Annotated in this window: 96 protein-coding genes and 2 pseudogenes (2 of these 98 only partly in view); 51 read left to right on the top strand and 47 right to left on the bottom strand. The window is 64.6% G+C overall.

Features of this window, described 5'->3' with window-relative positions:
• The 3 genes from GCT13_RS07805 to GCT13_RS07795 all read left to right on the top strand — a co-directional run.
• Positions 1-251, top strand: partial view of a hypothetical protein gene (locus GCT13_RS07805; RefSeq protein WP_090865390.1) — the 3' portion only. The gene continues 7 nt to the left of window position 1, outside the view; only the last 251 of its 258 coding nucleotides appear in the window; its start codon lies off the left edge, out of view; it ends in the stop codon at positions 249-251.
• 158 nt (positions 252-409) lie between these two features.
• Positions 410-1,276 carry a polyphosphate kinase 2 gene (ppk2, locus tag GCT13_RS07800; RefSeq protein ID WP_152756599.1) on the top strand — a complete coding sequence of 289 codons (867 nt, stop codon included), beginning with the start codon at positions 410-412 and terminating at the stop codon, positions 1,274-1,276.
• Between the two features lie 15 nt (positions 1,277-1,291).
• Complete coding sequence (locus GCT13_RS07795; protein WP_152756596.1) at positions 1,292-2,638, top strand: TAXI family TRAP transporter solute-binding subunit; 1,347 nt, start codon at positions 1,292-1,294, stop codon at positions 2,636-2,638.
• A 1-nt stretch (position 2,639) separates the two neighbouring features.
• Here the strand turns inward: GCT13_RS07795 and GCT13_RS50815 are convergent, their stop codons facing one another.
• A complete protein-coding gene (locus GCT13_RS50815) occupies positions 2,640-3,119 on the bottom strand; it encodes a recombinase family protein (protein ID WP_321574238.1) in 480 nt (159 codons plus the stop codon).
• Positions 3,120-3,159: 40 nt separating this feature from the next.
• Between GCT13_RS50815 and GCT13_RS48215 the strand changes: the two genes are divergently transcribed.
• Positions 3,160-3,297: a hypothetical protein gene (locus GCT13_RS48215; protein WP_193727600.1), complete on the top strand. Its 138-nt coding sequence runs from the start codon at positions 3,160-3,162 to the stop codon at positions 3,295-3,297.
• Here the strand turns inward: GCT13_RS48215 and GCT13_RS07785 are convergent.
• The gene (locus GCT13_RS07785) at positions 3,269-4,858 is read right to left on the bottom strand and encodes a hybrid sensor histidine kinase/response regulator (protein ID WP_265335275.1); all 1,590 of its coding nucleotides are present in this window, start codon (positions 4,856-4,858) and stop codon (positions 3,269-3,271) included. The genes GCT13_RS48215 and GCT13_RS07785 overlap by 29 nt on opposite strands.
• 162 nt (positions 4,859-5,020) lie before the next feature.
• Between GCT13_RS07785 and GCT13_RS07780 the strand changes: the two genes are divergently transcribed.
• Positions 5,021-5,476: a hypothetical protein gene (locus tag GCT13_RS07780; protein ID WP_321574237.1), complete on the top strand. Its 456-nt coding sequence runs from the start codon at positions 5,021-5,023 to the stop codon at positions 5,474-5,476.
• Between the two features lie 798 nt (positions 5,477-6,274).
• On the opposite strand, the gene GCT13_RS50810 is transcribed toward GCT13_RS07780, so the two are convergent.
• Positions 6,275-6,469 (bottom strand): hypothetical protein, encoded by a 195-nt coding sequence (locus tag GCT13_RS50810; protein ID WP_321574236.1) that lies wholly within the window; start codon positions 6,467-6,469, stop codon positions 6,275-6,277.
• Positions 6,470-7,370: 901 nt separating this feature from the next.
• On the opposite strand from GCT13_RS50810, the gene GCT13_RS48210 reads away from it, so the two are divergent.
• On the top strand, positions 7,371-7,520 hold the full coding sequence (locus GCT13_RS48210; RefSeq protein ID WP_193727599.1) for a hypothetical protein: 150 nt from the start codon (positions 7,371-7,373) through the stop codon (positions 7,518-7,520).
• A gap of 149 nt (positions 7,521-7,669) precedes the next feature.
• Here the strand turns inward: GCT13_RS48210 and GCT13_RS07765 are convergent, their stop codons facing one another.
• The 3 genes from GCT13_RS07765 to GCT13_RS07755 all read right to left on the bottom strand — a co-directional run bounded on the left by GCT13_RS07765 (position 7,670) and on the right by GCT13_RS07755 (position 13,026).
• Entirely contained in the window at positions 7,670-8,866 is a 1,197-nt protein-coding gene (locus tag GCT13_RS07765; protein WP_152756588.1) for an amidohydrolase family protein, read from the bottom strand.
• Between the two features lie 209 nt (positions 8,867-9,075).
• Entirely contained in the window at positions 9,076-10,920 is a 1,845-nt protein-coding gene (gene mltA, locus GCT13_RS07760) for a murein transglycosylase A (RefSeq protein WP_152756584.1), read from the bottom strand.
• A 42-nt stretch (positions 10,921-10,962) separates the two neighbouring features.
• A complete protein-coding gene (locus GCT13_RS07755) occupies positions 10,963-13,026 on the bottom strand; it encodes a serine/threonine-protein kinase (RefSeq protein ID WP_152756581.1) in 2,064 nt (687 codons plus the stop codon).
• 382 nt (positions 13,027-13,408) lie between these two features.
• Between GCT13_RS07755 and GCT13_RS07750 the strand changes: the two genes are divergently transcribed.
• From GCT13_RS07750 to GCT13_RS07740, 3 genes are read left to right on the top strand one after another with little or no spacing between them, the layout of a single operon-like run.
• Positions 13,409-15,571, top strand: a complete 2,163-nt coding sequence (locus GCT13_RS07750) for a CHAT domain-containing protein (RefSeq protein WP_321574235.1) — start codon at positions 13,409-13,411, stop codon at positions 15,569-15,571.
• 8 nt (positions 15,572-15,579) lie between these two features.
• Positions 15,580-17,259 carry a ShlB/FhaC/HecB family hemolysin secretion/activation protein gene (locus GCT13_RS07745; protein WP_152756578.1) on the top strand — a complete coding sequence of 560 codons (1,680 nt, stop codon included), beginning with the start codon at positions 15,580-15,582 and terminating at the stop codon, positions 17,257-17,259.
• A gap of 24 nt (positions 17,260-17,283) precedes the next feature.
• Positions 17,284-22,305 (top strand): beta strand repeat-containing protein, encoded by a 5,022-nt coding sequence (locus GCT13_RS07740; protein WP_193727598.1) that lies wholly within the window; start codon positions 17,284-17,286, stop codon positions 22,303-22,305.
• Positions 22,306-22,357: 52 nt separating this feature from the next.
• Here GCT13_RS07740 and GCT13_RS07735 read toward each other — a convergent pair whose 3' ends face one another.
• Positions 22,358-23,158 carry a PP2C family protein-serine/threonine phosphatase gene (locus GCT13_RS07735; protein WP_321574234.1) on the bottom strand — a complete coding sequence of 267 codons (801 nt, stop codon included), beginning with the start codon at positions 23,156-23,158 and terminating at the stop codon, positions 22,358-22,360.
• Positions 23,134-23,865, bottom strand: coding sequence for a hypothetical protein (locus tag GCT13_RS07730; protein ID WP_152756576.1), 732 nt, complete (start codon positions 23,863-23,865; stop codon positions 23,134-23,136). Before GCT13_RS07730 ends, GCT13_RS07735 begins: the two co-directional genes overlap by 25 nt.
• A 745-nt stretch (positions 23,866-24,610) precedes the next feature.
• Between GCT13_RS07730 and tssA the strand changes: the two genes are divergently transcribed.
• The 23 genes and pseudogenes from tssA to GCT13_RS07610 all read left to right on the top strand — a co-directional run bounded on the left by tssA (position 24,611) and on the right by GCT13_RS07610 (position 52,812).
• The gene (gene tssA, locus GCT13_RS07725) at positions 24,611-25,648 is read left to right on the top strand and encodes a type VI secretion system protein TssA (protein WP_152756574.1); all 1,038 of its coding nucleotides are present in this window, start codon (positions 24,611-24,613) and stop codon (positions 25,646-25,648) included.
• A gap of 78 nt (positions 25,649-25,726) precedes the next feature.
• Positions 25,727-26,227 (top strand): type VI secretion system contractile sheath small subunit, encoded by a 501-nt coding sequence (gene tssB / locus GCT13_RS07720; RefSeq protein ID WP_028369702.1) that lies wholly within the window; start codon positions 25,727-25,729, stop codon positions 26,225-26,227.
• Positions 26,228-26,252: 25 nt separating this feature from the next.
• Complete coding sequence (gene tssC / locus GCT13_RS07715; protein WP_152756572.1) at positions 26,253-27,749, top strand: type VI secretion system contractile sheath large subunit; 1,497 nt, start codon at positions 26,253-26,255, stop codon at positions 27,747-27,749.
• A gap of 46 nt (positions 27,750-27,795) precedes the next feature.
• Positions 27,796-28,287 (top strand): Hcp family type VI secretion system effector, encoded by a 492-nt coding sequence (locus GCT13_RS07710; RefSeq protein WP_152756570.1) that lies wholly within the window; start codon positions 27,796-27,798, stop codon positions 28,285-28,287.
• Positions 28,288-28,417: 130 nt separating this feature from the next.
• Positions 28,418-29,257 (top strand): type VI secretion system accessory protein TagJ, encoded by an 840-nt coding sequence (locus tag GCT13_RS07705; protein ID WP_152756568.1) that lies wholly within the window; start codon positions 28,418-28,420, stop codon positions 29,255-29,257.
• Positions 29,250-29,762, top strand: a complete 513-nt coding sequence (gene tssE, locus GCT13_RS07700) for a type VI secretion system baseplate subunit TssE (RefSeq protein ID WP_152756566.1) — start codon at positions 29,250-29,252, stop codon at positions 29,760-29,762. Before GCT13_RS07705 ends, tssE begins: the two co-directional genes overlap by 8 nt.
• A gap of 4 nt (positions 29,763-29,766) precedes the next feature.
• The gene (gene tssF / locus GCT13_RS07695) at positions 29,767-31,644 is read left to right on the top strand and encodes a type VI secretion system baseplate subunit TssF (protein WP_152756564.1); all 1,878 of its coding nucleotides are present in this window, start codon (positions 29,767-29,769) and stop codon (positions 31,642-31,644) included.
• Complete coding sequence (gene tssG, locus GCT13_RS07690; RefSeq protein ID WP_152756562.1) at positions 31,629-32,720, top strand: type VI secretion system baseplate subunit TssG; 1,092 nt, start codon at positions 31,629-31,631, stop codon at positions 32,718-32,720. Before tssF ends, tssG begins: the two co-directional genes overlap by 16 nt.
• Positions 32,721-32,724: 4 nt before the next feature.
• Complete coding sequence (tssH, locus tag GCT13_RS07685; RefSeq protein WP_152756560.1) at positions 32,725-35,433, top strand: type VI secretion system ATPase TssH; 2,709 nt, start codon at positions 32,725-32,727, stop codon at positions 35,431-35,433.
• Between the two features lie 27 nt (positions 35,434-35,460).
• Positions 35,461-35,850 carry a DUF4280 domain-containing protein gene (locus tag GCT13_RS07680; RefSeq protein ID WP_152756558.1) on the top strand — a complete coding sequence of 130 codons (390 nt, stop codon included), beginning with the start codon at positions 35,461-35,463 and terminating at the stop codon, positions 35,848-35,850.
• Position 35,851: 1 nt separating this feature from the next.
• Entirely contained in the window at positions 35,852-37,888 is a 2,037-nt protein-coding gene (locus tag GCT13_RS07675) for a type VI secretion system Vgr family protein (protein ID WP_152756556.1), read from the top strand.
• A gap of 183 nt (positions 37,889-38,071) precedes the next feature.
• Positions 38,072-39,874: a type VI secretion system-associated FHA domain protein TagH gene (gene tagH, locus GCT13_RS07665; protein ID WP_321574233.1), complete on the top strand. Its 1,803-nt coding sequence runs from the start codon at positions 38,072-38,074 to the stop codon at positions 39,872-39,874.
• Between the two features lie 42 nt (positions 39,875-39,916).
• Positions 39,917-41,251 carry a type VI secretion system baseplate subunit TssK gene (gene tssK / locus GCT13_RS07660; protein ID WP_152756551.1) on the top strand — a complete coding sequence of 445 codons (1,335 nt, stop codon included), beginning with the start codon at positions 39,917-39,919 and terminating at the stop codon, positions 41,249-41,251.
• Positions 41,252-41,268: 17 nt separating this feature from the next.
• Entirely contained in the window at positions 41,269-42,558 is a 1,290-nt protein-coding gene (locus GCT13_RS07655; RefSeq protein ID WP_321574232.1) for a DotU family type VI secretion system protein, read from the top strand.
• 52 nt (positions 42,559-42,610) lie between these two features.
• Positions 42,611-46,144: a type VI secretion system membrane subunit TssM gene (gene tssM, locus GCT13_RS07650; RefSeq protein ID WP_152756549.1), complete on the top strand. Its 3,534-nt coding sequence runs from the start codon at positions 42,611-42,613 to the stop codon at positions 46,142-46,144.
• A complete protein-coding gene (tagF, locus tag GCT13_RS07645) occupies positions 46,141-46,857 on the top strand; it encodes a type VI secretion system-associated protein TagF (protein ID WP_152756547.1) in 717 nt (238 codons plus the stop codon). Before tssM ends, tagF begins: the two co-directional genes overlap by 4 nt.
• A gap of 102 nt (positions 46,858-46,959) precedes the next feature.
• A complete protein-coding gene (locus tag GCT13_RS07640; RefSeq protein WP_152756545.1) occupies positions 46,960-47,556 on the top strand; it encodes an OmpA family protein in 597 nt (198 codons plus the stop codon).
• 24 nt (positions 47,557-47,580) lie between these two features.
• Positions 47,581-48,501, top strand: a complete 921-nt coding sequence (locus tag GCT13_RS07635; RefSeq protein ID WP_152756543.1) for a hypothetical protein — start codon at positions 47,581-47,583, stop codon at positions 48,499-48,501.
• A 29-nt stretch (positions 48,502-48,530) separates the two neighbouring features.
• Positions 48,531-48,977, top strand: a complete 447-nt coding sequence (locus GCT13_RS07630) for a hypothetical protein (RefSeq protein WP_152756541.1) — start codon at positions 48,531-48,533, stop codon at positions 48,975-48,977.
• Between the two features lie 125 nt (positions 48,978-49,102).
• Complete coding sequence (locus GCT13_RS07625; RefSeq protein WP_152756539.1) at positions 49,103-49,759, top strand: hypothetical protein; 657 nt, start codon at positions 49,103-49,105, stop codon at positions 49,757-49,759.
• A 118-nt stretch (positions 49,760-49,877) separates the two neighbouring features.
• Positions 49,878-50,183: pseudogene (locus GCT13_RS49100) on the top strand (integrase core domain-containing protein); the annotation flags it as partial.
• Complete coding sequence (locus GCT13_RS07615; RefSeq protein WP_152756537.1) at positions 50,183-50,737, top strand: hypothetical protein; 555 nt, start codon at positions 50,183-50,185, stop codon at positions 50,735-50,737. The pseudogene GCT13_RS49100 and the gene GCT13_RS07615, both read left to right, overlap by 1 nt.
• An 8-nt stretch (positions 50,738-50,745) precedes the next feature.
• Positions 50,746-52,812: a hypothetical protein gene (locus GCT13_RS07610; RefSeq protein WP_152756535.1), complete on the top strand. Its 2,067-nt coding sequence runs from the start codon at positions 50,746-50,748 to the stop codon at positions 52,810-52,812.
• Positions 52,813-54,161: 1,349 nt separating this feature from the next.
• Here GCT13_RS07610 and GCT13_RS48205 read toward each other — a convergent pair.
• The gene (locus GCT13_RS48205; protein WP_193727597.1) at positions 54,162-54,299 is read right to left on the bottom strand and encodes a hypothetical protein; all 138 of its coding nucleotides are present in this window, start codon (positions 54,297-54,299) and stop codon (positions 54,162-54,164) included.
• A 1,464-nt stretch (positions 54,300-55,763) separates the two neighbouring features.
• On the opposite strand from GCT13_RS48205, the gene GCT13_RS07605 reads away from it, so the two are divergent.
• The 5 genes from GCT13_RS07605 to GCT13_RS07585 are packed head-to-tail and all read left to right on the top strand — an operon-like array spanning position 55,764 to position 61,191.
• Positions 55,764-56,294 (top strand): MarR family winged helix-turn-helix transcriptional regulator, encoded by a 531-nt coding sequence (locus GCT13_RS07605; protein WP_227746748.1) that lies wholly within the window; start codon positions 55,764-55,766, stop codon positions 56,292-56,294.
• A 5-nt stretch (positions 56,295-56,299) separates the two neighbouring features.
• Positions 56,300-58,441, top strand: coding sequence for an FUSC family protein (locus GCT13_RS07600; RefSeq protein WP_152756533.1), 2,142 nt, complete (start codon positions 56,300-56,302; stop codon positions 58,439-58,441).
• 34 nt (positions 58,442-58,475) lie between these two features.
• Positions 58,476-58,685 (top strand): DUF1656 domain-containing protein, encoded by a 210-nt coding sequence (locus tag GCT13_RS07595; protein ID WP_087737541.1) that lies wholly within the window; start codon positions 58,476-58,478, stop codon positions 58,683-58,685.
• On the top strand, positions 58,682-59,710 hold the full coding sequence (locus GCT13_RS07590; RefSeq protein WP_321574231.1) for an HlyD family secretion protein: 1,029 nt from the start codon (positions 58,682-58,684) through the stop codon (positions 59,708-59,710). The genes GCT13_RS07595 and GCT13_RS07590 overlap by 4 nt, the downstream gene beginning before the upstream one ends.
• Positions 59,707-61,191 carry an efflux transporter outer membrane subunit gene (locus GCT13_RS07585; RefSeq protein ID WP_227746747.1) on the top strand — a complete coding sequence of 495 codons (1,485 nt, stop codon included), beginning with the start codon at positions 59,707-59,709 and terminating at the stop codon, positions 61,189-61,191. Before GCT13_RS07590 ends, GCT13_RS07585 begins: the two co-directional genes overlap by 4 nt.
• A gap of 41 nt (positions 61,192-61,232) precedes the next feature.
• Here the strand turns inward: GCT13_RS07585 and GCT13_RS07580 are convergent, their stop codons facing one another.
• The 4 genes from GCT13_RS07580 to GCT13_RS07565 form a co-directional block, all read right to left on the bottom strand.
• Positions 61,233-62,060 (bottom strand): alpha/beta fold hydrolase, encoded by an 828-nt coding sequence (locus tag GCT13_RS07580; protein WP_152756529.1) that lies wholly within the window; start codon positions 62,058-62,060, stop codon positions 61,233-61,235.
• 58 nt (positions 62,061-62,118) lie between these two features.
• Complete coding sequence (locus GCT13_RS07575) at positions 62,119-63,357, bottom strand: MFS transporter (RefSeq protein WP_152756527.1); 1,239 nt, start codon at positions 63,355-63,357, stop codon at positions 62,119-62,121.
• Between the two features lie 121 nt (positions 63,358-63,478).
• On the bottom strand, positions 63,479-65,722 hold the full coding sequence (locus GCT13_RS07570; protein WP_152756525.1) for an NADP-dependent isocitrate dehydrogenase: 2,244 nt from the start codon (positions 65,720-65,722) through the stop codon (positions 63,479-63,481).
• Positions 65,719-65,907 (bottom strand): hypothetical protein, encoded by a 189-nt coding sequence (locus tag GCT13_RS07565; RefSeq protein WP_152756523.1) that lies wholly within the window; start codon positions 65,905-65,907, stop codon positions 65,719-65,721. Before GCT13_RS07565 ends, GCT13_RS07570 begins: the two co-directional genes overlap by 4 nt.
• A gap of 268 nt (positions 65,908-66,175) precedes the next feature.
• On the opposite strand from GCT13_RS07565, the gene GCT13_RS07560 reads away from it, so the two are divergent.
• Both GCT13_RS07560 and GCT13_RS07555 read left to right on the top strand, forming a co-directional pair.
• Positions 66,176-67,312 (top strand): MBL fold metallo-hydrolase, encoded by a 1,137-nt coding sequence (locus GCT13_RS07560; RefSeq protein WP_152756521.1) that lies wholly within the window; start codon positions 66,176-66,178, stop codon positions 67,310-67,312.
• 229 nt (positions 67,313-67,541) lie between these two features.
• Positions 67,542-67,907, top strand: coding sequence for a hypothetical protein (locus tag GCT13_RS07555; RefSeq protein WP_152756519.1), 366 nt, complete (start codon positions 67,542-67,544; stop codon positions 67,905-67,907).
• Positions 67,908-67,992: 85 nt separating this feature from the next.
• On the opposite strand, the gene GCT13_RS07550 is transcribed toward GCT13_RS07555, so the two are convergent.
• The 5 genes from GCT13_RS07550 to GCT13_RS07530 form a co-directional block, all read right to left on the bottom strand.
• Positions 67,993-68,703, bottom strand: coding sequence for a DUF899 family protein (locus tag GCT13_RS07550; RefSeq protein WP_152756517.1), 711 nt, complete (start codon positions 68,701-68,703; stop codon positions 67,993-67,995).
• Positions 68,704-68,775: 72 nt separating this feature from the next.
• The gene (locus GCT13_RS07545) at positions 68,776-69,429 is read right to left on the bottom strand and encodes a glutathione S-transferase family protein (RefSeq protein WP_152756515.1); all 654 of its coding nucleotides are present in this window, start codon (positions 69,427-69,429) and stop codon (positions 68,776-68,778) included.
• A 173-nt stretch (positions 69,430-69,602) separates the two neighbouring features.
• The gene (locus GCT13_RS07540) at positions 69,603-70,334 is read right to left on the bottom strand and encodes an FprA family A-type flavoprotein (protein ID WP_152756513.1); all 732 of its coding nucleotides are present in this window, start codon (positions 70,332-70,334) and stop codon (positions 69,603-69,605) included.
• 81 nt (positions 70,335-70,415) lie between these two features.
• Positions 70,416-70,754, bottom strand: coding sequence for a DOPA 4,5-dioxygenase family protein (locus GCT13_RS07535; RefSeq protein ID WP_152756511.1), 339 nt, complete (start codon positions 70,752-70,754; stop codon positions 70,416-70,418).
• Between the two features lie 101 nt (positions 70,755-70,855).
• The gene (locus GCT13_RS07530; protein WP_152756509.1) at positions 70,856-71,911 is read right to left on the bottom strand and encodes a phytoene/squalene synthase family protein; all 1,056 of its coding nucleotides are present in this window, start codon (positions 71,909-71,911) and stop codon (positions 70,856-70,858) included.
• Positions 71,912-72,482: 571 nt separating this feature from the next.
• Between GCT13_RS07530 and GCT13_RS07525 the strand changes: the two genes are divergently transcribed.
• Entirely contained in the window at positions 72,483-74,360 is a 1,878-nt protein-coding gene (locus tag GCT13_RS07525) for an ABC transporter ATP-binding protein (RefSeq protein ID WP_152756507.1), read from the top strand.
• Between the two features lie 129 nt (positions 74,361-74,489).
• Complete coding sequence (locus tag GCT13_RS07520) at positions 74,490-75,410, top strand: serine/threonine dehydratase family protein (RefSeq protein ID WP_152756505.1); 921 nt, start codon at positions 74,490-74,492, stop codon at positions 75,408-75,410.
• Positions 75,411-75,452: 42 nt separating this feature from the next.
• Here GCT13_RS07520 and GCT13_RS07515 read toward each other — a convergent pair whose 3' ends face one another.
• The 4 genes from GCT13_RS07515 to GCT13_RS07500 are packed head-to-tail and all read right to left on the bottom strand — an operon-like array spanning position 75,453 to position 79,690.
• Entirely contained in the window at positions 75,453-76,652 is a 1,200-nt protein-coding gene (locus GCT13_RS07515) for a cytochrome P450 (RefSeq protein WP_152756503.1), read from the bottom strand.
• A gap of 31 nt (positions 76,653-76,683) precedes the next feature.
• Positions 76,684-77,667, bottom strand: a complete 984-nt coding sequence (locus GCT13_RS07510) for a 2-dehydropantoate 2-reductase (protein ID WP_152756501.1) — start codon at positions 77,665-77,667, stop codon at positions 76,684-76,686.
• Positions 77,668-77,679: 12 nt separating this feature from the next.
• A complete protein-coding gene (locus GCT13_RS07505; RefSeq protein ID WP_152756499.1) occupies positions 77,680-78,459 on the bottom strand; it encodes a class II aldolase/adducin family protein in 780 nt (259 codons plus the stop codon).
• A 22-nt stretch (positions 78,460-78,481) separates the two neighbouring features.
• Positions 78,482-79,690 (bottom strand): amino acid aminotransferase, encoded by a 1,209-nt coding sequence (locus GCT13_RS07500; protein ID WP_152756497.1) that lies wholly within the window; start codon positions 79,688-79,690, stop codon positions 78,482-78,484.
• Between the two features lie 160 nt (positions 79,691-79,850).
• Here GCT13_RS07500 and GCT13_RS07495 point away from each other — a divergent pair, with 160 nt between their 5' ends.
• The gene (locus tag GCT13_RS07495) at positions 79,851-80,786 is read left to right on the top strand and encodes a LysR family transcriptional regulator (RefSeq protein ID WP_152756495.1); all 936 of its coding nucleotides are present in this window, start codon (positions 79,851-79,853) and stop codon (positions 80,784-80,786) included.
• A 75-nt stretch (positions 80,787-80,861) separates the two neighbouring features.
• Here GCT13_RS07495 and GCT13_RS07490 read toward each other — a convergent pair whose 3' ends face one another.
• From GCT13_RS07490 to GCT13_RS07420, 16 genes are all read right to left on the bottom strand, one after another.
• Positions 80,862-81,293, bottom strand: a complete 432-nt coding sequence (locus tag GCT13_RS07490) for a DUF302 domain-containing protein (RefSeq protein WP_152756493.1) — start codon at positions 81,291-81,293, stop codon at positions 80,862-80,864.
• A gap of 73 nt (positions 81,294-81,366) precedes the next feature.
• Positions 81,367-81,849 (bottom strand): hypothetical protein, encoded by a 483-nt coding sequence (locus GCT13_RS07485; RefSeq protein WP_152756491.1) that lies wholly within the window; start codon positions 81,847-81,849, stop codon positions 81,367-81,369.
• 523 nt (positions 81,850-82,372) lie between these two features.
• Entirely contained in the window at positions 82,373-83,821 is a 1,449-nt protein-coding gene (locus GCT13_RS07480; RefSeq protein WP_152756489.1) for an NAD-dependent succinate-semialdehyde dehydrogenase, read from the bottom strand.
• A gap of 205 nt (positions 83,822-84,026) precedes the next feature.
• Positions 84,027-84,407, bottom strand: a complete 381-nt coding sequence (locus GCT13_RS07475; protein WP_152756487.1) for a PaaI family thioesterase — start codon at positions 84,405-84,407, stop codon at positions 84,027-84,029.
• A gap of 103 nt (positions 84,408-84,510) precedes the next feature.
• A complete protein-coding gene (locus GCT13_RS07470; RefSeq protein ID WP_321574230.1) occupies positions 84,511-85,524 on the bottom strand; it encodes a LacI family DNA-binding transcriptional regulator in 1,014 nt (337 codons plus the stop codon).
• Between the two features lie 36 nt (positions 85,525-85,560).
• Entirely contained in the window at positions 85,561-86,670 is a 1,110-nt protein-coding gene (locus tag GCT13_RS07465; protein ID WP_321574229.1) for an ABC transporter ATP-binding protein, read from the bottom strand.
• Positions 86,671-86,698: 28 nt separating this feature from the next.
• Complete coding sequence (locus GCT13_RS07460) at positions 86,699-87,607, bottom strand: carbohydrate ABC transporter permease (RefSeq protein ID WP_152756485.1); 909 nt, start codon at positions 87,605-87,607, stop codon at positions 86,699-86,701.
• Entirely contained in the window at positions 87,607-88,590 is a 984-nt protein-coding gene (locus tag GCT13_RS07455; RefSeq protein WP_152756483.1) for a carbohydrate ABC transporter permease, read from the bottom strand. Before GCT13_RS07455 ends, GCT13_RS07460 begins: the two co-directional genes overlap by 1 nt.
• 6 nt (positions 88,591-88,596) lie before the next feature.
• On the bottom strand, positions 88,597-89,841 hold the full coding sequence (locus GCT13_RS07450; protein WP_152756482.1) for an ABC transporter substrate-binding protein: 1,245 nt from the start codon (positions 89,839-89,841) through the stop codon (positions 88,597-88,599).
• A 112-nt stretch (positions 89,842-89,953) separates the two neighbouring features.
• Positions 89,954-91,393 carry a GH1 family beta-glucosidase gene (locus tag GCT13_RS07445; protein WP_321574228.1) on the bottom strand — a complete coding sequence of 480 codons (1,440 nt, stop codon included), beginning with the start codon at positions 91,391-91,393 and terminating at the stop codon, positions 89,954-89,956.
• Between the two features lie 307 nt (positions 91,394-91,700).
• Positions 91,701-92,771 (bottom strand): hypothetical protein, encoded by a 1,071-nt coding sequence (locus GCT13_RS07440; RefSeq protein ID WP_321574227.1) that lies wholly within the window; start codon positions 92,769-92,771, stop codon positions 91,701-91,703.
• Between the two features lie 240 nt (positions 92,772-93,011).
• On the bottom strand, positions 93,012-93,185 hold the full coding sequence (locus GCT13_RS48200; RefSeq protein WP_177200571.1) for a hypothetical protein: 174 nt from the start codon (positions 93,183-93,185) through the stop codon (positions 93,012-93,014).
• Between the two features lie 95 nt (positions 93,186-93,280).
• On the bottom strand, positions 93,281-95,107 hold the full coding sequence (locus GCT13_RS07435; RefSeq protein ID WP_321574247.1) for a diguanylate cyclase domain-containing protein: 1,827 nt from the start codon (positions 95,105-95,107) through the stop codon (positions 93,281-93,283).
• Positions 95,107-96,213, bottom strand: a complete 1,107-nt coding sequence (locus GCT13_RS07430; RefSeq protein WP_152756477.1) for an ABC transporter substrate-binding protein — start codon at positions 96,211-96,213, stop codon at positions 95,107-95,109. Before GCT13_RS07430 ends, GCT13_RS07435 begins: the two co-directional genes overlap by 1 nt.
• 456 nt (positions 96,214-96,669) lie before the next feature.
• On the bottom strand, positions 96,670-98,199 hold the full coding sequence (locus GCT13_RS07425; protein ID WP_321574226.1) for a HAMP domain-containing sensor histidine kinase: 1,530 nt from the start codon (positions 98,197-98,199) through the stop codon (positions 96,670-96,672).
• Entirely contained in the window at positions 98,196-98,927 is a 732-nt protein-coding gene (locus tag GCT13_RS07420; protein ID WP_152756473.1) for a response regulator transcription factor, read from the bottom strand. Before GCT13_RS07420 ends, GCT13_RS07425 begins: the two co-directional genes overlap by 4 nt.
• Before the next feature lie 185 nt (positions 98,928-99,112).
• On the opposite strand from GCT13_RS07420, the gene msrB reads away from it, so the two are divergent.
• The 3 genes from msrB to msrA all read left to right on the top strand — a co-directional run bounded on the left by msrB (position 99,113) and on the right by msrA (position 102,383).
• Positions 99,113-99,637, top strand: a complete 525-nt coding sequence (msrB, locus tag GCT13_RS07415) for a peptide-methionine (R)-S-oxide reductase MsrB (protein WP_152756472.1) — start codon at positions 99,113-99,115, stop codon at positions 99,635-99,637.
• A 73-nt stretch (positions 99,638-99,710) separates the two neighbouring features.
• Positions 99,711-101,576: a cytochrome c biogenesis protein DipZ gene (locus GCT13_RS07410; RefSeq protein WP_152756470.1), complete on the top strand. Its 1,866-nt coding sequence runs from the start codon at positions 99,711-99,713 to the stop codon at positions 101,574-101,576.
• Positions 101,577-101,633: 57 nt separating this feature from the next.
• On the top strand, positions 101,634-102,383 hold the full coding sequence (msrA, locus tag GCT13_RS07405) for a peptide-methionine (S)-S-oxide reductase MsrA (protein WP_152756468.1): 750 nt from the start codon (positions 101,634-101,636) through the stop codon (positions 102,381-102,383).
• Positions 102,384-102,387: 4 nt separating this feature from the next.
• Here msrA and GCT13_RS07400 read toward each other — a convergent pair whose 3' ends face one another.
• From GCT13_RS07400 to GCT13_RS07390, 3 genes are all read right to left on the bottom strand, one after another.
• On the bottom strand, positions 102,388-103,257 hold the full coding sequence (locus tag GCT13_RS07400; protein ID WP_227746752.1) for an aldo/keto reductase: 870 nt from the start codon (positions 103,255-103,257) through the stop codon (positions 102,388-102,390).
• 121 nt (positions 103,258-103,378) lie between these two features.
• Complete coding sequence (locus GCT13_RS07395) at positions 103,379-103,780, bottom strand: RidA family protein (protein ID WP_152756466.1); 402 nt, start codon at positions 103,778-103,780, stop codon at positions 103,379-103,381.
• A gap of 208 nt (positions 103,781-103,988) precedes the next feature.
• On the bottom strand, positions 103,989-105,116 hold the full coding sequence (locus GCT13_RS07390) for an MBL fold metallo-hydrolase (RefSeq protein WP_152756464.1): 1,128 nt from the start codon (positions 105,114-105,116) through the stop codon (positions 103,989-103,991).
• Positions 105,117-105,199: 83 nt separating this feature from the next.
• Between GCT13_RS07390 and GCT13_RS07385 the strand changes: the two genes are divergently transcribed.
• Positions 105,200-105,841, top strand: coding sequence for a TetR/AcrR family transcriptional regulator (locus tag GCT13_RS07385; protein ID WP_152756462.1), 642 nt, complete (start codon positions 105,200-105,202; stop codon positions 105,839-105,841).
• 28 nt (positions 105,842-105,869) lie between these two features.
• Here GCT13_RS07385 and GCT13_RS49095 read toward each other — a convergent pair.
• Both GCT13_RS49095 and GCT13_RS07375 read right to left on the bottom strand, forming a co-directional pair.
• Positions 105,870-105,977 (bottom strand): annotated as a pseudogene (locus GCT13_RS49095) (glycosyltransferase); the annotation flags it as partial.
• A gap of 40 nt (positions 105,978-106,017) precedes the next feature.
• Positions 106,018-107,160, bottom strand: coding sequence for an acyl-CoA dehydrogenase (locus GCT13_RS07375; RefSeq protein WP_152756696.1), 1,143 nt, complete (start codon positions 107,158-107,160; stop codon positions 106,018-106,020).
• A gap of 272 nt (positions 107,161-107,432) precedes the next feature.
• Here GCT13_RS07375 and GCT13_RS07370 point away from each other — a divergent pair, with 272 nt between their 5' ends.
• Complete coding sequence (locus GCT13_RS07370; protein ID WP_152756460.1) at positions 107,433-109,019, top strand: FAD-dependent oxidoreductase; 1,587 nt, start codon at positions 107,433-107,435, stop codon at positions 109,017-109,019.
• 92 nt (positions 109,020-109,111) lie between these two features.
• On the opposite strand, the gene GCT13_RS07365 is transcribed toward GCT13_RS07370, so the two are convergent.
• Positions 109,112-109,339 (bottom strand): hypothetical protein, encoded by a 228-nt coding sequence (locus GCT13_RS07365; RefSeq protein WP_152756458.1) that lies wholly within the window; start codon positions 109,337-109,339, stop codon positions 109,112-109,114.
• 84 nt (positions 109,340-109,423) lie between these two features.
• On the opposite strand from GCT13_RS07365, the gene GCT13_RS48195 reads away from it, so the two are divergent.
• The 3 genes from GCT13_RS48195 (at position 109,424) to GCT13_RS07355 (ending at position 112,725) form a co-directional block, all read left to right on the top strand.
• A complete protein-coding gene (locus tag GCT13_RS48195) occupies positions 109,424-109,696 on the top strand; it encodes a hypothetical protein (RefSeq protein ID WP_193727596.1) in 273 nt (90 codons plus the stop codon).
• A gap of 63 nt (positions 109,697-109,759) precedes the next feature.
• Entirely contained in the window at positions 109,760-111,955 is a 2,196-nt protein-coding gene (locus tag GCT13_RS07360) for a VTT domain-containing protein (protein ID WP_152756455.1), read from the top strand.
• Positions 111,952-112,725: an endonuclease/exonuclease/phosphatase family protein gene (locus tag GCT13_RS07355; RefSeq protein ID WP_152756453.1), complete on the top strand. Its 774-nt coding sequence runs from the start codon at positions 111,952-111,954 to the stop codon at positions 112,723-112,725. Before GCT13_RS07360 ends, GCT13_RS07355 begins: the two co-directional genes overlap by 4 nt.
• Before the next feature lie 51 nt (positions 112,726-112,776).
• On the opposite strand, the gene GCT13_RS07350 is transcribed toward GCT13_RS07355, so the two are convergent.
• Together GCT13_RS07350 and GCT13_RS07345 are read right to left on the bottom strand one after the other, a co-directional pair.
• Positions 112,777-113,301, bottom strand: coding sequence for a hypothetical protein (locus tag GCT13_RS07350; protein WP_152756451.1), 525 nt, complete (start codon positions 113,299-113,301; stop codon positions 112,777-112,779).
• Between the two features lie 123 nt (positions 113,302-113,424).
• Entirely contained in the window at positions 113,425-113,817 is a 393-nt protein-coding gene (locus tag GCT13_RS07345) for a chemotaxis protein (protein ID WP_227746745.1), read from the bottom strand.
• 144 nt (positions 113,818-113,961) lie between these two features.
• Between GCT13_RS07345 and GCT13_RS07340 the strand changes: the two genes are divergently transcribed.
• Positions 113,962-114,726 carry a UdgX family uracil-DNA binding protein gene (locus tag GCT13_RS07340; RefSeq protein WP_321574246.1) on the top strand — a complete coding sequence of 255 codons (765 nt, stop codon included), beginning with the start codon at positions 113,962-113,964 and terminating at the stop codon, positions 114,724-114,726.
• A gap of 13 nt (positions 114,727-114,739) precedes the next feature.
• Here the strand turns inward: GCT13_RS07340 and GCT13_RS07335 are convergent, their stop codons facing one another.
• Positions 114,740-115,343 carry the final stretch of a hybrid sensor histidine kinase/response regulator gene (locus GCT13_RS07335; protein ID WP_152756447.1) on the bottom strand. It continues 1,838 nt past the right edge of the window, so 604 of the gene's 2,442 nt are visible here — the last part of the coding sequence; its start codon lies beyond the right edge, outside the window; its stop codon occupies positions 114,740-114,742.

Raw genomic sequence — 115,343 nt, 5'->3', positions numbered from 1 at the left:
AACTATGGGTAGGCAATGTCGAAGACAGCACGACGGATGAGGAAATCAAAACCTTTCTTTGCCACTACGGGTTTCCGCCTTTCGATACGATTCAGCGCGTCGAGGGAACGGGCGAACATCCCGCCGTCGTGCTCGGTTTCAACGACATAGCGTCGCACGTGCTGCAGAGTCTGCAGCCACGCGTGCACAACATGTTCTGGAAAAGCCGCACGCTGGTGGTGCAAGTCGTGCCCGGGCGCGACGAGACCTGAAGACGTTTCGGCAGCACGGCATCGCGCAGGGCCGCTCCTGCGGGCAGCATCGCGGCTGCTTCGCGGACGGCTGTGCAAACGGCTTCGACGGCAATTGCGGGGCGTTCGTCAACAACCAGTCAGCAACCTTTTTGCATGGCAGTCACGGGAGAGCAACGATGGCTGAGATGAGGAATGACAAGACAAGGAATGACAGGAACGGCGCGAATGGCAAGCACGCGGAAAAAGCACTGGAAGCACTGGCAGCGCACGGGCGCCTGAAGAACAAGCAATACGAAAAAGAACTCGCATCGCTTCACGTCGAACTGGTGAAGCTTCAGGAGTGGGTCGTGCAAACGGGCGCGAAAGTGTGCGTGATCTTCGAAGGGCGCGACAGTGCAGGCAAGGGCGGAACGATCAAGGCGATCACCGAGCGCGTCAGTCCGCGAGTTTTCCGGGTCATCGCGCTGCCCGCGCCGACCGACCGGGAGAAGACGCAAATGTATATCCAGCGCTACGTTCCGCATTTGCCTGCTGCCGGCGAGATCGTTCTTTTCGATCGAAGCTGGTACAACCGCGCAGGCGTCGAGCGCGTAATGGGCTTTTGCACGGAAGAGCAGGTGGAGCACTTCTTCAAGGCGGTGCCGCTCATCGAGAACGCAATCATCGGCTCGGGCATCATTCTTCTGAAGTACTGGCTAGAAGTCAGCGAGGAAGAACAGACGCGACGGCTCCAGGCGCGTATTACCGACGAGCGGAAGACATGGAAACTCACGCCGATGGATTTGCGCTCATATAGCCGCTGGTATGACTATTCGCGCGCGCGGGACGACATGTTCGCCGCCACCGATACCGAGCAGGCGCCCTGGCACGTCGTGCGCTCGGACGACAAGAAACGCGCGCGCCTGAACCTGATCACGCATCTGCTGAACAGCATTCCGTACAAGACGATGCCGCGCGAGAAAGTGAAGCTGCCGAAGCGGCAAAAGCCCGAAGGTTATCGGGAAACGAACCGGCCACTTCGATACGTTCCCGAAAAGTACTGAAACCCAGCAGGGACGATGCGAAGGGACAACCCAGCGCTCTATCGTAGCCAGAAGACGCCCGTCACGCCGCGGCGCCGGCGTCTTTTGATCCTCGGTGCGATCGTCGTGCTGACCGCGCTGGGCTGGGGGCTGTTCACGATCATCGAGCCAGCGTTTCAGACGCGAATCGTCATCACGACAGGCGCGGACAAAGGCATTTATCGCGGCTTTGCGGACCGGTATGCGCCCGTCCTCAAACGCGACGGCGTCACGCTCGATATACGCAGTTCTTCAGGTTCCGTCGAAAACTATCAGCGGCTGAGAGATCCCAATAGCGAGTACGAGGTGGGCTTTATTCAATCGGGCACCACCACGCCGCAGGAAACGGACGGGTTGCAGACGATCGCGGCAGTTTCGTACGAACCGATCTGGGTGTTCTATCGCGGCGACGCCGTCGTCAACCGACTCGTGCAACTGCGCGGCAAGCGGATCGGCATCGGCGTGCCGGGCAGCGGGCTGTTGCATGTGTCGCTCGTGCTGCTCGGCTATAGTGGGATCGATCGCGCCAATACGCAGCTGGTCGAAACCGATGCAGAGAAGGCGTATCGCTGTCTTGAAGACGGCTGTCTCGATGCCGCATTTTTTATCGGCAGACCGGATGCGCCGATGCAGCAAACGCTGTTGAACAGCGACCTGAAACTGATGAGTTTTGCCCAGGCGGACGCACTGGTGCAGAAGTTCCCGTCGCTTTCGAAGGTGACGTTTCCGCGCGGGTCGACCAGCATCGTGAATGACCGCCCGCAGAACGATGTCACATTGCTGGCTGCGACGGCGCTGCTCGTCGCAAAGGACACGTTGCATCCGGCACTCGTTTATCTGCTGCTGGATGCCGCGAAGACCGTTCACGCGGGCGAAGACTACTTCACGCCGCTCGGCGCGTTTCCCAATCTGAATACCGACGAGTTTCCTCTTTCCAGTGAAAGCGAGCGTTATTTCAAATCGGGGCGTCCCTTTCTTCAGCGCTATCTTCCATTCTGGCTGGCAAGCTTTATCGAAAGACGCCTGCTTATTCTGTTGCCGTTCATGGCGGTGCTCATCGGCGTCGTGCAAGCCTTGCCGCGAATGGTCGAGACGCGGATAAAGAACCGCTTTATCGTCTGGTATCGCGAGCTCAAATCGCTGGAAGACGAAATATGGAAAACGGCGCAGCCGTCGAATGATCTCATTGCCCAATGGCGCCAGGAAATCGAGAACATCGACGCGCAGGCAAGCCAGATACGCGTGCCGACACGCTATCTGCACGACGTCTATGCGCTCAAGCAGGCCATCAGCGTCGTGCGTCAACGCATTGCGATGGCGGCAGCGAAGCTCAACGAGCAGTAGTTCAGCGCTGCGCGGTTGCCGGCGCGGAAGACGCGTCGCGTATGCGCATGATGGTTTGACGCGAGGTGCTGAACTTGCGCGCGACCTCGCTGACGGACAGCCCTTTGTCGAGCGAGCGCATGACGCGTGCCCTGTCGGTGCGCGAGAGCGACGCGGGGCGGCCAGTATGCCGTCCGCTTTCCTGTGCGCATTGCAGGCTCTTCCTGCCTCGCTGGCATCTCGTCGCGATCTCCATTTGCACGACGGCGCGCAGCGTTCTGACAGCTTGCGGCTCGGGGTGGCCCGTCAGATCCGCGCTGCCGAGCTCGACGCATCGCACGGACACCTGCGCGCTGCGGCATTGCGTCAATGTCGCGAGTACATCTCGTGCACTGCATCCGAGCGCGGAGAGCTTCAGTACCACGAGCAAGTCATCGCGAGCGATGCGTCTAAGCAGAACATTCAGTTGTGGCCGGTCTGCTGCGGGAAAGTACTGCGGCACGTCGTCGATCGCGACGCGGAAGTGTTGTCTCCGGGAAAGCTTGCGACAAACGTACTTCTACATCAACGGCGCGAGCGACAGCCGCACTCCGGAACGCGAGCTGATCCAGATTGACAAGGCCGGCTATACCGTCGCGCTGGAAGATCTGCTCACTGTTTTCTCACGTCTGCGCAAATAGAGCGTGCATCAGCACGACCGACGCGATGCGTTCTTGCCGATGCCAGCAGCACCGGTTTCTTCATGTGCGCATCGAAGCCGGCTTTTTGTGCCTGGCTGACATCGTCCTCCTCGCCAAAGCCGCTGAGCGCAATGCAGATCACGGATTTCATCGACGGTTCCTGCCGCAGCTTGCCGACGAATTCGACTCCGCTCATGCCCGGCATGCCGATATCGGACAGCACGACGTCAGGCACCTGGCCGTCGAGCATCGTCAATGCCTCTTCGCCGCTCGTGGCTGTCCGAACCACGGCGCCCTCGCTCTCCGGAAGAAGCTTGAACGTTTCCACCGTTGCCGCGTCGTCGTCGACCATCAGGATCTGCAGGCCTTGCAGCGACTGGAGCGCGCCGCCGATGTGCGCGTTCACGTGCGCGAGCGATCCGTGCGTCGGAAGCGTGACCGTGAACGTCGCGCCTTTGCCGACGCCCTCCGATTCCGCCCGCACGGCGCCGCCATGCAGGTTCACGAGGTCCCTGACGAGCGCGAGGCCGATGCCGAGGCCGGCGCGGCGCGTGGTGGGGTCGCGGCTCTGCTGGAACATGTCGAAGATATGCGGCAGCAGCGCGGGCTCGATGCCGCTGCCCGTATCGGACACGCCAAGCACCGCCTCCGCATGTTCATTGACCCTCAGCGACACATTCACCGACCCGCGACTGGTGAACTTCAGCGCATTGCTGATCAGGTTCCAGACGATCTGTTCGATGCGCGTGAGATCCGCGTAAATGATGATGGGCGTATCGGTCATCGAGACATTGAGCGCGAGGCCGCGGTGTTTCGCGTCGTCCTGCACGGGGCTGCTCACGCGCTGCACGATCTCGCGCATGTCGACGGCCGTGCGCACCACGGACAGCTTGCCCGTGCGCACGCGCGAGATGTCGAGCAGATCGTCGATGATCTGCGCCTGGCCGATCACGGTGCGCCGGATCGTATCGGTTGCACGCGAGATGTTGAGGCTTTCCCGCGTTTCCGGTGCGCGCGCAATCAGTTCCGCGCTCGCCGAGATCAGGTTGAGGGGATGCTTGAGTTCGTGCGAGACCACCGCGAGAAACTCATCGCGCCGCCGTTGCGCGTCTCGCTCGCTGGCTTCGCGAACCGTCTGGACGGGCGCGCCGCGGCCGGCCGTCCCCGCGTCGAGGGACTCGCCGAGATCGCGGGCGATCTTCGCAAAGCCGCTCAGGCCGGGCTCGTCCACACGCGACAGCACGCCGCTCGCAAAGAAACGCGTGCCGTCCTTGCGCGTGTGCCAACGCTCTTCATTGGCGCGTCCATGCAGACGCGCTTCGGTGAATTCGCGCTGGGCAACGTTATTGGCGCGGTCTTCTTCGGTCGAAAGAATGTCGGCGGACTGCCCGATCACTTCCGCTTCCGCGTATCCGAAGATCCGTTCCGCGCCCGCGTTCCAGTTCGTGATGATGCCGTCGTCGTCGAACGTGATGATCGCGTAGTCCTTGGTGCCGTCGGCCACGATGCGCATCCGGCCTTCGCTTTCGCGCAGCCGGTCTGGTCGCTCCCGGATGCCCAATTGGTCCCTTGTCGCAATTGCTGTGCCGTGTGGGCGCGCGGTTGTGCTGGAAACGGGCCGTTACCGGGAGCGGCACGTGGGCTATGTGAATACATAGCCTCTGCGAATACTTTTGATGCCCGGCTATAATCGCGCTCGAATGTGACCTGAGAAGACTTACACGTGAAAAAGATCGCCGCCTTCGCGCTCGCCGCGCTTGCACTCGCTGGTTGCTCGTCCCCGGAAAAGCAGGAGAAGCAGGCCCAGGAGTTCATCCATAACGAAACCAGCCTCGCCGATGCCCAGCGCAATGCGGTGGTCGACTGCGCGCCGGCGCAGTGCGATGCCGCGTGGGCAGTGACGAAGCGCTATATCCAGCAGCATTCCGACACGCCCGTGACCCGCGCGGACGCCGTCGCAATCGAAACCGACGTGCCCTACGATTCAGGCAAGGCCGCGTTCTCCGCGACGCGCGTCGCGAAAGGCGATGGCGCGACGCTCACGCTCTTTGCGCAATGCCGTGGAATGTACGGGCCGGACAAGGCGAAGGGCGAAGACTACGACGAGTGCGCCGAGAAGATCCTCAAGACGCAGAACGGCTATGTGGCGTTTCTCAGGACGCACGCGTCGGGTCAATAGGCCGTCATCGTCTCCAGCCGTACCGCTGTAGCTGCACGCTATAAGCAGCGTCGGCGGCGTACATCGTGTCGGGGCTTATCGGCAGTGTCGAACGTTATTAACGTCATATTGTTTTAATACTCGATGTGACGATGTCCGGACCCTGGAGCCGGATGGCGTCGGCAGTGCCGGGATGACTAATGTGTCCGATAGGCTTCTGTTACGTACAGCTTCGCCGTATTGGATTTACGCGCGATCGTGTGTACGCTGATATCAGCAGATCGGCACCCTCGCTGCTCTGTGGCGGCGGACGGAGAGAGCCCTCCGTACCCGCCTATGACGGCGGCCAGCGTTGACCAGGCGTTGGCCGCCGATTTTTATGGCCTTCGCTCGCAGTGCTGCGCGCGTTTCAGTTTCCCGGCGCCGCAATTCATTCCGTTCGGCGTGAAGTCATGTGCGCCGGACCACAAAGAACGGTCCGTGTCCCAAAAGGATATATCCCGTTTTATCGTCCTGATTCCACAACCTCGCAATACCGTCCATGCGCGGCTCGATCGTCGCTCAGTAATAGACTCGCACTCGTCATCCGCAAAAAGTACATAGCGATCCTGTCTACAGGAAGAGCTTTGCGCCAGGCGTTCCTTGAATTGGGCACGCTTGATGCGCGCCGCTACGCGAACGCGTGCTGGGCGACTTCGTGCAACGATCGCGCGGCTCGTTCGTCGAAGGCACAGCCGCCATCAACGCGTGCGCGTATGAAGGACATTCGATCGTCGTCGCGTCATCGACGCGAGCGGCTACCGGTGATCAATCCGGTTGTCAGTCGTCATCCCACTGCCCATGATGTTCGCGGCCTCTGTGCCAGCCATTGCCATGCCACTGGCCATAGCCATAGACGGGCGGCGCCTGATAGATGACGGGTGGTGGCGCCGACTGATAGGTACCCGGCGGTCCGTAGGTGCCGGGAGGGCCATAGGAGGGCTGGTAGATGACCGACGGTGGAGGCGTAGCCACTGGCCCCGGCACCCCGAGACCGTGATAGACACCAACGTTCGCCTGGGCAGAAGCCGACACGGGTGTGCAGATGGCCACTGCGACTGCAAAAAGCAGAGAGATCGGGTACTTCATGATCAACTTCCTTTTGGCGCGCGAGTTCGACTAAACAGTTCCGCTAAACATAACTGTAAGGCAACGGTTTACAGAATAGTCGCAGCCGCCGCTGGCAAGTGAAACCGTTGTCGCTCAACTTGTAACGGTCAGTAACTCAGCGGACCCAGCACTTTGCGCGTCGCATATCGTTCGGCCAACAGCTCGGCACGCATGGCGAGTCTGCGCGCGGGGCATAAATCGTGCGTTACGTCTTGTCCACGCACGCGCCGTTGAACGCAGCACGCGCGGTCCGTGAATCATCTGAAAGCGAAACAACAAGGGACAGCACGACGTCGATTCATTCCACAGTCGGCCGCTGGCGCAATGTCAGCTATTTTTGCGCGAGGCGAGTCGCCGATTACGGTGAACTGTTCTCGATTGAGCTGCAGCAGACTCGCAGAGGTCTGGTTCGCGAATTGATTGCGTTCGTGGCGCTTGCCGTCGCCGGACTGTTCACGCTGTCGTTCTTTTTCATCGCAATCATCGCGAGCGCGTGGGGCACACCGTATTTCCTCGCCGTCGTCTGGGGCGTGGCGGGTGCATGGTTATTGCTGTCGCTCATTTCGTTCGCCGTGCTACGCGCTCTCCTGCAGATTCGCATTTCGTCGCAATTCTGCATGCCGCATGCCTCGACATTCTGCGAGACAAACAGAAGCGCGACTGGCGTCGACACGACGCGCGTGATTGCGATCAGGGTCCGAAGAATGTGTCGCAGAAATGGCCCGGCACCTGGCATGCGGCGGACTGAGAGGCAGGCGGGACAGCGTTGGGCGACATCGATGTCGAGCAGGCGGTCATCACGAACAAAGCTGCCGCGCAGATGCCTGCGCGCGCACTCGCGCAGACGGTTCTGCTGCCATGGCCTCGGCGTCGCGCCGTGCGATATGTCATGGGGTCGGGCGACAACGCTTCCTGATGCAAAGACATAGTGGATGTGAAGGGTTCGTGTTGCGCAATCGCTTGCTGGAAGCTCTCATCTATTTAGTTCGCGCGACGCGTCAAACGTTCAAACGCGGGATCAGCCCTAAATCCAGCCCAGGCACCCGGCCCACGAACGCGATTCGCTCACAGCGCATCAGTCAGTTCACCATCGCGCGCGACGATGCATCCGTTGGCAACGACGAGCTTGCGCTTCGGCCTGGACACCACTGCGTGCGCGACGGTTTCCGCGTCGACAAGCACGAGATCCGCGCGCGCGCCGACGCGCAAGCCATAGTCAGCGAAACCGCATCCTCGCGCGGCTGCATCGCTCACGCAGTCGAACGCGACCGCGAGGGCGTCGTCCCGGCGCAAGTCGTAGCGCAGGCCGATCAGCATCGCGCGTTCGAGCATATCCGGCACACCGTACGGCGACCACGTGTCGCGTATTCCATCGTTGCCGCCGAACATCGTGATGTCTTTGTCTCTGCATGTCATCAGCGGCGGGACGGGACACGAAGCGGGCGCGCTCGTGACAATCGCCACGCGCAGACGCGCGATCCGTTCGAGCAGCGCGTCGCGTTCGCGCTCGGGCAGCGCGCCAAGGCAAAACGCGTGACTCACGACAACCTGTCCTTGCATGCCCATCGCGTCGACTCGATCGAGCAGCAGCTTCAGCGTGAATGCGCCGACTTCGCCCGGTTCGTGCAGGTGAATATCGATCGGCTTGCGATAGCGTTCGGCCAGCTCGAACGTCGCGTTCAGCGATGCGACGGGGTCGCCGTCGATCAACGCCGGATCGAGCGCACCGAGCACATCGGCGCCTTCGGCGAGCGCGCTGCCGAGCAGCTCCACCGTGCCGGGGCGGACCAGCATGCCCGACTGCGGAAACGCAACGATCTGCATGTCCAGCACGTCATGCATTGTCTGCCGCGTGCGGAGCACGCCTTCGAGGTAGCGCAGACCCGCATCGGTGTCGACATCGACGTGCGTGCGCAATCGCGTCGTCCCGGCCTGCACGAATGCGCGTGACAGCGCGAGCGACTGCGCGGCTGCATCGTGGCCTGACGTCTTGCGCCATTCGCGCTCGTTGTCGATGCGGTCGATGAGCCGCGGTCCGACCTCGTTGCGATACCACGGCCGGCCCCAGTTGCTCTTGTCGACGTGCGTATGCCCTTCGACGAAACCCGGCAATAGCAACGCGCCGCCGCCGTGTTCGATGGGCACGCCGGGCTGCGCGGCGGCTTGCGGTCCGAGCGCCTCGATACGGCCATCGGCAACCGATACGGAAACGCGCTGGCCATCGGCCAGCCGGACGTTGGAGAGATGAAGAGAGCGAGTCATGTTTGTCATGCCGAATCGACGGAGGTTGTGATGCGGGGACGCAGCGCGCGTTGCGCGGTGCTGATCACAACAAGACTACCGCATTGGCGAATAGCTTGACGAGGCCGGTATCGATGGACGTGAAGACGAAGGGCGCGTTCGTGACGTCACTGCCGTCGCGCTCACGGCGTATCGTCGACGCAACGTTCGTGACGTCACTGCCGTCGCGCTCACGGCGTATCGTCGACGCACAGATCGGGATCGCTGACGAGGCAATCCGCATTCGATACCGCCGGCGCGCCGCCTCGCGTTTTCAGCGTCGCCTCCTGCGCGGCGATATGCAGCCCTTTCGGCAAGAGCACCCACATGCGAATGCGTTCCTTCGTCCGGCTCGCCTGCGCCTGCGCATTCTGGCCAAAGCCATAGAAGTAGTCCGCTCTCACTGCACCTTGAATCGCGCCGCCCGAGTCTTGCGCCATCATCAACCGGTCGATTGCACCGGGCGTCTGCGGATCGTCCTGCGTCGACACGAACACGGGCGCACCGAGCGGCGTCGTGCGTGGATCGACGGCGACCGAGCGGCCCGCCGACAACGGCACGCCGAGCGCACCAAGCGGTCCGTCGGGCGAATCGGGGATGCGCCGAAAGAAGACATAGCTGGGGTCCGAGATCGCGAACACGCGCTTGATGGATGCGGTCGCCGTGGATGTGCTTGCCGGTCCCGTCGTTGCTGCTTTTGCTGCTGCTTTTGCTGCCGATGCCGCAGCATTACCCGGCTTCGAAGCAGCAGCACTGATAGCCGGCGTGACAACGCCACCGCTTTGCGGCGTCGCTGCAGCGAGCTTGAAACCACGCAGCAGCGGCGACACGGGTTCGTCGTCGTCCTGCGCGCGCGCCGATGTCGAGGGCACACCGACCGTTGCGTCGCCCGGTGTTTGAGCATCGGCGGTGCCGGTTGCGCCTGTCGACGCTTCGTCGACGACATCGATCTCCATGTCCAGTCCACGGACGGTGATCCGCTGCCCGCTGCCGCCGCCCGCACGCGCGACAGGCGGCACGAACGGGTGGCCGTTCTGCTCGGCATAAGCGAAGCGGCGGACCGTGCCATCGGGCATGCGCACTTTGCCCGCGCCCTGTACCTGCATCGAGTAGAGCATCGCCGGGTCGTCGACGTACGCGAGAATCGGCGCCTTGAGCGCGCCGCGCTCGATCTCGGCGCGCGTGTAGTACGGCACGATGCGCTCGCGATCGAGCCGCAGACGGATTTTCTTGTCGCGTATGTCGGGCACGCTGTCGCGCAGATCGAGCGCGTAGACACCCTTGATGCTGCCCGCCGCGCTATCGATGACGGGAACGACCGTGCGCCCTTCGATGCGAGCCGCGCTCACGGCCCCGCGTGCGCGCTCCGGCAGACGTCGCGCGTCGAGATACAGCATGTCGTCGGGCGTGCCATAGACCGGGTAGAGAAAGGCGCCGCCGTACTGCGGGCTGCCGTTCAAAAGCGGCTCGTAGTAGCCGGTCAGCGTGCCTTCGCCGCTCTTGTCCGTATTGCGGATCTGATACGCGTTGAAGTACATCTCGAAGAAAATCCGGATCGCGGTGACGTTGCGGGCATCCACCGAGCGCGACGCGATGCAGGGCGCCGACCAGCCGGCGCGCGAGCCGAGCACCGCGCAACTGCGCCTGAACGCATCCCACGAATTGCCGAGATTGTCGGTGCTCCAGCCGGGCAGGTCGGCGAAACGGGTCGGCGCATAGTAAGCATGACGCGTGGCGAAGGCGGCGCTCGTGCTCGCATTTGGGACTGTCGCAGACGTCGCGGGTGTGATGGTCAGCGTGTCTGATGCAGTTGGCGCTGAAACGCCTGCCTGTGGCATCGCTTCGGGCTTCGTAGACGGCGTGCCTGCGGCAGGCAAGGGCGGAGAAACCTGCACCGATGACGGCGGCAATGACTGAACGGATGACTGAGCCGAAGATTGCGCCGCAGCGCCGAACGTCATCGTCGTGGCCGGCTGGTTGCTCGCGCAACCGGCGCATATGGCCGCCACACCGAGCATCGCATACGGGCTGTGCATGCCGCCTCCTTCCCGCGCGCTGGCGGACGTTCGCGTGGTCCGCTACGTCGACGGGCCGACGACGTCGATCGTGAAAGTTGCTGCGCCGAATGTATCTGGACAGTCGGTCGCGTTGGCCGCGCAACGCGCCTGACCGGCGAATGGCGAGTAGCTGGCGGTGCGGCGCACGGCCGCCGCGCGCTGCGCCTGCTCGGGGAATTCGGCGAAGACGGATTCGCCGTGCAGGCCGCCGTCGGAGAAGTCTCGCTGCGTCGGCGACACCAGCACGAGGAAGCGATTCGGGCCTGCCGGCGCGCCCGCCGTCATCGGCCAACTGGCGCGCGGCAGCGAGATCGACTGACCGGCGGCGATCGTGTTGTTCTTGTCGAGTCCGTTCGGAAACAGCATCAGATATTGCCCGGCCGGGTCGACCATGAACACGTACACATAGCCCGCCCGATTGCTGCTGATCCTGAACTGCAGACGATCCTTGTTGATCCGCGCGGTGCCGTTGCGTGAGGCTGCCGTGACGCGAATCGACGGATCGGAAAGCGCAGCGATCCGTTCGAGTTCGCCGCCGGGCGTATAAGGCGGAAGCGGAACTGTCACGGCCTGGGTCGTGTCGGGCGCCGCATTGCTGCTTGCACTCGCGGTCGCGCTCGATGTCGATGCAGACGCGGCAGTGCTGGACGCCACTTGTGCTTGCGTCGGTAGCGTGGGCGCTGCATGACTGCTGCTTGCCGCATGAGCCATGTCGGTACGGCCTACGGAACTGGCAGTAGCAGTACCAGCACTGGCACCGGCAGAAGGCGTAGTCGATGGTGCGGGACGCATCGCGTACCAGCCGCCGAGCGCGGCCAACCCGACGACCGCGACCGCGCTTACGGCTATCGCCGCGTAACGCCCGTTCTTCGAATGCGGTTGCGCGTCGGCCGCTGAACGTGCTGAAGCAGGCGAACCAGAGACGCCCGAGTCCGCTCGAGCGTTCCCCTCCGGACGAGCCGCCGAAGCCGCGCCTGCCTCAAGAGACTCGACAGCGCCGATCGAAGCAGGCGCTGTGGCGCGCTGCGCAGCCGACGCGAGTGCATCGTCGCGCGAGTCGTGCTCGCCGCCCAGTGCGAGGCCCATCCCAGTCGCGAATGTCTGCACGCTTTGCGGCCGCTCTTCGGGCCGCACCGCGAGCGCGTGATCGATCGTCTGCACGAATGCGGGCGAATAACGGTCCGCGGCAAGCGTCGCGAGCGGCACATAGCTGTCGCTCATCATGCGGCCCACGGAAGGCGGCGGTGTCTTGCCCACGATCGCGAAGTAGACGACGGCGGCGAGCGCGTAGATGTCCGTCCACGGCCCCTGCTTAAGCGTTGGGACTTCCGCATACTGTTCGACGGGTGCATAGCCGGGCTTCAGGATCACGGTCAGCGCCTGCGTCATGTCGCCGATCACGCGTCTTGCCGCGCCGAAGTCGAGCAGCAGCGGCCGGCCGCTGCCCTTGAGCAACAGGATATTGTCGGGCGCGATGTCGCGGTGGTAGCACTGCGCGGCGTGCATCACGCCGAGCGCGCTGAGAAGCGGCGTCAGCAGCGCGCGCAGCCATGCTTCGTCGGGCGGCGAACTCATCGCGCGAAGCGTGTCGCGCAAGGTCTCGCCTTCGTAATACGGCATCACCATGTAAGCGGTGCCGTTCGCTTCCCAAAACCGGTAAACCTTGACGAGCGAATGATGATCGAACTGCGCGAGCAGCCGCGCTTCGTTGACGAAGCTCTTCAGGCCCGCACGAAATGTTTCTTCGTGACGTTCCGAGCGCACCGTGACTTCGGCGTTGTTGCCGCGCGAAGCGAGTGCCGCGGGCATGTACTCCTTGAGCGCAACATTGCGGCCCAGCTGCGTATCGTAAGCGAGGTAGACGATGCCAAAGCCGCCTTCGCCGATCAAACCCTTGATCTCGAACTCGGCGACGCGCGTGCCGATCGCCAATGCGTGATGCGAGTCGATACTCGCGGCCGATGACGTCGCAGGACGGCTGTCGGACGCGGGCGCTTGCGACACGATTACCGTCTTGTCGTCGGGACTTGTCATCGGGTTGGGATGCTCATGTGAGTCCAGCCGCGCGGCGCTGCGAACACGCATGCGCCATCCTCACGCACACGCGCGTGTACTTACAAGACGAATCACATGACCGATTTTGAAGGCGGCTGATGAAGCCTCTTCGTCGAGGCCGCGTTGTATCGCGAGATGCCGCTCCGCATCGAGAGCGCTCGCGGCTTTCAAAATAGCGCGCCTGATTCGTCTAGTTCTGTGTAGTTCGAGGTCTCCGCGCGGTGCTCACGTCGCATGCCTGCGCTCTCAGTCACAACGGCTCTCCAGTCAGTCGCGTCCCAGGACCGTCCCGTAGGAAGGCGATGTGAACGAACTCAGAAGAATCCGGCGATCCTGGAGGGCGTGCGATGCCTGGCGAGCGGTGCCGGGCGTGGCTGTGCGCGCAGGTTGGTCCGATGCGAAGCCTCACATCGTGCGTTCGCGTGCCGCAGGGTTGAGCGAGTGCATCGCTGCGCTCGCCGCCTGCGTGATGCTTGTCCTGAGCGCTCCTGCATGCGCCGCCGATGCCGCATCTTCCAGCCCCGCTGCACCGGGCCTCGCGCCCGAATCATCCGGCTTTCGCCAGGCCGCCGAGCGCGAACGCGACGCCGAAACACTGCAGACGTTGACGGCCGAAGGGCGCTTGCTGCTGTCGCGCGATCGCGTCACGCTGCCTGCCTACGACTATTGCAGCATGGCGGTGTCGGCGGCCGAACGCGGCGATTTCCGCGACAGCGTCGAGGCGGCCGCCCGCGCGCTCGTGATGGCGCAGCGCACAGACAACGCCGATCTTGCCGCGCTCTCCAAACGCGATCTCGCCATCGCGTACAGCTACGCAGGCGATCTCGCCGACGCCGAAAAGTACGCACAGGAAGCCCTCGCATCGACGCCCAAGGCGCCCGAGCAGGTGTTCGCGCCCGCGAACAAAGTGCTCGGCGATGTCGCGCTGCGTCGCGGCCATCCGCAGGATGCGCTCGCTGCCTACAACCGCGCACTTGAAACGGCGTCGCCACGCTACAGGCCGCTGGTGCTGTTGTCGATCACGAATGCGCAGATCGCCGCGGGCGATACGGCGGGCGCGCGCAAGACATTCGATTCCGCGAGTCCACCGCCGACAGCCGAACTTGCGCCCGCCTATCGACGTATCGAAGGCAATCTGCTGCTGGCCGAAGGCAAGCCGGAAGACGCGCGCCATGCGTTCAACGCGCTCCTGAAGCAGAGCAGTTCGGGTGATGCGAACTACGACCGGCTGTGGGCGCACGAGGGTATCGGCCGCGCCGATCTCGTGCTCGGCGACAAGGGCAGGGCGCGCGAAGCGTATCTGCTCGCCGTCGACGATTCGGAAAAAATCCGTGCGCGTTTTCGCAGCGACGAGTTCAAGACGGGGCTTTTCGGCGACACGCAATCGGTGTTCGAAAAAGCGATCGCGCTGACCGTCGAGGTCGGCGACTATGCGTCGGCATGGAGCCTGTCCGAGCGCAGTCGCGCACGCGCGCTGCTGGACGTCGTGCGCAACCGCGTCGATGCGGGCCTCGACGACCGTCAGCTGAACGGCGACGTGCCCGGTCTCGACGTGGTGCGCAACGTGCTGAAGCCGAACGAGGCGATCGTCGAATATCACAGCCTCGACAAGTCGATCGTCGTCTGGGTGATCCGCAACGAAGGGCTCAAGGGTTATACGCTGCCGATCGCGCGCGCCGACATGGATGCCGCCGTCACCGACATTCGCAATGCGATCGTGCGCCGCCGGCCAGCCGCGATCACGTACGGCGACAAGCTCTATGCGCTGCTGATCGCGCCACTCGGGCTGCGCGAGAACGAACGGCTGATCATCGTTCCGCACGGCGCGCTTCACTATCTGCCGTTTCAGGCACTGCACGCCCCCGATGGCTTTCTGATCCAGCGCCATGCGATCGCGCTCGAACCGTCGGCCAGCGTCGCGGTGCAACTCGAAGCGCGCGAGCGGCAAGTCGCAAGCAACCTCGTCGCGTTCGGCAATCCGACGATCGCGCCCGCGTATGCGCTGCCGGGCGCCGAAGCCGAAGTGCGCGGCATCGCGCCGCTCTTCGCGCGCAACGAAGTGTTCCTGCAAGCGAGCGCGACGCGCGTGAGCTTTCGCGACAATGCGCCCGCTGGCCGCGTTCTGCATGTGGCCACGCACGCCGAAGCGGACACGATCGACCCGCTGCATTCGCGCATCCTGCTCGCGCCCGCGACACAGCCCGCCGATGGCCCCGACTCGCTGCTCGCGAAGGACATCTACAACCTGAAGCTCAACAACGTATCGCTCGTCACGCTGTCGGCGTGCGAGACGGGACTGGGCCGGATCGCGCGCGGCGACGAAATACTCGGCTTCACGCGCGCGTTCTTCTATGCAGGCGCGAGCAGCCTGATCGTGTCGATGTGGCCCGTGGCCGACGAATCGAGCGCGCTGACGATGCGCACGTTCTACTCGCAACTCGCTGACGGCCACGAAGCGATCGACGCAATGCGCACGGCGCAACTCACGGTCATGCAGAATCCGCGCTTTGCGCATCCGTTCTTCTGGGCACCGTTCGACCTGATGGGAGGTTGGCGCCTGAGCATCGCGCGCTAAGAACAATAATGAAGACACCACTTCGACTGATCGCCGCGGCATTGGCTTGCAGCGGAACATTCGCGTGGGGCCAGACGCTGCCGAACGCGGGTAGCATTCTCCAGCAGACCGCGCCGCGCGAGACGCGGCCTTCGCCGCCGGGCGGCGGCGAGGCGCTGCCCGCTGTGCCGCCGACGACGCCGCCTCCCGTCGCGGCGCCCGGTCCGACGTTCACGCTCAAGGGCATCACGTTCAAGGGCAACGATACGATTCCCTCCGACGAGCTGCTTGCGCCCGTGCGCGACCAGATCGGCAGGCAGATCGGCTTCGCGGATCTCGAAGCGATTGCCGCAAAGGTCACGCAGGTGTATCGCGCACGCGGCTATCTGCTGGCGCAGGTGGTGATTCCGCAGCAGGACGTGAGCGCGGGGACGGTCGAGTTCACCGTGCTCGAAGGGCGCGTGGGCCATGTGCGGCTCGACATCGCGGCGGGCACGCCGGTCCGCGAAAGCCTGATACGCGAGCGCGTCGCGCAGATCCCCGTCGGCAAGCCTTTGCAGCAGCACGATATCGAACGCACGATGCTGCTGCTGTCCGACTTGCCGGGCATCCAGGTGACATCGGCGATCGAGACGGGCGAAGAGCCGGGTACGGTCGATCTGAGCATCAGCGTCGCGCCCGCCAAACGCTGGACGTTCGCTGTCGACGTCGACAACTACGGCGCGCCGGAAAGCGGAACCTGGCGCCTGGGTGCATTGGCGCGGCTCAACTCGCCGTTCATGATCGGCGACAACCTGGACTTGCGCCTGCTCGGCAGCGAACGGCTCGATACCGTGTACGGCCGCGTCGGCTACGAGGCGCCTGTCAATGCGTATGGCACGCGCGTCGGGGTCGCCGTGTCGCGGCTCAACTATGCGCTCGGCAAGGAGTTCGCGTCGCTCGACGCACAGGGCGAGGCGACCGTCGTCGACCTGACGCTCACGCATCCGCTCGTACGCACCCGCAGCCAGAACCTGCTCGCGCGCGTCAACCTCGAGTATCGCGATCTGATCGACAACGTGGGCGTCGTCGATTCGCACAATCCGCGTTCGCTGATCGAAGGCAGCGTCGGCCTGAGCTACGAAAGCCGCGATACGTTGCTCGGCGGGGGCTTCAACAGCGCGGACGTCGAGCTGCTGATCGGCAGCGTTCACTTCAGGAACGCGCAGGCCGAGGCAATCGATGCGTCGGCGTTTGGCCGCAACACGCAAGGCAACGAAATGCGCGCCACGTTCTTCGCGAACCGGCTGAATGCGGTGACGGAGCGCATCAGCATGTTCGCGGGGATTTCCGGCCAGTGGGCAGCCACGACGCTCGACAACTCGTCGCGCTTCCTGCTCGGCGGGCCGCACGCGGTGCGCGCGTATTCGCCTTCCGAGGCGCTCGTCGACGAAGGCTTCGTCGCAACCGTCGAAGGGCGTTACGCGATCACGTCGAAAGCGACGGTGTTTGGCTTCTTCGATTTCGGCACCGGCTGGTACAACGCGAACGCGCGGCCGAACCAGGGGACGAACGTGATCACGAGAAGCGGCGTCGGCCTCGGCGCGTTCTGGTCGGCGCCGGGTGGCATCGCGGTGCAGGGCACGGTCGCGTGGCGCACGACGGGCTCCGATACGACGGGCAACGACAAGGTGCCGCGCTTTTATGTGCAGTTGACGAAGACGTTTTAGTGGGCCATCGGCCTGAGGTGCGTGATGAACAAGCCCTGTAGTGTGCGGCCGGGTGTGCGGCCGGGTATGGGTGCGGGTATGGGTGCATTACGCGCCGGCACGATCGCCAGCGCGGTGACTGCGCTGTTTGCCGCGTCGTGCGGGCCGGCGGCGTTCGCGAATCCGACGGGTGCGCAAGTGGTGTCGGGAACGGTGAGCGTCGCGGCGCCCAGCGCGGGGCAAATGAACATCACGCAATCGTCGCCGAAGGCGATCGTCAACTGGAACACGTTTTCGATCGGCGCGAGCGAGGGCGTGAAGATCGTGCAGCCGTCGGCGAGCGCGGCCTTGCTCAACCGCGTGATGGGCAACGATCCGAGCGTGATCGCGGGACGCCTGCAGGCAAACGGCAGGGTGTTCCTCGTCAATCCCGCCGGCGTGATCTTTGCGCCCGGTTCGTCGGTGAACGTCGGCTCGCTGGTCGCGTCGACGCTCAACATCTCGAACGCCGATTTCCTTGCGGGCAACTACCGCTTTGTCGGCGCATCGACGGCGCCCGTCAGCAACGCCGGCACGCTCACGGCCGGATCGGGCGGCACGATCGCGCTGCTCGGCGGGACCGTCAGCAATACGGGCACGGTGAGCGCGCGTCTCGGCACGGTCGCGCTCGGCGCGGGTAACGACATCACCGTGGACTTCGCGGGCGACGGATTGACCACGCTGAAGATCAACGCGGGCGCGGCGCGCGCGCTGATCGGCAACACCGGGACACTCGCGGCCGATGGCGGCACCGTGATCATGAGCGCGCAGACGGCCGATGCGCTCGCGGGCACCGTGATCAACCAGCAGGGGATCGTGCGCGCGCAGAGCCTTGCCGAGCGCAACGGACACATCGTGCTGGACGGCGGCACGAACGGTGTCGTGATGGCGGGCGGGACGCTCGATGCGACGGGCGGCGCGGGCCTGACGGGTGGCCGCGTGGACGTCACGGGTTATGACGTCGCGCTGTCCGATGGCGCGCGTGTCGATGCAAGCGGCGCGGCGGGCGGCGGCACGGTGCGCTTCGGCGGAGGCGCGGCGGGCGGCGATGCCGACATTCGCAACGCAAACGCGATCTGGATGTCGCCGGGCGCGAGCATTCACGCCGACGCATCGCAGAACGGCAACGGCGGCCATGTCGTCGCTTACAGCGCGACGGCGAGCCGCATTTACGGCACGCTATCGGCGAAAGGCGGCACGCAGGGCGGCAACGGCGGACTGATCGAGACCTCGGGCCATTATCTCGACACGGCCGGTGTGAAGATCGATGCGTCGGCAGTTAAAGGGCGGGCCGGGACGTGGCTGCTCGATCCGTTCAATGTCTTCATCGAGCCGGACGAAACGGCAGTTGCGCTTGCTGCTGTCACGACGGCCGCGCCGGGCAGCACGACGACGTTCACGGCAGCGGGCGACAACAGCGTCGTGTTCCGTTCCGACATCGAAACGCCGCTTGGCAACGGCACGTCGGTGACGATCACGACGGGAACGGGCGGCACGCAGGCGGGCGATATTTTCATCCAGACGCCGATCACGAAGACGGCGCTATCGCCGGCCGGCAACAACGCGACGACGCTCACGTTCAGCGCGGCCGGCTCGATCACGGATAACGGACAGAACATCACGTCGCAGGCGGGCCCGCTCAATCTCGTGTTCGATGCGAACGTGGGCGGCGCGACGCCCGCGAATTCGGTGAGCCTCACCAACGTTGCAATCGACACCAACGGCGGATCGTTGACGATCGGCGACACCGGCCAGAGCGCGGTGAACATCAACAACTCGACGGTGCATACAGAAGCGGGCGCGATCAATATCAACGGCGCGGCGGAAACGGAGATCGGCGGCATCGCGATCGGCTATTCGCTGCTCGCCACGACGAGCGGCAACGTGACGCTCGCCGGTTCGAGCACGTTCGGCGATGGCATCAACATGCAGCAGAGCGCGATCGAGACTACGGATGGCGCGATTTCGCTCAGCGGCAGCGGCAGCGCGGGTCTGTTCGGCCGCACCGCTTTCGGCGTGAACATCTCGGGCGGACCGTACGCGCAGCTCAATCCGGACGAATCGACGACGCTGATTCCGAACATCGACGTGACGGGCAGCGGCACGGTCACGATCAGTGGAGTCATCACGGGCAGCACGAGCGGCTCCGGCGTGAACCTCAACAATGCGCAGCTCACGGCGGCGACAGGCCATGTCGCGTTGACGGGTTCCGCGGACGTCACCAACCAGGGCGCGGGCGTGACGCTGCAGAACGCGACGATCAGCACGACGGGCGCAGGCGTATCGATCACGGGTTCGGCGTCCGCCAGTCAGGCGGTCGCGATCGGCTATGCGGCGACGGGCCTCGCCTCGGGCGTCGCGCTCGGCTATGCGCTCGTCAGCACGCGCGACGGCAATATCAGCGTGACGGGCTCGTCGAGTTTGAGCGGCTTGTCGACGTTGGGAGGTGCCGGCGTCGACATCGAGCAAAGCGCGCTGCAAACAACGGGGCGCGGTTCGATCTCCGTGACGGGCGCTGCGAGCAGTACGGCCACCGGTCCGGCGACGGGCGTGATCGTCAACGGCAATTTCACGAACCAGGCTCCGCCGGGCACCACGCCCGCTTTTTCGGCGACGGGCACGGGCGCGATTTCCGTCAGCGGCAGCGCGCAAGCGATGACGGGCACCGGCCTCAGCGTGAACAACGCGAGGTTCACGGCCGCGTCGGGCGCGATCGCCATGGCGGGCACGGCGACGGTCAGCAGCACCGGCGACGGCGCCGACTTCACGAGCACGCTGATCAGCGCGGGCGCCGGCAATGTGACAATCAGCGGAACCACGAATGTCACGCTGGGCGGCTCGGGCGTCGTGCTCGACGATACATCGATGAGCACGACGAGCGGCAATGTCTCGGTGAACGGCACGGTCAACGGCGCGACGGCATTCGGCACGGGCGTCGGCACGTTCGGCGCATTCCTGGTCACGAACGCCGACAACACCGTCACCCAATTGCCGCTGATCGTCACCGGCAGCGGCAACATAATCGTCGCGGGCAGCACGCCGGCGACGACATCGGGCAGCATCGCGTTCGACCTCAACAACGGATCGATATCGTCGACCAGCGGCTCGATCTCGCTGTCGGGCAGGACCACAGGCACGCCCGCGAGAAACCTCGCGTCCACGGGCGTGGTGCTCGAAAGTCTGACTGAATCGACTGTGCCGACGCCGTCGACCGTCACGACGGGCAGCGGCCAGTTGAGCATCGACGGCAGCGGCTCCGGCGCGAATGCGCAAGGCGTGCTGATCGCCGACGGCACGCAGATCGCGTCGAACAACGGCGGCGCAATCGATATTCGCGGCGTCGAGACCAGCCCGACGACGAGCGCGAACGGCGGCAACGTGCAGTTCGACTACGGCACGCTGATCCTGAACGGCAGCGTGACTTCGACGAAGCCTGGCAGCACGATCTCGCTCGCCGGTTCGACCAACACGTCGGATGCGGGTCTCGCGTTCGGCGCGGTGCCCATGCCGCAATTGATGAGTTCGTTCGAGGCCTCGAGTTTCTTCCACGCGGCGGGCCCTGTGTCGATCAACGGCGCGTCGAACGGCTCGGTCGTGCTGCGCGCGGCGAACGACAACACGTCGCAAAGCATCTTGAGCCGCAGCGCGGGCATCACGGGCGGCGGGGGCGTGCTTTCGATACTGCCGGCCAGCGTCAATCCCTCGACGTTCGCGTTCACGCCGCAGGACGCGACGCCGATTACGCTGTTCGGCACGAGCGGCGGCATGAGCATCGACGCGCAGACGTTCGCGAGCTTCACGAACTTTCAGACCCTCACGCTCGGCTCCGATACGCAGACCGGCCTCATCACCGTGAACGGCGTGTGCGGCTCGGCGAGCGGCGTTTGCCAGCTCGTCAAGCCCGGTCTGAACATGAACCTCGCGTTGTCGAATCCGGGTGCGGGCAGTCAGGGTATTCAACTGCCGTTCGGATTGTCGCTCGGCGCGGGACATACGTTGTCGCTGGTGTCGGCGGGCGCCGTGACCGACCCGGGCGGCATCCAGGCGGCGAGCCTGCTGCTGTCGGGGCCCGGCTCCTTCACGCTGATCGATCCGCAGAACGACGTCGGCGTGCTTGCGCTCGTCAACGCGGGCAACGTGAACTTCGTCGATTCGCATGGCTTCGCGATCGGGCCCGTCACAAGCCAGACATACAACGCGACGTCGGGCACGCTGAACGCGATCGACGGAACGAACTCGACGCTGACGGGAAACCTGATCGCTCAGGCCGCGACGGGCAATGTCGCGCTCAATACCAGTCTGACGTCGGGCGGCACCGTCGATCTCGTGATGGAGAACGGCGTCTTCACGTCGGGCGATGCGGGCGCGCTGAGCGCCGCGAACGGATGGCGGATCTGGGCGGCCACGTGGAACCAGGAAGTGCGGGGCAATGTGCAGCCGAATACCGCACAGCCCAACTTCTATGGATGCATCTTCGGCGCCGGGTGCAGCTGGGGCGGCATCGTGCCGATGACGGGTAATCATTTCGTCTATGTCGCGAGGCCCACTGTGACCGTCACCGCGAATGGCGCGACGCGCATCGCCGGCGCACCCAACCCTGCGTTCACGTTCACGGCCAGCGGACTCATCAACGGCGATACGGCAGCAGGCGCGCTGACAGGTTCACTGACGACGCCTGCAAACCAGAATTCACTGCCGGGCCAATATCCGATCGATCCGAACTTCCTGTCGAACGTCGGGTATGTCGTGAACGAAGTGCCCGCCACGCTGACCGTGACCGCTCCGCTGAATCCCGTTGCGCAAGCAGGCTTGCAGTCGTTCTTCAGCAACCAGGAGCAAACCTTCGTCTATGAAAACAACCTGCAAGGTACGAATATCTGCATCGGTTCGAACCAGCCGCTCTTTACGACGGCAGCACCGGGCGACAATCAGGACATACTCGCCGTCGAATGGAAGCGCGTGCGTTCGCAGCCCAATCTGAACAGTTGCATGTTGTTGAACAGTCCGCATGGGTGCGGCGATTTCTAGCAACGTTCGGGGCGGTCGGCATAGAGATCCACAGCAGGCGCGATGCGCACTGTCATAAAGGCGCGCGGCTCGTCAGCAATAGGGTTGCCTGCGTGTCTTCCGCGTCGGCGATCCATACGGCCATTGCGCTGAGGTTGTCGCGGTTCACATCCGCCGATGCGCGCACTTGAGCGGCGAGCGCGTCGAGCCAGGCGTCCGGTGTCGCGGCGTTGTGCAGCGCTTCGCATATGGCGGTTTCGTCGACGTATTCCCAGAGGCCGTCGCTGCACAGCAGGAACGCGTCGCGATCGAACAGGCTGAAGGTGCCGGAGGAACCCGTGATGTGCAGATCTCCGCGTGTGCCGAGCGCCGCGAGCAGCACGTTGCGACGCGGGTGATGACGCGCTGCATCGGGGGACAGCAGGCGCGCGTCGACCATTTCCTGAACCATGCTGTGATCGCGCGTCTGCGCGCAGACGTTGCCGCCACGGAAGCAATAGAGACGCGAATCGCCGCAATGCGCCCACGCCGCCGTGCGCTGCTCGCAGTCGATTGCGAGCACCACGGCCGTGGAGCGCATGTCTTTGAGCGCGGCGCCGCCACGCGTCTGTTCTTCGACGATGTTGTCGTTCGCGTGAGCGAGCGCGCTCACGAGACGCTGGCCCGTCGGCGGCAACTCGCCGACGGTCAGATAGCGCAGATCCGCAAGCACGGAATCGACGACGATCGCCGATGCGGTATCGCCGCCGCCATGTCCGCCCGCGCCGTCCGCAAGCACGCAGTAGTAAAGGCGCTCGCTCGACCAGTCGCCTAGCGAGTCTTCGTTGCGTTGCCGGCCGCCGCGGTCCGTCAGGCTTGCTGTGGCAAGTCGCACAGGAAGCCTCGCTCAGGGGCGGGCTCGGCCGCTGGTGCGCGCGACTGCTCGGCGAGGATGCCCAGCACCAGCAGGATCGCGATTCTGTTCTCCGCGACGATGTCGATGCCGAGCGTCTTCGCGATCCACTGACCGATGCTGGTCGCAGCGAAATCGGTTGGCAGCGAGCCTTTCCTCAGCGTGACGCCGAGCTTGCGGGCGCGATAGTGATATGACGCGATCCTGTAGCGCGCGGCAATTTCCGCCAGTCCGCCTTTTTCGTTCGAGAGCCAGCCGAGGCTGCCCGCAAGCAGCAACTGGTCGGCCTTGTCGAGCCCGGCAATGAAGCGCGTTGCCGATTCCCGCACAATGCGCTCGTCGAGTCCGTGTTGCAGCAACACCGAGCCGACAGGGTCGCTTTGCACGGCCGCCTGTTGCTCGATCTCGGCCAGCACGTCTTCGTTGTCGAACACGACGTTGCGCTGATGACCCGCATTGCGCAGGCAATCGATCAGATAACGGCGGAAATATGCGCACACGGCATGACCATTGGAAGGCGCGCTATGCAGTGGGAACGCTTCCGGGTGCGCATGTGCTGCTTCGAGACGGAAAACCTTGAAATAAATGAACTGCGAGATCAACTCTTCCTTGTCTTCGCCTAGCGCCTGTAATTCGAATGGGTAATACGCCTGAAGTGCGCGGCGAACGATCAAATACATTGAAGCCATTTCGTCATGGTTCAGACATGTACGGCGTTGCCACAAGTCAGGCAACGCCGCATCGCAAGCACGGTCGACCGCACGTGCGCATTCTATATGTGTCACACGTCACCCCGCATGATGAGCACAGCGTCACGCTGTGCGGATTCAGTACCCGAAAAGCGTCCGTTCGTTTGAAGCTGGGAAGCTGACATACGGCTATCGGTCCGCTGCCGTTCAGCGTCGACTAATAGAGGAAACAGGCATTCACTGCAATAGTGCGAAAAGTACTGCCTTAGGCCTTAGGTATTGCACACGCCGGGACAAAACCAATATGAGGGTTTACCTTATTGCGTCCAATCGTGCTTTTTTTCAATTTTGTGAGACTCGAACGTTTACTAGATGGTAATGCCGCCGAGTGACGCGCAAGTTGCCGTTCCATGTAAAACCGAGACCGTATGCGCATCTTGCGTTTTTTTAAGGCGTTTAGAAACGCCATTTTTAATTGAATTTTTGAATCGGCTTTACAAAAGCGAGAGCATCACACCTGTCCTTTAATTTTAAGGATTGCGTGCTATGCTCGTATCGGTCTGCCGCAGCAGTGATCGCGTTTCGACGTGGCTGTATAAGCGCGTGTGTACATAAGTAATCCGAATTGATTCAATTAACTCTTCGATCCGGGGGAAGTCCAGTTTCGACGGTTAACGTGGCGTGAGTCGTCGCGAAGAGCGAGCACGCTAAAACTATTCGTCTCTGACTGCAGCGAATACAAGAAATGGCCACGCTCGATGCCGGGGTACTGCTTGCCGAAATCTCTCCAGAAAACCCTTGTGGGGACGATGTCGAATACGACCCGCTGTTCCGCGAACTCGAACAGGCCGTTCACGGCAAGCCGGATGTCCAGTACGGCGCCACTGTAGTCGCCGCCACGCCGCCCGACTGGAAGACAGCTCAGTCGCTTTCTCTCGAACTGTTCGGCAAGAGCCGCGACTTGCGCGTGGCCGCGCATCTTGCACGTGCGCTGCTGCATCGTCAGGGCTTCGCGGGTCTTGCCGAAGGACTTGCGTTGATCGAAGCGCTGCTCGAACAGCACTGGAATCATGTCCATCCGCAACTCGATCCCGACGACGACAACGACCCGACTGCGCGCATCAATGCGCTGACCGTCCTCGTCGATCAATCCGGCATGCTGGTGGACGTGCGCGATACGCCGCTTGTCGCTTCGCACGCGCACGGAATCGTCAGGCTGCGGGACATCGAATATGCGAACGGCGACGCGCCTGCGCCCGAGGGCGTCGAACCGTTGTCCCTTGCATCGATCGACGCGGCGATCGCCGACGTGCACGACGATGCCGTGCGCGTCGTCGCTGCGTTGCGGGGCGCGCGCAGCAGCAACACGCGTATCGAAACGCTGTTGACGGAGCGCGTCGGCACGGCCCAGGCCATCGACCTGTCGCCGTTGTCGCGCCTGTTGCAGCAGGCGGCGGGATTTCTAGTCGAGCGTATCGGCGAAGCGGCACCGCAAGCCGAAGACCAGGCAGCAGCGGGCGAAGCTGAAACGAACGCGCCCGCAGGCCCAGGTGCGCGAGCGAGCGCGCCGCCGACGGGGGAAGTGAACAGCCGGCAGGATGTGATCCGCCTGCTCGACAAGATCTGCGCTTACTACCAGAAGCACGAGCCGTCGAGCCCGGTGCCGTTGTTGTTGAACCGCGCGCGGCGTCTCGTGGACAAGAACTTCATGGAAATACTCGAGGACCTGGCGCCGGAAGGTCTTGGCCAGGCCCGGCAGGTTGGCGGTATCGAAAACGAATAGTGATGGGGAGTTGATCAGCAACGCAACTGATACGCTGCCCCGTCTTTCGACGGTGCGGTGTCAACCAGGGGAACTGTCGTGGCCAAGGAAAGCAGCCAGAAATTCATTGCACGCAATCGCGCGCCGCGCGTGCAGATCGAATATGACGTCGAGGTGTATGGCTCGGAAAAGAAGGTGCATCTGCCGTTCGTAATGGGCGTGATGGCCGACTTGTCCGGGCAGCCCGCCGATCCGCTTGCGCCCGTCGCGGACCGCAAGTTTCTGGAAATCGACGTCGACAACTTCGATGAGCGCCTCAAGTCGATGAAGCCGCGCGTCGCGGTGCAAGTACCGAACATGCTGACAGGCGAAGGCAATCTCGCCGTCGACATGACGTTCGAGAGCATGGACGACTTTTCTCCCGCCGCCGTCGCGCGCAAGGTCGATGCGCTGTCGAAGCTGCTAGAGGCGCGCGGCCAGTTGCAGAACCTCCTGACTTATATGGACGGCAAGACCGGCGCCGAGGAATTGATCGCGAAAGTACTGAACGATCCGGCCTTGCTGCAATCGCTCGCATCCGCGCCGAAGCCACAGGAATAAGCGCGACCAACAGTGGAGTCTGACCATGGCCGAACCCACCCCCCAGGAGCAGACGCAGCAGGCAGAAGGCACGCTCGAAGTGAGCGACTTCGCTAATCTGCTGCAAAAGGAATTCAAGCCGAAAAGCGAGAAAGCGAAAGAAGCCGTCGAGACGGCCGTGCGCACGCTCGCCGAACAGGCGCTGCGTGACACCGCCGTTATTTCGAACGATGTTCTCGCGACCATCGAGGGCTTGATTGCGCAGATCGACAAGAAGCTGACCGATCAGATCAACCTGGTCATTCACTCGGAAGAGTTCCAGAAAGTGGAGAGCGCATGGCGCGGTCTGCACTATCTGGTGAACAACACCGAGACCGACGAGTCGCTGAAGATCCGCGTGATGAATATTTCAAAGGGCGAGTTGCACAAATCGCTCAAGAAATACAAAGGTACTGCATGGGACCAGAGCCCATTCTTCAAGAAGCTTTATGAAGAAGAATACGGCCAGTTCGGCGGTGAGCCTTATGGCGCGCTCGTCGCTGACTATTACTTCGACAACAGCGGTCCCGATGTCGACCTGCTGACCCAGATCGCAAAGATCTCCGCCGCCGCGCATGCGCCGTTCATCGCGGGCGCGGACCCGGCCGTCATGCTGATGGATTCGTGGCAGGAGCTGGCCAATCCGCGCGACCTGACGAAGATCTTCCAGACCCCCGAGCACGCCGCGTGGCGCTCGTTGCGCGAGTCGGAAGATTCGCGCTACATCGGTCTCGCGATGCCGCGCTTTCTTGCACGCGCGCCCTATGGCGCGAAGACCAATCCCGTCGACGAATTCGACTTCGAAGAAGACACGGCCGGCGCGGACAGCGGCAAATACGCATGGGCCAACGCGGCCTACGCGATGGCGACCAACATCAACCGCTCGTTCAAGATGTACGGCTGGTGCTCGCGGATTCGCGGCATCGAGTCGGGCGGCGCAGTTGAAGGCCTGCCGGTGCATTCGTTCCCGACCGACGACGGCGGCGTCGACATGAAGTGCCCGACGGAAATCGCCATCAGCGACCGGCGCGAAGCGGAACTGGCGAAGAATGGCTTCATGCCGCTCGTGCACAAGAAGAACTCGGACTTTGCAGCCTTCATCGGCGCGCAATCGTTGCACAAGCCCGCCGAGTACGAAGATGCCGATGCCACGGCGAATGCGAATCTCGCCGCGCGCCTGCCGTATCTGTTCGCGTGCAGCCGCTTCGCGCACTACCTGAAGTGCATCGTGCGCGACAAGATTGGCAGCTTCAAGGAGAAGGACGACATGCAGCGCTGGCTGCAGAACTGGATCCTGCAATACGTCGACGGCGATCCCGCCCATTCCAGCGAAGAGTCGAAGGCACGCCGGCCGCTTGCCGCCGCCGAAGTCGTGATCGAAGAAGTCGAAGGCAATCCCGGCTATTACACGTCGAAGTTTTTCCTGCGTCCGCATTACCAGTTGGAAGGCCTGACCGTGTCGTTGCGGCTGGTCTCGAAGCTTCCGTCCGCCAAGGCGGCATGACGGAATCCCGTTGTTACTGACGAAACGTTTCTGAGTGGAGAAGAACATGGCCGTCGATATGTTCATGAAGCTAGGCGACATCAAGGGCGAGTCCCAGGACAAGACCCATAAGGAGGAAATCGAAGTGCTCGCGTGGAGCTGGGGGCTGAGCCAGAGCGGCACGATGCACATGGGCACGGGCGGGGGCGCCGGCAAGGTGAACGTGCAGGACATCTCGTTCACCAAGTACGTAGACAAGGCGTCGCCGGCGATCATGGCGGCCTGCTGCAAGGGCTCGCATATCGACTCGGCGGTGTTGACCGTGCGCAAGGCGGGCGGCGACAACCCGCTGGAGTACTACAAGGTGACGCTGACCGCGTTGCTGATCAGCTCGTATTCGACGGGCGGCTCGGGTGGCGAAGACCGTTTCACCGAAAACGTGACGCTGAACTTCGAGAAGTTCCATGTCGAATATCAGCCTCAAAACGCGAAGGGGGCGAAGGAGGGCGGCGTTGTCGAGGTGAAGTGGGACATTCCGAAGAACGACGCGACCAACTAGACAAAAGCAGAAGGCCGTGCTGCATTCGAATGGCGCTGCGGCACGGCAACGCGATGGCGTGGCCCCGGCATCCGGGTGTCGCGCAGTTGCACGCAGTTGCATTTGACCCGGCTTGACGGAGCGAACTGACATGACCGCAGAGGAAAGCTTGCGTGAAGGCGATCTGGACGAGAGCCTGCGCCAATTGCAGATGCAGGTTCGCAACGATCCGTCGAAGGCGTCCCTTCGTGTGTTCCTGTTCCAGCTGCTCGCGGTGCTGGGCTCGTGGGACCGCGCGCTGACGCAGTTGAACGTCGTCGGCGATCTCGACGCCGCCGCGCTGCCGATGGTGCAAACCTACCGCGAAGCATTGCAATGCGAAGCGCTGCGCGAGCAGGTTTTCAACGGCACGCGCGCGCCGCTGATTTTCGGCGAGCCGACGGGCTGGCTCGCGTTGCTAGTCGAAGCGCTGCGGCTCGACGCGGCGGGCGACGGCGCAGCGGCCACGGCCGCGCGCGAACAGGCGCTCGCCGACGCGCCCGCCACCTCGGGCAGCATCAACGGCGAGCCGTTCGAGTGGATCGCCGATGCCGATGGCCGTCTCGGACCCACACTCGAAACGGTGCTCAACGGCCGTTACTACTGGGTGCCGTTCTTCCGGATCAGGCGCATCGAGATCGAAGCGCCCGTCGATCTGCGCGACCGTGTCTGGACGCCCGCGATCTTCACGTGGGCCAACGAAGGCCAGGCGGCCGGGCTGATTCCGACGCGCTACGCCGGCACGCTGGCCCAAAAGAGCCACGCGCTATGGCTCGCGCGTCTGACCGAATGGGTTGGCGGCGATGCAGCGCAAGCGCGCCCCGTCGGGCAACGGATGCTGACGACCGACGTGAACGACTATGCGCTGCTCGATATCCGCACGATCGAACTGGCGGTCGATGCACCGCCCGGCAGCGAGGGCGGCGCTGGCGCCGCGCCGGATCATGGCTGAAGCGAGCACGCGCGACCGGCTGCAGCCCTCGCTGCTCGACCGGCTGACCGACTACGAGCCGGAGGTGAAGCAGGAGGCGCGCGAGCGCCGCGTGCTGTCGATGCGCGCGTTGCGTCAGAGCGTGCAACGCGATCTTGCGTGGCTCCTGAACGCGAACGGACTCGCTTCCGTACAGGATCTGTCGGGTTATCCGTATGTGAGCACGTCGGTATTGAACTTCGGCTTTCCGGATATCGCGGGAAAGACGGCCTCGGGCATCGATGCGGCGAAGCTGGAGAAGCATGTGCGCGACGCGATCTGGGCATTCGAGCCGCGCATCATGCGCGACACGGTGCGCGTGACGGCCGTGCAGTCCGAAGAAACCACGGGTCGCCATAACACCGTGTCGTTTCTGATCGAAGGAGACTTGTGGGCGCAACCATACCCGGAGCGCTTGTACTTCAGAACCGAACTCGATCTCGAAGCCGGGGAAATCAGAGTGATCGACCAGAGCGGGGCGCGTTGAATTCATGAACCCCGAACTGATCAAGTACTACAGCGAAGAGCTCCAGCATCTGCGGGAGATGGGCGGGGAGTTCGCGAAGGAATATCCGAAGGTCGCTGCGCGCCTCGGGCTGGAAAGCCTCGAATGCGCGGACCCGTATGTCGAGCGCCTGCTCGAAGGGTTCAGCTTTCTCGCCGCGCGCGTGCAGATGAAGATCGATGCCGAGTTTCCGCGCTTTACGCAGCATCTCGCGGAACTGGTCTATCCGCACTATCTCGCGCCGACGCCATCGATGGCCGTCGTGCAGATCCGGCCCGATCTGAGCAACCCTGGCCTCGCGGAAGGCGTGAAGGTCGCGCGCGGCAGCGCGTTTCGCAGCGTGCTCGACAAGAACGGCTCGACGCGTTGCGAATATCGCAGCGCTCACGACCTGACGCTATGGCCGCTCGAAATCGCCGATGCCAGGTTCTTCACGCATTCGGGCTCGCTCGGCGGCGCGGACATCGTGCTGCCGCCCGGCGTGAAAGCGGGCCTGCGGCTGCGTCTGCGCGCGACGGGCGGCCTCAAGATCAACCAGTTGAAGCTCGACAGGCTGGTGCTGTATCTGCGCGGCGCCGACGCGTTGCCGACACGCACTTATGAGCGCCTGCTCGGCTCGGCTGCCGGCGTCGTGGTGATGCCCGTGTCGCGGCCCGCAACGTGGCATGCGCAATTGCCGGCGACAGCCGTCGTGCCCGTCGGCTTTGCGCAAGACGAAGCGCTGTTGCCCATCAGCAAGCAGTCGTTCCAGGGCTATCGGCTGCTACAGGAGTATTTCGCGTTCGCGCAGCGCTTCATGTTCGTCGCGATCGATGGCTTGCAGCCGGCGCTGCGCCGTTGCGGCGACAACGAAGTGGAAGTGATCGTGTTGCTCAAGCGCGGCGATCCGCTGCTCGAACAGTCGCTCGACGCGTCCAACTTCGCGCTCTTCTGCACGCCCGCGATCAATCTGTTTCCTCGCCGCACGGACCGCATCGCGCTGTCCGGGGAGCAGTTCGAATATCACGTGATCGCCGATCGCACGCGGCCGATGGACTTCGAAATCTATTCGATCGACGAAGTCACCGGCTATGGCGCGGGTGCCGCCGCCGAGCAGAAATTCGACGCGTTCTATCACGCGCGCGACCTCGGCGCGGGCCACGGCGCGAACGCGTACTACCAGATGCGGCGAGAGAAGCGAATGCGCTCGTCGCGGCAGGCCGAACGCGGACCGCGCACGAGCTATCTGGGCAGCGAGACGTTCATCGCGCTCGTCGATGCGGCGAATGCGCCGTTTCGCGGCGATCTGCGCCAGCTCGGATTGCAGGTGCTCTGCACGAATCGCGACTTGCCGCTCACGCTGTCGATCGGCGGCGGCCAGAGCGACTTCACACTCGATGTCGAAGCGCCCGTCGAGAGCGTGCGCTGTGTGAGCGGCCCGAGCCGCCCGTTGCCGTCGTATGCGCATGGCGCAGTCGCATGGCGGTTGCTGAGTCATCTGTCGCTGAACTATGCATCGCTCGTCGATAGCGACGCGAAAGAGGGCGCCCGTGCGCTGCGCGACCTGCTGAGCCTCTATTGCCCCGTCGGCGACCCGGCGACTCAGCGGATGATCGAAGGCGTGCATTCCGTCGAATCGCATCCGGTGACGCGACGCCTGCCGTTTGCAGGGCCGATCGTGTTCGGACGCGGCCTTGCGATCACGCTGACGCTCGACGACGCCGCATTCGAAGGCGCGGGTGCGTTTCTGCTCGGCGCCGTGCTGTCGCACTACTTTGCGCAATACGTGTCGATCAATTCGTTCGCGGAGACGGTGGTGAGAACGCTGTCGCGCGGCGAGATCATGCACTGGCCAGCGAGGGGCGGACAATGCCTGACGCTCTGACTCTGCTGCGCGAACTCGAAACACACGCATGGCGTTTCGACTTCTTTCAGGCCCTGCGGCTCATCGAGAACGCGCATCGCGACAAGCCGCGCATCGGAGAATCGCTGCGCCCGCGCGACGATGCCGTGCGCTTTTCGCAGGAGCCGGAACTGATCTTTCATCCGGCGACGCTCGCCGCGCTGGTCCCGTCGCGTGACGGACACGCGGCACGGCTCGCGGTGAATTTCATGGGTCTGCTGGGGCCGAACGGGCCGATGCCTGTGCATCTGACCGAATACGTGCGCGACCGCGCGCGCAATGCGAACGACCCGACATTCGCGCGCTTTCTCGATGTGTTCCATCACCGGATGGTGTCGCTGTTTTATCGGGCGTGGGCCAACGCACAGCCGACCGTGAGTCTCGACCGGCCGGAGCGCGACCGCTTTTCGGTGTACGTCGGCAGCACGTTCGGTCTCGGCGAAGCGGCGCTCCGCGAGCGCGACGCAGTGCCCGATTTCGCGAAGCTGCACTTCGCCGGACTGCTCGCAGCACCGACTCGTCCCGCAGCGGGCCTGCAACTGATTCTCTCGCGCTTCTTCCATCTGCCCGTGCGTATCGAGCAATGGGTCGGCCACTGGATGCCGCTGCCGCGCGACACGCTCTCGCGGCTGGGCGCGCGCGACGGATCGTCCGCGCTCGGTGTATCGACGCTGCTCGGCGGGCGCGTGTGGGATTGCCAGCACAAGTTCCGCATCGTCATCGGGCCGCTGACGCTCGCCGATTACGAGCGCTTCCTGCCAGGCGGCGACAGCCTGCGCCGTCTGACCGACTGGGTACGCAACTACGTGCGCGATGGTCTCGACTGGGACCTGAACCTGTGGCTCAAGCACGACGACGTGCCACGCCTCGCGCTGGGCCGCCGCGCACGGCTCGGCTACACGACCTGGCTGCTGAGCGGCCCCGCCGCGCAGGATCAGCAGCAGCTGAAGCTGCATCCCGCTTCGCATCCGTCGTCGTTGTCTGGACGGCCCGGCGAAACCGGGCGCGGCGACGCGCACGCGCGCCAGCCGGAACTCCAACACTCATCCAGGGACTAGCAAAATGGCCGAAATCAAACGTGCAGCGTTGTTCGGCAAGCTGAACAAGCTGGCCTATCGCGCAATCGAAAGCGCGAACGTGTTCTGCAAGTTGCGCGGCAATCCGTACATCGAGGTCGTGCACTGGTTCCATCAGATCCTGCAATTGCAGGACTCGGATCTGCATCGCATCGTGAAGCACTTCGGCGTCGAGCCTTCGGCGCTGGCGCGCGATCTGACGGATGCGCTCGACCGGCTGCCGCGTGGCGCGGGCTCCGTCGTCGACATCGGATCGCAGGTCGAGGAGGCCGTCGAACGCGGCTGGGTATTCGGCTCGCTGATGTTCGGCGAGTCGCAGGTGCGCACGGGACATCTGGTCGTCGGCCTGTTGAAAACGCCGTCGCTGCGCAACGCGCTGTACGGCATCTCGCGTCAGTTCGAGCGGGTCAAGCTCGAAACGCTCGTCGACGAGTTCGACAGCCTGCTCGGCGGTTCGCCCGAAGCGGGCATGAGCGCGAGCGACGGCTTCCAGGCAGCGGGCGCCGCTCAGGCAGGCGATAGCGGCGGCGCCGTGCCGCCCGCCGCGATGGGCAAGCAGGAGGCGCTCAATCGCTTCACGACCGATCTGACCGAGCAGGCGCGCAGCGGCAAGCTCGATCCCATCGTCGGCCGCGACGAAGAGATCCGCCAGGTAGTCGATATCCTGATGCGCCGCCGCCAGAACAATCCGATCCTCACGGGCGAAGCGGGTGTCGGCAAGACGGCCGTGGTCGAGGGCTTCGCGCAGCGCATCGTCGCGGGCGACGTGCCGCCGACGCTGCGCGACGTGCAGTTGCGCACGCTCGACGTCGGCTTGTTGCAGGCGGGCGCAAGCATGAAAGGCGAGTTCGAGAACCGGCTGCGCCAGGTGATCGAGGAAGTGCAGGCCTCCGAGAAGCCGATCATTCTCTTCATCGACGAAGCGCACACGCTCGTGGGCGCGGGCGGCGCGGCGGGTACGGGCGACGCCGCGAACCTGCTCAAGCCGGCGCTCGCGCGCGGCACGCTGCGCACCGTCGCGGCGACGACGTGGGCCGAGTACAAGAAGCACATCGAAAAAGACCCGGCCCTTACGCGGCGCTTTCAGGTCGTGCAGGTGCCGGAGCCCGACGAGACCAAGGCCATTCTGATGATGCGCGGCATCACGTCGACGATGGAAAAGCATCACAAGGTGCAGGTGTTCGACGAGGCGCTGGAGGCAGCCGTGCGGCTGTCGCATCGCTACATTCCCGCGCGCCAGTTGCCGGACAAGGCCGTGAGTCTGCTGGACACGGCTTGTGCGCGCGTGGCCGTCAGCCAGCACGCGACGCCGCCTTCCGTCGACGATTCGAGAAAGCGCATTGCCGCGCTCGAAACGGAACTCGCGATCATCGGGCGCGAGACGGCTGTCGGTATCGAAACGGGCGAAAGGCTTGCCGCGGCGACGGAGCGTCTCACGACGGAGCGCGCGCGTCTCGCCGAACTCGAAGCGCGCTGGCAGGGCGAGAAAGAACTCGTCGAGCGCATCCTCGCCTTGCGCGCGCAACTGCGCGACGAGACGGGCAAGGTCGAAGGCGCGGCCAGTGCCGAACCGATCGAACCCGCTGCATCCATCGATCCCGCCGCGCGCGACGCACGTCTCGCCGAATTGCGCGAACTGCAGAGGAAGCTCGCGCAGCATCAGGGCGAAGACCCGCTGATCCTGCCGACCGTCGACCAGCAGGCGGTCGCATCCGTCGTGCAGGACTGGACGGGGATTCCCGTGGGCCGGATGGTGCGCAACGAGATCGAAAACGTACTGAAGCTCGCGGAAAACCTGAACAGGCGGATCATCGGCCAGGGGCATGCGACCGAGATGATCGCGCGGCGCATCCAGACGTCGCGCGCGGGACTCGACAATCCGAACAAGCCGATCGGCGTGTTCATGCTTGCGGGCACGTCCGGCGTCGGCAAGACGGAAACGGCGCTGGCGCTCGCTGAAGTGCTGTACGGCGGCGAGCAGAACGTCATCACGATCAACATGAGCGAGTACCAGGAAGCGCATACCGTGTCGTCGATCAAGGGCGCGCCGCCGGGTTATGTCGGCTATGGCGAAGGCGGCGTGCTGACGGAGGCCGTGCGGCGTCGTCCGTATAGCGTCGTGCTGCTCGACGAAGTGGAGAAAGCGCATCCCGACGTGCACGAGATTTTCTTCCAGGTGTTCGACAAGGGCTGGATGGAAGACGGCGAAGGGCGCGTGATCGACTTCAAGAACACGCTGATCCTGCTCACGACGAATGCGGGCACCGATCTGATCGCGAACCTGTGCAAGGACCCCGAGCTGATGCCCGAGCCGGAGGGCATAGCGAAAGCGCTGCGCGAGCCGTTGCTGAAGGTGTTTCCGCCGGCGCTGCTCGGGCGCGTCGTTGTGATTCCGTATTACCCGCTGTCCGACGAGATGCTTGGCGCGATCATCCGCTTGCAGCTGGGGCGGATCGAGAAGCGCGTGCGCGCGACGCACAAGATTCCGTTCGTGTATGACGACGATGTCGTGAAGCTGATCGCGAGCCGCTGCACCGAACTGGAAAGCGGCGGCCGCATGATCGACGCGATCCTGACGAACACGCTGCTGCCTCACATCAGCAACGAGTTCCTCACGCGGATGATGAACGGCACGACAGTGTCGAAGGTGCAGATCGGCGCGCGCGACGGCGAGTTCGTCTATACGTTCGATTGAACGCTCGCGCTTTGACGGAGGATGCATATGCCGCAACAGGTCAGCATGGGGGCAACGTTGCAGTGCTCGTTCGGCGCGGCGCCTTCGACGCTCGTCGTGTTGCCCGTGAACCGCGTGATGGGCGAGGGGCCGCCCGCCGCGAACATCATGGACCATGTGCCGCTCGTCAACATCATGCCGTTCGGCATGTGCAGCTCGCCCGCGAATCCGGCCGTCGCTGCGGCGACGACTGCCGCGATGGGCGTGCTCACACCGATGCCGTGCGTGCCCGCAACGATGTCGCCGTGGGTGACGGGCGCGCCGACCGTGCTGCTCGGCAACCAGCCGTCGCTCGACAACGTTTCGAAGTGCATGTGCAACTGGGGCGGCGTCGTGACCATCGTCAACCCGGCCACCGTCAACACGATGATTCCGTGACATGACTACGCAAGATCCGCTCCGCCACATCACCGTCAGTTGCGCGCCTGCCGGCAGCGACCTGCTGTTCCTGCGTCTGACAGGACGCGAGGAACTCGGGCGGCTCAGCGAGTTTCATCTGGATCTGCTCAGCACCAGCAACGATCTGAAGCCGGGCGATCTGCTCGGCCAGGATATGTCGATTGCCGTGTCGCTGCCGTCCGATGGCGAGCGGCAGATCAACGGCATCGTCACCGCGTTTCGCATTGTCGCGCCCGGCGATCGCACGCGCAACCGGATGGCGCGCTACGAGGCCGTCGTGCGTCCGCGGCTGTGGCTTCTCACGCGCGCGTCGCATAGCCGCTTCTTCCATGAGATGACGGTGCCCGACATCATCGCGAAGGTGCTGCAGGATTACGACATCGACATGAGCAACAAATGCTCGGCGACCTATCCGTCGCTGGAGCATTGCGCGCAGTATCGCGAGACGGACTTCGCGTTCGTCAGCCGGCTGATGGAGCACGAGGGCATCTACTACTACTTCGAGCACAAGAGCGGCAAGCACACGCTCGTGATGACGGATTCGGCGGACGTGCATACGTCGATCGATCACTACGCGACGATCGCCTATGACGGCTGGTATGAGCCGGGCCACGAGAAGGAGTGCGTCTATCAGTGGTCGTCGGGGGCTGAGCTGCAGACGGGCAAGTACGAGGTCAATGAATACGACTTCGAAAAGCCGTCGTCGAGCAACCAGCAAGGGCTGCTGTCGCGCGCGACGCGGCCGAAGGTCTACGATCCGCCCGTGTACACGATGCAGGAGCATCTGAGCGGCCATATCCAGTCCGGCGACGGCGACCGTTACGCGAAAGTCGGCGTGGAGATTCGCCAGGCCCGCAACGACAGCATCAGCGGACGTTCGAGCGCGCGCGGCGTGTGGCCGGGCGGTCTGTTCGGGCTGCAAGGCCACGCGTGCGATGCGCAGAACCACGACTATCTGGTGGTCAGCGCCGACTACGAAATCAATTCCGACACGTACGTATCGACCTATAACGACAACCGGAACGATAACCGCGACGACAACCGTAACCACAACCGCGACGACAGGCGCGCGCTGCCGTTCTTCGATTGCAGCTTTACCGCGCTGCGCAAGGAAAACCAGTTTCGTGCCGAACGCATCACGCCGCGCCCCGTCGTCGCGGGGCCGCAGACCGCGATGGTGGTCGGACCCGACGGCGACGAGATTCTCACCGACAAGTACGGCCGCATCAAGGTGCAGTTTCACTGGGAGCAGTTCGCGCCGCCCGCCGATGCGGCCGCGAGAATGAAGCGCTGCTGGGTGCGCGTGTCGCACGACTGGGCGGGCAAGCGCTGGGGCACGTTCTTCATTCCGCGCATCGGCCAGGAAGTGCTCGTCGATTTCATCGAAGGCGATCCCGACCGGCCGCTCGTCACAGGCTGCGTGTACAACGCGAACACGATGCCGCCGTATGACCTGCCGGCGAACGCCGCACTCTCCACGCTCAAGAGCAATTCGACCAAAGGCGGCGGCGGGTTCAACGAAATGCGCTTCGACGATACAAAGGGCAGCGAGCAACTGTTCTTCCACGCGGAAAAAGACCACGAAACGTGGATCAAGAACGACATGCTGACCAACGTCGGCAATGACCGGCATCTGAAGGTGACGGGCAATGAATTCGTCGCGGTGACGGGTGCGCGGCACGACAGCGTGACGGGCGATCGCAACGCGAAAGTGCAGGGCAACGATTCGCTGAACGTCAGCCAGAAGTTGCAGGAAAAAGTCGGGATGGACTATGCGATCGATGCGGGCATGAACATCCATATCAAGGCGGGCATGAATGTCGTGATCGAAGCGGGCGCGAGCATCACGCTCAAGGCAGGGGGCGCGTTCGTCGTGGTGGGGCCGGCGAGTGTCGCGGTGTCGGGCACGCCGATCCTGCTGAATTCGGGCGGCTCGGCCGGGTCGGGCAGCGGCTCGTCGCCCACTGCGCCTACTGATCCGAAGGACGCTGATGATGGCACGAAGAAGCTCAAGTGATGACGGGATGCGTGGATGATTTGCATGGGATCAGAGCAGGTGCTCTGCATGGGGCTGGAGTAAGTGCTAAAGCACTAACTCCAGCCGACAGCTAAAGCGCCAACTCTGGTCGACCGCTGTGCATGGGACCAGAGTAGGCGCTAAAGCGCCAACTCTGGTCGACACGCCAAGGGGATGATAGAGGTGAGCAATCCGGTTCTTTCGTTGCGCGTCGCGCGCTTCAATGACGAGCCTGTTGCCGAGCCGATTGCGGTCGAGTTCGGCACGGCGGGCGGCACCATTGGACGTGCAACCGACTGCACGCTGGTCTTGCCCGACCAGCAGCGCGCGATTTCGCGTGTGCATGCGCGCATCGAGTTTCGTGACGGCGAGTATCTGTTGTGCGATCTCGGCAGCAATCCGAGCGTGCTGAATCAGCGCGCGCTCGGCGGCACGCGCGAGGCCCGGCTCGCGAGCGGCGACCGGCTGATGATCGGCACGTACATGCTCGAAGTGTCGATCGGCGAACGCGCGACGGGCGCGCGCAGCACGACGGGGTTGCCCGATCCGCTGGCGGCCGTGAAAGTGCTCGGCGAACCGTCGCCCGCCGACGCGCAAGGCGATCCGTTCGGCCTCGGCGCGCTCGATCCGCTCGGACAGCCCGCCTTCGGCGAGCGCAAGCCGGTTGCGACGGGGCCGCGCTATATAGGCTCTGAAAGCGATCATGTGGCGCCGGAGTTTCAGGCGTTTTCCGCGCCCGTGGCGTCCGTGCCTCTCGTGCCGCCCGTGCCGCCCGTGTCGCCCGTGTCGCCTGGCGTGGCGGGTTCGTCCGGTTCGTTCACAGCGCCGGCTGCGTCGCCGGGAGGCATTCCCGCCGACTACGATCCGCTCGCGGACGCGCTCGCGCAATGGGAGTCGTCGCCGCGTCCCGGCGGAGCGCCTGCCGTGGCCGCGCCTGCATCGCCGCTGTTTGCACCGCCGCCCGCGCAGGCGTTTGCGTCCGCTTCGGCGCATCCGGATCAGACTGCAACGCCTGCCGCGCCCGGCCACGCACCTGCACCCGTATCGCAACAGGGACCGACGGGCTTGCCAGCCAGTCTGCTCGACGATGCCGCCGCGAGTGGCCCAGCGACGCCATTCGATGATTTGCTCGCGCAGCCCGCACAGCGAGAGCTTCTCGAAGACCCCACCGAGGTCGCGCCCGTCCCCGCGCCTGCTCCTGTCGCGCGTGAGGCGGTGCGGGCAGCCACGGTCGAACAGCAAGCGCCAACGCCCGCGCCATCGCCTGCATCTGCCGCGACCACTGCCGCGATGCCTGCACACGCGCCAGCACCCGCACCCGCGCCATCGAATGAACACGAAGCACCGCGCGCTCCGCAAGCATCGGCCGACGCATACGCCGCGCTGCTCGAAGGACTCGGCCTCGATCCTTCGCGCGCGCCCAATCTTCCGCCCGCTGATCTTGCGCGTCTCGTCGGCGCGATGTTGCGCGATGCGCTGCGCGGCACGATGGCCGTGCTGCGCGCGCGCTCGATGACGCGTCGCGAGGCGCGTCTCGACGTCACGCTGATCGTCGCGCGAGACAACAACCCGCTGAAGTTTTTCCCCGATGTCGACAGCGCGCTCGCGCAGATGCTGACGGGCCGCGGCGCCGGTTATCTGTCGCCGGCGCAGGCGCTGGAGCGCGCGTTCGACGACATCGAGTCACACGAGCTGGCCGTGATCGTCGGCATGCGCGCGGCGCTCGCGGAAGTGCTCGCGCGTTTCGATCCCGCCACGATCGAGGCGCAGTTGAAGGAGGGCGGCGTGATCGACAAGGTGCTGTCCAACCGCAAGGCAAAACTGTGGGACCTGTTTGTCGAACGACATGAGAGCGTCGCGCGCGAGGCGCAGGACGACTTCCAGCGACTGTTCGGCAACGCGTTCAACGACGCGTACGAGGCGCAGATCGATGCGCTGCGCGCCGCGCGCAAGAACGGCAAGACAGACCCGTCAGACAAGCGCTGATCATTTTCGCCACGAGAACGCCACTAGCAAGCGACGACAAACATGTCCTGGAACAGCAAAGTCATCTGGTCGGAGGGGATGTTCCTGCAGCCACAGCATCTGCAGCAGCACGACCGCTATTTGCAGACGCAACTGGAAACGCGGGCTGCAGGACTGCGTCCGTATAGCTGGGGGCTGACGGCGCTCGAAATCGACGAACAGCTGCTCAAGCTCGGCAAGGTCGCGCTGCTGTCGTGCGCGGGCGTGATGCCCGATGGCACGCCGTTCAATCTGCCCGCCGACGACGATCTGCCCGAGCCGCTCGATATTCCCGAAGGCACGCGCAATACGTTGATCGCGCTCGCGCTGCCGGTGCGCAGACCGGGCATCGCCGAAACGGGCAACGACGGGAGCGAAGAAAACTTCGCGCGGCACCACGTATCCGAACTGGAAGTCGTCGACAGCAACGATCCGAATGCCGCGCCGGCGCTGATGCAGATCGGCAAGCTGCGCGTGCGGCTCGCGCTCGAACCCGATGTGGCGAATGCGTATGCGGTGCTGGGCGTCGCGCGCGTCGTCGAGCGCTTGCCGGATAACCGCGTCGTGCTCGAAGGCGACTACAGCCCGCCGAGTCTCGACTATCGCGTGGCGCGCCGGCTCGCCGCGTTCGTCGACGATCTCGTCGGCCTGCTGCATCAGCGCGGCGAAGCGCTGGCCGCGCGTCTCGCGCAGCCTGGCGTGACGGGCGTCGCGGAAGTGGCGGATTTCCTCTTGCTGCAACTGATCAACCGGCACGAGCCGCTTGCCGCGCATCTGTCGACGATGACGGGGCTGCATCCGGAAACGCTGTACGCGATTGCGTTGCAGCTTGCGGGCGAGCTCGCCACGTTCAGCCAGCAGACGAAGCGCCCGCCCGCGTATCCCGTGTACCGGCACGACCGGCTCAAGGAAACGTTCGCGCCCGTGATCGATGATCTGCGCGCGTCGCTCAGCATGGTGATGGACCCGCACGCGGTGCCGATTCCGCTCGAAGAGCGCAAGTTCGGCCTGCGCGTGGCGCTCGTGCCGGACAAGAACCTGTTCGCGTCGGCGATGTTCGTGCTGGCCGTGCGTGCGCAGATGCCCGCGGAAAACATCCTGACGGGCTTTGCGCCGCAAGTGAAGATCGGACCGATCGAGCGCATTCGCGATCTCGTGAACCTGCAGTTGCCCGGCGTCGGACTGCGCGCGCTGCCCGTCGCGCCACGCCAGTTGCCGTTTCATGCGGGGTTCACGTACTTCGAGCTCGATCGCGGCAATGAATTGTGGAAGCAGTTCGCGACCTCCGCCGGCATGGCGTTGCACGTCGCGGGCGAATTCCCGGGGCTGGCGATGGAGTTTTGGGCCATCCGACGCTGAAATCGAGGACTGACACCGTGACTCCAGATGAACCGCGCGGCCCGCTCGACGATCCCGGCGCGACGATCCTGATCCCGACGCCGGGCGGCGCGCGTGCCGCATTCATGGCGGCTGCGGCGAGCGCGGCGCCCATCGCGCCGAACGCGGGCGGCCTCAATCCGCTGCTGCGCGCGGCCAATCCGCTGCTCGAACTGGCCGTGCCGCTGCGCCAGTTGCCGACGCATCCGAACGTCGAAGAGTTGCGCACTCAACTGATCCAGATGATGCGCACGTTCGAGACGCAGGGGCGCGCAAGCGGCATCGACGACGAGAAGCTCGGCGCATCGCGCTATTGCCTGTGCACGTTTCTCGACGAGTCGATTGCGAGCACGCCGTGGGGCGCGGGCATGTGGGCGAGCCGCAGCCTGCTGGTGACGTTTCACAACGAGGCGTCGGGTGGCGAGCGCTTCTTCCTGATCCTGCAGCGGCTCGCGCAGAATCCCGCCGCGAATGTCGACGTGCTCGAACTGATCTATGTGATTCTCGGGCTCGGCTTCGAGGGCCGTTACAGGTTGATCGACGGCGGACGCACGCAACTCGACACGATCCGCGAACGGCTCGAAACGATGATCCGCTCGCAACGCGGCGCTGCCGAACGCGACCTGTCGGTGCACTGGCTGCCCGTCAAGGCCGAGCGCAAGCCGCTGCTGCAACTGGTGCCGCTGTGGGTCGCGGCGGCTGTCGCGTGCGTGCTGCTCGTCGGCGTGCATCTGGTGTTGAGCCTGCGCCTGAACGACGAGTCGGATCGCGTGTTCGCCGCGTTGCACGGCGTGCGCGTCGCGCCGCCGCCGCTCGCTGCCGCGAAGGCCGCGCCGCCGCCCGCGCTTGCGCCGAAGCTGTCGCAATTCCTCGCGCCCGAGATTGCCCAGGGGCTCGTGCGCGTTGCCGAAAAGCCGGACAGGACGATCGTCGAGATCAACGGCGACGGGCTCTTCGCATCGGGCAGCGCGGAGCTCACGTCGAGCTATCTGACGTTGATCCAGCGTATCGGCGATGCGCTGAAGGATGTGCCGGGCAATGTCGTCGTCGCGGGGCACACGGACAACCAGCGTCTGCTGTCCGCGCGCTTTCCGTCGAACTGGCACCTGTCGCAGGCGCGCGCCGATGTCGTGAAGGACATGCTCGCCGCGCGCGCGGGGTCGCCTGGCCGCTTCACTGCCGAAGGCCGCGGCGACACCGAGCCGATCGCGCCCAACGACACGCCGGCAAACCGCGCGAAGAACCGCCGTGTCGACATCACCATTCTTGCGCCGGGGGCGGCATCGTGACTTCGTTCGCCATATGCACGCAATGCACGCAACACTGCGAGGGTCATCGCCCATGAAACTCTTTGGCTGGCTGAGGCGCCCGATCGTGCTGACGTTCCTCGGCGTGCTGGCGCTCGCGTTGATCGTGTGGATCGAAGGTCCGTTGCTGGCGTTCGCGGGCAAGGCGCCGCTCGAAACCGCGACGAGCCGCTGGATCCTGATCGTCGTGCTGTTCGCGCTGTGGGCGCTCTATTGGGGCGTGCGCTGGCTGATCGTGCGGCTCGCGAACGTGCGCTTCACGCGCGTGGTCGCCGAAGCAACGCCGCAGCCGGGCAAGAAGGAATCGGAAGCGGATGTCGCCGCGCTCAAGCAGCGCTTCGAAGAAGCGATGGGAATCCTGCGCAAGGCGCGCATCAAGGGGCGCTTCGGCAGCCAGTATGTGTATCAGTTGCCCTGGTACATGTTCGTCGGCGCGCCCGGCACCGGCAAGACGACGGCGCTGCTGCACTCGGGCCTCAAGTTTCCGCTCGCGGACCGGCTCGGCAAGCAGGCGGTCGGCGGCGTCGGCGGCACGCGCAATTGCGACTGGTGGTTCACCGACGATGCCGTGCTGCTCGACACGGCCGGCCGCTACACGACCCAGGACAGTTTCGCCGAAGCCGATCAGTCCGCATGGAGCGGCTTCCTGCAACTGCTGCGCAAGTACCGGCCGCGCCGGCCGCTCAATGGCGTGATCGTCGCGCTGTCGGTGCAGGATCTGCTGCAACTGTCCGACACCCAGCGCGCGGTGCAGGCCGGCGCCGTGCGCGAACGTCTGAAGGAACTGTACGCGCGGCTCGGCATGCGGTTTCCCGTGTATGTGGTCGTCACGAAGTGCGATCTGCTGGCGGGCTTCGCCGAGTTTTTCGACGACCTCGGTCGCGACGAGCGCGAACAGGTGTGGGGCATGACGTTCCCCTACGTCGCGCATGGCGCGCCGGATGAAGCGCTGGCGTCGTTCCCGGGCGAGTTCGCCGGGCTGGAGAAGCAGTTGCAGGCACGTGTGTTGAGACGCATGCAACAGGAGACCGACACGCGGCGGCGCGCGCTCGTGTACGGCTTTCCGCAGCAGTTCGCCGGTCTCGAGAATGTGCTGACGTCGTTCCTGCAGGAAACCTTCAGCACGTCGCGCTTCGATGAAGCTGCGCTCTTGCGCGGCGTCTATTTCACGAGCGGCACGCAAGAGGGACGGCCCATTGATCGCGTGATGAGCGCCGTCGCGGCCGCGCTCGGCTTGCAGCGCCAGGTCGTGCTGCCCGACCCGGCGAGCGGGCGCGCGTATTTCATCACGCGGCTGTTGCGCGACGTCATTTTCCAGGAAGCGGGGCTGGCGGGCACGAACCCGAAGCTGGAGCGCCGTCGAACGTGGTTGCAGCGCATCGCGCTCGCGTTGATCGGCCTCGCAGTGGTGATCGCGCTGGTGCTGTTCTTCATCAGCTATCAGCGCAATCGCGCGTATATTGCCGATGTCCAGCAGCATGTCACCACGCTGCAAAAGCTCGCGCAGAACACCCGGCCCGGCGACGATCCGCTCGCGCTGCTGCCGTTGCTCAATGCCGCGCGCGATTTACCGGGCGGCTACGCGGATCGCGACAGGAGCGTGCCGTGGCTCTCACGGCTCGGCCTGTATCAGGGCGACAAGCTGGGCCTCGAAGCGCAGGCGAGTTACCGGCGGCTTCTGAAGCAAACGCTGCTGCCGCTGGTCGTGCGCAGAATGGAAGAAGAGTTGCGGCGTGGCGATGCGAACAATCCCGACTTTCAGTACGAGGTGCTTCGCGCGTACCTGATGCTCGGCGACGCGTCCCACTTCGACGCGGATTCCGTCCGCCTGTGGGCCGACATCGACTGGCGGCGCGGACCGTTGCGCGATGCGAGCGACGATCAGCGCAACGATATCGACGGTCATCTCGCCGCGCTGTTCCAGCCCGCGCAGTTCGATGCGTCGCTGCCGCTCGACAAGAACCTGATCGCGCAGGCGCGCACGAACCTCGCGAAGATGCCGCTCGCGCAGCGCATGTTCAATCGCGTCGCGCGCGATCTCGAACAGGCAAAGCTGCCGGAATTCAGCGTCGCGGCGGCGGGTGGACGCAATGCCACGCTCGTGCTCGTCAGAAAGAGCGGCGCGCCGCTCACGCGCGGCGTCTCCGGCGCCTATACGCGGGCGGGCTATCAGAAGTTCGGCCAGCTACGCGACGCGGCCGTGATCGATGTCGCGCGGGACGACTGGGTGCTCGGCCGCGAAGAGTCGGTGCTGACGCCGAACGGCATCGACGATCTGAAGTCGGCGATGACGCGGCTCTACTACGATGAGTACATCCGGCAGTGGGACGCGCTGCTCGCGGATGTCGACGTGGTGCCGTTCGACGGTGTCGAGAAGGGCGCGCGCGTCGCGAATCTGCTCGCCGCGCCCGATTCGCCGTTGCGCGCGCTGATGCTCGCCGCCGCGCAGGAGACGACGCTCGGCACGGTCAAGACGGGCGGCTCGCTCGCCGGGCAGGGCGTCGCCGCGCTGGGCAACAAGCTCGATGCGGTGAAGAAGCGGCTCGAAAGCGCGCTCGGCAATCAGCCGGACGAAGCGCCGCCGCCGACCGCGCAGGTCAATCCCGTCGACGCGCACTTCCAGGCGCTGCACGATCTCGCGGGCAAGCCGGGCGCGGCGGGGCCCGTGCCACTCGATACGCAGCTCGCGGCGCTCAAGGACGCGGCGTCGTATCTCGAAGCCGCCGATTCCGCGCGCAAGCAAGGACTGCCCGCGCCGCCCGGCGACGCGCTGAACAAGCTGAAGCTCGCCGCGCAGGGCGCGCCCGCGCCGCTCGCGAACGTCGCCGATGACATCGCGAACGGCGGCTCGATGCTGATGATCGGCGGCGAGCGAGCGCGCCTCAATGCGCTGTGGCAGGCCAATGTCGCGCAGATTTGCCGGCAGGCGCTCGACGGCCGCTATCCGCTGGTGCGCGGCTCCACTCGCGATGCGGCGTCCGACGACTTCGGGCGGTTGCTCGGGCCCGGTGGCCTGATCGACGATTTTTTCCAGAAGAACCTGGCGATGCTCGTCGACATGTCGGGGCCTCAGTGGCGCTGGCGCAATGGCGCCGATTCGCTCGGCATTCCACAGGACGTGCTCGCGCAGTTTCAGCGGGCCGCGCAGATCAGGGATGCGTTTTTCCGCGCGGGCGGGCGCGACGTGTCGGTGCGCTTCTCGCTCAAGGTGCTCGATATCGATCCCGCGATCGACCACGCGACGATCGACATCGACGGGCAGCAGCTGGTTGCCGCCCATGTCGATCAGTCAATGGTGTTCCAGTGGCCGAGCGGCAAGGGCACGGGACAGGCGCATGTCGATTTCGAGCCGTCGGGCGACGCGTCGGCGCCGCGCGCGGATGGGCCGTGGGCGCTGCTGCATCTGGTCGACGACGCGCGCTTGCAGCCGACCGCGCAGGCGGACCGCTTCAAGATGACCTTCGACTCGGATGGACGCACGCTCGTGCTTCAGCTCGACGCAAGCAGCGTGACGAACCCGTTCCGTCGCGGGATATTCGACCAGTTTCGCTGTCCTGACCGGCTATGAGCGAGTCCGTCGCAGAGGGGCCGGGTTTTTTCGGCAAGGTGCGCACGCACGGCGATTTCGTCACGCGGCGTTTGCCGGCGGCGTTCGTCACGCCGTGGGACGTGTGCCTGCAGGAGGGCATGCTGTTCGCGCAGCGGTGGTTCGGTGCGCAGTGGTTGCCCGTGTATCTGAATGCGCCCGTCTGGTGCTTTGCGCTCGGTGCGGGCATGTGCGGCGAGTCGGCATGGGCGGGCGTCGTGATGCCGGGCGTCGACAGGGTGGGGCGTTATTTTCCGTTCACGATCGCCGCGCCGGTCGCGTGCGGCAATGCGGCCGCGTGGCTCAGCGGCGCGCAGTCCTGGTATGACGAGGCGACGCGGCGCGCGCTGTCGACGCTTGCCGACGATTTCGTGCTCGAACGCTTCGATGAAGAACTCGATGCGTGGGGGCCGCTCACGGTCGCATCGACTGCAACCGGCGCGCACGCATGGCGGCTGTACCCGTTGGAACAGGCGCAAGCGGACGACATACAGCCAGTCGCCAGGCAAGGCGGCTTCTCGGCATTGCTGGCCGTTGGCATCGAGACGGGATCGGGCGCGTGGTGGACGCAAGGGTCGAGCGCGGTGCCCGCGTCGCTGTTGTGCGGACGGGGACTGCCCGATGGCAGGCGCTTCGTCGGCCTGCTCGACGAAGCGCGCAGCGGCTGGCAGTCGGTTGTGAAACTGCGCGAATGAAAGCGGGTGAATGCGGGAATGCGGGAATGCGGGAATGCGGATAACAGCGGGCGAAAGCTCGTACGCGTGTGGACAGGTCAAGCGTTGATCGGAGGTCGCGGTATGTCTGGTTCAATCATTTCGTTTGTGGACGGGCGCACGGCACGCAGGGCGGTGACGATGGCGCTGTGTGCGATCGCATGCGTGCATGTCGCGCATGCCGCGGACCCGGTCGTCAAGGAGCAGGACATCGACGAACAGTCGGTGACCAGGGCGCTCGCCCCCGAGGACAACGGCGACAACATCGTCACGCGCGGCTTCGTGCTGTCGAACAAGCAGCCCGGCGCGGCGGCGAAGCCTGCCGGCCCCGCGAAGCATCCGTCGCTGCAGATGCTGATCACGTTCACGACCAACTCGTCGACGCTCACCGATAGCGCGCAGGCCGCGCTCGACAGGGTGGCTCACGCGCTGCAATCGGAACAGCTGGCGGCATTTCGGTTTCGCGTCGAAGGACATGCCGATCCGCGCGGTTCGGCGGATGCGAACATGAAGCTGTCGGAGGATCGCGCTGCTGCCGTCGTCGAGTATCTGACGCACAAGGATGGCATCGCGCCGGAGCGTCTGTCGTCGGTCGGCAAGGGATCGACCGAGCCGCTGAACCGGCGCAATCCGATTGCGCCGGAAAACCGCCGCGTCACGATCGTCACCGTGACGGACTAGCGGCGATTGCGGGCGCCGGCGCCAATGAAGTCTTTTCGCACACGTGGCATTGCGCTCACGGCGGCATGCGCGTTGTCGTTGTCGACGATCGGATGGTTCGGCGGTGACGCCTGCGCGCAAGCGGGCGCCGCTGAACTCGAAGCGCAGAGCGAACACGTCGAGATCAGACGCGTTCCGCTTGCGAGGCTGGAAGCGTCGCTGCCTGGCGACGCGCGGCTCGTCCTCTTTGCGATCACCGACCGGCCAGGTCTCTACGTGATGCACGCGCCGGGGCTGGCCGGACAGGGCGCGATGTTTTCGCGCGTCGTCGCGCTCTTCGAACGCCGCGACATGCCGCGCGATCACATCGTCACGATGACGGAGATCGCCACTCACGCGCGGCGCTTCCGCACCAACGCAGCGGACCTGACGGCCGGCAACAACTTCAGCTCGACCGAGCTTGCGCATTTCTTCGATCTGGCGCGCAGTCAGCATCTGACGCTGACGCCCGGCGAGCGCGCGCTGCAGCGCATCGCCGTGCAGACGGGCTTGATCGGCGAACGCAACGGTGACTGGCAGGCGCGCAGCACACGCGATTTTCTGATCACGATTCCTGGGCTCGGGACGGGGCCGGGCGGCGAGATCATCGATACGCAGGTGAGGGCTGCCATCCTCAGCCATGAACTGGGGCATTGGCAATATTTCTCGGACAACGCATACGCGCAGGCGTGCCGTTCGTTCTGGTGGCGCGAGCTCAGCTACGACCAGCGCGTGGAACTGACGCGCCAGCTCGAAGCGTTGGGCTATGACGCGAGCGACCGGATCGTCATCGATGAAGCGCAGGCTTATCTGCTGCATACGCCCGCGCCTTATATGCCGCTCGCCGACGTGCCCGGCCCGAATGGATTCGATGTCGCGGCGATACGCGGCAGGTTGAAGCAGAGAGTGGCCGAGGCCACGCGGTGACACGAGTCGATGCGATCGAGAGGTGCGATATGTCGACGCTGATGGAAATTGAACTGCAACGCAAAGGCGAACACGCATTGACGCTCGTCGCGAATCGGATCAAGGCGCTCGGCGACCGCATGCGGGGAGCGACGATTCAGATCGCCTGGGTCGAGATCGGCGAAACGCGGCTGTTCATTGCGGGCATCAATTCATCGGCTGGCTTCAATGACAGGCAACGGGACGAAATGAAGCGATTGGGCATTCTCGAAGTGCCGTGTCATCTGAAGGGCGTCAGGCGCGAAGACGGCGGCGCGCCTCATGCGGAAGAAAACATGGCCGCTTACATCCGCGATCGCGGCGGCAAGGGACTGCGATGGAGCAGGGCGGTAGTAGGGGGCGTCTTCGATACGAGGCGCGGTTCTCAATCGTACGTATGCGCTGCGTGCCGTGCGATGGTCGAGCGCGTCGGTGGGGTCATAGAACCGCCGTTTTGATTCGCGCGGTTGTGGTTCGCGCAGTTCTGATTCAGGTAGGCAGTTGCGCAGTTGGCGCAGCGGACGATGTCAGCAGTACGGTTCGTCTTCTCTTCTAACAGGACTCAACCAGATGACTCTGGGGGATGACTCTGGGGGCATTCACTCTTTCGATGAATGCCGTTAAAGGCGAATTCGCCGGGCACGATCAATTTACTTCAAGGGGCAAAATCATGGCATTGGCAGATAACATTCGGCTGGGCGAAAGCGCGGTCAGAGAGGTGAAGAGCCTGGGCGTTCTCGCTTGCAACAAGCTCGGCGATCGCCTCAAAGCGGCGGGCGGCGTAGATAACGTGGTCGGCCACGGCTACGACGATACTGCGGGAGCGGGTGTCGACAGAACGCGAGACGCCGGTGTGCGCGCGGTGACAATCGGGAATCTGCGCGGCACCGCGGAGCACGTGAGAAATACGAAATACGGCAACTGCTGGGAGCAGGCCATCATCGCCTTTGTTCATCTCTACGACAAAGGCCTGCGTCCGCTCGACCTGATGCAGTTCACCACCGCAGGCTACGACCATGTGTGGGTCGGCATCGGCCTGCATCGGGGATGGCAGTCTGACAACCTGCGCTCATGGGGCCCCGATGCAGTCTGGTGCGACCCGTGGCAAGGCGACGGCGTCGTGTTCGCGGTCTCCGATCTGGTCAAGGGAGCCGTGCGCAATCTGAACGCCATCTACAAGTGCAATACCTGTGAACTGGTTGAAGCCGGAATGCCGCTGTCGCTGATTCGGGTCGATTGATGGTGGGTTACGTCGCCGGGCGTCGTGGGTCGTGATGATGGTTCACCAGGCGCTGGACCTGACGCATCGCGAGGTCCAGCCGCCCGGCTGGATGACCCGGCTTCACACACAGATCGCATGGGCTTACGAAGCCGGTGTCACGCTGTCGTTCATCCGGCCCGGCAAGCCCGTCGAGAACGCGTACATCGAGAGCTTCAACGGACGCTTCCGTGACGAATGCCTGAATGAGCACTGGTTCGTCTCGATGCGTCATGCCAGACGCCTGATTGAAGAATGGAGAAACGAGTACAACACCGAACGGCCTCACAGCTCACTCGGATATCTGACGCCCAGGACTTCATGGTCCTCGATGGCTGGCCCCGCTCGACTGCCGATTACATACAGTCGTCTGCCCGAAGCGGTCGGGTGCATCCAGGAATCGTGATGTCTGTGCTGAACTCGTCCAAACTGTTCGAGGCGGGCGTATTTCTCAATTTCAGCGATTATCACTTCTTCTTGGAAAAGCTGGTTGATTCAGTGCCGATCAACAGGTTCGCTCCTCATATCCTGCAACGAACGCTTCCGGGCGTATTCGCTGCCGTGGTCCTGAACTGGGCCACACACCAGAAAGGTTGGGGCACATCACTGGACCGCAGTGCGAGGAAGCTCGCCGATGCACTCGGCGCTGAAGATGGCCATGCCAGAACAGCAATCCGCAAACAGCTTCTGGCGGCGCTCGCCGTCCCGCCGGTGCTGTCCAGGTATTTCGACGAAAGGGTCCTGAGTGGATTCCAGGAAAAGCTTGAGTCCGAGGTCGAGCGCGCGCTGTACCGTTTTCAGAACTTGAGTGCATCGCTGGCGGAAGCAGACATCGGAACCGCGCTGGCCTCCATATTCCAGTTCGGCCCGATGCGCTCCTTCCGTGACATCGAGAATCAGGTAAGAGTGCTGCCGGCCGGTCCGCGCGAGGCCGAAGTACTCGCAGCGCTCGGCAAGTGAGGTTCAACGTGGCAAACCCGTTTGAAGAAGAACTCGTACAGAACAGCCGCCTCTACTACGAGGCGTTCCTGCCGGGCGCGGTCACGCGACTTCGCAACCAGGCGCTCGCGCGCGTGAGCGGCGTATCCAACAATTCCGATGCCCTCGAAGGAATCGACAAGGGCCAGCTGATCGATGTCGCCCGGAAGTTCATGATCGAATGGAAGGCTTCGGGAGGAGAATACGACGCGATGCTCGAGGACGCCGTCGCGCGCGGTGATCTGCAGATCCAGTCGCCCGCGGCCGTGTACGTCACGCCTTTTCCTCTGGTACTTGTCTGTGAATCCTGCGGCGCGCTCGAGAACCACGACAAACCTCGGCGTCTGCACGACAACGCCCTTGAGGGCACCTACCGGCGCCTGGCAGCAGGTAACCGGCTGGGAAAAAACGCGATCTTTTGCCAGAGAGCCGGCTGTAAAGGCAGAATGAGGCAGGTCCCATACGTGATGGTCCACTGCTGCGGGCATCTCGGCCCCGTCGCTACGCCTCGCAGTGCACGCGGTCTTGCCGCACTTGGCTTTCGCGACGGAGGAGGTCAATATCGCACGAGCTCTTTCTTTGACCTGTCGACGGGACATAACGTCGTGAATGCCGGTGTCGATCTGTGTCCCGCCTGCTCGGACCGTGCTAGGGGGCCGGCGTCCGCTCTGCAGCGGGGCACGTCCGTTACAGGCGGCGATTCGTTCTTCCCGCAGGTGATGCAGTTCGTCGCACTCTCTGACAAGGCCGGAAACGTAGTCTCCAGCGTGAACGCAGAACTTTCGAACTGCGGAGAAACGCTCAGGGGTGCTGCCCGCGATATCGCAGAGGGGCTCGTCTCCAGTCTGCTGCGTATCGCCGATAGCACCGCGTGGCAGACGGAGACGGCACTGCTGCTGGGCGGTGGTCAGGCCAAACCGGAGGCGGTAGCCGCGACGACATTGAAACGGCAGAAACTGCTCCTGGAAATCGAAAGCCTGCACAGGCTGATCGCGGACGGGGTTGACCTGCGGGAGACGCTGTCCTTTTCACAGGCCAGCCTGTCCGCGCTCGATGCCCAGCTTGGTAACGCAGGCAACAGGTTTGCGTCTGTCCGGCAGTTCATACCTGACGACGCGCTCCTATTGCAACTGTCGCGGCAGCGCCGCACCATGGAGGCCGTTCTTCTGAGGCACGACGTCCGGACGCAGAGTGCGAGCGCAGTTGCCAGCGACTCTGCCGCGTTGCCATCCGACTGGCTGTTTGTGCGAGATCGCTTCGGGATCGAAGATATCGCCCATATCCCCGATCTGAAGGTGGTCGTCTCCGCGCTTGGTTTCACACGGGAAAAGCGCGAGCCGGAAAGGGAGGAAGACGTCGCGCCCCTCAAGCTGAATCCGTTCGAAGACCAGGTGAATGCAAACTCGCGAGGCAAAGCGATGCTGTTCGCCCTGTCCGCACAGACGGAAGCGCTGTGGATCAGGCTCGATCCCATCAAGGTGTTGCGTTGGTGTGTCAGGAGTTCGGGATGGCAGGCTCCGCCTGCAGACGTGTACGACTCTGCTGAAAGGGCGCACGCTTATCTCTTGCGCAACAGTCCTGCTCTTGCCGGCGGCCAGACAGACCGTGATGGAGACCAGGACACGTCAGCAGCTTCGCAGGCTGCACCGCTCGATCTGATGCACTCCATCTGCCATGCGCTGCTTCTGAGCGCAAGACGACATAGCGGATATGACGCCCAGAGCCTGACGGAATACCTGTTTCCCATGGATCTGTCGTTCATGATCTACGTGACCTCCGTGCAAAACTACACAGCGGGTGGTCTGCTTATGCTCTTTCAGCACTATCTGAGAAGGTGGTTCGAGGACGCTTCGATGTTTGCGTTCAATTGCGCATTTGACCCGATCTGCAGCGATGTAGGCGGCGCGTGTGCTGGCTGCATTCACATATCGCGCGGTTGTGAGAGTTTCAATGCCGGCGTGTCGCGGGCGTATCTGCATGGAGGACAGGTCGACCGGCACCAGCGTCTATCCGTCAACCCCGGGTACTGGGGCTGGCAGCCGGATGAAAATCCGTAAGGTTGAACGTGCTTGACGTCAGGGTCGTTGACGTCGGGGTCGTTGGCCTCCGAGACACCCCACGCGAGGCGGAATTGTGATCGCAGATGCGCAGCGTCTCGACGACAGGCACCGTACGACAAATCCTAGCCGGATCTTCTATCACCCGCATGATCAACTTTTCCCGTTGCCCCGCTGATCAACGGGGCGATAGCGACTGCTTTCCACTACTGCAGGATCGCGCGCGCCACGCCGCGACTGGCAGGCCTGCCTGCTCTTGCTTCAGGGTTCATGGCGGCCTGACGGCAATCGACAGCGGCGAACAGCCGTGTCGCAATGCTCCGTTTGCCTGGCGCACAGTGGCGGGCGCGATCGGGAGCAGCAACCAGTGGCATTGCGAGGGATGAACAGGCGGACGGCTAAGCCGGGCGTGCCCAATGACCGCCGTGGCAGGTCGCGCCGCCTGCACCACCCGGGCACCCGGTCGATCCTCCGTCTCCGCCGCCACCTCCTCCGGTCGACCCTGTCGACCCTCCGCCGCCGCCTCCCGGCCATCATGAACCCGGAGATGACGACGATGATGACGACGATGACGACCGGGGCGACGATGACGACCGTGGCGACGATGATGGCGACGGCGACGGGGACAATGTCGTGAGCACGGGCTCCCACACCCCTGTCGCCCTACGACGCTACGCGGTTATGTCGACACGGGCGCTTCCGGAAGCCGACCAGCAACTTGGGCGAGATTGCCTAGTCCGATCCTATGTCATGGCCGCGCCGTCGCAAGGCGAGCATGAGCGTCAGCGAACCCTGGTCGACGTAGCGCAATGCTTGAGCGACGGTTTCCTACTGGCCCGCATCTCCGATATCGTCGCCCGGCATCTGCCGAGCAGTCCATATCTCCAGATTGCTGCCACTGGGCTGGGACCCGCCTTCCTCGTGGGCGCTTTGATCGAAAAAGGGAAGGTCAGACGCGGCGCATTGCTCCGAACCGCCGCTAAAAGTCGGGCTCATCACCCTTGGGTCGAGGGGTCGCTCGACAGCGCATATCCAGTGATTCTGATAGAAGACCTGGTTTCGGGCGGCAATAGCAGCGCAAGGGCTATCGAGCTCCTTTCCGATAAGGCTTTGTGGTCTCTAACGTTATCGCGCTGTTTCGTTATGCCCACAAGGAACTCGCACCCTCGTTCCGAAAGCACGGAGTTCCGTTGGAGGCAATATTTTCGTTACAACGGCGCCCCCCGCACTCCGCGCCGCCGTGAGAGGGGTGCGAGCCACGCCCTTCGCTATAAGGCCACGAATGAACGCAAAGGACGCGAAGCACGCGGTGCCGCCTGCAACCGCGGTGGTCGCGCGCGAGCGCGATACTACTCATCCCAACCGCGGATTTTCTTGAGCAACGCACTAATCGTTTTTGCATCGGGCGCTGTTGCGACGATCTGCATTTCCTCCCCGAGCCGCTGAGCGAGGACGACGGCCGCGAATTCGTCGATGCTGAGCATCATGGCGGTTCATACCTTCGCGGCCCGCCGATCGTCTCGCTCGCACCCAAACCCGCCGAAGCTCACCACGATAAAGAACCCCAAATTTCCCTTGAGCTTGACGATGTGCCGCAATGAACCGCATTCGCGCGGAGCTAGCGTGTCCACTTCGTGATGGTAGACGTAGCCGCCGCAGCAGAGTGAAGCAGGCGTTGTCGGCTGTCGGAACTGAATTCGGAAAAGGGCACATCGCACGACTTCGCTAAATTGCTCCGGATTCGGCGCACCACCTCCAACGCTGCGAAGAAGTCCAATTTTGCTCTTTGACTACCTACACTTATCTCGACGACAATTGCTGCCCGAAACCGCAAGCAATTGGGATGATTCGATGAGGCATCAGATCGGGACCGGATGCAATCGTATTTCGTTAATGCCGGGCGCTGGCAATTGTGATCAGTCCGTCGCCAATCCAAGGAAAGACGGTGAATCCGCGACGTGAGACGACTCCCGCACAAGCAACTCCGTTTGAAGGCTGACGGTCACTGAGCAAATTTGATCACATGCTGACGAAATTGAGCTGTATGCGATGCCTGAATTCACGATTGCTTCACGGTCGCGAACGAAATTGTCGAGGGCGGACAGTTCCATTAATGGCTGCTGTGCCCGCGTTCGTTTCGTTATCCCATGCATTTGACATAAGACAAATTATCAATTTTTCGCAAATCGCTTAATATGACCGGCAAGGTACAGCCCCGATGTCACCAAGGTCAGCTGAAGCTTTGATGTGTAGGTGCAGCGTGCGTGTCGATGAAAAATCGACGGGCCGTCTTATACGTTTCGCCATCCTGATTAATCGCATTCGACCTATCGGTGATGGGACCATCGACGGTGCTCCGTCGAGTGGGCAGATTCGCGCCTCGGCTAACGGGAGTTCAATACGGGAACGATGCGGTAGTTCTTTCCACTTGCATCAGTGGTGATCTACTGGCTGGATATCGACAGGCGCGGGTCGTGTGCGCAGGGCCTGTCCGAAATAAAAACGATTCTTTCGAAAGTGCGCGCCGCGTGGAAACGATCCGCTTTTCTCAGCGGTCGTCGCGCGTTGCGCAACGCAGGTATCGGGCAGCGTGGCGACCGCATGAGGCCATAAGCGTGACGCGAGAAGATCAACTATCAGCGGCACGAGCAAGCGCGTCCATAGCGCGATGAGGTCAAAGAATATCTTCCTCGTTAGTACCCTGTTAGTACTCTGTTTGCATGTGCAGCCGGCAATTCCTTCCACTGCACGAAGCCGGCAACCGGCGCGCAACCAGGCACAGAGCGCGTCACATGCCGATGCCAGAATCCCGTCTAACGTCCCTTCCGGCAGCCCGATCGCGCGCTTCAGCACTCTGCACCACACGGAGAAAAAAGGTTTTGAAGCATTTCCTTAAAAATTGTGGGTCGATAGGATGCTAACGAATAAAAACCGACATACAATCCCGCCCCATGGCTAATCTCCATCTCCTGCGCCGCTCCGTCAGCAGCACGCTGGTCGTCGCCGCGCGCCGCTGGCGCCGCACGAGCCATAGCGTGCTGTCCGCGTACAACGTGTCGGAAGCCTGCGCGGGTCCGCTGCTGACGGCCAACCGTCTCGGCGAGGCTGTGCGCCAGGTGACGCTCGCAGAACAGGTCGGCATCGAAGGGCCGTCGCTCGTGCGGCTGCTCGACCAGCTATGCGCGGCGGGCCTCGTGCGCCGCGACGAAGACCCCGGCGACAAGCGCGCGAAAACCATCACGCTCACCGACGAAGGCCGCGCCGTCACCGCGCGCATGGAAGAGCGCCTGATGGACCTGCGCGCGCGCGTGCTCAAAGGCGTGAGCCGCGAGGATCTGGAGACGACGCTGCGCGTGCTGAATGCGTTCAACGCATCGCTGGATGCAACCGCCGCGCCGCCCGCATCCGGCAACGTCACGGCCGCCGACGACGGCAGATCCGCCCGCGCGCCGGACCGCTCCGGCAGCAAAGGCAAAGCGTAAGCGCCATGGTCTATCCCTCAGTCCGCGACTGGCTGTTCTCCACCAAGACGTTCGCGGCCGCGATGATCGCGCTGTACATCGGCCTCGCGCTCGAATTGCCGCGCCCGTACTGGGCGATGGCGACCGTCTACATCGTGTCGAATCCGTTCGTCGGCGCGACGCGCTCGAAGGCGCTGTATCGCGCGCTCGGCACGGCGATCGGCGCGGCGGGCGCGGTGCTGATCGTGCCACCGTTCGTCGAGTCGCCGTTTCTGTTCAGCGTGATCGTCGCGCTATGGACGGGCACCCTGCTCTATCTGTCGATGAACGACCGCACCGCGCGCAGCTATGTGTTCCTGCTCGCCGGCTACACGCTGCCCTTGATCGCGCTGCCCGCCGTCACCAATCCGACGACCGTGTTCGATCTCGCGATCACACGTACCGAAGAGATCCTGCTCGGCATCGTGGTCGCGAGCATCCTGGGCAGCGTCGTGTTTCCGAGCCGCCTCGCGCCGACGTTGATCGAGCGCACCGACGCATGGTTCCGCGATGCCGCGTTCTACGCGAGCGAGACGCTGTCCGGCCACATCGCTGGCGCGTCGATTTCGGCTTCGCGCCAGCGGCTCGCGGCGACCGTCAACGGACTTGAATTCCTGTTGAGCCAGTTGACCTACGACCACACGCGTCCCGACATCGTGCGCCGCGCGCGCGCGTTGCAGGGGCGCATGCAGATCTTCCTGCCGCTGATTTCGTCGATGGCCGATCCGCTGATCGAACTGATGCGCGAGAGCGGCACGCATCCGCCTGAAATCGCGGCGCTGCTTGCGGATGTCGCGCAGTGGATCAGATCGCCCGCGCTCGAAGCGAGGCACGCCGACGAACCCGACCGCGAGGCAGAAGCGCTGCGCGAACGCATCGCCGCGATGAAGCCGCCCGCGGCATCGCTTGCAAGCTGGAATGTCGCGCTGCTGTCGAACGCGCTCTGGCGTCTGGGCCAGGTCGTCGATGTGTGGCAGGACATTCGCTGTCTGCGCGCGAGCATCGTCCACGAGACGGCGCAGTGGCGGCCGCGCTTTCGTCACTGGCGGCTGGGCGGCACCGAGCGCTTCTTCGATCGCGGGATGATGCTGTTTTCCACGGCGTCCGCTGTCGGCGCGATTATCCTCGCATGCGGACTGTGGATCACGTCGGGCTGGAACGACGGCGCGGGCGCGGTGACGCTCGCGGCCGTATCGTGCTGCTTTTTCGCCGCGCTCGACGAACCCGCGCCCGCCGTCTTCAAGTTCTTTCTTTCGACGTGCGCAAGCGTCGTGCTCGCGGGCCTGTACGTATTCGCGGTGCTGCCGCACGTGCACGACTTCGCGATGCTGGTCGTGATCTTCGCCGGGCCGTTCCTGATCATCGGCACGCTGATTCCGCGTCCGCAGTTCAATCTCGTGACGATGCTGGTCGCCGTCAACACGGCCACGTTCATCAGCATTCAGAGCGCTTACGAAGCCGACTTCTTCGTGTTTCTCAACAGCAACCTGGCGGGCGTCGGCGGCCTGCTGTTCGCGTTCATCTGGACGCGCGCGACGCGTCCTTTCGGCGCCGAACTCGCGGCTGAGCGGCTCACGCGCTCGGCGTGGTCCGATGTGGTGGTGAGCGCATCGACGGCCGCAATCGAGGACCAGCGCAATCTGTACGCGCGCATGCTGGACCGGCTGATGCAACTGCTGCCGCGTCACGCGGCAACCGATTCGCACCGTCATCCGTCGATCGAGAGTTTCCGCGATTTCCGCGTCGCGCTGAACGCGCTGGACCTTCGGCGCACGCGCCGCAAGCTGACAGGCGACTTGCAGGACACCATCGATGACGTGCTCTCAGGCGTGCGGCAGTATTTCGAGCAATGCATCGCGCGGCGCGCGCGGCAGCCGGTGCCGCCTGCGCTGATCGATGCGATCGATGCCGCCGTCGCGCGCGTGACGACGCGCGGCATCGAAGAGGCGCAACGCGCGGCACAACCAGCACAACCAGCACAGGAACCGGGACAAAGCCGCACGACCCCGTCCGCCGAACGCTGGCTGCGCGACACGCTGCATGCGCTCGTCGGCATGCGCCTGTCGCTGCACCCGCCGCACACGGCGCCGGGCGGCAACCCGTCCGCGCAAGAGGAGACGTCCGCCTGATGGCCACTCAACCCCTTTCATTCTGTCGACGCACATGATCGGCGAAATCGACGTTCTCGGCGTATTCGTGCCCGCCGTGCTGGTGCTGATGTTCATCGCCTATCTGCTGAATCTGGCGATCCGCACCGTGCTTGCGCGCATCGGCGTTTATCGATTCATCTGGCACCGTTCCATTTTCGACCTCGGCATTTATGTACTGGTGCTGGGGCTTGTCGTCATCGTTTCGCACCGGCTCATAACGTGAAAAAAACCTGGTTCTCCGTCGGGCAGATCCTGCTCACTCTCATCGTCGTCGCGATCGCCGCCGCCGTGCTGTGGAAGCTGGTCGACTACTACATGTTCGCGCCCTGGACGCGCGACGGCCACGTGCGCGCCGACGTCATCCAGGTTGCGCCCGACGTGTCCGGGCTGATCACGCAAGTGAATGTCGTCGACAACCAGGAGGTCAAGCGCGGCGACGTCCTCTTCGTGATCGACCAGGCGCGCTACGAGCTTGCGCTGCGCAACGCGCAGGCCACCGCGCAGCAGCGCCGCGCGACGCTCGATCAGGCGCGCCGCGAGGACGCGCGCAACCGCGCGCTCGGCAATCTCGTCGCGCGCGAATCCGTCGAAGAGACGCACTCGCGCGTCGAACAGGCGGCCGCCGCGCTCGCCGATGCCGAAGTCGCGATCGACACGGCGCATTTGAACCTGCAGCGCACGGTGATCGTGAGCCCCGTCGACGGCTACCTGAACGACCGCGCGCCGCGCGTCGGCGAGTTCGTGTCGGCGGGACGCGCGGTGCTGTCGGTGGTGGACATGCATTCGTTCCGCGTCGACGGCTACTTCGAGGAAACCAAGCTGCACGGCATCGATATCGGCCAGCCCGTCGACATCAAGGTAATGGGCGAGCCGAACGTATTGCGCGGACACGTGCAGAGCATCGTCGCCGCGATCGAGGATCGCGACCGGCAACAAAGCGCAAACCTGCTGCCGAACGTGAACCCGGCGTTCAGCTGGGTGCGTCTCGCGCAACGCATTCCCGTGCGCGTCGCGCTCGACGAGATTCCCGCCGACTTCCGCATGATCGCGGGCCGCACGGCGACGGTATCGGTGCGCGGCCTCGGGCCGTCGATCGGAAGGCATGCGGCTTCGGATGCCATTGCTGCTTCGGCTACTGCCGCCTCCGCATCGGCCTCCACTGGCGCGGGCGCATCGGCGGCGAGCGCGGCTGTCGCCGGCGCGTCGCCGTCCCGTGCAACGCAACCTGCTTCGGGCGCATCACGATGAAACGCAATTCGTTCATGACGGCAGCGCGCGCCGGCCGTGCGTGGCTGCCCGCCCTGCTTCCCGTCGCGCTGGCGCTGAGCGGCTGCATGACGGTCGGCCCGAACTACAAGCTGCCCGACAACGCGACGGTCAACGCGCCCTATGCGAACGCGGCCATCGACGGCGCGGACAACGCGCCCGTCACGCAACAGCCCGTGCCGTCGAAGTGGTGGCGTCTGTACGACGACCCCGTGCTCGATCAACTGGTCACGCAGGCGCTGGTGTCGAATACCGATTTGCGCGTCGCCGCAGCCAACCTCGCGCGCTCGCGTGCGCAAGTCGATTTCGCCAACGAACAGGGCGGCTTCTCAGGCAAGACGTCGGCGGCTTTCCAGCGCGCGCAGGAATCGGCCGAGCAGTTTCTGTTGACGGAGAAGATTCCCGTCGTCACGGAGGGCGCGCTCGACCTGAGCGTGTCGTATGAATTCGATCTGTTCGGCAAGTTGCGGCGCGGCGTCGAGGCCGCGAAGGCCGACGACGAAGCCGTCGAAGCCGCGAGCGATCTCGCGCGCATCACCGTGGTCGCGGACGTCGTGCGTGCGTATGTCGAATCGTGTTCGGCCGCCGACGAACTGAAGATCGCCCAGCAATCGCTGTCGCTGCAAAGGCAACGGGTCAAGCTCACGCAGCGGCTGCGCGACGCGGGGCGCGGCAACCAGCCTGACGTCACACGCGGACAGACGCAAGCCGACACGCTCGCCGCCGACATCCCGCGCTTCGTCGCACGGCGCCGCGCGGCGCAGTACCGGCTCGCGATGCTGCTCGCGCGCGCGCCGTCGGATCTGCCGCCTGCCGCCCTCGCGTGCAACAAGGTGCCGCATCTGACGCAGCCGATTCCCGTCGGCGACGGCGCCGCGCTGCTCAAGCGCCGCCCCGACGTGCGCCAGGCCGAGCGGCAACTGGCGTCGTCGACGGCGCGCATCGGCGTCGCGACGGCGGCGCTGTATCCGTCCGTGAGCTTCGGCGCATCGGTGGGCTCGGTCGGCGTCGCCGAAGACCTGTTGGGCGCGACGACGAACCGCTGGGCATTCGGGCCGCTGATCAGCTGGACTTTCCCGATCAACGGGCAACGCGCGCGCGTGCACGAAGCGGAGGCATCGACGGGCGGCGCGCTCGCGCACTTCGACGGCGTCGTGCTGAACGCGCTGCGCGAAACGCAGACGAGCCTGTCCACCTACGCATCCGATACGACGCGCGCCGACGCGCTGCGCACTGCGTACAAATCGGCCGTGCAGTCGGCGGACGAAACGCACCGGCTGTATGCCGCGGGCCGCGAGTCGTTCATCGACGACCTCGACGCGACGCGCACGCTCACGAGCGTCGCTTCGCAGGTGGCGGCCGCCGACGGCCAGGTGGCGATCGATCAGGTGAATCTGTTCCTCGCGCTCGGCGGCGGATGGGAGAAAGACGAGGACGTGGCGGCGCGCGCGAAGAACGAGTAGTCGGAGAACGGAGCGCGGCGCTCACCCACTCTCGTCGAAAACTATTTCTCCGGCGCGAACACCGTTCCAGCGAACCGCTCGATCACACCGTTGAACAGCGCCGGTCTTTGCAGCGGCGCGAAATGGCTGACGTTGGGCAGCACGATCAATTCGGCGCCGGGGATGGTTTGCGCGAGATACGCGGCGTGCTCCTGCCTGATGAACTCGTCGTTCTCGCCGATCACCACGACGACGCGCACGCCGATTCGCGCGAGATCGTCGGCCGGGTAATCGGGCTGCGTGCGCTGCATCTCGCTGACGGCGGCGACGAACGCATCGAAATCGTCGGGTGTCGCGGATAGTGTCTTGTAGTCCTCGCGGTGCCGCTTGAAGCAGCGTTCGATCACGGGCGTCGGCACGAATTCCTTCGCGCCGCTTGGGTCCATGTTGCACGCGAAAAAGAACACGCCCGCGACGCGCCCGGGCGCGCGCCGCGTGAGGACCAGCGCGGTGCACGCGCCGTCGCTCCAGCCGACGAACGCGGCCTTCTGCAGATGCAGCGCATCGAGCACGGCGAGCACATCGGACGCCATCAGCTCGTAGCTGTAGGGTCGCGCGTCGCGCGTGCTGCGCCCATGCCCGCGGCTGTCGATCAGGATCGCGCGGTAGCCGGCATCGACGAGCGCCGGCACCTGATAGCCCCAGTTGCCGCGATGCCCGAGGCCGCCATGCAGCAGGACGACGGACTGGCCCATCGCGGGCCCGCCTATGCCGTATGTCGACCACGCGATGCGCACGCCTTCGTTGTCCACGAAGCCTTCGTCGTCCGCAGCGGGCAGCGGCGTGGCGCCGTGCAGCGCGAAGTGTTTCAGGTCGTCGTCCGATTCCATGTCGGTGCTCCGTGGCGCAGCGAATGAACGCGTCATTGTGCCATCGGCGTATTCATGTTCAGTCGGCGCTGTTCGGTGAGCGGTCGCCGAGTGGATTCACGCGCGATGCAGCGCGCTGTCGCTCGTTGCGCATGCCCGCGAGCACAGCCGCCGCGCCGAGCACGCCCATGCCGAGCGAGATCGCGACCACGACGGCGCTCATCCGTCCGTTGCCCGAAAAGAGCCCGACGAGAAGGCCCGCCAACGGCTGCGTCAGATTGTTGAGCATGATGACGACGCCGAGCGTCTTGCCATAATCCTTCGCGGGAATGATCGCCTGACGCACGCTGCGAATGTAGATGCTGAACATCTTGTCGAAGCCGACAATCAGCAGAAAACCCGCCACGTAGCCCCACACGGACGGACTCGATCCCGCGAGCAATCCGCCCCCGAGAATCGCGAGAAACGACACGACGCCCAACGTCTTGCGCGGAATGCGCACTCTGGCGATCAACAGCAGAATGACGATCGTCGCAATCGCGCCCGCCGTCTGCACGAACGCATAGAACGCATCCGGCCGGCGATGCAGGCCCGTCACCATCGCCGCCGACGTCGCGAGCGTCACGCCGATCACGAGATTTTCGGCGGCGGCCAGCGCAACCAGCCTGCCGAGGCCCGGCAGATTCACGACATGCGAGAGCGCCGTCTTCAAGGGCGCGAACCATTCGACGGGCGCGCTTTCCGTCATCGTCCATTCGAAGCGGCTCGCGCGCTGCCACAGCAGCGTCGCGCCGTCGGCGGCGAAAAACAGCAGCGCCGCCACGCCGACGACGATCTCCCAGCGCCACCAGCCGAGCAGCAGACCCGCGAGCATCGGACCGAGCACGACGCCGACCTGATCGGCGATTTGCGCATACGACAGCACTTTCTCGAAGCGCTCAGAAGTAAAGACCTGCGGCAGCAGCACTTCGCGCGCGACGAGTCCCTGGCTCGTCAATGCGCCGCAAACGGCGGAGAGCGCGATCAGCCAGCCGATTCCACCCGCGAGGCCAAAGCCCGCAATGCCCGCAACACATGCGATCGCGCGAAAGCGCTGACTCACGCGCAATACACTGACGGGCGATATGCGGTCGCACAACGCGCCGCACACGGGAAACACGATGTAGCGTGGAAACGCCTCGATGAAGAATGCGATTCCCGACCATGTTGCCTTTTGCGTGGTCTGAAAGACGACGAGCGGCACGAGGAAAAGCAGTATCTGGTCCGCGAGCCGCGAGAAGAACAGCGATGCGAAGAACGCTTGATGTTGTGCGCGCATGCGGCTACGGAGTCAGTGAGTTCACGCGTTCGCGGTGGTGTCGGCCAAAGCAGTCGCGGCAAGAAAAAAGCCCGCGCATCGGAATGCGCGGGCTTCGTTCACAGCGCTACGCTGCGACGGTTCAAGCCGTCACGGCGGCCAGCGCGCCGTTGAGCGTCTTGCTCGGACGCATCACGCCATCCAGCTTCGCGAAGTCGGGCATGTAGTAGCCGCCGATGTCCGCTTCCTTGCCCTGCACGTCCGACAGCTCGCCGACGATCGTCTTCTCGTTGTCCGTCAGCACCTTCGCGAGCGGCGCGAACTTCGCAGCGAGTTCCGCATCCTGCGTCTGCGCGGCCAGCTCCTGCGCCCAGTACATCGCGAGGTAGAACTGGCTGCCGCGATTGTCGAGCTCGCCCGTCTTCGGCGAAGGGCTCTTGTTGTTGTCGAGCAGCTTGCCCGTTGCCGCGTCGAGCGTCTTCGCGAGGATCTTCGCCTTCTCGTTGCCCGACTTGATGCCGAGCTCTTCCAGCGACACAGCCAGCGCGAGGAACTCGCCCAGCGAATCCCAGCGCAGGTGATTCTCTTCGACCAGTTGCTTGACGTGCTTCGGCGCCGAGCCGCCCGCGCCCGTTTCGTACATACCGCCGCCTGCCATCAGCGGGACGATCGACAGCATCTTCGCGGACGTGCCCAGCTCCATGATCGGGAACAGGTCGGTCAGGTAGTCGCGCAGGATGTTGCCCGTCACCGAGATCGTGTCCAGACCGCGGATCACGCGCTCCAGCGAGTAACGCATCGCGCGGACCTGCGACATGATCTGGAGCTCGAGACCCGACGTGTCGTGATCCTTCAGGTACGTCTCGACCTTCTTGATCAGCTCGGCTTCGTGCGGACGGTACGGGTCGAGCCAGAACACGGCCGGCATGCCCGAGTTACGCGCGCGCGTGACGGCGAGCTTGACCCAGTCGCGGATCGGCGCGTCCTTCACCTGGCACATGCGCCAGATGTCGCCCTTCTCGACCTGCTGCGTGAGCGCGCCCAGCACTTCGCCCGTCGCGATGTCGACGATGCGCGCTTCGCCCTCTGCAGGGATCTCGAAGGTCTTGTCGTGCGAGCCGTACTCTTCGGCCTTCTGCGCCATCAGGCCGACGTTCGGCACCGTGCCCATCGTCTTCGGATCGAACGCGCCGTTGGTCTTGCAGAAGTTGATGATTTCCTGGTAGATGCGCGCGAACGTGCTTTCCGGGATCACGCACTTCGTGTCGGCGGGACGGCCGTCGGCGCCCCACATCTTGCCGCCTGCGCGGATCATCGCGGGCATCGATGCGTCGACGATCACGTCGTTCGGTGCGTGCAGGTTCGAGATGCCCTTGGCCGAATCGACCATCGCCAGCGCGGGGCGGTGCTCGTGGCACGCGTGCATGTCGCGGATCACTTCTTCGCGCTTCGATTCCGGCAGCGCTTCGATCTTCGTGTACAGATCGACGAGGCCGTTGTTGACGTTCACGCCCAGTTCGTCGAAGAGCTTCTGGTGCTTCGCGAACGCGTCCTTGTAGAACACCTTGACGGCGTGGCCGAATACGATCGGGTGCGAGATCTTCATCATCGTCGCCTTCACGTGCAGCGACAGCATCACGCCCGTCTTGCGCGCGTCTTCCATCTGGTCTTCGTAGAACGCGACCAGCGCCTTCTTGCTCATGAACATGCTGTCGATGATCTCGCCGTCCTGCAGCGAAACCTTCGGCTTCAGCACGATCGTCTCGCCGCTCTTCGTCACGAGTTCCATGCGGACGTCACGCGCCTTGTCGAGCGTGATCGACTTTTCGCCGTGGTAGAAGTCACCATGCTTCATGTGCGCGACGTGCGTGCGCGACGCCATGCTCCACTCGCCCATGCTGTGCGGGTGCTTGCGTGCGTAGTTCTTGACGGCGGCGGGCGCGCGGCGGTCCGAGTTGCCTTCGCGCAGGACCGGGTTCACGGCGCTGCCGAGACACTTCGAGTAGCGCTTCTGGATCGCCTTTTCTTCGTCGGTCTTCGGGTCTTCCGGATAGTCCGGCACCTTGAAGCCCTTCGCTTGCAGTTCCTTGATCGCGTTGACGAGCTGCGGCACCGATGCGCTGATGTTCGGCAGCTTGATGATGTTCGTGTCCGGCAGCTGCGTGAGGCGGCCCAGCTCGGCCAGGTTGTCCGGCACGCGCTGCTCTTCCGTCAGGAATTCCGGGAATTCGCCGAGGATGCGGCCGGCCACGGAGATGTCGCTGGTCTCGACATTGACGCCAGCAGGCGCGGTAAACGTACGGATGATCGGCAGAAAGGCACTCGTCGCGAGCAGCGGGGCTTCGTCGGTCAGGGTGTAGATGATCGTAGGTTGCTTGTTACTCATCGCTTTGCTCTCGGTCGAGAAAGGTTGGGAAATGCCGCCGGCAGTGCCAAGGCCGACGCGAATGCCCCGAATTTTGCCTTATTTTCAATTTTGACGGTTTGAATCGGGCCAGTCAGCACGGCCTCTCGGAAGAAAATTGCACGATTTGAGCCGTATTCGTGCCCTTTATCGATGGCAAGCGGCATTTCACTTCACATCTGCATTCCGCTGCCGGCATAATTTTTCCGGTGCGCGGGCCGTTCAATGCAAGTGACGAATGCCGGTGCTTCGACCCGGAATTCAACCTTGCTCGCTGGATATGGCGAGCCGATGAACCGGATTGCAGCCGTTCGTGCCGAAGCGGTTGCTGCGGCTTCGGCTTCGGCGAAGAAAACAGTGTCCGTCTACACTGATGCGCCGTCCACTGCCCGGCTCGCGCCGTCCGAACTCTTCGCGCCCATTTAGCCATTGACGATGCCACGCCCGTTTCGCCTGCCTTTGCTGTGCGCCGCCCTCGCCGTGCATGTGGCGACGGCGCCTTGCGTCGGCGGCGCGCAGGAGCCCGAGCCTTCGCCGGAGCGCCTCGCCGCAGCGGGCATCCATCACGCGCCGCGCACGGAGCACGGCTTCGAGAACAATGACGGGCCGCTCGTACGCGGCTCGTTCTGGAAGTGGCGCTGGAACCGTCTGATCCACGCCTTGCCTCCGCCGCCCGCGAACGGCTACGCGTTTCCCGTCGATCACCCCGACGTCGAATGGATCAAGGCGAACCGCCGCGAAAACACGATGACGTGGATCGGCCACGCGAGCACGCTGTTGCAGATCAGCGGCGCTAACATCCTGACCGACCCTGTGTTTTCCGAGCGCGCGTCGCCGTTCACGTTCCTCGGGCCGAAGCGGCGCGTGCCGCCCGGCTTGACGCTCGGCCAGTTGCCGCACATCGACGTCGTGCTGATCTCGCACAGCCACTACGACCATCTGGATACGGAGAGCGTCGAAGCGCTGAATGGTCAGCCCGGCGGCCCGCCTCTCTTTCTCGTGCCGCTCGGCATCAAGGACTGGCTCGCGAAGAAGGGGATCACGAATGCGCGCGAACTCGACTGGGGCGATGAAATAGACGCGGCGCGCCTCGACTTCTGGTTCGTTCCCGCGACGCACTGGTCCGCGCGCACGCTCACCGACCGCAACGAGACGTTATGGGGCGGCTGGGTCGTGAAGACGCCCGAAGGCGCCGCGCATCCGTACTCGCTGTATTTCGCGGGAGACACCGGCTATGCCGATGACGCGAAGCGGATCGGCGCGGCGTTCGGCTGTTTCGACCTCGCGCTGCTTCCGATTGGCGGGTATGCGCCGCGCTGGTTCATGGGTCCGCCGCACCTCGATCCGCAGCAGGCCGTGCAGGTTTTCGGGGACGTGCATGCAAAAAAGGCCATCGGCATTCACTGGGGCACGTTCGAGCTGACCGACGAGCCGCTCGACGAACCGCCGAAAAAACTCGCCGAAGCGACCCGCGAAGCCGGCCTGCCCGACGACGCGTTCACGGTCCTGCATCATGGCCAGATGATCGCGCTCGACGATCCCGGCGATCCGCGCGACGCCTGTTCGCGCTGACGGACGCATCGTGCGTTCGCGCCGCACTGCGTCCGTGCAATTGCCACGGAGAGCATCGGAATGCGCCCGCGATTGTCGGCCGGCACACGTTCGGATGCACGCGAGAAGGCACGCATCCGGTTAAACCCTGTCGTGCACGGCACAACCTCGTGATATTGTCGTACACACACGGGTTCGAGCTTTGCTACGCGGAACTCACGTCATATCCGTTACCTTCGCGAGCGTCGCCATGAGTGATGTACGCCATCTTCTTAGCCAACGCGACCGCATCGAGCTGCTTTGCTGGCTCACATGCGGGAGCCTCGGTGCCTGGTATCTGAACGAAGCCTGGCCGTCGCCGGCTTTTCACGTGGAGGCCGCGCACAAGTGGCTCGACAGGCATAGCCGCACAGCGGACTGGCTGTGCATCGCGAAGCTGTCGGCCATCGCACTCGACATCGCGCAGCGCCACGCGTCGTTCGTCGAAGCCGACTGGGCGCGCGACGCCGTCGAAGAAATCCTCGATACCGACGAGCTCGATTCGCAGGCGCGTCTCGTGATCGCCGTGCTCGGCGACTGCGAACGCGCGCTCGCCGACCGGCGCATCGCGGACTGAGCGTTTACGCGAGACGAGCGCGAATCGTGCCCAGGCGGCGCGAGCGCGCTCGCGCTCATCGATCACCACAACCGCGGCGCGCCATTCACCCCGCGTAATCGAGCTTCGGATACCAGTTCGGATCGCGCCCTTCCGGCGTCATGTCGAAGATCGTCCACATCGGCATCAAATCCGGCGCGCCGCGCGGGTCCTGGCCCGGGTCCGCCGTCGGGAAGCCCATCTCGTCCGCGTAGAAATGCCGGATCGCGCCGTCCCGGCGCGTGAACACCTGGAACGCCGGCTCGTCGCCGCCCTCGGTGCCGATTGCGCCGAAGTCACGGCTGTACTCGCCGTTGACGTCCGAATACAGCTTCAGATCGCGCCAGCCGCGCTCCTTCTTGAACGCGACGAGCCGTTCGATCGGCGAGCGCGCGACGACGGCCAGCGCGATGCGCTGCGCGATATCGCGCGCCTCGCCGTCCCATGCGCTCAGCAGCGACGTGCACATCGGACATGGCCGCTCGCGCTGCGGCCCGAACATGTAGCTGTAGATGACGAGCGTGTCCTTGTCGCCGAACAGTCCCGCGAAATCGACGGGCCCTGCTTCGCCGACGAAACGGTAATCGCCCGTCACTTCGCCGCCCGGCGGCAATGTGCGACGCTGCTCGGCGACGCGTTCGATCTGGCGGCGCAGCTCGATTTCCTCGGCGAGCAGCGCGTCGCGTGCCTGCCGGTACTCGACGCTTTCGTTCGGATAGTGCCTGCCGTTGCGCTTCACGAGCTCGGCGGCGGGCACGAGAGAAGATGTGGAAGACATGGTCGGCCTCCGTTGAAGAAGCATGGAAACAGGCTGCCCGATGCGCAGGGCAGTCGCTGAAGATGCGTGAAGTCAGTCGCGATCCGGCGCGCCGAGCGGAAAGAAGTGCCGATAAGGCCGCGCTTCGTCGACGGCGCGCGCAAACGACGGCCGTTTCAGCAGCCGCTGGCGGTACGCGATTACGTGCTCGAACTTCGGGTCGATCCGGTGCGTCCAGTCCGCGTAGAAGAGGAACGGCGCGGCGGCGCAGTCGGCGAGACTGAACCGCTCGCCCGCTGCCCACTCGCGATTTCGCATCGCGTTGTCGAGCCATGCATACGCGGTTTCGAGTTGCGCGCGCGCATCGGCGACGCCGCGCGCGTCGCGCTCGCCTTCGCTGCGTAAGCTGTCAAAGACGATCTTCTGCTGCGGCGTCGCGACGTAGTTGTCGAAGAAGCGGTCCATGAAGCGCACTTCGAGCGCGGCGCGCGGATCGTCCGGTATCAGTTGCACGGGGCCGGGATGAAACAGCCCGAGATGCTCGATGATCACGGTCGCCTCGACAATTGTGCGGCCGTCGTCGACAAGCAGCGGAAAGCGCCTGATCGGCCAGCGCGCGGCGAGTTCATCCATCGCGCCGGGTTCGTCGAGCCGGCGATATTCGAACGGCGTGCCGTTCTCGTACAGCGCGGTGAGCGCCTTCTGGCAATACGAAGAAAACGGATGGGCGTAGAGCTTCAAGGTCATCGTCGTCGTCCTTGCTGTGGGGTAGCGGCAAAATGGTCCCTTAACCTGACGACGAACGGCGGCAACGCGAATCGACACGCCCGCGCGAAAAAGTCTTGCTGCACTGCGGCGTTCGAATGTGCAACGGACGCCCAGCAATGCGCGTTTTCGCTGAAGACTGTTCGAACAGCGCCCTACTCGCGCAATGACCGCGCCAGCGCGCGAATCAGCGATGCGCAGTCGCCCTGCCACGCGCTGCCGTGCATGCACGCGAGCATGCGCGGCTCGAGCGCGGCGAGCCGTTCGAGCATCGCATCGGCGTGTCTCGTGTGCGAGTAGTAGTCCATGCTGCGCCGGAACGCTTCGCATGGACCGAGGATGTCGGAACGCGTGACGGGCGGATGATCGCTGCCCGGTTGTGTGAAGAGATCGCTGCACAGCAGCGTGCGCGTCGTCTCTTCGACCAGCATCCCGCATTCCCACGCGTGCGGCAGATGCGGCGTCGCGAGCCAGCGCACCCTATGCCTGCCGAGATCGATCGCCTCGCCGTCTTCGAGGCCGCGTGCCGGACGGTCGGCGAGATCGTCGATGGACACCAGCTTGGCGATCGATCCGCACAGCGGCTGCGCGTCGGGCGCGACGGCGAGCCATTCGTTCAGCGAGCCGCACTCGTCCGCTTCGACGTGCGAAAAAGCGATGTGACGCAGCCGCCCGGGCGGAATCACGGACGCCACCGCGTCGCGCACCAGCGCGAACATCTTGCGCGGGCCCGTATGAAAGAGCAGCGGCTCATCGTCGACAATCAGATACTGGTTGAACGTGAAGCCGCCCGGCCCGTCTTCGAACACGACGGGCGTGTTGATCCGGTAGATGCCATCCGATACTTCGTCGACGCTGGTGCCCGACACTGCGTTCGTGATCGTCATGACGAGACCTCCGCGCGCGATCGCGCGTAACGATACACAACAGCGCGCAACGGCGCGCGATCGTGCGCCGGGCGCAGCGCGCTATCCGCCCAGCGCCGCGAAATTCAACCGATGAGAGCGCCCGATCCACGCGGCCGCGTCGCGATGATCGCGCAGCGCGTCGCCTGTGTTCGGATGAATGAAGACATCGAGCGCGCCATGATTGAGCGTGAGCCACTCGAACAGCTCCGCGAACAACTCGCGGCCGAACTTGAGCTGATACGACCACATCGGATGCGGACCGACGAGGCGCTCGTGAAAACGCCCTGTTTCGAGTCTGCCGCCGAAGCGGGCCTGGATGGCCTCGCGCAAAGCCCACGCGGCATCGCGCGTCGCCTGATCGAAATACACGTGAGCGTGCCAGTCGACGATATCGGTCATGATCGATTGCGGCCGATGCCGCCCTTCGCTGCAAGTCGTGTGAGGTTCATCATAGGCGGTCGACCACCGTATCGCCAGGCGGGACGGGAAGCCAGCGTGGCTCAGCGAACGTCGATGCGCGCTTCGATTGCGCCGATCAGACCTTCGATCCACTGGCGCAGCATCGCATCCGACAGCGCAACGGGCAGCGAACGCGCAATGATCCCGTACACCTGCTTGCGGCGAATCTTCGATACCTTCGCCGGTTCGAGCCAGTGCGCGTTGTCGACCAGCAGCAGCAGCGTTTCGAGCCCGATCACGATCGGCCACACGCACGCGAGCCGCAAGCGCAGCGAGAAGCGCCGAATCGCGAGCGTGTAATCGAGCGCCGCGCGGAAATGATCGAGCGACTTGCGCACGAGTTCATGCATCAACGGCCGCGCGCGCGCCGATGCCTGCGGTTCCAGCAGTTGCTGCGGGCTCAGCCCGAACCGGTCGAGCATCGAGGACGGCAGATAGCAGCGCCCGATCCGCAGATCCTTGCCGCAATCGCGCAGCACGTTCGTCATCTGCAACGCCTTGCCGAAACGCACGCCGCGATCGAGCATCGTCGCGGCGTCCGTCTTCAACGTGCCGGGCAAATGCGCGTAGGTCATCTTCGTCCAGAATTCGCCGACACATCCCGCGACGAGGTACGTATAGCGATCCAGTTCGTCCCACTCGCGCAGCGCGGCGATCAGGCCCGAACGCTCGTCGGGGAACGTGCGCAGATCGAACTCCATGCCCGTCGTCAGCGTCGTGACGATCTCGCGCACGGCGGCGTGGTCGGCCTCGTCGAGTTGCGACAGCACATCGAGTGCAGGCGCGATCGATTCGAGCAGCACCTTTTCATCCGACTGCGTCTGCTTGCCCGCGACTTCGCTTGCGAGCCTGCGCGCGAGTTCGCCGTCGCCGGCCGCGCCGTTGACCTGTTCGCGCAGCGCGAGCAGCAGTTCGAGGCGTTGCGCCGGCGGGATCAGCGCGGTATCGGCGATCGTGTCGGCGGCGCGCGCGAGCAGATACGCAAGCCCGATCGGGTCGCGCATGCCGGCGGGCAAGATGCGCAACGTCAGATAGAACGATCGGGACACCCCTTTGAGCAACGGGCCGAGCAGAAAGGCCCGAGTGGAACTGGACATGAATTGAGGTCGAATCAGGTTGGGTCGCGGTTTGGGCAAAGCCTGGACGCTTCGGCGCTGCGGCATTGTATCCGGCACGCCGGCTTCGGGCCCTGAAAACCAGTCGTGTGCCCTTCGATGAACGCTCGATGAACAGCAGATGAACGCTCGATGAACAGCAGATGAACGCTCGATGAACAGCAGATGAACGCTCGATGAACGGGGCAATGAACGCTCGATGAAGCACGCATAAAGCCACCACTTCGCATCGGGTCAAGGCAATCCGCGATCACTTTACGCAAGCTTTCCTGCTACAATCGAGCACCTCAGACGCAGTACTTCATCTCATCTACTCATTCACCCAAGGGAGGCGTTCAATGCACGCAATGCACATCGCAGTCTCTCGCGGGTTTCCACGACGCGTCATCAGCTCGCCGAGCTAGGTCGCCGTCAGTGTGGGCACGCAGAGGCCCGCGCTTTTACCAGACAACCGGTTTTATTCGTCCCTGCCGCAACTGGCGGGCATCGGCCGTCTGCTCTCGAATCTCCTGACTGGATAGCGATGCGCGCGTCGCGCCGCACGCTGTGACACATGGCTAGCAAAAAACTCGACTTTGGCGCGCAAGCGTTCAGAAGCGTTCTCGGCTTCACATTCAATCACTGGCGCAGGCAGCCGGTGCGCATCGTCGGCATTGCGCTGTTCGCGCTGACAGCCGCGTTCGCCGACGTGCTGACGCCGATGTTCGCGGGGCGTCTCGTCGATGCGCTCACGTCGGGCAGCGCGAGCGGCGCAAGTGGCAAGGCGGCCGCCTCGCATGCGGCGCTGATCGCGTTCGTCACGCTGATCGGCCTCGGCATCGGCGGCACGGTGCTGCGTCAACTGGTTTATCGCAGCATCATCGTGATGACGCTGAAGATGATGAGCGCGATCTGCGCGAACGCGTTTCATCGCGTGCAGCGCTTCTCGACCGTCTGGCACGCGAACAGCTTCGCGGGCTCGACCGTGCGCAAGATCACGCGCGGCATCTGGGCGCTCGACCTGCTCAACGACACGCTGCTGATCGCGCTGCTGCCCTCGCTGGTGATGCTCGCGGGATCGACGGTGCTGCTCGGCATTCACTGGCCCGTGATGGGCGTCGTGGTCGGGGTGGGTTCGCTGCTGTATGTCGCGGTGACGATCGCGCTGTCGCTCGGCTATGTCGCGCCCGCTGCGCGCCTCGGCAACCTGTGGGACACGCGCCTGGGCGGCGCGCTCGCGGATGCCGTCAGCTGCAACGCCGTCGTCAAGGCGTTCGGCGCGGAAGAACGCGAAGAGTCGCGGCTCGACCGCGTGATCGGCAAATGGCGTCAGCGCACGCGCCGCACGTGGCAGCGCGGCACGACCAATGGCGGCGTGCAGGGCGCCATGCTCGCGCTGATGCAGGCGGCGATACTCGGCGCGGCGCTGCTGCTGTGGCTGCGCGACGAAGCGAGCGTCGGCGACATCACGTATGCGCTGACCACCTTCTTCGTGCTGCAAGGCTATCTGCGCGATGTCGGCATGCACGTGCGCAACCTTCAGCGCTCGGTGAACGACATGGAAGAACTCGTCGCGCTCGAACGCGAGCCGCTCGGCATCGAGGACAAGCCGGGCGCGCGCGCCATCGATATCGGCGAGGGTGAGATCCGTTTCGAGAACGTGACGTTCCGCTACGGCGCGCATCGCACGCCGCTGTATCGCGACTTCTCGCTGCGCATCGCGCCGGGCGAGCGGATTGGGCTGGTCGGCCATTCGGGCTCGGGCAAGACGACGTTCATCAAGCTGATCCAGCGTCTGTACGACATCGACGAAGGCCGCATCACGATCGACGGACAGAACATCGCCGATGTGCAGCAGGCGTCGTTGCGCCGCCGCATTGCAATCGTGCAGCAGGAACCGATCCTGTTTCACCGGTCGCTCGCGGAGAACATCGCGTACGCGCGCCCCGGCGCTACGTTTGACGAAATCGTGCAGGCCGCGAAGCTCGCGAGCGCGCATGAGTTCATCAGTGAGCTGCCGCTCGGTTACGACACGCTCGTCGGCGAGCGCGGCGTGAAACTGTCGGGCGGCGAGCGTCAGCGGGTCGCGATTGCGCGCGCGTTTCTCGCGGATTCGCCCGTTCTGATCTTCGACGAAGCGACATCGAGCCTCGACAGCGAAAGCGAAGTGCTGATCCAGCAGGCGATGGAGCGGCTGATGGTCGGACGCACGACGCTGGTGGTTGCGCACCGGCTGTCGACGGTGCGCGCGCTGGACCGGCTGCTCGTGCTCGACAAGGGGCGCGTCGTCGAGGAAGGCAGCCATGAACAGCTGATCCGGCTCGACCACGGCGTGTATCGGCGGTTGTTCGAGCGCCAGGCGCTTGAGCTGACGAAAGGGTTGCTCGACGATGGGCCCGCGCGTGGCAACGAGCGGTTTTCCGGCGATCCGAGTTTGATTGCGGGGATGTAATCGTTCTGTCTGACGTGATGTCTGCGACGGCTTCGCACCGTCGCGGACATGAAGCCCGTTCCACCACCGCTTGCTATCATTAACGACTCCGCGACACACCCTCATCGCGCCGCCGCAGGCACCTTCACCATGACACTGCACATCGACACTCCCCTACTCGACTCGCAACCGCTCAGCCGCGCGCTTGGCCGCCGCGTGCTGCTCAAGATGGACGCGCTGCAACCGCCCGGCTCGTTCAAGATTCGCGGCATCGGCTACGCGTGCGAAGAGCACGCGAAGGCCGGCAAGCGGCGGTTCGTGTCGTCGTCGGGCGGCAATGCGGGTATTGCGGTCGCGTATGCAGGCCGCGCGCTGTCGATCCCCGTCACGGTTGTCGTGCCGCAGAGCACAGGCGAGCGCGCGAAGGAGCTGATCCGCCTGCAGGGCGCGGACGTGATCGTGCACGGCGCGACCTGGCAGGAAGCCAACGCGTTCGCGCTCGAAGAGGCCGGCCCCGATGACGCGTTCATCCATCCGTTCGACGATCCGCTCCTCTGGCAGGGCCACGCATCGATGATCGACGAGGTCGCGGGCACCGGAGCGAGATTCGATGCTGTCGTGTTGTCGGTGGGCGGTGGCGGCCTGATGGCGGGCGTGATCGAGGGCTTGCGGCGCAACGGCCTCGGCAACGTGCCCGTCATTGCCGTCGAAACGGAAGGCGCGTCGTCGCTCGCGCAATCGGTGCGCGCGGGCAAGCGGATCGAATTGCCGGGCATTACGAGCGTCGCGACGTCGCTGGGCGCGAAGCAGGTCTGCGAGCAGGCCTTTACGCTGACGCAGACGCATCCCGTCGAATGTATCGTGGTGTCGGATGCGGAAGCCGTCACCGCGTCGCGCCGCTTCGTCGACGATCACCGCGTGCTGGTCGAGCCCGCATGCGGCGCGAGCCTCGCGCTGGTGTATCGGCCGACGCAAGCGCTGCAGCGCTTCGATAGCGTGCTCGTGATCGTCTGCGGCGGCGCGGGGACGACGATCGAGCAACTGGAACGCTGGCATCGCGAGATGGTCTGAACCCGCATCAGTCAGGCTCCGCGCGAAACGATCAAAGCGCGATCAAAGCGCGGCCATCAGCGATTCGACGCCGCGCAGATTGTTCCGCCTGTGCCATACGAGCGCATCGAGATTCGTGACGCGCATCTGCGGCAAGCGCGTCATCAGCTTGCGCAGCGCGATCTCGAGTTCCATCATCGCGAGGCGCGCGCCGAGGCAATAGTGAATGCCCGCGCCGAAAGTCAGCAGATGGCCTGACGGCTCGCGTTCGATATCGAGCGCATCGGGCCGCTCGAAGCGCTCGGGGTCGCGATTCGCCGAGCCGAGCAGCATGAACACGATCGAGCCGCGCGCAAGCGTCGCGCCTTCCACTTCGACATCGTCGAACGCGGTGCGCACCACCATCTGCACCGCCGTGTCATAGCGCGCGCATTCGGCAACGGCCTTCGACATCAGCGACGGCCCGGAAATCAGACGCGCCAGTTGCGCCGGATGCCGGTGCAGCGCGATCAGCGCATTGCCGAGCATGTTCGAGGTGGTCTCGTGTCCCGCGACGAAGAGCAGAATCGCGTTCGACACGATCTCTTCCTCCGACAACCGCTCGCCGCCCTCTTCCGCCTGGATCAGCGACGAAACGATATCGCCGCCGGGCGCGGCACGCCGCTGTGCGACCACGGCGCCGAAGTACTGTTCGAGATCGAGCGCCGCCTGATTCGCGCGCGCGAGCGCATCGGCCGAAAGCGGCGCGAGATCGAACGTGGAGACGAGCAGGCCCGCCGCGTCGCCGAGCCGTTGCCCTTCTTCGATGGGCACATCGAGCAGCCGGCAGACGATCTGCAACGGCAGCGGCAACGCGAACTCCTTGACGAGATCGACTTCACGCTTGCCCTGCATCGCGTCGATCAGACTGTCCGTCGTCTCTTCGACGATCCGGCGCAGCGTCTCGATCTGCCGCGCGTTGAACGCCTTCATCAGCAGCGTGCGCAGGCGCGTATGCACGGGCGGATTCATCATCAGCAACGTGCGGTCGAGCGCCTGAAACACCGGCTGTCCCCGCGCGGCCTCGCCATAACGCGCGACCACGCTCGGCATATACGTCTTGCCCATGCGGCGGTCGGGCAACAGCGCGTCGATCACGGCGTGCCGGCCGGTCAACATCACGTTGGGCGCGAGCGGCACGAAAGCACCCGCGCGCCGGATGTCCTCGTAGAACGGATAGGGATTGTCGAAGTAAGCCGGCGACGAAAGATCGGTGAATTTCATGCTCGATGCCGCGAAGTTGAAAGGCGTGTGCTCACGCTTGAGGATACAGTCCGCGCGCGCGGGCATGCAGCCGCGCGAGCCCGAACAGCGCGTTCGCATACGGCGTTTCGACGCCCGTCAGCGCCCCGAGTTCGCAGACCGCGCCTACGAGCGCATCGAGTTCGACGGCCTTGCCCGCTTCGACGTCCTGCAGCATCGACGTGCGCATCGCGCCGAGCTTCAGCGTGACGGCGTGACGATCTTCGGGCGCCTGATCGATGGGTATGCCGAAGCGCGCGCCGATCTCTTTCGCTTCCAGCATCACGCGCGTGACGAAATCGCGCGCGAGCGGATCGCCGAGAATCTTGTCGGTGGTCGCGCCCGTGATCGCGCTCATCGGGTTCATCGTCATGTTGCCCCACAGCTTGTACCAGACGTCACGCTGAATCTGCCCGGACGCGGTGGCATCGAAGCCCGCCTTGCGCAGCAGCTCGACCAGCGACGTCACGCGCTCGCTTGCGCGTCCCGTCGCTTCGCCGACGATCAATCCGCGTCCCTGATGATGCGCGACGACGCCAGGTGCATCGACGCGGCAACTCGCATGCACGACGCAACCCAACGTGCGCGTTGCGGGAATCGCGGCCGCGATCGAGCCATCGGGATCGACGGACGCGAGACGCGCGCCCGCGAACTCGCCTTGCAGGCCGTCGCAGAACCACCACGGCACGCCGTTCATCGCCGTCAGCACCATCGTGTTCGCGCCGAGAAGCGGCCCGATATGCCGCGCGACATCGGCCATGCCCGGCGCCTTCACGGCGACGATCACGAGGTCCTGCGCGCCGAGCGCTTCGGGCTGCTCGCTTGCATGTACCTTCACCGCATGCATGTCGCCGTTTTCGACGAGGCGCAAGCCGTGTTCGCGCAATGCGTCGAGCGTCGCGCCGCGCGCGACCACGCTCACGTCGCAGCCCGCTTGCGCGAGCTTCACGCCCATCCATCCGCCGATCGCGCCCGCGCCGTAAATGCATACCTTCATCGTTCTTCTTCCTCAGTGCTTGTAGCCGGCGTCGATCCTGTCGACCTTGCGCACCAGTGCGTCGAACACATCCTGTCCCGCGCCGTAGCGCACGTCGAATTGCAGCGCATCGCGCGAGCACCGCTCGGCGATCGCTTCAGGCACTGCGCGCGCCGGGCCCATCGCGAACGTCGCGACCTGGATCTCGCACGCGCGGTTCAGCGTCCACAGATACGCGAACGCTTGCGGCAGCGTCTTGCCCCACGCCAGCAGTCCGTGATTGCGCAGGATCACAGCCTGCCGGTCGCCGATATGCTCGACGAGGCGCGGCCCTTCTTCGGCATGAATCGTGATGCCTTCGAAGTCGTGATACGCAATGCGCTCGTGCAACTGCGCGCTGTAGAAATTCGTCTGCTGCAAGCCGCCCTCCGAGCATGCGACGGCAACACCCGCCGTCGTATGCGTATGCATCACGCAATGCGCATCCTGGATGCCCTCGTGCAGCGCTGCATGCACGGTGAAGCCCGCCGGGTTCACCGGATAGGCGGAGCCGTCGAGGATGCGCCCTTGCGCGTCGATCTTCACCAGGTTGCGCGCGGTCACTTCGCTGTAGTGCAGGCCGAACGGGTTGATCAGGAATTGCTTCGCGCCGCCCGCCACGCTTTCGGGCAGGCGCACGGTGATGTGGTTGTAGATCAGCTCGGTCCAGCCCAGCATATCGAAGACGCGATAGCAGGCGGCCAATTGAACGCGCGCCTGCCATTCGTCGGGATGCATCGTCGGCGCAGCCTCTTTGTCCCGCTCCAGAATCATGTGTGTCTCCTCGCTGGGCTCGTTACTGGCGCGCGCCCTGCCCCGCGACGGCCGCGATCGCCGACGCCACATAGCCGACGTTACTGCGATTCAGTCCCGCGACGCACATCCGCCCAGAGCGCAGCAGATAGATGCCGTGCTCGTTGCGCAGCGTTTCGACCTGCGCGGCGCTCAGGCCCGTGTACGTGAACATGCCGACCTGCGCGACATAACGCGCGCGCATCACTTCGTCGACGCGTCCAGCGAGGCCATCATGAATCGCATGACGCATTTCATGGATGCGATCGCGCATCACGCGCAGCTCGTCGTCCCATGACGCGCGCAGCTTTGCGTCGCCGAGCACGCCCGCGACGAGTCGCGCGCCGTGCATCGGCGGGTTGCTGTAGTTCGCGCGGATCGTGAAGGTGAGCTGGCCGAGCACGCGCTGCGCTTCGGCGGCGTCTTTGCAGACGACGCTCAGCGCGCCGCAGCGTTCGCCATACAGCGAGAAGTTCTTCGAAAACGAGTTCGCGACGATCAACGGCACGTCCGCCGATGCCAGCATCCGCACGCATGCCGCGTCTTCTTCGAGGCCGTCGCCGAAGCCCTGATAAGCCATGTCGACGAACGCGATCAGCTTGCGACGCTGCAGCACGGGCACGAGTTCGCGCCATTGCTCCGTCGTCAGGTCGACACCCGTCGGGTTGTGGCAGCACGCATGCAGCAACACGATGCTGCGCTCGGGCAGCGCGTCGATCGTGTCGCGCATCGCGTCGAAGCGCAGGCCGCCCGTCGCGTCGTCGTAGTACGGATACGTGTTCACGGTATGCCCCGCTGCTTCGAACACGACGCGGTGATTCTCCCAGCTGGGATCGGAGAGCCACACCTGCGAGCTCGCGAAGTGACGCTTGAGAAAGTCCGCGCCAACTTTGAGCGCGCCCGATCCGCCGACCGTCTGGACCGTCGCGATGCGGCCCGCCGCGCGCGCTTCGCTATCGGCGCCGAACACCAGCGCCTGCGCGGCGTCGCGGTAGGCGGGCAGCCCCGCCATCGGCAGATACGAACGCGGCGTGCCCTGCGCGACGATGGCGGCCTCGGCCTCGCGCACGGCCGACATCACGGGCAGCGTGCCGTTTTCGTCGAAGTAGATGCCGATGCTCAGATTGACCTTGTTCGTGCGCGGATCGCGCTGGAAGTCTTCGTTGAGGCTCAGGATAGGATCGCCGGGGTAGGCTGGGATGTGTTCGAACATGGCATTGTCTCTATCTGTGTTGATGTTGGCTCGACGGTGCGAAAGGTTGCATGAACCGGGGTCGCATGAACCGGTGCGTCGCAACAGTGTCGCTAAAAGCGCGCTTCATCACAATCAATCGATTTTGGATGATTCGTAAGTTTAGCTTTAGAATCGCCCGATGGCCCTCACACGTGTCACCATACGCCAATTCGAGGCGTTTCTCGCGATTGTCGATCAGAACGGCATTGCCGCGGCGGCGGAACGGCTGGGGCTTACGTCGTCCGCCGTCAGCCAGTTGCTGGCGGAGCTGGAGCGCGAGCTTGGCTTTCGTCTGTTCGACCGCACGACGCGTCGCGTGAGCCTGTCGACGGCGGGCCGCGACTTTCTGTCTTCGGCGGAATCGGTGCTGCGCCATCTGCGCGCCGCCGAGCAGACGGCGAGCGATATCCGCAACCGCGCGGCGGGCATCGTGCGCGTCGGCGCGCCGCTCGTTCTCGCGAGCACGGCGCTGCCCTACGCAATCGCAGGCTACGCGGCGCAGAAGCCGAAGGTCGTCGTGCGCGTCGTGGATACGGATGTCGAGCAACTGGTGGAGCGCGTCGCGAGCGGCGACGTCGATCTGGCCGTCGGCCCCGATCGCGCGACGGGCGACCGCGTGCGGCGCGAAGCGATTTTCCGCAGCCCGTGGGTGTTGTGGTGCGCAGGCGATCACCCGCTTGCGCATCGGCGGCGCTTGCGCTGGCACGATCTGCGCGGAACGCCCATCGTCGCGACGGGCCGCGATCACGAAGCGAGCGTCGCGCAGATGCTGGCCGATCAGCCGTCGGATGCGCGGATCGCGCCCGTCGAAGTCGTCGACAACGTGACGACCGCGTTTGGTCTCGCCGCGCAGGGTCTCGCCGTTACGCTCGCGCCGGCTTATGTGAAGCCGCTCGCGCAGACGTTCGGCCTCGCGATGCGGCGCGTCGTCGAACCGGAGACGATCCGCGAAGTGTGCATCTATCGCCCCGTCGATCGCTCGCTGTCGCCGTCCGCCGATGGCTTCGCGGAATTTCTCGGTGTCTGCCTGAAAACGTGGGACCGCAGGACCCAGGGCGGGGGCGCGTCAAGGTGACGAAGCGCGGCGTCCGATGCGTCGTTGCAAAGTCATGCGGCGCGGCGGCTCGAAGGCCCAGTACGAACGCGCGGCTCAAGCCGGCTCACGCGCAGCCACCATCTCGATCAGCCCCTTCGCCTTCGCGAGTGGCGCGACAAGCGACGCGTCCAGCCCATAGTCGTCGACGAGCGCGCCCGTCACATCGTCGATGGCAAGCCAGGTGGCGCGCGCTTCGTCTTCCCACACGAGCGCCTTCAACGGCAACAGCAGCGCCGCGCACGGATTCGCCTCCATCACGGGCGTGCCGCCCTTCGGGTTGCCGAACACGATCAGGCGTGTCGGGCGCAGCGTCATGCCGACCTGCGCGGCGGCATCCGCCTGATCGATATCGACGAAGATCGTCATGCCCTTGTCGGCGAGCAGGCCGCGCAATCGCGCGACCGTCACCGAAAATCCATGCGCGCTCTTGAACGTCGCAACCGACGCGGGAGCTTTCCCTGCGTAGATATTCGTAGCTTCAGTCATCGCACACCCCGGTGATCGCATTCACCGCAGTGTAGTCATTGCACCGCGACAACAGAAGCACGCAAGCAAAAGATCAAGCCTGTGCGTGGGCTTGGGCTTGTGTAGCGAGTGCGCGGAAATTCTCAGGCGTCGCGAAGCTGCGATACTGCGCCTGCATGTCGGGCGTCAGCAGTTCGATCAGCGTGCCGTTCTCGATCCACAACTCGATCACGTCGAAGAAGTCGTTGCCGCGCGTGCAGCGTACCGCGCGCCATCCTTCTCGCTCGCCGATCGCGATCACTTCCTGCTCGGAGAGCGGCGTCGCGACGGCCATATGGAAGCCGCTGTATTGCGCACGCGTGCCCATCTTCGAAGCGAGCGGCTCCTGCGTGTCGCCGGGCGTGAGCGTGAGATCGCTCGGATAGGTCTCGATGATGGTGCCGCGATCGTCGCCCGCGACCGCCATCCAGGCGCCTTCGAAAGGCGAAAACGGCGCGGCGAAACCGCCCCACAATTCGGCGAGCGTGCGCGCGACGCGCTCAGGGTTGTGCGTGGGAATGGACGCGTGAAAGATCATCGAAGCTCTCCAGTGACTCGTGCAGTGACTTGTGTTGAACGACACTCAGGCGCAAAAACGGTCTCGAGATTCGCGCGGCGATTGCACGCGCGAGCACCCGATGTCGGCGCGTCGTGCGTTTTCGTTTTTGTTTTCACGTGCGCGATACGGGCGATGCCGAGGGTCGCTGCACGCGCCTCGCCTGCCGCGAACCATTCAGTGATCAGTGAGCAATACGACGAGAACGGGGCCGGCCTGCCGCGTTTGAAAAGACGGCAACGGTATGAGCAATATGATCCGAACGAGCCGCCGACCCATCGATGCCGCGTGTCTGGACATCGCACAGCAGAAGTCGCGGGCACGTTGCATCGATCGCCATGCTAGAAGCGCATCGCGACGCGACCAATCGGGAGTTTTACCAACGGCTTTCGATTCGTCCGACGAACGGCTGTCGCGCGCGTTCGCAGATGGCCGATGGGAGTTCGATGACTGACGATAAACCGCCCGCCGTTGCAGCGGGCGGCATGTGACGTTTGTGTAGACGTTAGGCGGCCATCACCGTCACGGCCTTCGTCACGAGATAAGCTTCCATCGCCTCCGGCCCGCCTTCCGAGCCGTAGCCCGAATCCTTCACGCCGCCGAACGGCATTTCCGGCGTCGGCGTGGCGGGCTGGTTGATCCACAGCATGCCGACTTCGAGGTTCTGCGACAGCAGATGCACGTTGCGGAACGACTTCGTGAACGCATAGCCTGCAAGACCATACGGCAGGCGGTTAGCTTCGGCGATCGCGTCTTCGAGCTTGTCGAAGCCGCGAATCGCAGCGACGGGACCGAACGGCTCGTTGTTGAACACATCGGCTTCGAGCGACACATTGGTCAGCACCGTCGGCGCGAAGAAGTTGCCTTCCGAGCCGACGCGCTCGCCGCCCGTCGCAATGGTCGCGCCCGTTGCGCGCGCGTTCTCGACGATGCTCGCCATCGCCGTCAGACGGCGCGGGTTCGCGAGCGGCCCGAGTTGCGTGCCTTCGGCGAGACCGTCGCCGATCTTCAGGCCTTCAGCATGCTTGATGAGCGCCGCCGCGAATTCTTCGCGGATACTGTTGTGCACGAGAAAGCGCGTCGGCGAAATGCAGACCTGCCCCGCGTTGCGGAACTTCGCCGCGCCCGCTGCCTTGACGGCGAGCGCGACGTCGGCATCTTCCGCGACGATCACGGGCGCGTGGCCGCCCAGTTCCATCGTCGCGCGCTTCATGTGCTGGCCGGCCATCGCGGCGAGTTGCTTGCCGACAGGCGTCGAGCCCGTGAACGTGACCTTGCGGATCACGGGATGCGGAATCAGGTAGCTCGAAATTTCGGCCGGGTCGCCGAACACGAGGCCGACGGTGCCGGCAGGCACGCCCGCATCGACGAATGCCTGCAGCAGGCCCGCGGGCGATGCGGGCGTCTCTTCAGGCGCTTTCACGAGGAACGAGCAGCCGCTTGCAAGCGCGGCGCTCAGCTTGCGCACGATCTGGTTGACGGGGAAGTTCCACGGCGTGAACGCGGCGACGGGGCCGATCGGCTCCTTGATCACGAGCGACTGCGCGTTCAGGTTGCGCGAGGGCACGATGCGGCCATAGACGCGGCGGCCTTCGTCGGCGAACCACTCGATGATGTCGGCAGCCGACAGCACTTCGATGCGCGCTTCGGCGAACGGCTTGCCCTGCTCCTGCGTCATCAGGCGCGCGATGCTTTCGGCGCGCTCGCGCACGAACGCGGCTGCCTTGCGCATCGTCGCGGCGCGCTCGTTGGCGGGCACCTTGCGCCACGCTTCGAAACCCTTTTGCGCCGCTTCCAGCGCGCGGTCCAGATCTGCCTTGCCCGCGTGCGCGACCTTGCCGATCGGCTTGCCCGTCGCGGGATTGATGACGTCGAGGGTCTTGCCGCTGGCGGCGTCGCACCACTCGTTGTTGATCAACAGACGGGTATCGGTGTAGCTGCTGGATGTGACCATGCTGTATTCCTGAAAGTGGAAAGTCGCCGGGCCGCGAGCGCTGCGCGCGGTCCGGATCGGGCTGCTGGGAACGTCGATCTTAGCCGATTGCGCGAATCCTTACCTGCGGGCCGCACGGCCCTCTGCCGTGCGAACGCCGAAAGCGTTACCGGTCACAACGCGTGGAGCGGCAAGGTTGCATCGTCATCGAAGGGGCGGCGCGGCGTCACGCGTACTTGAACACGCCCTGCGCACTCGCGATCAGCACCTTGTGGTCGACCCACGCTTCGGCGCGCGCAAAGAACACCGAGCGGCCACGGCGTTCGAGAAAGCCCTTGCCGATCACGTTTTCTCCGAGGCCCTTGTCGAGATAGCTGATGGTCAGCGACAGCGTGAACGCATGGATCGGATCGCCGTCGCTATAGAGGCCCGAGTAGCCCGCCGCCGCATCGAGCAGCGTGGCGATCGCGCCGCCTTGCAGCACGCGCTGACGGTTGAGCGTCGCGGGCCGGATCGGCATCGTGAGTTCGGCGTAGCCGTATTTCCATTCGGTCAATTCGACCGACAGCGATTCGAGAAAGGGATTGTCGAGAGTGGGTAGCTGCATCGCGGGCTCCTGGTGAGCCCTCAATGCTAATGCAGCCGCGCGCGCAGCGGGAAACGGCCTGCCCTTTTTCACATGCATGGCCGCCGCCGAAGGCAGCATGACATCACGCCGTTTTCGGCCGCCCCACCGACGCGCGCATCGTGACCGTCACTGGAAACTCGCGGAAGATCTCCGACTTCGTGCCATAGCACTGGTTGATCAGCCAGCGCACCGCGTTCTGCGTGAGCTGCGCGGTCGGAATATGCACCGACGTCAACGCGGGTGCCGCATAGACGGCCGAGTAGTCGTCGTCGTAGCCGATCACGGAGACATCGTCGGGCACCGAGATTCCCACTTGATGAAAACGCGCGAGCGCGCTGACGGCCATCATGTCGTTCGCGCAGAAGAGCCCCGTGAACGGCACCTTCGAATCGAGCAACTGGCATGTCGCCGCATAGCCGCCTTCTGGCGAGAAGTCGGATTCGATCAACGGCACCATATCGCGCGCGATGCCGTGACGCGCGAGCTCGTCGAAGAAGCCGTCGAGCCGCTCGATGTTGTCCGATGCCGTGAAAGGCCCTGAAATCACGGCGATTTGCCGGTGCCCATGTTCGAGCAGCGTCGCCGCGGCCAGTTCGCCGCCGCGCCGATGGTCCGCGCAGAACGACGCATCGGGCAATTGTTCGAACGAACGGTTCAGAAAGACCATCTTCGGATGCATCCGGTGCAACTCGTCGAGGTCTTCGTCATGCAGGTCGTGGCTGATCACGACGACGCCGTCGCAATCGCGCCCGATCAGAAAGCGCACGGCTTCGAGCGCCTGCTCGCGCGGCGACGATTGCCCGCAGCCCGTCGCCACGACCACATGCCGATGCACCGCGCGCAGCTCGAGATCGGTCTGCTTGAGGATCGTGCCGTAGTACGAGCCGAAGAACGTCGGCACGAACAGGCCGATGATGCCGAGCTGCTGCGTGGCCATCGCGCGGCCGATCGACGAAGGCCGGAAGTTGAGTTCGGCAATCGCGGCCTTCACGCGCGCGGCCGCTTCGGCCGATACAGGTCCTTTGCCGGAAATGGCGCGCGAGGCCGTCGACAGCCCCACGCCCGCCAGCTCCGCGACATCCTTGAGAGTCGCCACGGTATCTCCGTCCGCTTGTGTTGTTGCGCGTGCTGCTCAGAGGCGCGCGCCGCCAGCCTCGTCGAACAGCGATATATGCGCGCCGTCGATCGCAAACGCGATGGAATCGCCCACGGCAACGGGCGTTTTCTCCTGATCAATCGACGCGATCTGGATGCCATGATAATCGAGCCAGACAACGCGGTGGTTGCCCATTGGTTCGATAAGCGACACTTGTCCGCGTTGATCCGAATCCGCGCCGATCCGCACGCGCACGTCCTCGGGCCGCGCGCCGAGCACGCACGGCTCACCATGCGAGGGCTGCGCGGCGAACGCGTAACGCGACACGTCGACGTCGAGCTTCGCGCCCGTGAAGCGCACGCCGCCGCCTTGCACCGCGAGCGTGCCGTTGAGCAGGTTCATCGACGGCGAGCCGAGGAAGGTCGCGACGAAGAGATTCGCGGGCCGCGCGTACACTTCGGCGGGCGTGCCGAACTGCTGGATCACGCCGCTCTTCATCACGGCCATGCGCGTGGCGAGCGTCATCGCTTCGACCTGATCGTGCGTCACGTAGATCATCGTCGCGCCCAGGCGCTGATGCAGCTGCTTCAGTTCGCGGCGCAACTCCGTGCGCAGCTTCGCGTCGAGATTCGACAGCGGCTCGTCGAACAGGAACACATCGGCCTCGCGCACGATCGCGCGTCCGATCGCGACGCGCTGCCGCTGCCCGCCCGACAGCTGTGCGGGCTTGCGCTTGAGCAACGGGCCGAGTTGCAGCATGTCGGACGCGCGCGCGACGCGCCGCTCGATTTCCGCCTTCGGCGTGCCGTTGATGCGCAGCGCGAACGACAGATTGCGCTCGACGCTCATCGTCGGATAGAGCGCATACGACTGGAACACGAGCGCGACGCGCCGGTCTTTCGGATCGGCCCACGTCATGTCCTCGCCGCCGATCTCGATGCTGCCTTCCGTCACGTCGATCAGGCCCGCGATGCTGTGCAGCAACGTCGACTTGCCGCAGCCCGACGGACCGAGCAGCACGACGAATTCGCCCGCGCGCACGTCGAGATCGAGCGCGTCGATCACCGTGTTCGCGCCAAGCTGGATCTTCAGGTCGCGGACCGCGACGTTGGCCATGTTCGCCGCGGTTGCCAAATCGGTTGCCATATCAGCCTCGATCTCTGCTCTAGCTCTTCTAGCCCTTCACCGCGCCCGTCGCGATGCCGCGCACGAACCAGCGGCCCGAAACGAAATACACCGCAAGCGGCACGATCGAAGTCAGGATGGTCGCCGCCATGTTGACGTTGTAGATCTTCTCGCCCGTCGTCGTGTTGATGATGTTGTTGAGCTGCACCGTCATCGGCAAGTTCTTCGTGCCTGCGAACACGAGGCCGAGCAGGTAGTCGTTCCAGATGTTCGTCACCTGCAGGATCATCGCGACGACGATGATGGGCAGCGACATCGGCAGCATCAGCTGAAAGAAGATGCACCAGAAACCGCCGCCGTCGATGCGCGCGGCCTTGAACAGCTCCAGCGGAATGCCCGCGTAGTAGTTGCGGAACAGCAGCGTCATCACGGGCATGCCGAAGATCGTATGGATGATCACGATGCCCGGCAGCGAGCTGAACAGATGCACGCTCGCGAGCACGCGCACCATCGGATAGATCATCACCTGGTACGGAATGAACGCGCCGAGCAGCAGCACGCCGAACAAGAGCCCCGCGCCGCGCGGCCGCCAGAACGACAGCGCATAGCCGTTGATCGCGCCGATCACGATCGAGAACACCGTGCTCGGCACGACGATGCGCACCGAGTTCCAGAAGCCCACGCGAATGCCGTCGCAATCGAGGCCCGTGCACGCCGACTGCCACGCGTCGCCCCACGGCTGCAGCGTGAAGTGCACCGGCAGCGCTAGCAGATTGCCCAGACGTATCTCGCTCATCGGCTTGATCGATGTCACGAGCATCACGTAGAGCGGCAACAGGAAGAAGAGCGCGGCGACGATCAGAAAGCCGTATATGCCCAAACGTGACGGCGAAAAGCGCTTTTTTCGCGCATGACGGCGGCGCTGCGAATCGAAAGAAGATGGAAGCGTCGCGCTCATCACACCTCCTTGCGCAATGAAGCGCGGCTGCGCGCGTACAGGAACGGCGCAAGAATCGCGAGCACCGTCGCGAGCAGCACGATCGACGCCGCCGACGCGAGACCGATGTTCGCGCGCCCGAACAGATAGTCCATGATGAACTTCGCGGGCACTTCGCTCGCGGTGCCGGGACCGCCTTGCGTCATCGCGACGACGGCGTCGAACAGCTTCACCACGGCGACGAACAGCAGCACGAAAGCCGTCGATATCGACGGGCCGAGCATCGGTATCACGATGCTCACGTAGACGCGCCAGCGCGGAATGCCGTCGATGCGCGCGGCCTTCCACAATTCGTCGTCGATGCCCCGCAGGCCCGCGAGCATCACGGCCATCACGAGCCCCGACGCCTGCCACACGGTCGCGATCACGATCGTATAGATCACCCAGTCCTGATCGACGATCCAGTCGAAGCGCGCATGCGTGAAGCCTAACTTGTGCAGCAGCGACTGCGCGCCGAGTTCGGGATTGAGTATCCATTGCCACACGAGGCCCGTCGCGACGAACGACATCGCATACGGATACAGGAACACCGTGCGCAGCACGCCTTCCGCCATCACGCGCTGATCGATGAAGATCGCGAGCAGCGTGCCGATCACGAGGCACGCGACGATGAAGCACACGCCATAGATCGCGATGTGCTGCAGCGACACCAGCCAGCGGTCGTTATGAAAGAGCCGCGCGTATTGCGTGAAGCCCGCGAAGTCGCTCGACGGGAATGTGCGCGAGTTGCTGAGCGACACGCGCGCCGTCCACAGCATCGTGCCGAGATACGCGAAGACGACCGTCAGCATCATCGGGATCAGCGCGATCCACGCGGCGAGCGGCCAGTGCTTGCGCAGCGGCCGCGCGCGCGTTCTCGCCACGGGCGCGCCCTTCGTGCCCTTCGTACCTTTTGTGCCCTTCGCGGCCATCTCCGGCAACGCGTGCGACTTGAGCGTCCCCATCGCGCGTCAGCCCTTCAGTGCGCTCGCAAAGGCCTTTTGCGCATCGTCGACCGACTGGTTCTTGTTCCAGAAGTTCGTGATGACGTCCGTCAACGCGCCCTGCAAGTCGGGTGACACGAGCATCTCCGGATTCGGCAGCTGACGCGACTTGTCCTTCATGATCGCGATGCCCTCCTTCGCGCACATGTCGAGCTGGTTCACGTCGACGTCGGGCCGGATCGGAATCGAACCCTTCTTCGCGCTGAACGCGACCTGCGCCTGAGGCGACGTCATCACTGTCGCGAGCAGGTTCTGCGCCTTGATCGAATTCGCGTTGTCCGTCTTCGGAAACACGAACACGTCGCCCGCCACCAGATACGGAGAGTGCGGACCGAAGCCCGGGAAGCAGCCGAAGTCCTTGCCCGGCGACTGCTTCGCTGCCGAGAACTCGCCCTTCGCCCAGTCGCCCATGATCTGCACGCCCGCCTTGCCGGAGATCACGAGCGCCGTCGCGTCGTTCCAGTTGCGGCCCGGCGAACCCGGGTCGACATAGTCGTGCAGTTTCTTGAACGACGCGAGCACCTTCCTGAACGCATCGGAGTTGACGGCGTTCGCATCGCGGTCGCGATACACCTTCAGATAGAGATCGGGGCCGCCGACATCGGCGAACACGGCGTCGAACGTGATCTTTTCCTGCCACGGCTGGCCGCCGAGCGCGAGCGGTATCACGCCCGCCTTCTTCAGCCTGTCGAGATCGGAGAGAAATTCGTCGAAGTTCTTCGGGTCGCCGGCAATGCCCGCCTTCGCGAACACAGGCTTCGAATAGAAGAACCACGCGGGCATGTGGATGTCGACGGGCGCCGCATAGTAATGGCCGTTGACCTTGATGCTGTCGAGTATCGATTGCGGAAAGATGGCTGCCCAGTTCTCTTTCGCGGCGACGGCATCGACGTTGTTGAGGAGGCCCTGATCGATCAGGTCATGAAACTGCTTCGACGTGTTGAACTGCGCAGCCGTGGGCGGATCGCCGCCGACAATGCGATTGATCGCCGTCGCGCGCGCCTGGTCCGCGCCCGCCACCGCGTTGTCGACCCATTGGCCGCCTGCCTGGTTGTACGCGTCGGCGAACTGGCGGATGGCCGCCGACTCGCCGCCCGACGTCCACCAGTGGATCACATTGGCCTTCAGCGGCTCGGCGTGCGCGACGACACCCGCGATGGCCAGTGCGAGCGCGACAGCGCTTTTCAACCCCCATTGCTTCGTGCTGTTCATTCCGTCTCCTTCGGGATCGAGGCCCGATTTATCAGGTCGGCTGCGAACCAGGCAGCTTGATGCGGCCATGTGTCATTCTTTTGGGTCAACGCTTCGGGTCAATTCTTTTGGGTCAGTTCTTCTCGCTGCGCTCCCTGATGAACTTCGCGATCAGCTCGCCGCTGCGCTTGACGGTGCGCTGCTGCGTCGCGTAATCGACGTGCACGACGCCGAAGCGCCGCTCGTAGCCGAACGCCCATTCGAAGTTGTCCAGCAACGACCACACGAAGTAACCGCGAATATCGACGCCCTGCTTGACGGCCTGATCGGCGGCGGCCAGATGCCGCCTGAGGAACGCGATGCGTTGCGTGTCCTCGACGCGGCCGTCCCGCACCTTGTCGTCCGAAGCCATGCCGTTCTCGGTGATGTAAATGGGCGGCAGGTTCGGATACGCGCGATCGAAGCCGGTCAGCAGATCGCGCAGTCCGTCCGGACACACCTCCCAGCCCATCTGCGTGCGTTCGACATCGGGCAGCGGCACGTCGACGAAGCCGCGCGCGCCGTCGCTCTTCACGTTGGTGCGGAAATAATAGTTGATGCCGAGGAAATCGAGCGGCGTCGCGATGGTTTGCAGATCGCCTTCGAGCACGAGCGGTTCGGCGCCGGGCCACAGCTGCCACAGGTCCGCCGGATACTCGCCCTTGAGCAGCGGGTCCAGAATCCACGCGTTGTGCTGCACTTCGAACAGATGCGCGGCGCGCTGGTCCGCGGCGCTCGCCGACGCCGGCGTGCCGCGCCCGACGTTGGCGACGATGCCCTTCATCGACGCCGGATCGTTCGTGCGCAGCGCCTGCATGCCATGACCATGCGCGAGCAGCAGATGATGCATCGCCTGCGTCGCGTACCGCACGTTCGCGCGGCCCGGCGCATGATGACCGTTGCCATAGCCGAGAAACGCCGAGCACCACGGCTCGTTGAGCGTCATCCACGCATCGACGTGGCCCGACAGTTCGCGGCTCATCAGGTCAGCGTAATCGGCGAAGCGATAGATGGTCTCGCGGTTGAGCCAGCCGCCGCGTTCCTCCAGATGCTGCGGCAAATCCCAGTGATAAAGCGTGACGAAGGTCTGCAAGCCCTTGTCCTTGAGCTTGTCGAGCAGACGCTTGTAAAAGCCGATGCCCTTCGCGTTGGGACGGCCCGCTTCGTCCATCACGCGCGGCCATGCGATCGACAGCCGGTACGCTTCGAAGTTGAGCCGCGTGAGCAGTTCGAAATCGCTTTCCCACCGATGATAGTGATCGCAGGCCACGGCGCCCGTGTCGCCTGCGAGCACCTTGCCGGGCGTCGCCGAAAAGGTGTCCCAGATCGACGGCAGACGGCCGTCCTCGTCGACGGCACCTTCGATCTGATACGAAGCCGTCGCCGCGCCGAGCAGGAAGTCCTTGCGCCACAGCACGGAATCGGGCGGCGGCGTGAAGGGATCAATGTGGGAGTCGCTGCGGGAGCTTGTGTTCGTGTCCCGATGAGTATCGCGCTGGTCACGGTTGCCGGATGCCACTGCGTCGTATGCCACGGAACCTCCTCTCGCTGGACGGGTTGGATTCGTCGTTTGGGCCGACCGACTGGGCCGTGCGGAAGCATCGCGTGGAAGCGCTTCCACACTGACCAGCGCACGATAGCAGCGGCGCTTTCAGCGCAGCAATCAGGGTTTGTCTGGAGCGGGCCGAGGCTCTCGCGAGGCGCCATGCAACGGACATTGAAGGCGCATCGCTGACCTCTGCGAAGCCTTCGATGAAGAGACAAACGCAAACCGACAAACACAAAACGACGAACGGCGCATGTCGCGCCGTTCGTCGTTCGTCATTCGAAGCAAGCGTTCGTTATGCCCAGTGCGCGGGCACCCACACGCGGCCGACCCAGTGTCCCGGAATCCACACGACGGGACGCGGCTTCGGCGCGACGTAGACGACGTGCGGCGCGGGCGGCGGCACAGCGACGACGACGTGCGGCGCAGGCGGCGGAACCACGACGGGCGCCGGCGCAATCACGACGGCGGGAGGAGGCGGCGCGACGACGACAGGCGCGGGAGCCGGAACGGGAGCCGCGACGACCACGGTCGACGTCGGAGGCGGCGGCACAACCACGGGCGCCGGCACGACGACAGCTGCGCCGACCGTGGTCGTGGTGCCCGTCACCACCGTCGTTCCGCCCGTCGTGACGGTGCCGCCACGTACGACCGTGCCGCCCGTCGTCACCGTGTTGCCGTGCGTGCCCGTCGCGCTGCCCGATGTGACGACGACGCCGGGTGCGACGCTCGTCGCGCTGCCCGAATGCGTGACCGTTCCGCCGTTGCTGCCCGTCACGGTGCCCGAGCGCGAGCAGGTCCAGCCGGCGCAGTTCGTCGATGCCGAGTGGTTGTAGGTGTTGCCGTTGCCGCCCGTCACCGTGCCCGACGATGTGTATTGGCCAGGACCCGTGCGCGTCACGTCGCCGGACGTCGAGGCCGTTCTGCCATCCGAGCCCGTCATCGCGCCCGTGTGCGAGCAGCTGCCGTTCGCGCAACTGGTGTCGCCGGAGTGCTGGACCGAGCGTCCGTTGGGACCGTAGGCCGTACCCGTGTTCGAGAACTGGCCCGGCGCCGTGCGCGTCACGCTGCCTGAGTTGCTCGCGATGCCGCCGTACGGGCCCATCGCGCCGCCTGCATGGTTGCAGGTGCCGCCGCCGCACGACGCCGCATGCGCGCCGCTATACGTGCCGTGCGACGTGTAGGCCGTGCCGTGGCCGTACCATCCGGCCCACGCTGGCACGCTGACGAGCGATGCGCTTGCGCCGACCACGGCGGCCGCCGCTGCGAACGCGATGCGCCGCGAGACGCCGCGCGCGATCGTCGCGGACGACGAGCGCTTCAGCAGATCAGAAAACGAGGAGAAGAGTTGCGAGCGGATTTTCACGGCGGTGTCCTTCACGGTTCGGGCCACTTCGCAGATGCAGCGTGGCGACGGATCAAACTGTAGAAGAACCTGAACGCCAAGTCAGTTCAAAAACTATGTCGAGAAATGTCATGGCGGCGTGCAAAAACTGCCCGCGCGCGGTGGCCGTCGTGACCGCCGTGACATGAATGGAGCCGCGCGCGTCGGCGCATGGAAAAAGCCTGCAAAAAGCCTTTAAAAAGGCCGTGAAAATTTTGAAGACTATGGAGATCGATCCCGACCGCGCGCGCGAGTCGCGCCCGTGACGACGCCGATGCCCAGCAGGATAACGGCGACGATCGCAACGTAATGCTGCGCCACGTGCATGGTGATGAGAGCCCACGAGACGCCGCCAATGAAAATCAGCCAGCCGATCAGATAAATGACCAAGGTCATCCGGGTTCTCCTTTTCGCTTCGACACGCAAGCGTTTCGCAAGAAGCGTGCCGCCAGGCAGCGCGGAGATCCTGTGATTTGCGTCGTGCAAAAGGCTCAAGCGATCACGTCGGCCCCGTCTGCGGCGCGCTCGGCCCCGGCGGGTTCGCTCTGGCCCGCATGAATGTCGCGCCCGGTTCGCGCGGGCTGCATCGCGAGCACTTCCTGATACGAAATCCATGCGCCCGAACCGCCCGATTTCGCCGCATACATCGCGGCGTCCGCGTTGAGCAGGAGTGCTTCGGCTGAATCGCCGTCCGCCGGAAACTGGCTGATGCCGATGCTCGCGCCGACGGCCATCTGCCAATCGCCGACCATCACTTCGTCGTCGAGCGTGCGCACGATGCGCGCGGCGATCGCGGGCGCCGCATCGGCCGAGCGCTCGCCCTTCACAAGCACGATGAACTCGTCGCCGCCCAGCCGCGCGACCATATCGCCGCTATACAGCACGTGCTGCAAACGCCGCGCGACGATCGCGAGCACGTCGTCGCCGACCGAGTGGCCGTACTGATCGTTGATCTGCTTGAAGCGGTTCAGATCGATGAACAGCACGGCAAGCCGCTCGCCGTTCATCCTTGCCTCGTCGATCGCTGCCTCCAGCTTCTGCATGAACAGCATCCGGTTCGGCAGACCCGTGAGGCCATCGTGACTCGCGAGATGCGTGAGCTCGTGCTGCTTGCTGTGCAGCTCGTCCATTTGCAGATGGATTTCGCGCCGCATGCGGTCGAAGCAGCGCGCGAGCACGCCGATTTCGTCGGTGCGCTTGAGCGGCAGCGCCACCATCGCGTGCTCGGAGAAGAAGTGGGTTGCCGCGTCCGCGAGCAGATGCAGCGGCCGCGTCAGCGCGCGCGCAAAGAGAATGGCGAGCAGGATCGCGAACGCGCTGAAGATCAGCACCATGCGCACGATGCTGTCGCCGAGCATGTTCGCGCCCGTCAGCACGTCGTGCAGCGGCTTCGCGAGTCCGAGCACGATGAAGCGGTTGCCCTGCGATTCGCCGAACGGCCGGCGCACGAATGCGTAGACATGTCCATGCGCGTCTTTCGGCTGCGACAGCCCGTTCATCAGCACGGGCTGGGTCGACTGATCGAAAAGCGGTTTCGTCGCCGCAAAGCTGTCCTGCATGAAGACGCGCCGGCCCTTGTCGAAGCCGAAGGTCTGCGACGGGTCGGGATGCACGAGGAAATCGCCCCACTCGTTCGCGAGATACACCTGATAGTCGGCGGGCAGATCGGCCTGCGAGAGCCGCAGCAGGCTCGCCAGATCCACATCGATGACAACCGCGCCGACCACGTCGCCGTGCGGATCGGCGACGGGCGTGCCGACCCGCAGCGTCGGCTTGCCCTCCGCCGCATGCGCGCCGTGCTCGTGATTGACGGCGATCGGCGAAATGTAGATGCGCCCCGGCGTCAGCGCGAGCGTATCGAACACATACGCGAACTGGCCTTTTTCCTGCAACGCGCTTTCCTGCACGCGCACGGTGCCGCCCGCTTCGCGATCGATGCGGATCAGCTCCAGCCCGTAGCGATTGCGTGCGATGAGCCTGACTTGCAGATACTCCGGATGCTGCGCGATGAAGCTCGTGAACACCTGCGCGAGCCGGTCGAGCATCGGGTTTTCCAGCGACGTGCCGTCGTCGCTGATCGCGACGGCCGCCGCCGATGGCATCGTCGACAGCACGAGCGCATCGGCGGCGATGTCGGTGATGGCCATCGTGAAGCGCTGGCCGAGCAGTTCCGTCGACGTGAGCAGGCTGCGCTCGGCTTCGCGCACGAGCATCGTGCGGTTCGCCTGATACGCGTAGAAGCCCGTCGTGCCCGACGCGAGCACGCCGATCAGCGCGAGCAGCACCGAGAGCTTGAACGTGAGGCCCTGGCGCATGATCAGAAACGCTCCGGGCGGTCGCCCGATACGATGCGGCTCCACAGCGCCTCGCGCTTCTGGATGTCTTCGACGGGCTCGATCCAGATGATGTGGCTCTTGCCCGTGCTTTCGGGCGGCTCGGCAAGCGTGTTCGCGAGTCCCTGGCGCTGCGTCAGCAGCTGGCTGACGCCGGGTTCGAGCATGTAGTTGATCCACGCGAGCGCGAGCGGCCGGTTCGCGGCCGCGCTCGTCATCGACCAGCAGTCGAGCCATGCGAGCACGCCTTCGTCGGGAATCACATAGCCGACGTCGGCGCCCGCGCGGCGCAGCAGTTCGACCTGTTGCGTGCCGTAGTTGCCGAACATCAGCGCGGCCTTGTGCTGGACGAAATAGGCCGCGGCTTCCTCGGGCAGGTTGTAGTAGGTGAGCAGATTGCGCCGCAGATCGACCAGCTTGCGCGTGATCGTCTGGATCTGCGCGCCGTTCAGCTGGAACGGATTCGAATAGCCGAGCGCGAGCGCCGTGAACGAAAAATTGTGCTGCGCGCTGTTGTAGTCGAGCACCTTGCCGCGATAGCGCGGATTCCACAATTCGTTCATCGAATGCGGCGCGACGCTCACCTGCTTGCGGTCGTAGATGAGGCCCATCGTCGAATAGGTGAACGGAATCGCGTAGACGTTGCCTTGATTCGTGAGCCCTTCGATCGACGAGAGCGCGCGAAAGCGCGGCAACTGGCGGCTCGTGTTCGGCAAGCGCGCGAGGTCCAGCGGCGCGAGCAGATTCTCGTGCGCGTAGCGCTGGATTTCGGCCGTATTCGCCGCGAGCACGTCGAATTGCGGCTGCGAGCCCTGATGCATCTTGTCCCAGAGCGCTTCGTCGGAATCGACGAGCGTGACTTCGACTTTCGCGTGATAGCGGTCTTCGAATGTCTTGACGACGTCGGCATCGGCATAGCCCGGCCATGCGAGCACGCGCAACACGTTTTCGCCGGCACTCGCGTGCGCGATCAGCAGAAAGCTGCAAACGAAAAGGATGACCAGGTCAACGAAATGCCTTGAGTGCGCGTCGGTGCGTGCGATGCCCGAGGGCACGCTTCGCCGGGAAACACATGAGTAGCACCACCGCATTTCGTTTTCCTTTTTGCGATCCGTGTTCGATGCACTCCGAAACACACTTCAAACCGGCTTTCGTCCGACGCGGTCCCACGCGATGCGCTCGTTGCCGGCGTTGCACCGGCTGGCGCGTGCGAGGATACACGGTGTCGCGTCGCTTGCGAATGACGCGTGACGAAATCTTCGGCTGAAGGAACAGCAAGTCTAGCTGGAATCGCGCGCGCCAAAAACAGGCATGTCGGCGTCTACACGCTGATAACGGCGCAGGCGGGCGCATCTTTAACCCGTCGTTAACGATTAGAGCCCTCCATCTTTTCAAGCAGCGCTTCAGAAAATTTTAACGGCGAGATATTTCGCCTGTGTTTTAAACCCGCGTTTATTTTTGCCGCGCGTTTCGCTTTTGCCGACACTGCACGATGCGCACGCCATTCGCGCCATTCGCGCCATTCGCACATTTCGCTCGCACAGCGCTCACTGCGCGGATACGGCCACGCGTCCGCCCTTCTGCGCGGTGCCCGCCGGATGCAGCTCGAAGCAGAACGTCGTACCCGCCCCTTCGCGCTCGACGAGCCGTATCTGACTGTCGTTCAGTTGCAGCATGCGCTGGACGATCAGCAGACCGAGTCCGCCGCGATGCGCGCCGCCCGACGTGAACGGCCGCTGGAACAAACCCGCGCGCACGTCGGCGGGAATGCCGGGCCCCGTGTCGCTCACCGTCACCGACACCTTGCCGTCGCGCACCGCGAGATCGACCTCGACGGCCCCGTCATCGGGCGTATGACGAATTGCGTTGTCGAGCAGATTGGTCAGCACGCGCTCGATCATGCCGAGGTCCGCCGTCACGTTCGGCAAACGCGGCGCAATGCCCGCGCGCAACCGGATACGTCGCGCCTCCGCCGACAGCTCGAATTTCTGGAACACATCCTGAACCAGATCGACGAGCGAGAAGTCCTCCAGCGCGAGTTGCACGTTGCCGTGCTCGAGACGTGCAAGCTCGAACAACGACTGCGCGAGCTTGCCGACCTTCACGCTCTGCGCGAGTGCGATCGCGAGATAACGTTTGCGCTCCGTGTCGCTCAGCGAATCCGCTTTCATCGACAGCGTTTCGAGGTAGCCGTGCAGCGAAGTGAGCGGCGTGCGCAGATCATGAGAAATGTTCGCGACGAGTTCGCGCCGCTCCTGGTCCTGCTTCGTCAGCGCGCGCCATTGCTGGCCGATGCGCTCGGCCATCTGCGCGAACGTCGATTCGAGCGTCGCGATCTCGTCGCGCGAGCGGGACGGCGCCACGCGCGCAGCGGCTCCGCCCGGCGCGGAAACGGGAGGCTGCGCATCCGGCTCGCCGTTCGCGTCGAACTTGCGCATCGCGTCCGTCAGACGGCGCAGCGGCCGCGTGATCAGCCCGAACGCCACCACGCCCGCGACCAGCCCGCACAGCGCGACGACGCCCATCGACCACAACGTCGTGCGCAACACCGAACTCGCCCTGAAGCGCGCCGCGAGCTCGTCATGCGCTTCGCCTTGCAGCACGACATAGATGTAGCCGGGCGGCCGGCTGTCCGCATGCGGCAGCAGCGCCGCGCTGAACACCTTGCGGCCGTCGACGCTGCGCGGATCGTCGCCGAGTATCGGCAGCGGGTCGCCCGCGACGAACTTGCGCACGGGCGCAACGTCGACCTGCATCCGCTTCAGATGGCCGGCGGGCGCATCGTCGCCTTCGATACGTCCGTCCTGATCGAGCAGATACACTTCGACGCTCGGATTGACCACCATCAGCTGCCCGAAGATCTGCCGCAGCGCGTCCTTGCGCGCCGCGCCGCCGCTGTCGCCCGAGAGCGCCGGATTGCGCGCGATATGCGACGCGAGATCGCGCGACAGGCTCTGTATCACTTCCTTTTCGTGCAGATCGCTGGAGCGGATCTGCAGCCACGCCGACGCGCCGCAGCACGCGAGCAGCAACACGGAAAACACCAGCGACAGCCGCTGCGTCAACGACAGGTTCACGGCGCTTCTCCTTCGCGCGCGGCGGGATCGGCGACGAACTTGTAGCCGCGTCCCCATACCGTGAGGATGCGGGTGGGATCGGCGGGATCGGCCTCGATCTTCGCGCGCAGCCGGTTGATGTGCGTGTTGACCGTGTGCTCGTAGCCTTCGTGCTGATAGCCCCACACGGCATTGAGCAGGTCCATGCGCGAGAACACCTTGCCGGGACGGCTCGCGAAAAAGTACAGCAGGTCGAATTCGCGCGGCGTCAGCTCGATCCGCTTGCCATCGACGCTCGCCTCGCGTGTAAGGGGATCGACGAACAGGCCCGCGAGATTGAGGCTGCCCGACTCCATCCGCGCGTCCTTCGCCATTGCATCGGCGCGCCGCAGCAACGCCTTCACGCGCGCGACCAGTTCGAGCACGGAGAACGGCTTCGCGAGGTAGTCGTCGGCGCCCAGTTCGAGGCCGAGTATCCGGTGCACCTCGCTCGAACGCGCGCTCGTGATGATGATGGGCGTGTAGCGGGCCATCGCGCGGGCGCGCCGGCAAATCTCCAGACCGTCGACGCCCGGCAGCATCAGGTCGAGGATCAGCGCATCCCAGTTGCCCTGCTCCAGCAGCCGCAGGCCTTCGTTGCCGTCGGCGCTATGGACGACTTCATAGCGCTCGTCCCGCAGATGCAGGCTCAGCACATTCGCTATATCGACATCGTCTTCGACGATCAGTACGCGCTTCGGATGGTCCATCGGCTTGCTTGAATTGGAGGAAAAGCCGGATTAAACGCCGCATTGCAACGTTTACAGCTGTAGATATTGTGCAGAATTTTCGCGCGCCGAGTTATCACAATTAATTTAAGTTTCCGTGAGGACCCCGATACCACGGCGGACTTACGCTACGGCCACGTCAATCGAGTTGCACGAAGGAGCACACGATGAAAAGCCGCAGGCAGTTCCTGTTATCGGGCGGCAGCGCGCTCGCCGCGCTGGCCGCGCTCACGCAGTGGCGCGCATTCGCAGCGGACACGGCACGCGTCGGCGACGCGGCAAACGGCGCGTCCGGGCGCTTCGAAGTCACGCATACCGACACGCAATGGCGGCAGATGCTCACGCCGGCCCAGTATCACGTGCTGCGCGAGGAAGGCACCGAGCGCCCGTTCAGCAGCCCGTTGAACGACGAGCATCGCAGCGGCGTATTCGCGTGCGCCGGCTGCAAGCTCGATCTCTTTTCGTCGCGCACGAAGTTCGACAGCCACACGGGCTGGCCGAGCTTCTGGGCACCGCTCGATCACGCCGTCGCGACACGGGAGGACGGTTCGTTCGGCATGGTGCGCACGGAAGTGCACTGCCGCCGCTGCGGCGGGCATCTGGGGCATGTGTTCGACGACGGTCCCAAGCCCACGGGGCTGCGCTACTGCATGAACGGCCTCGCGATGACCTTCACGCCGCAAGCCGCCTGACGCCCTTTTTCGACGCCCTGTTCGACGCGCTTATTCGACGCCCTCATTTCGCACGCTCCATCGGCCAATCATCATGCTACTCATCGTTCTTGCTTACCTCGGCGGCGCGCTCACGATCCTGAGTCCGTGCATCCTGCCCGTGCTGCCCTTCGTGTTCGCGCGCGCCGACCAGCCGTTCGCGCGCAGCGGCCTGCCGTTGCTCGGCGGCATGGCGCTCACGTTTGCGCTCGTCGCAACGCTCGCGGCGATCGGCGGCGGCTGGGTCACGCAAGCGAACCAGTACGGCCGCTGGGCCGCAATCGTGCTGCTCGGCGTGTTCGGCTTGACGCTGCTGATGCCGCGTCTCGCCGACCGTCTGATGCACCCGCTCGTCAGCGCGGGCAACCGGCTCTCCGCACTCGCCCAGGCCGATGGGCAAAAGCAGCGCATCGGTTCGTCGTTTCTGCTCGGCATCGCGACGGGTCTGCTGTGGGCGCCGTGCGCCGGTCCCATCCTCGGTCTCGTGCTGACGGGCGCAGCGTTGCGCGGCGCGAGCGTCGGCACCACGCTGCTGCTGCTCGCGTATGCGGCAGGCGCGGCCACGTCGCTCGCCATCGCATTGCTGATCGGCGGACGCGTCTTCACGGCGATGAAACGTTCGCTCGGCGCGGGCGAATGGGTGCGGCGCGGCATCGGCGCAGCGATGCTGGCGGGCGTCGCCGCGATCGCGCTCGGCTTCGATACAGGCGTGCTCGCCCGCGTGTCGACGGTGGCGACGGGCGGGCTCGAACAGCGCCTCGTCGACACGCTCTCGCCTCCGAAAGGCACCGGCGACGCGATGAAATCCGCGAATGCCACGAGCGGCACGAACGCCACGAGTGGGACGAACGCGCGGCAACCCGCCGACGCTTCGAACGCAAAGCCGGGCGAATCCAACGAAGCCGCGACGGGCGCGCTGATGCGCGCGTCCATGCCGGCGGCGCCGCTGCCCGTCGAAGGCACGCTGCCGCCGCTGACGGGCGCCGTGCAATGGCTGAACTCGCCGCCGCTCACAACTGAACAGTTGCGCGGCAAGGTCGTGCTGATCGACTTCTGGACGTATTCATGCATCAACTGCCTGCGCACGCTGCCGTATGTGAAGGCGTGGTCGCAGAAGTACCGCGATATGGGGCTCGTCGTGATCGGCGTGCACGCGCCGGAGTTCGCGTTCGAGCGCAATATCGACAACGTGAAGAAGGCGTCGCACGATCTCGGCGTCGATTACCCGATCGCCATCGACAACAACTATGCGATCTGGCGCGCGTTCGGCAACCAGTACTGGCCGGCGCACTATTTCGTCGATGCGCAGGGGCGCATTCGCCATCATCATTTCGGCGAAGGCGAATACGACCAGTCGGAGAAGGTGATCCAGCAATTGCTCGCGGAAGCGGGCCATCCGCAAGCGCTGAAAATGACGACGGGGCTCTCGCAGCGTGCCAATGGCGTCGAGGCGGCCGCCGACGGCAACGACATGCAGTCGCCGGAAACGTACATCGGCTATGAACGCGCCGAGAACTTCGCGTCGCCGGGCGGCGCGGCCGCAAACCGCGCGCATGCGTACGCCGCGCCGTCGAACCTCGGCGTGAACGACTGGGGGCTCGCGGGCACATGGAAAGTGGGCGCCGAGCACGCGACGCTCGCCGCGCCCAACGGACGCATCGTCTATCGCTTTCATGCGCGTGACCTGCATCTGGTGCTCGGCCCGACTGCGGACGGCAAGCCGGTGCGCTTTCGCGTGACGATCGACGGCGCCGCTCCCGGCGACGCGCGCGGCACCGACGTGAAGGCCGACGGCACGGGCGTCGTCACCGAACAGCGGCTGTATCAGCTCGTGCGTCAACCGGGCGACGTGGCCGACCATACGTTCGCGATCGAGTTTCTCGATCCGGGAGTCGAAGCCTATGCGTTCACGTTCGGCTGATCACACGGCGTATCGATGGACAAATCGTCTGCAACGCGTATTCGAGGACCTCTCACTATGAACATGACATTCATCACCCGTGCATTCGGTTGGACCCGTACATCGACGGGCCGAGTGATCGCGCTGATCGCACTCGGCGCGAGCGCGGTCGCCTGGCAGCACGTCGCATCGGCGGAACAGGCAGTCAGGATTCCGCCGCCCGCGCAGGACGAAAAAGCCGCAAGCACGCACACGGAGACAGCCGTGTTCGCGGGCGGCTGCTTCTGGGGCGTTCAGGGCGTGTACGAGCACGTGAAAGGCGTGAAGCAGGTCGCGTCGGGCTATTCGGGCGGCGCGGCGGGCACCGCGCAGTACGAGACCGTCAGCGGCGGCGACACGGGGCACGCGGAATCGGTGAGCATCACGTACGACCCGACGCAGATCAGCTATGGCCGCCTGCTGCAGATCTTCTTTTCGGTCGTCCACAATCCGACCGAGCTGAACTACCAGGGCCCCGATCACGGCACGCAGTACCGGTCGGCCGTGTTTCCGCAGAACGCGCAGCAGCGCACGATCGCGCAGGCCTACATCGCGCAGCTGAACAGCGCAAAGGTGTTCTCCGCGCCGATCGTCACGCGAGTCGAGGAATTCAAGGGCTTCTATCCCGCCGAGGCGTATCACCAGAATTTCCTCGTACGGCATCCGGACTATCCGTACATCGCGATCAACGATCTGCCGAAGATCGACCAGTTGAAGCAGATGTTCCCGGATGTGTATCGAAGCGAGCCCGTGTTGTTGAAGGCGTCTGCGTCCTCGTCTGCGTCGTGAGACGTCAGGCGCCGACGGCTTCGACGATCCGCTTGCACATCGTCTTGTCCGGATACGGTCTGACGCCCGCGTGAACGTTGTCGGTCATGTATTCGGGCCGGCCCGTGCCCGGAATCACGACGGTCACGGCCGGCTGCGCGAGCACGAATTTCAGCAGGATCTGCGCCCATGTCGTGCAGCCGATATCGGCGGCCCACGCGGGCACCCGCTGCTTCATCACGCGCGACAGCAGCCCGCCCCCGCCGAACGGCTGATTGATCACGACGCCGATGCCCAGATCGTGCGCGAGCGGCAGGATGCGCGCTTCGGCGTCGCGGTCGTCGGCGGCGTAGTTGATCTGCACGAAGTCGGGCTTCTCGCTGCGCATCACGCTCGCGACTTCGTCGAAAGCGCTCGACGTGTAGTGCGTGATGCCGATGTAACGGATACGCCCGCGCGTTTTCCAGTCGCGCAGCGTCGCGATCTGCGTGCGCCAGTCGACGAGGTTGTGCACCTGCATCAGATCGATGCGCGGCTGCTGCAGACGGCGTATCGACTCCTCCATTTGCGCGACGCCCGCGTCGCGGCCCTGCGTCCACACCTTCGTCGCGACGAAGGCCTTGCGATGCGCGTCGAGCCGCGTGAGCAGCGTGCCCGCGACGGCTTCCGACGAGCCGTACATCGGCGACGAATCGATGACCGAGCCACCCGCCGCGAACAGCACGTTCAGCACTTGCGCGAGCCGCGCCTGGCCGTTCGCGTCGTCGCCGACATCGAACGTGCGCCACGTGCCGCAGCCGACGACGGGCAACGCTTCACCCGTCGACGGAATCGCGCGGCGCTCGATGCGCGGCAACGGCGCTTGCTGCGCGTGTGCAGATGACGGCATGGACATGGCGAGCGGCAGCGTCAGCGCGCGCAGCAGGAAATCGCGCCGCGGACGGTTCGACGGAGTGGGACATCGGCTGTCTCGGCTCGAAGGCTTGACCGAAGCACGGGGTCGCTTCACCCCGGCATCAACCCGGACGGCGCGCGATGAAATCGATTTCGACGAGCGCATCGCGCGCGAGTCCCGTCACGCCGATACAGGTCCGCGCAGGCAGGCGGCCGGGCGGAAAATGCGCGGCGTAGACGGCGTTCATCGTCGCGTAGTCGCGCTTGAACTCAGTCAGGAAGATACGCGCCGATACGACGTGCTCAAGCTCCAGGCCGATGCCCTTGAGCACCAGCACGAGGTTGTCCATCACGCGCTTGGTCTGCGCGGCGACGCCTTCGGGCAAGGGCGCCGCATCGTCGTCGGGTGACGTGGGCATCTGGCCCGTGACAAATACCCAGCCGCCCGATTCCGTCGCGTGTGAAAACGGGCCGACGGGCGTCGGCGCGCCTTCGACCATCCAGAACCGCGTGGTTTCACTCATCTGATGACACTCCGTTGACGTGGAAGGCTTGCGCGGCCATCGCAATGGCGCGCTCGAAGAGGCTGACGCATACCTTAGCGCGCTTCGCTGGATGCTGCATGAGCCTGTGTGCAAACGGACCAGATGTTCGCCGGACAAAAAAGAAGAGGCGCCTCTCTTTGCAGAAAAGGCGCCTCGGTTTACGGCCGTTGCATCTCGCGGCCAACCGTCATGTATTGCTCTGCCCGGCGGGCCTGCACGCCACGCGGCGGCGCGACGGCTCGCGCATATCGGCCGTTTCGACAACTTCGCGCCACCACCTCTCGCCCCGATGCGGCGACGCCAGATGAAGCCGTTCGCCCATGCGCGGCGTCGCGAGCGCAATGCCGCGCGCAGCCGCGAGTCCGACGACGCGCTCGAACGGCTCCTGCCAGCGATGCATCGCCAGATCGAACGTGCCGTTGTGAATCGGGACGAGCCAGCGGCCGCGCAGATCGATATGCGCCTGCACGGTATCGTCGGGCTGCATGTGGACGTACGGCCATTGCGCGTCGTATGCGCCCGTTTCGAGCAAGGTCACGTCGAACGGGCCGAGCCGCTCGCCGATCGTCTTGAAGCCGTCGAAGTAGCCGGTGTCGCCGCTGAAGAACACGCGCAGGTCGCCGTCGACGATCACCCACGACGCCCACAGCGTGCTGTTGCCGTCGAACAGGCTGCGCCCCGAGAAATGCTGCGCGGGTGTCGCCGTGAAATGCACGCCGTCGATCTCGACGCCTTGCCACCAGTCGAACTGGCGCACCTTCGACGCATCGATGCCCCATTCGATCAACCGGTCGCCGACGCCGAGCGGCGTCACGAACACGCCCGTCGTTTCGGCGAGCGCGAGCACCGTCTCGCGATCCAGATGGTCGTAGTGATCGTGCGAAAGGATCACGCCGCGCAACGGCGGCAACGCGTCGCGCGCGATGGGCGGCGCATGAAAGCGCTTCGGTCCCATCCGCCTGAACGGCGACGCGCGCTCCGCGAAGACGGGGTCGGTCAGCCAGAACTGGCCGCGCAACTTGAGCAGCAGCGTCGAATGGCCGAGCCGGAACAGGCTCCTGTCGGGCGCGGCGTCGAGGTCCGCGCGCGTCAGCGGATCGACGGGCAGCGGGCCCGAAGGCATCGTGCCGTCGGGCTTGTTGAGCAGCACGTTCCACATGATGCGCAGCGTCTTGCGCAGCCCTTGCGCGGGCCGCGGCTTCACGTTGCGAAAGCGTTGCCCGTCGTGCTGCGGCGACATGCTGGACAGCGCGCGCCCGCGCTCTGCCGCCGCGAAACCCAGAATCTGACTGAGGTTGCCGATGATCGAGTTCATTCGAAGCGTCATGGAGTCAAAGGTAGACTGCACAGTGTAGTTTATTATCTCAAAAAGTAAACCCATCGGTGTAAAATCGAACGATGGACGACAGCGCCACCCCACAACGTCTGACCGATCGCAAGCGCGCGGCCGTGATCGAAGCGGCCATCGACGAATTTCGCGCATCCGGTTTCGAGGCCACCAGCATGGACCGCATTGCGGCGCGCGCGAGCGTGTCGAAGCGCACGGTCTATAACCATTTCCCCAGCAAGGAAGCGCTCTTCGCGGCGATTCTTCAGCAGCTATGGGACGCGAGCGCGGCGGGCGAATCGCCCGGCTATCGCGCGGACGCGCCGCTGCGTCCGCAACTGCTCGAATTGCTTGCGCAGAAGATTCGGCTGCTGAGCGACGAGGCGTTCATGTCGCTTGCGCGCGTCGCGATCGCGGCGGGCATTCATTCGCCGGAGCGCGCGCGGGACATGGTCGCGCGCATCGGCGAGCGCGAAGAAGGACTGACCGTCTGGATACGCGCAGCGGCCGCCGATGGCCGCCTCGCGACGCACGATCCCGCGTTTGCCGCGCAGCAGCTTCAAAGCCTCGTGAAGGGCTTCGCGTTCTGGCCTCAGGTGACGATGGGACAGCCTCCGCTGACGGCCGCCGAGCAGAAGGCGATTGCGGAAACCTCGGCCGATATGTTTCTCGCGCGCTATGCGACGGCTGCGACGGCCGATTCCCCTCGATAACGCCTGAGCCGGGCAACGCAACGCGCGTTCACGGCGCAGCAAGCGCAGTCAGCGTATCGCGGAACCCGCCCCTCACTCGCGACGCGATCCTCGCGCTCGTCACCACGCGCGGCGCCGCGCTCCACGCGATGCGCGCCCGTCGCGACGAGCAGCCCTCACACCTCATTCACGCTTCATTAGTGAGTGAGCTTCCAGTGCTCGCCCGCGTCGTCATCGCCGAGCAGCATCTTCCCCAACGCGCATTCGTCACGTTCCGCGTGGCTCTGCCGCAGGAAAACGGGCAGATCGGCGATCGCGTGCGCGAACCATCCGTTCGTGCAGAACGGCACCGCACCGAGCGCGCGCGACACGTGCTCCATCACCTGCGCGACCGCCTGCTCGACGGCGACACGCACGCGCAACGCGCACTGCTGCGCGTCGTCGCGCGGATGTTCGTCGATCCAGGCAGCCGACTCGCGCAACAGCGCGGCGACGGCGGACAGTTCGGCATCGGCGGCGCCGAGATGCGCGCACGCATGCGGATCGGCGTGGCGCCTGACGCTGTCGCGCAGCACCGATGCAAGCGCTGCTGCGCAGCCATACCAGCACGCGGCGATGCCCGCGCCGCCGTGCCAGAAACCGGAACGCACGAGATACGCGCCCACGTTCCCGACCTTGACGGCGCGCGCGCCGTCGAAGCGCACCGCGCCTGTGCCCGCCGCGCGCATGCCGACGGCTTGCCAGTCGCCGATATTGACGGCGATCGCGGGTTGCGACAGTTCGACGGCGGCCAACACCGGCTCGCCGCTGCGCCATGCCGTCACCAGCGCGTGCGTCACGTGCTGCGCGCCCGGACACCACGGCTTGATGCCTTCGAGCGTCAACGCATCGCCACCTGCATCGCGCGCGATCAGCTTGTGGTTGGACGGCTCGGCGGCCCATACGGCCCAGCTGCCGTCATCGGCGAGATCGGCGCGTTGCAGCTCCGCGAGAATCGCGAGCGCATCGGTGTGTCCCTCATAGAGCTTCACGAGTGACAGGTCGCACGCCGCGACGGCCGCGAGGCCGCGCCAGCGCGTCGCGGTTTCGCCACGTCCCGGAAGCGGCAGCCAGTCCATGCCGCGGGCGCGCAGCGCATCGAGCGTCGCGGCCCGGCTCGCGGAATTCTCATCGGCATAACGCACGGTCGCGAGATAGCGTTCCAGTGCGGGCACGAGCGCGTAGCGCATCGGTGGCTCGGACTCGGCATCCGGTTCGTCGTCGTTCAGGCGCAGTTCGCTGTTGATGTACCACGCAGCGGGCGCGGCGCGCCGCAACGGATCGTGGCCGATGTCGTTCATCTGTTCCTCCATGGCAAAACCTGGCGGCGGCATCGCGGTGGTGTTGGCGCTCACCTGACAGAAGCCGGCGCGTGCGAACGTCCATGCAAGCGATGTGCCCATATGGCGCTCGCGTGATGCTCGCGATGACATCCACGCGATCGCATCACGTCGTGCTGCGCTTGCACATGCATGCGCGCTGCGCATTCGAATCTTGTACGGCATGGCGCTTGCGTAAAGCAAGTGGATCGACGCATCGCACCGCTGCGCCGCGGATTCGAACGAGGAAAACGATGACTCATACCAGCGACATGCAGAAGGTGGCGCGGCTCTCCGATCTCGCTAACGGCATGAAGCGAGTCGATGCAAATGGCACCCCGATTCTGCTGATCCGTTCAGGCAAAGCCGTCCATGCATACGGCGCGGAATGTCCGCACGCGGGCGCGCCGCTCGAAGAGGGCGCGCTGTGCGATGGCCGGCTGGTGTGTCCGTGGCACAAGGCGACCTTCGACATCGCGAGCGGCGCGATCATCGAGCCGCCTGCGCTGCTGCCGCTGACGCGCTATCCCGTGCATCTCGCACACGACGACGTGCTCGTGAGCAGCACGCCGGAGCCTCAGTCCAATGAGCACGCGGCCACTGCCTCTGCATCCGTGTCTGCCGACAAACGCACATTCGCGATCGTCGGCGCGGGCGCGGCGGGCGCCGCTGCGTGTGCCGCGCTGCGCGAATTCGGCTTCGAGGGACGCATCGTGCTGATCGACCGCGAGCCGCGCACGCCCTATGACCGCACGGTGCTGAGCAAATTCGTGCCGTCCGGCGAGATGCCGCCCGACGACATTCCGTCCCTCCTGCCCAACGATTTCTTCGCGACGCATTCGATCGACGTCATTCAGGCCGGCGTCACGGCACTCGATGCAAGCGCGCGGCGCATCGATATCGGCAGCGCGCCGTCGATTCGCTACGACGCGGCACTCGTCGCAACGGGCGGCGTGCCGAAGCGTCCGTCGTTGCAAGGCATCGATAACGAAGGCGTAGCGCAGCGCATCCGTCTGCTGCGCAATCGCGACGATGCGCGAAGGCTCGTCGAAACGGCTGCGCAAAGCGAGCATGCCGTCGTATTGGGCGCGAGCTTCATCGGACTCGAAGTGGCGTCGGCGCTGCGCGAACGCAAGCTGCGCGTGACGATCGTTTCACCCGGAGACGTGCCCTTCGAGAAACAGTTCGGTCCCAATCTCGGCAGGCTTTTCATGCGGCTGCACGACGCGCATGGCGTGCGCTTCCGGATGGGACGCCGCGCGCAGGCCGTCGAGCGTAGCGACGCCGACGACGGAGTCTTGCGCGTGACGCTCGATAACCACGACACCCTGTCGTGCGATTTCATCGTCGTCGGCATGGGCGTCACGCCCGCGACGGGTTTCATCGAAGGCGTGACGCGCAACGACGATGGAAGCCTCAATGCCGATGCGTCGATGCGCGTGGCGGACGGTCTCTACGCGGCAGGCGACGTCGCGCGCTTCGAATTGCAGGCGCTCGGCGGCGAACGCGTGCGAATCGAACACTGGCGCGTCGCGCAACAGCATGCCCGCCTCGCCGCGCGCGCAATGCTGGATCTGCCCCCAGGCGAACCGCTCGTGCCGTTCTTCTGGACCTATCACTTCGGCAAGAACTTCAACTATCTCGGCCATGCACGGCATTGGGACGAGACAATCTTCACGGGAACGCCCGATACGCTCGAATTCATAGCGTTGCTCGCCGAAAAAGGAAGACTGGTCGCCGCATTGGGCTGCAATCGCGACCGGCAGATCGGCGCGCTGGGCGAAGCGATGCGCAAGCCGTTGGACATCGCGGACGCGATCAGGCTTGCAGAGTCGGAGTGAGGGCCGCGTGAGATTCACGCGCCCGCATTGCGCCGCGCATCATGATGCGAAGCGCAGTGCGATAGATGAAGGTGAAGCGATGTAGTGAAGCGCTACTCGTCGCGCCTGTTCGTCGACGCTCTGCGATGCGAAGGACGTCCGCCGCCGCCCGGCGGTTCCGGGCGATCGCCCGTGCCGAGCGGCACCTCGGCCGTCTGCCTCGGATGAGGATTCGAACGCTGCGGCGTCGTGGACTTCATCGTTTCCGTCGGCTCGCCGGGCTCGGTCGTCGTACCTGTCTTCGACTGATCGTCCCGTTTCGGCTTTTGAGCGTGGTCCATGTGGGTACTCCTTCTGCTGCTGGCGCTGCTTCTGGAAGATCTACATGCTCGGCTGAAAGCATTGCATGCGGCGCGGTGCTGCCCATGGCGCCGCTGTTCGCACGCTATGGCGTCACGGTTGACGCTGCCCGCCCTGATGTGGAGGTGGCTTCTGATTTTGCTGTTGCTGACCGCCATCGCGATTCGGTTGACGGGGATTCGCGGGTTGGTTCTGTGTCGACTTCTGATTCACTTGCGACCTCCTTTTGCTGGTTGCTGCTACGTGCATTGTGTATTGCGGCAAGCGGTGTTCCCGGCATATGCGTCGTCGTGTACGCCGTCGCAGTGCAGCGTGACGGAGGAATGGGATTTGCTTGACCCGATGACGGTTCATGACCCGCAATACGAAGCGAGGGTTTCAACAGAACGCACAGCGCACCGATGAATCAAGCCCTCAACGTCACACCACGACTGTCCTCTCGACACGGCGCACACTCGCTGCTCCGCCCCACGCGCAACTGCCAGCAGCGGGAAAATGCCGGCCACTTCCGCATCCTGATCGACGCCGCCGAATACTTCTCGACGCTGCGTGCCGCGATGATGCGCGCGACTCACTCGATCTACATCGTCGGATGGGATATCGACAGCCGCCTGAAGCTCGTCCCCGGCGAGCGGCAGGACGACCTGCCCGCAGGGCTCGCGGACTTCCTCTGCGCACTTGCGGAAAAGAACCGCCACTTGCGCATTCATATCCTCGCGTGGGACTTTGCGATGCTCTACGCGTTCGAACGCGAATGGCTCCCCGTGTACAAGATGGGCTGGCGCACGCATCGGCGCATCCGCTTTCGCCAGGACGGACGCCATCCGCTTGGCGCGTCACATCACCAGAAGATCGTCGTCATCGATGACGCGCTCGCGTTCGCGGGCGGCATCGACCTCACGCGTTCGCGCTGGGACACGCCCGCGCACGACCCCGACGCGCCGCTGCGCCGCAACGCCGACGATGCGCCCTATCAGCCGATGCACGACGTGCAGGCGATGTTCGACGGCAATGCCGCGCGCGCCCTCGGCGTGCTCGTGCGCGAGCGGTGGCAGCGCGCGACGGGCAAGCCGCTCGACCTCTCGCACGCACCGACGCTCGAAGCGCATGAAGCACACGATGCGAACGATGCGAACGATCGCGCGGCCATCTGGCCCGCCGATGTCGTCCCCGATATCGAAAACGTCGAGCTCGGCATCTCGCTGACCGAGCCCGCGTACGAAGGAAGGCCCGTCGTCGCGCAGATCCAGCAGCTCTATCTCGATGCGATCGACGCCGCGAAGCACAGCATCTACATCGAGAACCAGTACTTCACCGCGAGCCGTGTCGGCGCGAGCCTCGCCGCGCGTCTTGCCGATAGCGACGGCCCCGATATCGCCGTGGTCGGGCCCGAGCGGCAAAGCGGCTGGCTTCAGGATGCGACGATGGGTGTGCTGCGCGCGAAGCTGCACGAATCGCTGAAGCGCGCCGACGGCCACGGACGTTACGCGATGTACGCGCCGACCATCGGCAGCATCGGCGGACAGATCATCAACGTGCACAGCAAGCTGATGATCGCCGACGACGAGTTGCTGATCGTCGGCAGCGCGAACCTGAACAACCGCTCGATGGTGCTCGACACCGAATGCAACATCGCACTCGATGCGCGTGGAGAGCCGCGCGTGCAAGCGGCCATCGCGTCGGTGCGCGACCGCCTGCTTGCCGAGCATCTCGACGTGTCGCCCGACGACGTGCAACGCGCGCTCGACAGGCAGCGACTCAACGAGGCCATCGCCGCGCTGCGCCACGGCAAGCGCACGCTGATGCCGCTCGATCCCGTCGTGTCCGGCGATCTCGAAGATCTGGCAGCCCGCGTGTCGGTGCTCGATGCCGAAGCGCCCGTCGCTCCGCATGAACTCGTGCAGCACTTTCTGCCCGAAGAGCGCAGCCGTCCACTGACGGGCAAGCTGCTCGCGTTCGGCGCACTGGCGTTGATCGTCGTCGTGCTCGCCGCGCTGTGGCGCTTCACGCCGCTTCGCGACGCGATCAGTTTTTCCGCGCTCGTGCACGGCGCGCAGCAATTGCATGCGTCGCGTCTCGGGCCGCTCGCGATCGTTGCGGTGTATGCGATCGCCGCGAGTGTTTCGGTGCCCGTCACGCTGCTGATCGCCGTGAGCGGCTTCGTGTTCGGCGCGCTCGCGGGCAGCGCCTACGCGTTCACGGGCACGATGATCTCGGCGTTCATCACGTATTACGCGGGCGCGTCGCTCGGTCACGACGCGGTGCGACGGCTCGCAGGCAGCCGCCTCAACCGCATCAGCGAAAAGCTCGGCAAAAGAGGGCTGATCGCGGTGATCGTGCTGCGCGTCGTTCCCATCGCGCCGTTCACCGTGATCAATCTCGCGGCGGGCGCGTCGCATATCGGGCTGCGCGATTTTCTCGCTGGCACGGCGCTCGGCATGGCGCCCGGCATCGTGCTCGCGACGACCTTCGCGCATCAACTGGTCGCCGCCGTCCGGCATCCGACCGCGGCCGGGCTCGGCCTCGTCGCGTTGATCGGCGCGGCGCTGATCGGGCTGTCGATTGCTTTGCAACGTCTCTTCGCGCGCCGCACATGAACGACACGCAACTGACCCCACACGCCGAAGTGCCCGACGCAGCGCCCCATGTCGACGCGCAGGCGCTGCGTCTTGCCACGTACAACATCCACGGCGCGATCGGCACGGACGGCGTGCGTTCGGCCGAGCGGATCGCTGCCGTGATCGGCGAACTCGACGCGGACGTCGTTGCATTGCAGGAAGTCCCGCTGGGCGGCAGCTTCGCGCCGAATTCGCTGCCGATCTTGCGCGAAACGACGGGTATGGAGGCCATCGCGGGTCCGACGCTCGATAGGCCCGAGCGCCGCTATGGCAACGCGATGCTGAGCCGCCTCCCCATTCGCGCGACACGCGCGCTCGATCTGTCGTTCGGCAGGCGCGAAGCGCGCGGCGCGCTCGATGTCGATGTCGAAACAGAACGCGCGAGCGGTGCGGCGGGCGCGCTGCGTGTCGTCGCGACGCACCTGGGCCTGTCGGCGCGCGAGCGCCGCGCGCAGATCCGCGCGCTGATCGCCGCGTTCGACACGCCGCGCATGCCTGTGATCCTGATGGGCGACATCAACGAGTGGTTCGTCTGGGGCCAAACGCTGCGCATGCTCGTCATGCATTTTCGCGCCGCGCCCGCGCCGCGCACGTTTCCGTCGCGCTTCCCCGTGTTCGCGCTCGATCGTATCTGGATGCATCCTGCAAGCCGCCTACTCGACGTACATGTGCATCGCAGCATGCTCGCGCGTGTTGCATCGGATCACTTACCACTGGTCGCGCGGATCGCACGAGAGCATCATGTATAGCCAGCCAGCTGAAGGATGCAGGCGCGCTGCCTGCTCCCTCTGCCGGTCCGTTCAACTTTCTTCATGGAGCTGCCAATGGTCAGAAAGAATTACGCCCCGGACGAAAACGCCCCGCGCCAACCTTACGCGGACAAGGATGTGGGCGTCGGTATGGGCCGGATCCTGCTCGAAGACGAAGACGAACTCGAGGACGACCTGGATGATGAAGAAGACGAGGACGAAGGCCGCTGATCGCGCGAGCGGACGAGGAGATGAGCCGCCCGGCATTGCATCGCTAAACGCGTGAACAATCGGGCTCATTGACTCATAACGCGTCGCGCTTGCCCTGAACCACTCTGAACACTCTGAACACTCTGAACACCCTGAACAAGGGCGACGATCGCGGCGAAAGCCCAATGAAAGAACGCAGCGCGCGGCATCAATACCGCGCGCTGCGTTCGTTTCGTCGTGCTGCCCGCGCGGATTGACGAAAAACAGCGACACGTCCTCTTCGACGAAACCGGCTCCAAAGAGCCGTTCTGCCGCGGCTTCGGCTGCAGGAAAAGTGGTGAATCGTGCGGCAACGATGAGCGACATGATGCCTCCCTTCTTCCAGACGTCGTTCGATCAAGGACGGCTGTTGTCTGCCGTCCCGCTACGCATTGAATTGAGCAAGGCATGCGCCCGCGTGCGCTGCCTTGCCCTGCGCATCGTCATGCATCACGTCTTTGGCTCGTCTTGTTCGTCATCGGTCTGCGCGTCTTCGATGGAGCCTTCGGCCAGCACATCCTTGATGCCTTCTTCCGGTTCTTCTTCTCCCGTCGCGCCGATCACTCGATCGACATCGATGTCTTCGTTCTGTTCGAGCGTCGAATCGCCATCGGCGGATGCGCGTTCGCCCGTGCCTGCGCGGTCCGAATCGCTCGACAGTTCGGCTTCGCCTGTTTCGAGCGCGTGATTGTCGAGCTCGTCTTCCCTGTCGAAGTCATGACGCTTCGCGCCCGTCATGTCGCTGCCGCTATCGGAAGAATCGCTCGGACCAAGCGATGCGTTGTCGTGCCCCGTCTGCCGCACCACGGGACGTCCTTCATCGTCGGGATTCAGTGTGCTCATATTGGCCTCCAGAGTGGGGCATGATTCGGGTGCTGCCTCGCTCTGTCGTGCCGCAAAAAGCATTCCGCTGCCTTGATCGGCTCAGTGTCGCAATGAGAATCGAAACGTGCCCCCGCAAAGGAACGTCTATTGCTCGCATCGACCATACGTGCAGCGCGCACACCTTCGAACGACGTCATGAGCACCCGCAAAACCACTCCGCCATCCGATGAAACGGCTCCGTCGAAACGCGCCGCGCGCGACGATGCGGACGTCGAGCCCGATCAGCAACCCGAGCGCCTCGACGATTGCCGGCGTTGCGCATTGTGGTCGAAAGCGACGCAAGCCGTCGGCGGCGTCGGGCCGAAGCGCGCGCCGATCATGCTCGTCGGCGAGCAGCCGGGCGACAAGGAAGACCAGCAGGGCAAGCCGTTCGTCGGCCCCGCCGGCCAGTTGCTCGACGATGCGCTCGAAGAAGCGGGCGTGGCCCGCCACGATGTCTACGTGACCAATGCCGTCAAGCATTTCAAGTGGGAGCCGCGCGGCAAGCGCAGGATGCACAAGACACCCGCGCAGCGCGAGATCGATGCATGTCACTACTGGCTGGAGCGCGAGCTGAACTCAGTCGGGCCGCGTGTGATCGTTGCGCTCGGCGCGACCGCGTTGAAGGCGATCCTCGATGACCGCGACGCGCGGCTTCAGGCAGTAGTCGGCAAGGTGCTCGAGCACGGCGGCCGGCATGTCGTGCCGACGTATCACCCGTCGTTTGCGTTGCGCGCGCCGGACGAAGCGACGCGTCATCGCACGTACGCGGCGATCGTCGCGGCGTTGCGCGAGGCGGGAACCGTTGCGCATCGGGAAGCAGCGCGCGAAAGCGGCAAGAACGAAGAGCACGACGGCAAGACGCCGAAGCCGTCGAATGCCACGTGATGAACACCGCGCACTAGTCGTGCGAATCGTGCGAATCGAGCGCGTGCTTCAGTTGATCGAACGAATACGGCTTGCGCAACGCGATCCATGCGAACGTCAGCGATGCGTCGCGCAACGGCGCTTCGGCACCCGAAGCAAATACGACTCTCTGCGCCGACTTCATGCCGATCGCCTTGCGCGCGAGATCGAGACCCGACATGCCGGGCAACGTGAGATCGGTGAACAGCACATCGAACGGCTGACGTTGCAGCCACGCCAGCGCCTCTTCCGCGTCGCCCGCCGCTTCGTATCGGTGGCCCAGCATGCCGAGCAGCTCGCACAGCGCTTCGCGCGCATCCGGCTCGTCTTCCACCACGAGTATGCTCAGCACGCGCGTCGTAGCCGGCTCGTCGGCACGCGTCGCGAGCAGTGGGCCGTCCAGCATGTCGCGCAGCTTGCGCGCCAGTTGCAAACGGCTGTACGGCTTTCGCAGCAGATCGGCGCCGTGACGGATCTGCGTGTCGAGCCCCGTCGTGTCGCGCGTATGGCCCGACGTGAACAGCACCTTCAACGCGGGCCGCATCAGCAGTGCCTGGCGTGCCATCTCGGGGCTCAACAGCGGCCCGGGCATCACGATG

Source organism: Paraburkholderia franconis, assembly GCF_009362735.1.
Taxonomy (GTDB): Bacteria; Pseudomonadota; Gammaproteobacteria; order Burkholderiales; family Burkholderiaceae; genus Paraburkholderia; species Paraburkholderia franconis.
This window is presented reverse-complemented; position numbering and strand designations above follow the sequence as displayed.

What these genes read in the sequence shown, in the direction of transcription:
- ppk2 (WP_152756599.1), top strand. Translation starts at nt 410, where the DNA reads ATGGCTGAGATGAGGAATGACAAGACAAGGAATGACAGGAACGGCGCG.
- GCT13_RS07795 (WP_152756596.1), top strand. Translation starts at nt 1,292, where the DNA reads ATGCGAAGGGACAACCCAGCGCTCTATCGTAGCCAGAAGACGCCCGTC.
- GCT13_RS07765 (WP_152756588.1), bottom strand. Translation starts at nt 8,866, where the DNA reads ATGACTCGCTCTCTTCATCTCTCCAACGTCCGGCTGGCCGATGGCCAG.
- mltA (WP_152756584.1), bottom strand. Translation starts at nt 10,920, where the DNA reads ATGCACAGCCCGTATGCGATGCTCGGTGTGGCGGCCATATGCGCCGGT.
- GCT13_RS07755 (WP_152756581.1), bottom strand. Translation starts at nt 13,026, where the DNA reads ATGCGTGTTCGCAGCGCCGCGCGGCTGGACTCACATGAGCATCCCAAC.
- GCT13_RS07745 (WP_152756578.1), top strand. Translation starts at nt 15,580, where the DNA reads ATGAAGACACCACTTCGACTGATCGCCGCGGCATTGGCTTGCAGCGGA.
- GCT13_RS07740 (WP_193727598.1), top strand. Translation starts at nt 17,284, where the DNA reads ATGAACAAGCCCTGTAGTGTGCGGCCGGGTGTGCGGCCGGGTATGGGT.
- GCT13_RS07730 (WP_152756576.1), bottom strand. Translation starts at nt 23,865, where the DNA reads ATGGCTTCAATGTATTTGATCGTTCGCCGCGCACTTCAGGCGTATTAC.
- tssA (WP_152756574.1), top strand. Translation starts at nt 24,611, where the DNA reads ATGGCCACGCTCGATGCCGGGGTACTGCTTGCCGAAATCTCTCCAGAA.
- tssC (WP_152756572.1), top strand. Translation starts at nt 26,253, where the DNA reads ATGGCCGAACCCACCCCCCAGGAGCAGACGCAGCAGGCAGAAGGCACG.
- GCT13_RS07710 (WP_152756570.1), top strand. Translation starts at nt 27,796, where the DNA reads ATGGCCGTCGATATGTTCATGAAGCTAGGCGACATCAAGGGCGAGTCC.
- GCT13_RS07705 (WP_152756568.1), top strand. Translation starts at nt 28,418, where the DNA reads ATGACCGCAGAGGAAAGCTTGCGTGAAGGCGATCTGGACGAGAGCCTG.
- tssE (WP_152756566.1), top strand. Translation starts at nt 29,250, where the DNA reads ATGGCTGAAGCGAGCACGCGCGACCGGCTGCAGCCCTCGCTGCTCGAC.
- tssF (WP_152756564.1), top strand. Translation starts at nt 29,767, where the DNA reads ATGAACCCCGAACTGATCAAGTACTACAGCGAAGAGCTCCAGCATCTG.
- tssG (WP_152756562.1), top strand. Translation starts at nt 31,629, where the DNA reads ATGCCTGACGCTCTGACTCTGCTGCGCGAACTCGAAACACACGCATGG.
- tssH (WP_152756560.1), top strand. Translation starts at nt 32,725, where the DNA reads ATGGCCGAAATCAAACGTGCAGCGTTGTTCGGCAAGCTGAACAAGCTG.
- GCT13_RS07680 (WP_152756558.1), top strand. Translation starts at nt 35,461, where the DNA reads ATGCCGCAACAGGTCAGCATGGGGGCAACGTTGCAGTGCTCGTTCGGC.
- GCT13_RS07675 (WP_152756556.1), top strand. Translation starts at nt 35,852, where the DNA reads ATGACTACGCAAGATCCGCTCCGCCACATCACCGTCAGTTGCGCGCCT.
- tssK (WP_152756551.1), top strand. Translation starts at nt 39,917, where the DNA reads ATGTCCTGGAACAGCAAAGTCATCTGGTCGGAGGGGATGTTCCTGCAG.
- tssM (WP_152756549.1), top strand. Translation starts at nt 42,611, where the DNA reads ATGAAACTCTTTGGCTGGCTGAGGCGCCCGATCGTGCTGACGTTCCTC.
- tagF (WP_152756547.1), top strand. Translation starts at nt 46,141, where the DNA reads ATGAGCGAGTCCGTCGCAGAGGGGCCGGGTTTTTTCGGCAAGGTGCGC.
- GCT13_RS07640 (WP_152756545.1), top strand. Translation starts at nt 46,960, where the DNA reads ATGTCTGGTTCAATCATTTCGTTTGTGGACGGGCGCACGGCACGCAGG.
- GCT13_RS07635 (WP_152756543.1), top strand. Translation starts at nt 47,581, where the DNA reads ATGAAGTCTTTTCGCACACGTGGCATTGCGCTCACGGCGGCATGCGCG.
- GCT13_RS07630 (WP_152756541.1), top strand. Translation starts at nt 48,531, where the DNA reads ATGTCGACGCTGATGGAAATTGAACTGCAACGCAAAGGCGAACACGCA.
- GCT13_RS07625 (WP_152756539.1), top strand. Translation starts at nt 49,103, where the DNA reads ATGACTCTGGGGGCATTCACTCTTTCGATGAATGCCGTTAAAGGCGAA.
- GCT13_RS07615 (WP_152756537.1), top strand. Translation starts at nt 50,183, where the DNA reads ATGTCTGTGCTGAACTCGTCCAAACTGTTCGAGGCGGGCGTATTTCTC.
- GCT13_RS48205 (WP_193727597.1), bottom strand. Translation starts at nt 54,299, where the DNA reads ATGATGCTCAGCATCGACGAATTCGCGGCCGTCGTCCTCGCTCAGCGG.
- GCT13_RS07605 (WP_227746748.1), top strand. Translation starts at nt 55,764, where the DNA reads ATGGCTAATCTCCATCTCCTGCGCCGCTCCGTCAGCAGCACGCTGGTC.
- GCT13_RS07600 (WP_152756533.1), top strand. Translation starts at nt 56,300, where the DNA reads ATGGTCTATCCCTCAGTCCGCGACTGGCTGTTCTCCACCAAGACGTTC.
- GCT13_RS07595 (WP_087737541.1), top strand. Translation starts at nt 58,476, where the DNA reads ATGATCGGCGAAATCGACGTTCTCGGCGTATTCGTGCCCGCCGTGCTG.
- GCT13_RS07585 (WP_227746747.1), top strand. Translation starts at nt 59,707, where the DNA reads ATGAAACGCAATTCGTTCATGACGGCAGCGCGCGCCGGCCGTGCGTGG.
- GCT13_RS07580 (WP_152756529.1), bottom strand. Translation starts at nt 62,060, where the DNA reads ATGGAATCGGACGACGACCTGAAACACTTCGCGCTGCACGGCGCCACG.
- GCT13_RS07575 (WP_152756527.1), bottom strand. Translation starts at nt 63,357, where the DNA reads ATGCGCGCACAACATCAAGCGTTCTTCGCATCGCTGTTCTTCTCGCGG.
- GCT13_RS07570 (WP_152756525.1), bottom strand. Translation starts at nt 65,722, where the DNA reads ATGAGTAACAAGCAACCTACGATCATCTACACCCTGACCGACGAAGCC.
- GCT13_RS07565 (WP_152756523.1), bottom strand. Translation starts at nt 65,907, where the DNA reads ATGCCGCTTGCCATCGATAAAGGGCACGAATACGGCTCAAATCGTGCA.
- GCT13_RS07560 (WP_152756521.1), top strand. Translation starts at nt 66,176, where the DNA reads ATGCCACGCCCGTTTCGCCTGCCTTTGCTGTGCGCCGCCCTCGCCGTG.
- GCT13_RS07555 (WP_152756519.1), top strand. Translation starts at nt 67,542, where the DNA reads ATGAGTGATGTACGCCATCTTCTTAGCCAACGCGACCGCATCGAGCTG.
- GCT13_RS07550 (WP_152756517.1), bottom strand. Translation starts at nt 68,703, where the DNA reads ATGTCTTCCACATCTTCTCTCGTGCCCGCCGCCGAGCTCGTGAAGCGC.
- GCT13_RS07545 (WP_152756515.1), bottom strand. Translation starts at nt 69,429, where the DNA reads ATGACCTTGAAGCTCTACGCCCATCCGTTTTCTTCGTATTGCCAGAAG.
- GCT13_RS07540 (WP_152756513.1), bottom strand. Translation starts at nt 70,334, where the DNA reads ATGACGATCACGAACGCAGTGTCGGGCACCAGCGTCGACGAAGTATCG.
- GCT13_RS07535 (WP_152756511.1), bottom strand. Translation starts at nt 70,754, where the DNA reads ATGACCGATATCGTCGACTGGCACGCTCACGTGTATTTCGATCAGGCG.
- GCT13_RS07530 (WP_152756509.1), bottom strand. Translation starts at nt 71,911, where the DNA reads ATGTCCAGTTCCACTCGGGCCTTTCTGCTCGGCCCGTTGCTCAAAGGG.
- GCT13_RS07525 (WP_152756507.1), top strand. Translation starts at nt 72,483, where the DNA reads ATGGCTAGCAAAAAACTCGACTTTGGCGCGCAAGCGTTCAGAAGCGTT.
- GCT13_RS07520 (WP_152756505.1), top strand. Translation starts at nt 74,490, where the DNA reads ATGACACTGCACATCGACACTCCCCTACTCGACTCGCAACCGCTCAGC.
- GCT13_RS07515 (WP_152756503.1), bottom strand. Translation starts at nt 76,652, where the DNA reads ATGAAATTCACCGATCTTTCGTCGCCGGCTTACTTCGACAATCCCTAT.
- GCT13_RS07510 (WP_152756501.1), bottom strand. Translation starts at nt 77,667, where the DNA reads ATGAAGGTATGCATTTACGGCGCGGGCGCGATCGGCGGATGGATGGGC.
- GCT13_RS07505 (WP_152756499.1), bottom strand. Translation starts at nt 78,459, where the DNA reads ATGATTCTGGAGCGGGACAAAGAGGCTGCGCCGACGATGCATCCCGAC.
- GCT13_RS07500 (WP_152756497.1), bottom strand. Translation starts at nt 79,690, where the DNA reads ATGTTCGAACACATCCCAGCCTACCCCGGCGATCCTATCCTGAGCCTC.
- GCT13_RS07495 (WP_152756495.1), top strand. Translation starts at nt 79,851, where the DNA reads ATGGCCCTCACACGTGTCACCATACGCCAATTCGAGGCGTTTCTCGCG.
- GCT13_RS07490 (WP_152756493.1), bottom strand. Translation starts at nt 81,293, where the DNA reads ATGACTGAAGCTACGAATATCTACGCAGGGAAAGCTCCCGCGTCGGTT.
- GCT13_RS07485 (WP_152756491.1), bottom strand. Translation starts at nt 81,849, where the DNA reads ATGATCTTTCACGCGTCCATTCCCACGCACAACCCTGAGCGCGTCGCG.
- GCT13_RS07480 (WP_152756489.1), bottom strand. Translation starts at nt 83,821, where the DNA reads ATGGTCACATCCAGCAGCTACACCGATACCCGTCTGTTGATCAACAAC.
- GCT13_RS07475 (WP_152756487.1), bottom strand. Translation starts at nt 84,407, where the DNA reads ATGCAGCTACCCACTCTCGACAATCCCTTTCTCGAATCGCTGTCGGTC.
- GCT13_RS07465 (WP_321574229.1), bottom strand. Translation starts at nt 86,670, where the DNA reads ATGGCAACCGATTTGGCAACCGCGGCGAACATGGCCAACGTCGCGGTC.
- GCT13_RS07460 (WP_152756485.1), bottom strand. Translation starts at nt 87,607, where the DNA reads ATGAGCGCGACGCTTCCATCTTCTTTCGATTCGCAGCGCCGCCGTCAT.
- GCT13_RS07455 (WP_152756483.1), bottom strand. Translation starts at nt 88,590, where the DNA reads ATGGGGACGCTCAAGTCGCACGCGTTGCCGGAGATGGCCGCGAAGGGC.
- GCT13_RS07450 (WP_152756482.1), bottom strand. Translation starts at nt 89,841, where the DNA reads ATGAACAGCACGAAGCAATGGGGGTTGAAAAGCGCTGTCGCGCTCGCA.
- GCT13_RS48200 (WP_177200571.1), bottom strand. Translation starts at nt 93,185, where the DNA reads ATGACCTTGGTCATTTATCTGATCGGCTGGCTGATTTTCATTGGCGGC.
- GCT13_RS07430 (WP_152756477.1), bottom strand. Translation starts at nt 96,213, where the DNA reads ATGCGGTGGTGCTACTCATGTGTTTCCCGGCGAAGCGTGCCCTCGGGC.
- GCT13_RS07420 (WP_152756473.1), bottom strand. Translation starts at nt 98,927, where the DNA reads ATGGACCATCCGAAGCGCGTACTGATCGTCGAAGACGATGTCGATATA.
- msrB (WP_152756472.1), top strand. Translation starts at nt 99,113, where the DNA reads ATGAAAAGCCGCAGGCAGTTCCTGTTATCGGGCGGCAGCGCGCTCGCC.
- GCT13_RS07410 (WP_152756470.1), top strand. Translation starts at nt 99,711, where the DNA reads ATGCTACTCATCGTTCTTGCTTACCTCGGCGGCGCGCTCACGATCCTG.
- msrA (WP_152756468.1), top strand. Translation starts at nt 101,634, where the DNA reads ATGAACATGACATTCATCACCCGTGCATTCGGTTGGACCCGTACATCG.
- GCT13_RS07400 (WP_227746752.1), bottom strand. Translation starts at nt 103,257, where the DNA reads ATGTCCATGCCGTCATCTGCACACGCGCAGCAAGCGCCGTTGCCGCGC.
- GCT13_RS07395 (WP_152756466.1), bottom strand. Translation starts at nt 103,780, where the DNA reads ATGAGTGAAACCACGCGGTTCTGGATGGTCGAAGGCGCGCCGACGCCC.
- GCT13_RS07390 (WP_152756464.1), bottom strand. Translation starts at nt 105,116, where the DNA reads ATGAACTCGATCATCGGCAACCTCAGTCAGATTCTGGGTTTCGCGGCG.
- GCT13_RS07385 (WP_152756462.1), top strand. Translation starts at nt 105,200, where the DNA reads ATGGACGACAGCGCCACCCCACAACGTCTGACCGATCGCAAGCGCGCG.
- GCT13_RS07375 (WP_152756696.1), bottom strand. Translation starts at nt 107,160, where the DNA reads ATGAACGACATCGGCCACGATCCGTTGCGGCGCGCCGCGCCCGCTGCG.
- GCT13_RS07370 (WP_152756460.1), top strand. Translation starts at nt 107,433, where the DNA reads ATGACTCATACCAGCGACATGCAGAAGGTGGCGCGGCTCTCCGATCTC.
- GCT13_RS07365 (WP_152756458.1), bottom strand. Translation starts at nt 109,339, where the DNA reads ATGGACCACGCTCAAAAGCCGAAACGGGACGATCAGTCGAAGACAGGT.
- GCT13_RS48195 (WP_193727596.1), top strand. Translation starts at nt 109,424, where the DNA reads ATGGCGCCGCTGTTCGCACGCTATGGCGTCACGGTTGACGCTGCCCGC.
- GCT13_RS07360 (WP_152756455.1), top strand. Translation starts at nt 109,760, where the DNA reads ATGAATCAAGCCCTCAACGTCACACCACGACTGTCCTCTCGACACGGC.
- GCT13_RS07355 (WP_152756453.1), top strand. Translation starts at nt 111,952, where the DNA reads ATGAACGACACGCAACTGACCCCACACGCCGAAGTGCCCGACGCAGCG.
- GCT13_RS07350 (WP_152756451.1), bottom strand. Translation starts at nt 113,301, where the DNA reads ATGTCGCTCATCGTTGCCGCACGATTCACCACTTTTCCTGCAGCCGAA.
- GCT13_RS07345 (WP_227746745.1), bottom strand. Translation starts at nt 113,817, where the DNA reads ATGAGCACACTGAATCCCGACGATGAAGGACGTCCCGTGGTGCGGCAG.